Genomic DNA, 112,475 nt, shown 5'->3' with positions numbered 1-112,475 from the left:
GCGGAACCAGCCCTGGGAGTACGAGGGCGGGATTGCACTCCGCCAAGTGACAACGCTGAGCCTCTCCTTCGACCACCGCCTGGTGGACGGAGCGGAAGGCGCAGCATTCCTCCGGGATATCGGGGACGTACTCGGCGAACCGGCGATGGTCCTGGCGATGGACTAAGGCCGGCCGGCCACCGGAGACGCTTAAGAGGAAAGGACCCCCTTCCACGCCGGAATACCGCGTGGGAAGGGGGTCCTTCCGAACAAGTGTGTGCCTCAGTGCTGCGCCAGTTCGAGTTCCAGTTCGCGCACCACGGCGCCCCGGGCATTGGCGAAGCTCTGTGCCTCGCCGATGACCTTGAAGCCGTAGCGCTCCAGGATGCGGATGGAGCTGACGTTGTCCGCCACGGCGCGTGCGCGGATGGGACGCTCCGGGAACTCCTCCAGGAACAGCCCGACCGCCGCCGTCGTAATTCCCTGTCCCCAGCGGGAACGGTCGATCCAGTAGCTGATCTCCGGGACGTCGCCCTCGCGGTAGGCGAGGATCGAGCCCACTACCTCCCCGTCGGCAACAATGGTGCGCACGGTGATCCCGGTGTCACTGAGGATTTGCTGCCAGTGGAGGTCAAAGACACCACGGTCGGACGGATTCTTGGCGGCAAAGGCAGCCATATGGTTGGCGCCCGGGTCCAGCTGGTGGCTGAAGAACTCATCCAGGTCCGCTGGTACTACGGCACGAAGCTCAATCACGGCAGGTCTTTCTGCTCGGGGTGTTTGCTCTCCAGCCTACTAGGCATTCAGTGCTGCCCATGCCATGCGCTCCAGCAGATCACGGAGCCGAACGGTCTCGCGCGCCGTGGTTTTGCTGGTCAGCGTGTGGGAGGTGGAGTTGATCAGACCGAAGACAGCCTGCGCGCGGTGGCGCAGCAGCGGCAGTCCCGAATCCGGGTGCAGGGCGGAGATTGCATCTACCCAGACCTCCACGTATTGGCGCTGGAGGGAACGGACCGTGCGCTCATCGTCTTCGGGCAGGCTGGCCAGGTCGCGGTCCTGGACGCGGATCACGTTCGACTGGCGCAGGGCGAAGTCCACCTGGAACTCAATCAGGCCGGTGAGCGCTTCTTCAGCCGTGCTGGATTCGGCGACGACGGCGATTCCGCCCTCCAGCAGGTCCTTGCTGACCCCCACCAGGAGGGCAGAGAGAACAGCAGGCTTGCCGCTGAAGTGCCGGTACACCGCCGGTCCGCTCACCCCGGCAGCGGCGCCAAGTTCCTCAATGGAAACCCCGTTGTACCCGCGTTCAGCGAACAGTGCTGCTGCGGCGTCGAGCATGGCGGCGCGGCGGGACGCCTTGGCCGCACTGCGCCCTGTGGTGGCGTGCGGTGTACTTTTCGTGACTTCCATGCCTGCCTTTCCCGGTCCTGAACGTGGGCAACGTCTTCCATTGTGGTGGACAGGTCAGTTAATAGCCACTAACCTGATTCGGGTTAGCGGACATTAACCGGCGCCGGTCTCGGCGCAGGTCCCCTTCCACCCCAATCTAAGGAAGTCGATGGAGACCCTTACCACCGGACTGGACACCGCGTCAGCGGCCTACGCCGCCAACGAGTCCGCCCAGCGCCTCCTCGCCGAAGAGCTGCACAAGCGCCTGGCCCAGGCAGCACAGGGCGGACCGGAACGCTCCCGTGAACGCCACACGGCCCGCGGCAAGCTGCTTCCGCGCGAACGGGTTGAGAAGCTTCTGGACGATGGCAGCCCCTTCCTGGAGATCGCTCCGCTCGCTGCCACCGGGATGTACGGGGACGAATGCCCTGCAGCCGGGGTGATCGCGGGCATCGGCCTGGTCCACGGGCGGCAGGTGATGGTGCTCTCCAACGATGCGACGGTCAAGGGCGGCACCTATTACCCCCTGACCGTGAAGAAGCACCTCCGGGCACAGGAGATCGCCCTGGAGAACCGGTTGCCCTGCATTTACCTGGTGGATTCCGGCGGCGCGTTCCTGCCCATGCAGGATGAGGTTTTCCCGGACCGTGAGCACTTTGGGCGGATCTTCTTCAACCAGGCGAAGATGTCAGCGGCCAAGATCCCGCAGATCGCCGCTGTCCTGGGCTCCTGTACCGCGGGCGGGGCCTACGTGCCGGCCATGAGCGATGAGACGGTGATCGTGCGCAACCAGGGCACGATCTTCCTCGGCGGGCCGCCGCTGGTGAAAGCCGCGATCGGTGAAGTGGTGACCGCCGAGGAACTGGGCGGCGGGGAACTGCACTCGCGCACCTCCGGAGTCACCGACCACCTGGCCGAGAACGACGAGCACGCACTGGAAATCGTCCGCGACATTGCCGAGACGTTTCCGGACCCGGTCCCGGCGTGGACACCCGCCCCCGCCGTCGAGCCGGCCGTCGATCCTGAGGAACTCTACGGAGCCGTTCCCACGGACCTGCAGACCCCCTACGACGTCCGCGAGATCATCGCCCGCATCACTGACGGCAGTTCCTTCCACGAGTTCAAGAAGGAGTACGGCACCACCCTGGTCACCGGATTCGCCCGCCTGCACGGGCACCGGGTCGGGATCATTGCCAACAACGGCGTGCTGTTCAGCGAATCGGCGCAGAAAGGCGCCCACTTCATCGAACTGTGCGACCAGCGCGGCATACCGCTGGTCTTCCTGCAGAACATCTCCGGCTTTATGGTCGGCCGTGACTATGAGGCCGGCGGAATCGCGAAGCACGGAGCCAAGATGGTCACCGCCGTCGCCACGGCACGGGTTCCGAAACTGACGGTGGTAGTGGGCGGCTCCTTTGGCGCCGGCAACTACTCCATGTGCGGCCGCGCCTATTCGCCGAGATTCCTCTGGATGTGGCCGGCAGCCCGGATCTCCGTGATGGGCGGGAACCAGGCGGCGTCGGTGCTGGCCACCGTCCGCCGTGACGGGCTGGAGGGCCGCGGGGAGGAATGGAGCTCCGAGGAAGAGGAAGCCTTCCGGGAACCGATCCGCCAGGACTACGAGGCACAGGGCAGCCCCTACTATTCCACCGCCCGCCTGTGGGATGACGGCATCATCGACCCCCGCGACACCCGCAGGGTCCTGGGCATGGCGCTGGACGTGTGCGCCAACGCTCCGCTGCCCGAAACCTCCTTCGGCCTTTTCCGGATGTGACGACATGACCTTTGACACCGTATTAGTTGCCAACCGCGGCGAAATCGCCTGCCGCGTGATCCGAACACTTAAGCGCATGGGCCTTCGCACCGTCGCGGTGTACAGCGACGACGACGCCGGCGCCCGGCACGTGCGCGAAGCCCACTGCGCCATCCGGCTGGGTCCCGCGGATCCGCGGCACAGCTACCTGGACGCCGAAGCAGTGCTCGCAGCGTGCCTGGCCAGCGGGGCCGGAGCCGTCCACCCCGGCTACGGCTTCCTGAGCGAGAACGCCTCCTTCGCCCGCCTGCTGCAGGACAACGGAATCGCCTTCATCGGCCCCGGGGTCAAGGCCCTGGAGCTGATGGGGGACAAGATCCGGTCCAAGAACCATGTCTCCGGCTACGGGGTTCCGGTGATTCCGGGCATCGCGGAACCCGGGCTCAGCGACGCCGAACTGATGGCCGCCGCAGACTCCGTCGGCTATCCGCTGCTGATCAAACCCTCGGCAGGCGGCGGCGGAAAAGGCATGCAGGCCGTGGCCCAGCCCGGTGAACTGCCCGCCGCCCTTGCCTCCGCCCGGCGGGTGGCGGAGTCGGCCTTCGGGGATGACACGCTGTTCCTGGAACGGCTGATCATGGCGCCGCGCCACATCGAGGTCCAGGTCCTGGCCGATATACACGGGAACGTCATTCATCTGGGTGAGCGCGAGTGCTCGCTGCAGCGCCGGCACCAGAAGGTCATTGAAGAGGCGCCCTCGGTCCTGCTGGACACCGCCACCCGGGAACGGATCGGCGAAGCGGCCTGCGAGGCGGCACGGTCGGTGGACTACACCGGTGCCGGAACAGTGGAGTTCCTGGTCTCCGGCCAGGCACCGGATGAGTTCTTCTTCATGGAAATGAACACGCGGCTGCAGGTGGAGCATCCGGTCACGGAAATGGTGACCGGGATCGACCTGGTCGAATGGCAGGTGCGGATTGCCGCCGGGGAGGTCCTGGATCTCTCCCAGCAGGACGTGCAGCTGACCGGCCACGCCGTGGAAGCGCGGGTGTACGCCGAAGACCCGGCCCAAGGCTTCCTTCCCACCGCCGGAACCGTGGAGCTCTTGGCGGAAGTCCAGGGGGAGGGGATCCGCACCGATTCCGGGCTGGTGCAGGGCCAGCGTGTCTCCTCCAGCTATGACCCGATGCTGGCCAAGGTCATCGCGTGGGGGCCCGACCGGCAGAGTGCGCTGGCGCGGCTGGATGCAGCGCTCGCGGACACGGCGATCCTGGGTATCGGAACCAACATCGAATACCTCCGCCTGCTGCTCGCCGATGACGACGTGCAGGCCGGGGAACTGGACACCACGCTGATCGAGCGGCGCCTGCCCGGACTGCGGTTCCGGAGCGCGGACGACGTTGAACTCGCCGCAGCCGGGCTCCTGCGGCTGGCAGCGCTGCAGGAAAAGGGGCAGCCCTCTCCGTCGGACGGTTCGCCCTGGCACGGTTCGCCCTGGTACCGGGCCGACGGCTGGCGGCTTGGCGGGACCCGTCCGCTGAGCGTCGCCGTCACTGCCGGCGGGACCGCACACACCGTGGAAATCACCGGTACGCCCCAGGCCGCCCGGGTACGGATCGACGGCGGGGCACCACGCACCGCGTCGCTGGAGAGTGAACCGGGCGCCGGGGCAGGACAGGCGCGGCTGGCGCTGGACGGCGTCGTGCATTCCCTGCGCTTTGCCCACACGCCGGGAAGCCCGGAAACCGGTGCCGAGCTGTGGACCTCCCGCGGGGGATACACCGCAGTCCTGGGCCTGCCTGACCGGAAACAGCGCCTGCGCGCCCGGCTGGCTGCTTCCGGACGGGTCGAGGGTGCCGCGGATCCGGTCCTCCGCTCGCCGATGCCGGGAACCGTCGTCACCGTTGCGGTCCAGGACGGAGATGCCGTAGACGCCGGACAGGTGCTGCTCAGCGTCGAAGCCATGAAAATGGAACACCAGCTCACCGCACCCCTCGCGGGAAGAGTGTCAATCTCGCTGCGCACCGGAGACCTCGTGAAGGCCGGCCAGGTCCTGGCGTCCGTCACGCCGGCTGAGGCAGCCCAAGACGGCAGCGATCCAGCCACCCCCGCACCGCCAACCGAAGGAGCAGGCCATGCCCGGATTTGAACTGAGTGAAGAGCACCAGGTGCTCTCCGATACCGTGCGCGAGTTCGCCGACGAAGTCGTCGCCCCCGTCTCTGCCCGGCACGACGAGGAGCACAGCTTCCCGTACAAGGTCGTCGCGCAGATGGGCGAGATGGGCCTCTTTGGGCTGCCGTTCCCGGAGGAATACGGCGGCATGGGCGGCGACTACTTCGCCCTGGCGCTGGCCCTGGAGCAGCTGGCCCGCGTGGACCAGTCCGTGGCCATCACGCTGGAGGCCGGCGTCTCGCTGGGAGCAATGCCGATCTACCGTTTCGGCACCGAGGAGCAGAAGCAGCGGTGGCTGCCGGCCCTGGCCGAGGGCTCCGCGCTCGCAGGTTTTGGGCTGACCGAACGAGAGGCGGGATCGGACGCCGGAGGCACCAGGACCACGGCGCAGCTCGACGGCGGGGAGTGGGTCATCAACGGCAGCAAGGAGTTCATCACCAACTCCGGCACCGACATTACCTCCCTGGTCACCGTCACCGCCGTCACCGGTATCTCGGAGAACCCCGACGGCTCGGTGCGCAAGCACATCTCCACCATCATGGTTCCTTCCGGCACCCCCGGGTTCACCGTAGAAAAGGCCTACAACAAGGTGGGCTGGAACGCCTCCGACACCCATCCGCTGACCCTGGACAACGTCCGGGTGCCCCAGGAGAACCTGCTGGGCTCCGAAGGCCGCGGTTTCGCCAACTTCCTGCAAATTCTGGACGAGGGGCGGATCGCGATCGCTGCCCTGGCTACCGGCGCGGCACAGGGCTGCGTGGACGAGGCGCTGCGCTACGCCTCCGAGCGGCAGGCGTTCGGCACCAGCATTGGCAGCAACCAGTCGATTGCCTTCAAGATCGCCCGCATGCAGACCCGGGCGCACACCGCCCGGCTGGCCTATTACGACGCCGCAGCGCGGATGCTCGCGGGCAAGCCGTTCAAGACCCAGGCCGCCATGGCCAAACTCGTGGCCGGGGAGGCAGCCATGGACAACGCCAGGGATGCGACCCAGGTCTTTGGCGGCTACGGTTTCATCAACGAGTTCCCGGTGGCACGGCACTACCGTGACTCGAAGATCCTCGAGATCGGTGAAGGTACCTCCGAGGTTCAGCTCATGCTTATTGCCCGCGAACTGGGGCTTTGAGCGCGTTACCGGTTGGTCAACGGCGATTAACGAACGGACGGCTCCATGATTGACAAGACAGTAGCCACGGCGGCGGAAGCCGTGGCAGACATCCCCAGCGGTGCTTCCCTGGCCGTGGGCGGGTTCGGTCTCTGCGGCATTCCCGCAGCCCTGATCGCCGCGCTGCATGCCCAGGGCGCTGAAGACCTGGAAACAGTCTCCAACAACTGCGGCGTGGACGATTGGGGGCTGGGACTGCTCCTTGCCGACCACCGGATCCGCCGCACGGTGAGTTCCTATGTGGGGGAGAACAAGGAGTTCGCCCGCCAGTTCCTCGCCGGTGAACTCGAGGTGGTCCTCACCCCGCAGGGCACCCTGGCCGAGAAGCTGCGCGCCGGAGGCGCCGGCATTCCCGCCTTCTACACCTCCGCCGGCGTCGGAACCCAGGTCAGCGACGGCGGCCTGCCGCAGAAGTACGACGCCGAGGGCGGCGTGGCGCAGGCATCGGAGGCGAAGGAAGTCCGCAGCTTCGGCGGCCGGGACTACGTCCTGGAAGAATCCCTGACCCCCGACTTTGCGCTCGTGCACGCCTGGAAGGGCGACCGCCACGGCAACCTGGTCTTCCACGCCTCCGCCATGAACTTCAACCCGCTCTGCGCGATGGCCGGAAAGATCACCATCGCCGAAGTGGAGGAACTGGTGGAACCCGGGCAGATCGACCCTGCCGAGGTCCATGTGCCGGGCATCTTCGTCCAGCGCGTCGTGCTGGCCGGTCCGGGCGAAAAACGAATCGAGAAGCGCACGGTGGCCGCAGCGAAAGCACCGGGAACCGCAGCGGCAGGGGAGGAGAAGTAATGGCTCTGACACGCAGTGAACTCGCGGCCCGGGTGGCGCAGGAGCTCGAAAACGGGCAGTACGTGAACCTGGGCATCGGCATGCCCACCCTGATTCCCAACTTCATCCCCGACGGAGTGGAAGTGGTGCTGCACTCTGAAAATGGAATTCTCGGCGTGGGGCCCTATCCCGAAGAAGACGCACTGGATCCGGACCTGATCAACGCCGGCAAGGAAACCGTGACGGTAAACCGCGGGGCGGCCTACTTCGACTCGGCGGCTTCATTCGGCATGATCCGCGGCGGGCACGTGGACGTTGCCGTGCTCGGAGCAATGGAAGTTGCCGCCAACGGTGACCTGGCGAACTGGATGATTCCCGGCAAGATGGTCAAAGGCATGGGCGGCGCCATGGACCTGGTCTTCGGCGCCAAGCGGGTGATCGTCATGATGGAGCACGTGGACCGCAACGGTGCCCCCAAGATCGTCCAGGAGTGCTCCCTGCCGCTCACCGGCCGGGGCTGCGTAAACCTGATTGTCACCGACCTGGCCGTGATCGAAGTGGGCCAGGAGTCCCTGGTGCTGCGTGAGACCGCCCCGGGAGTCAGCGTGGACGAGGTTGTCGCAGCCACCGGCGCCCCGCTGGAGGTGGCCCTTGGTGTCTGATGCCGGCAGCCCGGGCGGAACAGACGCCGGGACTGCCCGCGTCGTCGTGCAGCGCGGTCTGTTTTTCGAGGAGCTGGAACCCGGGACGGTCTACGACCACCGGCCGGGGCGGACCCTGACGGAGGCGGACAACGTGCTGTTCAGCACCTTGACCATGAACCCGCAGGCGCTCCATCTGGACGCCGCCTTCAGCGCGGAACAGCCATTCGGCCAGCGGCTCGTGAATTCAATGCTGACGCTGGCCGTGATGGTCGGACAATCCGTTGGCCAGGTCACGCAGGGAACCCTCGTTGCCCAGCTGGGCCTGACCGACGTCGCCTTTCCCCATCCGCTCTTCCACGGCGACACCCTGTACTCGCAGACCCGGGTAGCGGACAAGCGCCTTTCCGGGTCCCGGCCCGGGCAGGGAATCGTCACGCTGGAACACACCGGCCGCAATCAGGACGGCACCGTGGTGGCCACGTTCACCCGGACCGCGCTGATGTGGACCGGGGACGGATACGCGGCTGACCGGGCCAAGGGTGCGGCTCCCCGCTGACCGGCAGCCTCCGGCACGGTAGGTTGGTAAAGCCGCTGGACACCACGTAAGGAGCACCCCGACATGACCGCCTTCCCCATGGGCCCTGCCCTGTTGTTCTGCCCGGCGGACCGCGCAGACCGTTTCGCCAAAGCAGCCGAACGTGCCGATGCCGTGATCCTGGACCTGGAGGACGCAGTAGCGTTCGAGGACAAGGAGCAGGCCCGGAAGAACCTGGCTGCATCCGTGCTGGATCCGGAGCGGACCATCGTGCGCGTAAACCCCGTGGGCAGCCCGTCCTTCCGTGCCGACCTCGAAGCGCTCGCCGTCACCGGCTACCGGTACGTCATGGCGGCCAAGGCCGAGGACCCCAAGGCCATTGCGCATGCCCTGCGCAAATACCAGGTCGTAGCCCTGCTGGAGACAGCCCTGGGAGTCGTCCGGGCCCCGGAGATCGCCCAGGCCGAAAACGTGGCGGCGCTGATGTGGGGAGCCGAGGACCTGCTGGCGTCCCTCGGCGGCGAATCCAGCCGCAGGGCCGACGGCAGTTACCGCAGCGTCGCTGTCGCCGCGCGATCCGCCGTCCTGCTGGCCGCCGGAGCCTTCGGCAAAGGTGCGATCGATTCGATCTACGGGAACATTGCGGATACCGCTGGACTGGAAGAGGAAGCGCGCGACGGCGCCGCGTCCGGGTTCGCTGCCAAGGCCTGCATCCATCCGGGGCAGGTGGGGTCCGTGCGCGCCGCGTACGCCCCCTCCGAAGCGGAAAAGGACTATGCCAGGGAAGTGCTGGCCGCAGCCAAGGGCCGGGGCGGCGTCTTCAGTTTCCGCGGCGAGATGATCGACGGACCGCTGCTGCGCCAGGCAGAACAGACCCTGCGCCGGGCCGGCATCCTGGCCTGATCCCCGGTACCGCAGCAGGTTCCCGGAAAGCTGGAAGAACTTTCGCCGAACCGGGGAAATCTGTGCGGCGCCCGCCGATACTGGGGTTATGCGCATAGTCATAGCTGGAGCCCACGGGCAGATTGCACGCGAAACCGGCCGCCTCCTGGGGGCCGCCGGCAACGACGTAGCGCGCCTGATCCGTGATCCTGACCAGTCGGGGGACCTGGAACGCGATCTCGTGGCGCCCGTCGTCCTGGACTTGGAAAACAGCACCTTGGAAGACCTGACCCTGGTCTTGAGCGGAGCCGACGTTGCAGTCTTCGCCGCCGGAGCCGGCCCGGGCAGCAGCATTGAACGCAAGGACGCGGTGGACCGTGCCGGGGCCGTCCTCCTGGCCGAAGCCGCTGAGCAGGCCGGAGTGCAGCGCCTGATCCAGATTTCCTCAGCCGGAACGGAGACCGTCCGGGAAGGGCGCCCGGAAGGGACGTCCGATGCCATGTATGCCTATCTCACAGCGAAACTCGCGGCGGAAGAGGACCTGCGGTCACGGGAAAGCCTGGACTGGACAATCGTGAAGCCCGGGACATTGACCAACGGGGATCCGGTGGGGCTGGTGGAGCTGGGCCGGGATGTCGCCCCGAACACGATTCCGCGCCAGGACGTCGCCGCGGTGCTGGCTGAACTCGTCACCAGCGGCCGCGGCGGCGGGCAGGTCCTGGGCCTGGTCACCGGGACGGAGACGATTCCGGAGGCCGTTGCGGCGCTGCCTGTTGCTTTGTAGGCCGTGTGCGGCGTGCAGGGCGGGCCGGGTACGGGATACTGGGAACCATGCAGCTACCTGATGCCTCCGTGCCCCTGACCGCCGAGCATGCGCCGCGCCGGGTAATTCTCCTGGGCTCCACCGGTTCCATCGGAACGCAGGCAATCGACGTGGCGAACGCCGCGCCGGAACGCTTCGAGATCGTGGCCCTCGCCGCAGGCGGCAGCAACCTGGAACTGCTGGCCGAACAGGCGGTCCAGACGCGGGCTGCTGCCGTGGGCTGCGCCGCCGTGGACCTGCGGACCCTGGAAACAGCCATAGCGCGGGCGTGCGGGGCTGCGTCCGTCACCGGTTACGAGCCGGAGCTTTTTGTCGGTTCCAGTGCCGCGACGGCCATCGCCGCCTGGCCGGAAGCCGACGTCGTCCTGAACGGCATGACCGGCTCGATCGGCCTTGAACCAACCCTTGCCGCGCTGGCAGCAGGGCACCTGCTGGCGCTGGCGAACAAGGAATCCCTGATCGTCGGGGGAGCACTGGTGAAGCAGGCCGCACGGCCCGGGCAGCTGGTGCCGGTGGATTCGGAGCACTCGGCCCTGGCCCAGGCGCTGAGGTCCGGCACCCCCGACGAAGTCGACCGGCTGGTCGTCACCGCGTCGGGCGGGCCCTTCCGCGGGCGGAAGCGGGCGGAGCTTGCGGACGTGACACCGGAGCAGGCGCTGGCCCACCCGACGTGGAAGATGGGCCGGATGGTGACTACCAATTCCGCCACCATGGTGAACAAGGCCCTGGAAGTCATCGAAGCCCACCTGCTCTTCGATGTGCCGCTGGAACGGATCGACGTCGTCGTGCATCCGCAGTCGATCGTCCACTCCATGGTCCAGTTCATTGACGGCTCCACGATCGCCCAGGCATCCCCGCCTGACATGCGCCTGCCGATTGCCCTGGGCATGGGCTGGCCGCACCGCGTCCGCGGAGCCGCAGCGCCGTGTGACTGGAGCCGTGCGGCGCAGTGGACATTTGAACCGCTGGATGAGGAAGCCTTTCCTGCCGTACGGCTGGCCAAGGAAGCAGCGGCCTCCGGAGGGACCGGAATGGCCGTCTACAACGCTGCCAATGAGGAAGCCGTGGATGCCTTCCACGACGGTCTCATCGGATTCCCAGACATTGTTGATACGATCGCCGCCGTGCTGGCAGAGCACACGGAGACCGGGATACTCACGCTGGAGTCCGTGCTGGCAGCAGAACAATGGGCCCGCTCCGCTGCCCGTGCCCGCTGCGGCCGGCCAGCGTAGTCCGCCCTGATCCAAAGGAAGTCCGTTGAGCGTTTTACTCTTTGTCCTGGGCGTGCTGTTCGTGGCCGTCGGCATCGCCGTGTCGATTGCGCTGCACGAGGTTGGGCACCTGGTTCCGGCCAAGGCCTTCAAGGTCCGCGTCACGCAGTACATGATCGGTTTCGGCCCCACGGTGTTCTCCCGCAAGCGGGGTGAAACGGAATACGGCTTCAAGGCACTCCCGCTGGGCGGCTATGTCTCCATGGTCGGCATGTTCCCGCCGAACAAGGAAACGGCCGACGGCGATGTCCGCCGCTCCAGCACCGGCATGTTCCAGCAGCTCGCCGTGGATGCCCGGCAGGCGGAAACCGACCGCCTGGAACCCGGGGACGAGAACCGGGTGTTCTACAAACTGCCCGTCTGGAAGCGGATCATCATCATGCTCGGCGGGCCGTTTATGAACCTGCTCATCGGCGTCGTCCTTTTTGCCGTGCTGCTCATGGGCTTCGGCACCTCGCAAAGCACCACCACGCTGGCATCGGTCAGTGAATGCGTGGTGACCGGCAGCCAGGCAGCCGCGGGGCAGTCAGAGTGCACCGGCACCGACCCGGCCGCTCCGGCGCACGAAGCCGGGCTGCTGCCCGGGGACACCATTACCGCTTTTGACGGCAAGCCAGTTGCCAGCTGGGCCGAACTCTCCGAACTGATCCGTGAGGCTGCGGGCCGCAGCGTCACTGTCACCTACGAGCGGGACGGAGTGCAGGCGGAGGCCGGCATCACGCCCCTGCTGACCGAACGTCCCGTCACGGAGGAAGACGGCACGCCCGTGCTGGACGACGGCGGCAATCCGGTCACGCAGGAGGTCGGCTTCATAGGCGTCGGATCCCAGACGGCCCTGGTCCGTCAGCCGGCCACCGAGGTGCTGCCCATGGTGGGGGAGAACCTGCAGAGCATTGCCGGCGTTGTCATCAATCTTCCACAGCGGCTTGCCGATGTGGCCCAAGCTGCTTTCTCCACGGAGGAACGCGATCCCAACGGACCCATGAGCGTTGTGGGCGTCGGCCGGATCGCCGGAGAGATTTCCTCCATGGAGGAAGCACCGGTGCAGAACCGTGTGGCCACACTGATCGGGCTGGTGGGCAGCGTGAACCTGGCGCTGTTCGTGTTCAACCTGATTCCGCTGCTGCCGTTGGACGGCGGGCACGTTGCCGGGGCGCTCTGGGAGTCGCTGCGGCGCGGTTTCGCCAAACTCTTCAAGCGTCCCGATCCGGGGCCGTTCGACATGGCCAAGCTGCTCCCGGTGACCTACGCGGTGGCGGTGCTGCTCATGGGGATGGGTGCCCTGCTCATTTACGCTGACATCGTGAAGCCGGTTAGTCTCTTCTAGCTCGGGGTTTCAAGTTAAATTGAAACGTATTTTGATTGCAATATGACTTGCAAACGAATATGGTTTCGATATGTTCGTCATGACGATCGACCAAAAAGACAGCAGGAACAGTGCCGACCGGGTGCCGGAACTGCTGGACCTCCTCGGAACGCTGGATCTGGATCTCCCGTTTGAACGCACCGTGGGGGATGAGGTGCAGGGCGTCACCTCATCGGCCGGCACTGTGGTGGATGCCGCCCTGCTGGCCCTTCGCCAGGGCGGATGGTCCGTCGGGATCGGTGTGGGCGAGGTCAGCCTTCCGCTGCCCGCGTCATCCCGGGAAGCCGGGGGAGATGCCTTCGTCGCCGCGCGTGACGCCGTCGAACGTGCCAAAAAGACCGGCGACCGTCCGCCCCTGGCCGTCGCATCGGCGGGCACGGGGCCCGGCGCGGCCCCGGAAACCCTTGCCGCAGTGGCGCAGGCTGAAGCGGTCCTGGTCCTGATTGCCCGGCTGGTCTGCGGCCGGAGTCCGGCCGAGTGGCGCATCCTGGAACACGTCGAACCGCATAAATGGGGAGCCAAGACAGAAGCAGCACGTATGCTCGGGGTCAGTCCCCAGGCCGTCAGCAATGCCGTCCGGCGTTCCGGCTGGCAGGAAGAGTGGGCCGCCCGTCCCGCCGCAGCGGTGCTCCTGGAGCGCGCCGACCGGGCTGCCGGCGGAAACCAAAGCTGACCCGGGGTACCAAAGGGGGAGGAACGGAATGGACGTCTTGTGGATCGTGCTCGGACTGGCGGCCGCCGCCGCCGGGGGATGGCCCCTCACCTCGGGTGTCCTGAAACTGGCGCGGGCCGTCGAAGCGGGGCGCCCCGGCCTGGATCCGTCCAGCGACCCCGCTGCTGACCAGGTCCGGGACCCAGCAGGAGCCGCCGTGCATCCGCTGCCGCCCCTTCCGCCCCGGCCGCCCATGCCCGCGGGGCCGGTGATCCTGCGGGGCGGGCTGGTGATCGGTTTCCTGGAACGGCTTGCCGTCGCCGCTGCCGTCCTCGCTGACGAACCGGTCGCCATCGCGTACGTCGTGGCCGTCAAAGGCCTGGGCCGGTACGCCGAGCTGAAGGAAACACCGGCCGCGGCCGAACGCTTCATCATCGGCACGCTCACGTCCATGCTGTGGGCCGTGGGGGTTGCCGCAGCAGTCCGCGTGGCACTGCTGCAGGGCTGAATCCCTTAGGGTGGAATTCATGAGTATTTTTGCCGTTGAGTACGTGTACGACGCCGAGTCCGCAGAGCTGCGCGCGCAGCACCGTCCGGCCCACCGCGAGTGGCTTGCAGCCCTCGTGGAAGAAGGCAGGGTCCTGGCCAGCGGACCGTTTGCCGACGGCGCCGGCGCCCTGCTGATCTTCACGGCGGAGAGCGAAGAAGACCTGAACAACCTGCTGAAGCAGGATCCCCTGGCAGCCGGCGGGGGCATCTCGGGGCTGAAGACCACCGAATGGCAGCCCGTTACCGGCGCTTTCTCGCACCTGGCGTCCTAAGCCCAGAGTGATATTCGCTCCGCTGCCCGCGCACCGTGCGCGGGCAGGTGGATAATAGGGAAGGCGCCCCTGCGCGCCGTTCACAGACTAATACTTGCCCCTTGGGCACATGGAGGAAGCTTTGACCTCGGTCAACCTTGGAATGCCAGCAGCACCGCCGCCCGTCCTCGCTCCGAGGCGCAAGACCCGCCAGATCAAGGTGGGCTCCGTCGGCGTCGGGTCGGACTTTCCGGTCAGTGTCCAGTCGATGACCACGACTCCGACCACCGACATCAATGCGACGCTGCAGCAGATCGCTGAGCTGACGGCGTCGGGCTGCGATATCGTGCGGGTTGCCTGCCCCAGCGCCGACGACGCTGCCGCCCTGCCGATCATTGCCAAGAAGTCGCAGATCCCGGTCATCGCCGATATCCACTTCCAGCCCAAGTATGTTTATGCGGCGATCGAGGCCGGCTGTGCCGCGGTCCGCGTGAACCCGGGCAACATCCGGAAGTTCGATGACCAGGTCAAGCAGATCGCCAACGAGGCCAAGGCCGCAGGCGTCTCGATCCGGATCGGCGTCAATGCCGGTTCCCTGGATCCCCGCCTGATGGCGAAGTACGGCAAGGCCACTCCGGAAGCCCTGGTGGAATCCGCCGTGTGGGAAGCCTCGCTCTTCGAAGAGCACGACTTCCACGACTTCAAGATTTCCGTCAAGCACAACGACCCGGTGGTCATGGTCCGCGCGTATGAGCTGCTGGCCGAGCGCGGCGACTGGCCCCTGCACCTGGGCGTGACCGAAGCCGGGCCCGCCTTCCAGGGAACGATCAAGTCCGCCACCGCCTTTGGCGCACTGCTCTCCAAGGGCATCGGCGACACCATCCGCGTGTCCCTCTCCGCCCCTCCGGTGGAGGAAATCAAGGTCGGCAACCAGATCCTGCAGTCCCTGAACCTGCGTCCGCGCAAACTCGAAATCGTGTCCTGCCCCTCCTGCGGCCGTGCCCAGGTGGACGTCTACACGCTGGCCGAACAGGTCACCGCCGGACTCGAAGGCATGGAGGTCCCGCTGCGCGTCGCCGTCATGGGCTGTGTCGTCAACGGGCCGGGGGAAGCGCGCGAAGCTGATCTGGGTGTAGCCTCCGGTAACGGCAAGGGTCAGATTTTCGTCAAGGGCGAAGTCATCAAGACCGTTCCCGAAGACCAGATTGTGGAAACCCTTATCGAAGAAGCGATGAGGATCGCGGAGGATATGGGGGAGGCCGATGGCGAGGATGCTGGCACGGGTGGCCCCATGGTTACCGTCGGCTAAGGCCGGCTCTGAGATCCGCAGCGGGCACCAGACGGGCACGCTGCGGATCCTCTCTGCCGCGGACACCGCGGCCCTGACCGAACTCGCCGCAGCAGATGCCGTGGCGAACACGTTCCTGCTCTCCCATCTGGAGACCGCCGGCACGGCCGCGCCCACCGCCTCGGGCGGCCAGATCCTGGGAGTGTTCGATGGCGGCGAGCTGGTTGCTGCGTGCTGGGCCGGCGTCAACGTGGTCCCCACGGGCGTGAGTGCCGACGTCGGCCCCGAGATCGGCGCCTACCTCGCCCGCACCGGGCGCAGGTTTTCTTCCCTCTTCGGCCCCGCTGAAGCCGTGCTGTCCCTCTGGTCCGAGCTGCGGCACACCTCCCCGCGGCCCTTCGATGTCCGCGCCGACCAGCCGCTGCTGGAAATCTCCGCTGCCTCCGATGTTCCGCCGGCCCCCGGGCTGCGCAAGGCACGCCCCTCGGACCTGGACCGGCTGCTTCCGGCCTGCACCGCGATGTTCGAGGAGGAAGTGGGCTATTCCCCGGTAGCCGGAGGCAGCCGCCACTACCGGCAACGTGTGCTTTCACTTATCCAAAAAGGACACTCGCTGGTGGAGTTCGACCCGTCAGGCGACGTGATCTTCAAGGCAGAACTCGGAACGGTCTCCAGCAGCGCCGTCCAGGTGCAGGGCGTCTGGATGAACCCGGCCTACCGCGGGCAGGGCCTGAGCGCGGGCTACATGTCCGCCGTCGTCCGGTACGCACAGGAACTTGCGCCGGTCACCAGCCTGTACGTGAACCATTACAACGCCCCCGCCCGGGCCACGTACGAAAGCGTGGGCTTCAAGCAGGTGGGTACGTTCGCCACCATCCTGTTCTGAGTGCAGCCGTACCGGGTGGCCCGTCCTTACGCTGCCGGTAGCCGGACCGTAGGGTGGAACAACCATGACACCGCTTCGTGCCGCTGCCTGCCTGCTGGCCGGGAGCCTGCTGGCCGGCAGCCAGCTGCTCACCGGCTGCACCGGCACGTCCGGCCCGGGGGAGCAGGACCCCTCGCCTGCCGGGACGGTTTCTTCCGGCAGCCAGCGTGGAACGGTCCCGGCCAGTCCGGATGCCGGGACTCCGCGCAGCTCCACGGGTACCAGGACCGGACCCGCTGCCGGAACCGCCAGCCGGGAACCGGACTTTTCCCCGAACCGCCTGGAAGCCGCCGTTGCGTCGGTGAACGCGAACCTGGGACTCGGCGGCGAGGTCCTCACCGGGGAGTCCCTGCGGGCAGCGTTTCCCGCCGGCTCACAGGCCGCGGAGGGTGTGACCTTTGACCCGGCCGCCTGTGCCGGGATCGCAGGCACCGACTCCGTCGCAGCAGTCCAGGACGCCTCCCTGGCAGGCCTGGCCTACGGCACCGCAGGCGAAGCGCCGACGGTGCTCAACGTCGCCGCCTACGCTGATGATTCCCTTCTGGACAGGCTGGAGTACATCGACGAGGCCGTCCTGACCGGCTGCGCCGAAGTGAAGATGTCAAAGGACGGCCAGCAGGTCACCATCACCAACACGCAGCTGGACGCCTCCACGGCCGCGGAGCAGACCCTTGCCCTGAACACCACCGTCAGCGGCGCCGGCAGCCAGACCCAGCTGGTGGTGGTCAGCGCGCGGACCGGCAGCGTTCGGATTGTCGTGTCGATGCCCGCGCCTGCCGATCCCCGGGCCGCAGTGCAGGAAGCAGCAGCCGTGATCGACGCCGTGCTCGAAAACCTGGGCCTGATCCTCCGCTAGGGCGCCCCCGCCACACTGCGCGCGTGTCAGGGAGACCCGGAGCAAGCGGCTAGATTAGTACGTAGAACTTCTTCCTTAGCGTGCAGCCTGCGGCTGCAGAAACGGATTCGACGCGTGGTCCTTCGACTTTCCACCCTTTTCCTGCGCACCCTGCGCGAAGACCCGGCCGACGCCGACGTCGCCAGCCACCGCCTGCTCGTCCGCGCCGGCTACATCCGCCGTGCCGCTCCCGGCATCTATTCGTGGCTGCCGCTGGGCCTGCGGGTGCTGGGCAAGGTGGAGACCATTATCCGCGAGGAAATGGCCGCCATCGGAGCCCAGGAAGTCCACTTCCCGGCGCTGCTGCCGCGTGAACCCTATGAGGCCTCCAACCGGTGGACCGAGTACGGCGACAACCTCTTCCGCCTCCAGGACCGCAAGGGTGCGGACTACCTGCTGGCACCGACCCACGAGGAGATGTTCACCCTCCTGGTCAAGGACCTGTACAGCTCCTACAAGGACCTGCCCGTCTCCCTGTTCCAGATCCAGAACAAGTACCGCGACGAAGCCCGTCCGCGGGCCGGCCTGCTCCGCGGCCGCGAGTTCATCATGAAGGACTCGTACTCCTTCGATATCGATGACGAAGGCCTGGAAGCCAGCTACCAGGCGCACCGCGGCGCCTACCTGCGCATCTTCGAGCGCCTGGGACTCGACGTCGTTGTGGTCTCCGCTGTCTCCGGTGCCATGGGCGGGTCCAAGAGCGAGGAATTCCTGCACCCGACGCCGGTAGGCGAGGACACCTACGTCCGCTCGGCCGGCGGTTACGCAGCCAACGTCGAAGCGGTCACCACCGTGGCACCGGAACCGGTTGACTACACGGACGCGCCCGCCGCGCAGGTAGTGGACACCCCGGACACCCCCACCATCGAGACGCTGGTGGCGGACGTCAACGCCCGCTTCCCGAAGGACGACGGCGAGTGGACGGCGGCTGACACGCTGAAGAACGTGGTGCTTGCTGTGAGCCTGCCCACCGGAGAGCGGCAGATCGTCGTCGTCGGTGTTCCGGGCGACCGTGCCGTGGACCTCAAGCGGATCGAAGCCAACATCGGCGCGCACCTTGAGATCGGCGGCGAGCTGGGCATCGAAGCTGCCACCGAAGACGACCTGAAGAAGAACCCGGGACTGGTCAAGGGCTACATCGGCCCGGGGCTGTCCCTGGAAGAAGCCGTGCTGGGCACCGAATCGGCCACCGGCCTGCTGTACCTCGTGGACCCGCGCGTGGTTTCCGGAACCCGCTGGGTCACCGGCGCCAACGCGGCCGGAAAGCACGTGATCGGCCTGGTCGCCGGACGGGACTTCACCTGGGACGGCGTCATTGAGGCCGTCGAGGTCCGCGAAGGCGACGAAGCTCCGGACGGTTCCGGACCCCTTGAAGCCGCCCGCGGCATCGAGATGGGCCACATCTTCCAGCTGGGCCGCAAGTACGCCGAAGCCCTGGGCCTGAAGGTCCTGGACAAGAACGGCAAGCTCGCCACCGTGACCATGGGTTCCTACGGCGTGGGAGTCACCCGAGCCGTTGCAGCACTGGCCGAGTCCAACCGCGACGACAAGGGCATCATCTGGCCGCGCGCCGTCGCACCGGCAGACGTCCATGTAGTGGCAACCGGCCGCGGCGACGAGATTTTCGAGGCTGCAGCAAAGCTGTCCGAAGAGCTCGAAGCAGCCGGCCTGGAGGTCATCTACGATGACCGTCCCAAGGTTTCCCCGGGCGTGAAGTTCGGCGATGCGGAGCTGATCGGCGTTCCGACCATCCTGGTGGTTGGCCGCGGACTGGCCGACGGCGTCGTGGAGATCAAGGACCGCGCCACCGGCGAGGCAGAGAACGTCCCCGTTGCCGAAGCCGTGGAGTACGTGCTCCGCGCTGCCCGGTCCTGAGCACCTAAGTGGTCTCCGGGCTTGAGGAGATAACGCTCGCCACCATTCTTCTGGTAGTGGTGGCGGGCCTTGCAGCCGGGTGGGTCGACGCCGTTGTGGGCGGCGGCGGCCTGCTCCAGCTGCCCGCGCTTCTCCTCGTGCCCGGAATCACCCCGGTCGAGGCGCTGGCGACCAACAAGATGGGTTCCGTCTTCGGAACCACCACCAGCGCCGTGACGTACTACCGCCGCGCCCATCCGGACCTGAAGACGGCCCTGCCCATGGCCGGAGTCGCTCTGGCGGCCAGCTTTGGCGGAGCCGTCCTCGCGGCGTCACTGCCGGCGTCGGTGTTCAAACCCATCATTGTGGTGGCCCTGATCATGGTTGCCGTTTTCACCGCCACCAAGCCCACGGTGGGGGAGCTGACCAAGCTCCGGCATAGCGGGAACCGGCATTACTGGACCGCAGGGGCTATCGGCGCGGTGATCGGGTTCTATGACGGGCTGATCGGACCCGGCACGGGATCCTTCCTCATCATCGCGATGGTGACCCTCCTCGGGTACAACTTCCTGGCTGCCAGCGCGAAGGCCAAGATCGTGAACATGGCCACCAACATTGGCGCCCTGGCGTTCTTCCTGCCGCACGGTTCCCTGCTGTGGGGCCTGGGGTTGATCCTGGGACTGGCCAACATGACCGGCGGCTATATCGGCGCCCGCATGGCCGTGAAGCAAGGCAGCAAGTTCATCCGGATCGTGTTCCTGGTGGTGGTCGGCGCGCTGATCATCAAACTGGGAACGGACGTCTGGATGGAGAACTTCAGCGGCTAGGCCCGCTGCATCAGGCCGCGGGAAGATCCCAGACGGGCGGGAGCCCCGGGTGGCTGCGCCCCGCAAGCGCGGAGGCCACCCACACCGAGCGCTGCGCATCCCCATGCTGCCCCTCGCCCACGTAATCCACCGCGTTGACGACTTCTCGGAGGATGCTCCATTCCCTGGCAGCGTCCGGATCAAGGCCGCCCGCGTCGCAAAGAAGGCTGAGCCGGTCCTGCAGTGACTGTTCCGGCGCCTCCGGGTCCAGGTCCTGGAGCCGGTTCCACAGCATGGGTGCGACGGCGTACTCGGGTTCCCCGAGGACTGCCTGGGGATCGATCGCCGCCCAGCCGCTGTGGGGCGCGAGCCGATGCAGGACGTTTTCGCAGTGCAGGTCAGCGTGCACCAGGACGTCCCGGTTCCAGCGGCGGCCGACGACGCCGCGGGTCTGGCAGACCTGGAGCGCCTCCTCCAGCAGCCAGCGTTCAAACGGCCGGCCCAGTGCCTCCCAATCCGCCGGCAGCTGATCGGAAAGCTGTTCCGCGTGTTCAGCGACGGACGGAACGGCTGCCCACAGCGGGTCATCGCCGGAGGGCAGGGATAACATACGGATCAGTCCGCCCCATACCTCCGCGGCCTGCTGCACGGGTACCCCCGCCAGGGTGGTTCCGGGATCCAGCCGCTCGAGCAACAGTGCCGTGCCTGCTGGATCCTGGGCAAGCAGCCGGACAGCGCCGGTACCGTTCCACAGCTGCAGGGCAGCCGCTTCCGTTGCGGACTCCGGGTGCGGGTACGGGAACTTCAGTACGGCCGGGGTCCCTCCGGCGGCGGAGCGCACCGGAACCACCAGCGCACCGTGTCCGTGCCAGCTGTGTGAAGCTGCGCCGGGGTCGGTGACCATGCCAAAGTCCACCAACGCGGTTTCCACGAGTTCCGGAAGCCCATCAAGCCATTCCCTGCCCTGCCGTGTCCGCACATAGCGCAGGCGCAGCGCCTCGGGTACGGTGACGGCGGCTGCCATGATGCCTCCCGGATGGGGGATGGGGGATGGGGGATGGGGAAAGAAAACAAGGGCCGCATCAGCCGCGGCCATCAAACAAGAGTAGGGGCAGCAGCCCCGTGCGGCCAGTACACGGGTGTGCAGGTGCCGGGAGCCGGACGGTCAGCCGGCTGCCCAGGGCAGGCTGGCCGGGTCGGCCGTGATCCCCGGTGAAGCGGGAGGAAGGCGCGAATCGGAGTACGCAGCCAGGGAGGTCTGCACCAGTCTGTCGATGGCCCAGGACCGCAGGGCGCCGTCGCTGGAGCCGGCAAGGTCAGCGTAGATGCCGGGCAGTGCCGCTTCCATCGCGGACAGGCTTCCGGCCGGGTCGGCGAAAAAATCCGCAGTGAGTGAGTAGGCAGGCAGCGGGCTGACTGCCGGGAGGCAAAGCGAAGAAAGGTGCCGTACGCCATCCTCGCCCGCCTTGAGATGGGCGGCACGGTGTTCGGCGGCGGTTTGTCCCAGCACGGCGATCGACCTCCCGCCCTGGGCCTGCGCCACTTCGTAGGCATAAACGGCGCCGAACTCGGCGTCCAGCACTGCACGGAGTGACTCAGCTGCCCCGGGACGGTCACGCAGCTGGGTGCGGTCGGAAGCAGCGTCGCTGTTGGTGCACCGCGCAGCACTCTCCTCGAGGACCGGCGTCCAGCCGGATTCCTGCAGCGGTTCGCTGTTTTCGCCCAGGACGTCTGCTGCCCGCTGGGCCAGCAGCAATTGTCCGGCGCCAACGGAGGCCAGGAGCCGGGCGGTTCCGTAGTCGGCCCGTCCCGCCGCTTCCAGGTTGGTCCTCGCCGCTGCCTGCAGTGCCTGCACATACGTGACGGGCGATTCGCCGGAGCTCCCTGCGTCGGCGGGGGCGCCGGCCTGACGTGCGGTTCCACCGGGGCCGGACAGGAGCAGCGCCTGCTCCGTCAGTGTCTGGGCCTGCAGCTTCATCTCTGCGGCTGCCGGCGCGGGCACCGCCAAACCGGTGGCATCCGCGGCCAAAACCCGTGCAGTGGCGAACGCCTCATTGAGGGCCTGCTCTGAAAAGGTGCGCGGCCGGTCAGCTTCGGCACGGGTCCCTGCCGTGAGCCCGAAACTAGCAACGACGCAGGCCAGAAGGGCAAGCAGCACGGTACGCCGGAGAACACCGGCAGCTGCGGCAGCCCGGGAGGGGCGCGCTGCGGCGGTGTTCAGGGGCGAAGGGCGCTTATTCACAACAGTCGATCATGTCACGAACCGGGTCCCGGCTGCACCGGTGACTCGGGCACTTGGGAAAGTCGGTAGGCTAGGAGCTACAACAACATCTAGTGGGAGGCAGTAATGGCGGGTCGGACCAGCCCCAAAAAAGACACGTCGTCGGACTACCGCAAGAACGCACAGCGTGCAGAGATCGCGGCAGAGACGCAGCGGCTCACCGCATACCTTGCTCCCACTGTCGCCTCCGAGGGACTCTTCCTTGAGGAAATCGAGATTAGGCTGGCCGGCGCCCACCGTACCGTCCATGTCATCGTGGACCTTCCCGAAACGGAAACCGGAGGGGTCAGCCTCGACCGCATTGCGGACATTTCCCGCGTCCTCTCGGATGCCATGGATGAGGACCCGAACGACGACGGACGTCCGTACAGCCTGGAAGTTTCTTCCCCGGGAGTCTCGCGTCCGCTGACCGAGCCCCGGCACTGGCGGAGGAACACCGGCCGGATGGTGACCGTATTCCCGCTGCGCGGCGATGCCGTGACGGGCCGCCTGGTGGAGACCGATGCCGAGGGCATCACCCTGATTCCGGAACTGCCCGTGAAGAAGGGCATGAAAGCCAAACAGGGCGAGAAGACGCACCTGGCCTTTAGCGACATCGCCAAGGGGAGGGTCGAAATCGAATTCGCCCATCTCGAGGATGAACCGGCAGGCGAAGACGCCGATGAATTTGAAAGCACAGCCGAGGAGGCCTAAATGGATATTGATATGAGTGCGCTGAGGCTGCTGGAAGCGGAACGCGAGATCCCGCTGGACAAGCTGATTCCGACGATTGAGCAGGCGCTGCTTGTCGCCTATCACAAGACGACGGGATCGCAGGAGACCGCCCGCGCCGAACTCGACCGCAAGTCCGGCCACGTCACCATCTGGGCGACGGAGGTCGATGACGACGGCGAGGCAGTGGGAGAATTCGACGACACTCCCGCAGGCTTCGGCCGGATTGCGGCCAGCACCGCGCGCCAGATCATCCTGCAGCGCCTGCGCGACGTGGAGGATGACAACATTCTCGGTGAGTTCAAGGGCCGCGAAGGCGAGCTCGTCTCAGGCCAGATCCAGCAGGGCAACAATCCCCACATGATCCAGGTCAACCTTGGCTCGGTCGAGGCGCTCCTGCCTCCCACGGAGCAGGTCCCGGGCGAGAAGTACCTGCACGGCTCACGCCTGCGTGCGTTCGTCGTCGACGTCCGCCGGGGTTTCAAGGGCCCGTCGATCACGCTTTCGCGTTCCCACCCCGGCCTGGTGCGCAAGCTGTTCGAACTCGAGGTGCCGGAAATCGCCGACGGTTCGGTGGAGATCGTTGCCCTGGCCCGTGAGGCCGGACACCGGACCAAGATTGCGGTCCAGGCCAACGTGGCCGGCGTCAACGCCAAGGGTGCCTGCATCGGTGAGATGGGTTCCCGTGTCCGCGCCGTCATGACCGAACTGCACGACGAGAAAATCGACATCGTCGACTTCAGCGAGGACCCGGCGACGTTCATCGCCAACGCCCTCTCGCCGTCGCGCGTGAACTCCGTCACCATCACCGACGCCGACACCCGCTCGGCCCGCGTCGTCGTGCCGGACTACCAGCTGTCCCTGGCTATCGGCAAGGAAGGGCAGAATGCCCGCCTCGCCGCCAAGCTCACCGGGTGGCGGATCGACATTGTCTCCGACGCAAAGTCGGCCTGATACTCCCGCCCGGGAAACCGGATGCGGGCATGAGAAGAGAAAAGCGGTAGAATGTTCATGGCCGGGTCACCGTCCGCCTTCCAGCAACCGCAGCAGCCCGAGGAATCGGTGCGGCCTGCGGCAGGATCAGTGCATGTTCCCCAACGGACATGCATTGGTTGCCGGAAGAAAGATGACCAGGCTGCTTTGATGCGGCTGGCGCTTGAATCGAAGGAAGGCACACGTGCCGTCCAGGTCGATGAAAGCCGCCGTATGTCTGGCCGGGGTGCCTGGTTGCATCCCGAGGCAGCATGCCTCGCAACGGCTGTAAAACGCAGGGCCTTTGGCCGCGCCTTCCGGGCGCAGGTTGATATCTCGGCGCTGGAGCAGTGGTTCGAAGCTCAAGAGGCTGGTTCCGACCCGGAGCTACCTCGAAACCGTCCAACCTGAAAGCGGGTCAGAAATCTGATGGAAACCCGATGAGTACCCAGCGATGAGTACTTTGTTGTGCTCTGTGATGGGCCCTGCTGCACCCGCAGCGGAAGCCCGCAGCAAATAGACGGTTCGTGCCTGGCTCGGTGCGGACCGAGACAGGAGAAATGTGGCCAAGGTCCGCGTACACGAGCTCGCCAAAGAGCTCGGCATTACCTCGAAGGATGCAGTTGCAAAACTGCAGGAACTGGGCGAATTCGTCCGGTCGGCATCCTCGACAATCGAAGCACCCGTAGTTAAGAAGCTTCGCGGGGCATTCCCCGACGCCGCTGCCAAGCCGGCAGCATCCAAGCCCGCAGCACAGACCGGCTCTGCGCCGCGTCCGGCAGCTCCCGCAGCCCCGGCTGCGCCTGCTCCCGCGGCACCCAAGGCTGAGGCTCCGGCCGCTGCCGAAAAGCCGGCGGCTCCCGCTGCGGCCGAAAAGCCGGCAGCTCCGGCTCCGGCCGCTCCCGCCGCCCCCAAGCCGGCTGCAGAAACGCCTGCTGCGAAGCCTGCCTCGCCGGCTCCCGCAGCCGAAGAGAAGCCCGCAGCACCGGCTGAATCTTCCTCCGCCCCGCGTCCGGGTGCCCCGCGCCCCGGAGCTGGTGGACCCCGTCCGGGCAACAACCCCTTTGCTACTTCCCAGGGCATGCCCCGTCCCCGCGGCCGCGGCGACGGCGAGCGTGGCCAGGGCGGTGCTCCGCGTCCGGGCAACAATCCCTTCGCGCCTTCCCAGGGCATGCCCCGTCCGGGCCAGCGCCGTGACGACGCCGAACGCACCGGTGCTCCCGGCGCAGGCGGTCCCCGTCCGGCAGCCGGTGCAGGCGGTCCCCGTCCGGGCGCACCGCGTCCCGGCGGCGCGCCCCGTCCGGGTGCTCCCCGTCCCGGCGGCGCTCCGCGTCCGGCCGGTGCCGGCGGAAACCGTCCGACTCCGGGCATGATGCCCAACCGCACCGAGCGTCCCGCAGCCCCGGCCCGTCCGGGTGCAGGCGGACCGCGCCGCGGACCCGGCGGAGCGCCGGGTGCAGGCGGCGGCGCTCCCGTTGGCGGCGGTTTCGGCAAGGGCGGCCGCGGACGCGGCGGCACTGCCGGTGCCTTCGGCAAGGGTGGCGCAGGACGCGGCAAGCAGCGCAAGTCGAAGCGTGCAAAGCGGCAGGAACTGGAGCAGATGTCAGCTCCGTCGCTGGGTGGCGTTTCGGTACCCCGCGGCGACGGCAACACTGTTGTCCGGCTGCGCCGCGGCGCGTCCATCACGGACTTTGCCGACAAGATTGAGGCGAACCCCGCAGCACTGGTTACCGTGCTGTTCCACCTCGGCGAAATGGCGACTGCCACGCAGTCGCTCGACGAAGAAACGTTCGGCGTCCTGGGCGAGGAACTTGGTTACAAGATCCAGGTTGTCTCTCCGGAAGACGAAGAGCGCGAGCTGCTCAGCAGCTTCGATATCGACTTCGAGGCCGAGCTGGAAGCCGAAGGCGACGACGACCTCGAGGCACGTCCTCCGGTAGTCACCGTCATGGGTCACGTTGACCACGGTAAAACCCGCCTGCTGGACGCCATCCGTAACACGAAGGTTGTCGAAGGCGAAGCCGGCGGCATCACCCAGCACATCGGTGCCTACCAGATCGCTTTCGATCACGAGGGCACCGAGCGGGCCATCACCTTCATCGATACCCCGGGCCACGAGGCGTTCACCGCCATGCGTGCCCGTGGTGCGAAGGTCACCGACATTGCCGTACTGGTTGTGGCAGCGGACGACGGCGTGATGCCGCAGACCGTTGAAGCCCTCAACCACGCACAGGCAGCAAACGTGCCGATCGTGGTAGCCGTGAACAAGATCGACAAGGAAGGCGCCAACCCGGAGAAGGTCCGCGGCCAGCTGACCGAGTACGGCCTGGTTCCGGAAGAATACGGTGGCGACACCATGTTCGTTGAGGTCTCTGCACGCCAGAACCTGAACATCGACGCCCTGCTCGAGGCCGTGCTGCTCACCGCAGACGCTGCCCTGGACATGCGCGCCAACCCGGACAAGGACGCACGCGGCATCGCGATCGAAGCGAACCTGGACAAGGGCCGCGGCGCTGTTGCAACCGTGCTGGTCCAGTCCGGAACGCTGAAGGTCGGAGACACGATCGTGGCGGGAACGGCCCACGGCCGCGTCCGTGCCATGTTCGACGAGAACGGCGACAACGTCACCGAAGCCGGACCGTCGCGTCCGGTCCAGGTACTGGGCCTCTCGAACGTCCCGCGTGCAGGCGATACCTTCTTCGTGACCGACGATGAGCGTACTGCCCGCCAGATCGCCGAGAAGCGTGAAGCTGCAGACCGCAACGCAGCCCTGGCCAAGCGCCGCAAGCGCATCAGCCTTGAGGACTTCGACCAGGCTGTTGCCGATGGAAAGGTTGACACCCTCAACCTCATCCTCAAGGGCGACGTGTCCGGTGCTGTGGAAGCCCTGGAAGACTCCCTGCTCAAGATCGACGTCGGGGACGGCGTGCAGCTGCGCGTTATCCACCGCGGCGTTGGTGCCATCACGCAGAACGACGTCAACCTGGCGACCGTGGACAACGCGATCATCATCGGCTTCAACGTCAAGCCTGCCGAGCGCGTGGCCGACCTGGCCGAGCGTGAAGGCGTGGACATGCGCTTCTACTCCGTCATCTACGCAGCAATCGATGACATTGAGCTGGCCCTCAAGGGCATGCTCAAGCCGGAGTACGAGGAAGTTCAGCTCGGTACCGCCGAGGTCCGCGAAGTCTTCCGCTCCTCCAAGTTCGGCAACATTGCCGGCTCGATCGTGCGCTCCGGCATCATCCGCCGTAACGCCAAGGCACGGGTCACCCGCGACGGCAAGGTCATCGGTGAAAACCTCACCGTCGACTCGCTCAAGCGGTTCAAGGACGACGCCACCGAGGTCCGCACAGACTTCGAATGTGGTATCGGCCTGGGCTCGTTCAACGACGTCAAGGAAGGCGACATCATCGAGACCTTCGAGATGCGCGAGAAGCCGCGGGTCTAGTCCCACGGCCAGGGGCCGCCGGATTCCGGCGGCCCCTGCCCGGGGCAGTTTGCCCCGGTATTCCGCCGGAAGCCGCAGGGGAGACCCTGCGGTTTGCGGCATTCCAGCGCCCGACGGCGGTCCCTTCCGGCCGCAGTCCGGCGAACCCACGGTTTAATAAGGAGAGGTAATGGCAGATCCAGCACGCGCTGCGAAACTCGCTGACCGCATCAAAGTGGTAGTTGCACAGGCGCTCGAGCGGCGGATCAAGGATCCCCGGCTGGGATTCGTGACCATCACCGACGCACGGGTCACCAACGACCTGCAGCACGCTACCGTCTACTACACCGTCTTCGGCGATGAGGCCCAGCAGGCTGACACCAAGGCGGCCCTGGACTCTGCGCGCGGGATCCTGCGTGCGGAGGTAGGCAAGAACATCACGGTCCGCCTCACGCCGACCCTGGAGTTCGTTGCCGACGAAATCCCGGTCAACGCCAGCCACCTCGAAGAGCTGATCCGCGAAGCGAAGAAGCGCGACGAAGAGCTGGCAGCGCTGAAGCAGGGCGCCCAGTACGCCGGTGACCCCGATCCGTACCGCAAGGACGAAGAGGACGACGAAGAAGACCTGCAGGACGCGCCTGCCGAGGATTCGGACGCGCGCAGCTAGGCATCAGGACACACAGAAGGAGCGGCACCGCCACGGTGGCCGCTCCTTCTGCGTTCCCGGCACAGGACTAGTCGTTGTTCGGCTCTGCCGGTGCCCCGTCCGGCTCCGCCAGCCCGCGGGGGTCGCCGCCGCTGGTGAGCTGGATCCTTATCACCTTCCCGTCGAAGACTGGCGGCGGCGCATTCGGATCAGTGGGTTCGCCCGGCTCCGGGAAACCCCCGGGGGGAATGGCATCTGTACTCGCGTACAGCGCCGAGCCCCGCAGTTCAACGTCGGCCGGAGCAACAACCTCCAGGAATGGCTGGGCAGTAGTGGTCCCGCGTGGAATCACCGAGATCCGGTTCGCGAAAAGTTCTGCAACGTAGATGTCGCCGCGGGCGCTGACTGCGATCCCGGTGGGGGTCACCAGGCCCGTGGCGGCGAGTTCAACCGCACCTGTGCGAAGGTTCACGGTGTAAATGGAACCGGGTCCGCCGGGTCCGCCGGGAAGGGTTGCCACATAGAGCCTTCCATCGCGTCCCATGGCCATGTCAGTAGGGACCGGTTCTGCGAAGTACTCATGGCCCACGGTGCAGGCCGGCAGCCGGTTTTCGGTAGCTGACTGCGCAGTGATCGGCGACGCCGCCGGCGGGAGGACAGCGACAGTGGACGTCTCGCCGCTGCGCTCGGAGACCTTGAGGATCGCGTTCGCTCCGGCGTCGGCGACGAGGATGCCGCCGCGGATCCGCATGGTGTCATAGGGATGGGAGTCCTGAACGCCTGTGTAGCCGTTCGGAATCATCGGATCGATCTGGGCCAGGCACTCAGCATCGAGGTCCCGGAACCCGTAGGTATTGACCTGATCCGGGTTGGCGCTGCGTTCATACTCCGCCAGATCGGTGATGGTCCGGATATTTCCCCGCCGGTCCACCGAGCGGAGCAGTGCGACGTTGTTTTCCGGGACGCCAAGCCCTTCACCGGTGGTCAGCGTGTAGTAGGTAGTGCCGCGGGAGCGTGACACTGCGTCCGCAGCGTAGTCCTTGATCCCCGGGTCAAGCGTGGTGAGTCCGCCGCCCTGGCCGATGCGCACGACGCTCCCGGCCATGGACTGCGCGACGTCGACAGACCGGCCGCTTCCCAGTGCGATGCGCAGCGGGGTGATGAGGCCGGTGGCGACCGTGGTGACTTCGCCGGCCACCGGGGGCTGCGGAGAAGGATGATGCCCCCGGTAGCCGGCCGCGGCGGGTGGTGCCCCCGCCAGACCTGCCAGCAGTGCTGTTGCTGCCGTCAACGACAGCAGCGACGGTGTGCGTTTCTTCATGGCTTCCTCCGTGGAATAGGTGCTGCCGGGATGTGGCTCAATGCGAGACTCACCCGGCGCGGAACCCCTAAACCGTTCCCCCATGCCGAAGGAGTCACAGACTAGGCAGGGGGTGGTGGTGTGTAAACGCGAAGTTGGGAGGAAACTGTGCTTCAGCGGTGAAAAGGCTGGAACTCCCGGAGGCTAATCCCTGGCGGGGAGCCGGCCGAGGCCCTCCACCAGGTCGGCGCCCGGGCCGCAGAGGGCGATCCGGACCCAGCCTTCGCCAAACGATCCGAAAGCAGTTCCCGGAGCCAGGGCGACGCCGGATTCCGCCAGGAACCTGCGGGTCCACCCACGGATGTCCCCACTGGAAGCATGCGAAAGATCGGCCCAGAGATAGAAGGCGCCCTGTGCCGGCAGGAACGGTATCCCCTTCTCGATCAGTACCGCAGTCGCAGCGTCCCGGTTGCGGCGGTAATGCGCACCGGCCTCACGGACGTAGTCCTGCGGGCCGGTCAGGGCAGCGAGGGCCGCGTACTGGGACGGGGAAGCCACGCAGGAAACGATGGATTCCATGACGGTGCTCATCCGGGCTTCCAGTCCCGGGGGCGTCACCAAGGCGCCGATTCGAAGACCCGTCAGGCCGTAGGTCTTGGACAGGGTGTAGGAGGAAACGACCCGTTCTCCGCCCCCGTCAAAGGCCAGCGGGGACACATGGGGAACGTCGTAAGTGAAAGCCTCGTAGCACTCGTCCGAGATAATCCAGAGATCCCTCTGCCGGGCCAGTTCCACCAGGTCGCGGGTGAGGTCCGCACTGAAGACAGAGCCCAGCGGGTTGGACGGCGAATTCAGCAGCAGCACCCGGGAGCTGGGAGTGATCTTGGCCTCAATGTCCTCGATCCTGGGCTGGAAGCCGTTTTCCGGGTGCAGCGGATAGTCGACAGGCACGGCATGGAGCAGGCGGGCTGTCATTGCGAACGTAGGGTAGCCCGGATTCGGAATCAATATCTCGTCTCCGGCGTCGAGCAGCAGGCTCATCGCCAGGTGCAGGCCCTGCTGAGCGCCGGCCGTTACGAACACCCGGGACGGATCCACCACGGTCTCCGTCTGTGTGCCGACCTGCTCGGCGAAGGCCGTCCGCAGGGGAGCGATACCTGCGTTGGGTGTGTAGCCGGTCTCATCCCGGGCGAGGGTCTGCTGTGCGGCCTCAAGGATGTGGGGCGGAGTCGGGAACCCCGGCTCTCCGATGCTGAGGACAATCGAGTTCGGTGTTGCCCAGGCAGCCTGCGTGATTTCACGGATCTGGTTCGGGTCGACGGTACGCACGTGGGAGGCAAGCTGGGGCATATCCGCATGCTACCGCCGGTTGCCGCTTCCGGCGTGTTGGCGCGGCCGCAGGGAGCGCAGCCGGGGCGCAGGCGCCAGGCACGCCCTGACCGGCGCATATACTGGAAGGCGTGAATTCCGGGCAGGTCCGTTCAGGACTGATAATTGTGGACAAACCGCAGGGATGGACCAGCCATGACGTGGTGGGCCGCCTGCGCAGGCTGGCCGGCACCCGGAAGGTGGGCCACGCCGGAACCCTGGACCCCATGGCTACAGGAGTCCTGGTGGTCGGCATCAACAAGGCCACCCGGCTGCTGACCTACATCGTGGGCACGACCAAGACCTACGAAGCCACCATTCGGCTGGGCCAGTCCACTGTCACTGACGACGCCGAAGGCGAAGTGACCGCAGAGACGATTGCCGCGGCTGTCACCGACGAAGAAATCGAGGCTGCCGTCGCAGCCCTCACCGGCGACATCCAGCAGGTTCCCAGCAGCGTCAGCGCCATCAAGGTCAACGGTGAACGCTCCTACGCGCGGGTCCGCGCCGGCGGCGAGGTCAACCTCCCCGCCCGCCCGGTGACCGTTTCCCGCTTCGAGATTCACGGCATCCGGCGCGAACACGGCGGCAAACTGCGCGACGTCGATGTCACCGTTGAATGCTCTTCCGGAACCTATATCCGTGCCCTCGCCCGTGACCTCGGTGCCGCGCTGGGCGTCGGCGGGCACCTGACAGCGCTGCGGCGCACCGCCGTCGGCCCCTACTCCGCTGACCAGGCCTCCACGCTGGAGCAGCTGGCGGAAGACCTTCGGCTCCTTGAGCTCAATGATGCGGCCCGGGCGCTGTTCCCCGTGCGTGAGCTCAGCGCCGGAGAAGCGGAGGACATCTCGCATGGACGCAGGATCGATCCTTCCGGATTCCCGGCGGGTAACGGAGAGCCTGTCCCTGTCGCGGCGTTCGCACCGGACGGCGAACTCATCGGCCTGCTGGCGGACAAGGCCGACACAGCCCGGGCCCTGCTGGTCTTTGCCCCTGGAAATGAGAGGGCCTAAGTGCTCATCGACCCCCTGTTCCTTGTCGGCACGGTTGTCTGCCTGGTCTCCACGGTCCTCTGTGTCGGTGCGGCCATCCTGCGTCATGGACCCAACGACCTCACGATCCTCTCCGCGGCCGCCGTCGAACTGTTCCTGATTGTCTACGCGATTGCCGCCGTGATCCGCCAGACCGGCGGAGAGACCCTGAACGGACCCGCATGGGAATTCTGGGGGTACCTGCTGACGGCTGCCGTCATCCCGATCGGCGCCGTCTGGTGGTCGTTGATGGACCGGTCGCGATGGAGCAACCTGGTCCTGGGAGCAGTCGGAGTCACCGTGTTCGTCATGCTGTTCCGGATGGAGCAGATTTGGGATGGAGTCCAGCTCGGATGAAAAAACTGATTAAGCCCAAGCCCGCTGAAGACCCGGCAGCGCCGGCTGCGCGCAACACGGGGCCGGGGCGGCTCATCGTCGCCGTCTATGGCGTCTTCGCCCTGGCAGCATCGGCACGGGCGGCCTTCCAGATCGCCACCAAGTTCGACGAGGCCCCGGTGGCGTACCTGCTGTCCGCCTTCGCAGCAGCGGTCTACATCGTCGCAACCCTTTCACTGGCCCGGTCCGGGGAAACCTCCTACAAGGTCTCCGTCGCCGCCGTCGGGATCGAGATGGCTGGAGTTGTTGCTGTGGGACTTCTTGGCCTGCTTGACCCGGCCGCGCTCCCGGATGACACTGTCTGGTCCGGTTTTGGCCAGGGCTACGGATTTGTGCCGCTCGTGCTGCCCATTCTTGGACTGTGGTGGCTTTACCGGCACAGGAACCGCCAACACGCCTAGCTGCCGGGTCACCAGCAGGTCCGCCCCGGCCCGTGAGACGATGTGAAAAACCGTGCCGGCGCCTCAACGCGGGCACGGTGAACCGCGATCCCATCAGGGGGCAACCATGACAACGCCAACTCCGGGACCGGCTGAGCAGTCCCACGGCACCGGCGGCAGCCGGAAATCCACCCCGGGCGGGCAGTCCACCCCGGGTACCGGCAGGTTTTCCCGGCGAAGCAAAGGCAAAGCGGCCGCGTCCGATGCAGGCCGTCAGCCGGCTGCGAGGACCTGGAAGAGCTCAGATGACTGGGGCGTTTTCCGGACCGTTGTCATCGCCGTCGGCGTTCTGATCGCCGGAATCGGCATTTATTACCTGGTTACCGGAACGGCAGGAGTGGCTGAGACCAGCGGGGGAGCGGTCAACGCGTCGCTGGAGAGCCAGTTCCGCTTCTTTTCGGCCATGATGGTCGGTGTCGGAGCTGCCTTCGTGGCAATAGCCATCAAGTTCCAGTGGGCGAACATGCTTTGGCTGGTCTGCCTCATGGTCTTCCTCGGCGGAATCGGACGCGTTCTTTCCTGGGCCTTTTCCGGCACCCCGCACTTCACGCTGATCATCCTGATGATCCTGGAGCTGGCCTTCCCGCCGGCCCTGCTTGTCTGGCACCGCTTCATCGCCAAGACCAGCGCACTGAAGAGCGAGATCCACCGGGGCCGGGCCGGCGGAGAGGGCTCCGCGCCGGCCGGTGCGTGAAGGATGCTTGTTTTCCGCCATAATGGATGAAGCCTTCTGTGCAGCACCTGCTGCCCGAGGCGCATTCATGGCAGGCATTTGTCGCTGGTAAGGAGCTCGGGTGTATTACTGGAATGACCTTGCGGAGGTGCCGTCCGACCTTGGTCCGACAGTAGTGACGATCGGCAACTTCGATGGCGTCCACCTGGGCCACCAGCACGTCCTTGCCCGCCTCGTGAAGGCCGCCCGCGATCATGACGCGGCGGCCGTCGCCCTGTCCTTCGACCCCCATCCGGCTGCGGTCCACCGGCCGGAAAGCGCTCCCGAGCTCATTATGGGACCGGCTGACCGGACAGAGGCGCTGGCTGAAGCCGGCCTCGATGGACTCCTGATGGTGCACTACGACCTTGACCTGGCATCGCTGACCGCCGAGGAATTCGTGCGGAAGTTCCTGGCCGAAGGCCTGCATGCCGTTGCCGTGGTCCTGGGGCACGACGCCCGCTTCGGCCGCGGGAACACCGGTGACCTGGACACTATGCGGGAGCTGGGTGCAGAACTGGGGTTCGACGTCGTCGCTGTCGATGACCTCGATGCCCTTCCCGAAGGTCCCGAAGACACGCAGGGGCGCCGTTGCTCCTCAACCTGGATCCGCGAAGCCCTGGCGGCAGGGGATGTCCGGACGGCCGCACGGCTGCTGGGCCGGACACACCGCATGCGCGGCGTGGTGGTACACGGGGCGGCGCGCGGCCGCGAACTGGGTTTTCCCACCGCCAACCTGGCACCCGAGTCGACAGGCCTTATTCCGGCGGACGGCATCTACGCCGGCTGGCTGGTCGATTCCGCCGGAACGCGGTGGCCTGCAGCAATATCCGTCGGTTCGAACCCGACGTTCGACGGCGTGAGCCGGCAGGTCGAGGCGCATGTCATCGACCGGCCCCAGGAAGCCGTTGAGGATTTCGACCTCTACGGCCAGTGCGTGGGAGTGGAGTTCGTGGAACGCCTGCGCGGCATGGTTGCCTACACCGGTCCGGAGGCGCTGATCGCCCAGATGCGGCTCGACGTCGCCCGGACTAGGGACGTCCTTTCGACAGAAGGCCCCGTGGCCGGGTAAACTGAGGGAAAATTCGGCTGCGGTCCGTGGCGGCTGAATTTCTTTGTGTCCATCGCTTCCATGCAGCGGGCACAGGGTTCCCGGCAGCGAAGTGCTGATTCGGGCCTCACGGCACAAATTGTAGGAGTTACATTGGCACTCGATCCCGCCGTCAAGCAGGCGATCATCAAGGAATTCGCACTCACCGAAGGTGACACCGGATCCCCCGAGGTTCAGGTTGCTGTTCTGTCCCGTCGTATTTCCGACCTGACCGAGCACCTGAAGACCCACAAGCACGACCACCACACCCGCCGCGGCCTGATGGCCCTGGTTGGTCGCCGTCGTCGTATGCTGGGTTACCTGCGCGAGACCGACATCACCCGTTACCGTGCGCTCATCGAGCGTCTCGGCCTGCGTCGATAGTCATGCTTTGAGGGCGGTGCCTGCGTACGCGCAGGGCCGCCCTTTCCGCAGCCGCGTCCCTGGGGCAGATATGGACACCGGAACCACCGGAAGCGCACCTGCCCGGAGCGCAGCAACCGCGGATCCCGCAGTACAGCAGTAAACACAAACACATACAGGAGTCAGCCAGCATCGCAGCATTCGCGGTCCTCGGTAGTGGTTTACGGGAAGTTTGGCCCGTGGACCTCGATCGAAGACCGGGTGTTGAGCCACTGCAGCCGCAGGAGTTCATGGGACGATGCTGGGTGCCTCCGCAAAGAGAACGGAGGTGACTCTCTATGGAGGGTCCCGAAATCCAGTATTCAGAAGCCGTAATTGACAACGGCCGTTTCGGAAAGCGCGTTATCCGCTTCGAAACCGGCCGCCTGGCAGCCCAGGCTGCAGGTGCCGCGATGGTCTACATCGACGAAGACACCGCACTTCTCTCGGCCACCTCGGCCGGCAAGTCCCCGCGTGAGGGCTTTGACTTCTTCCCGCTGACCGTGGACGTCGAAGAGCGTATGTACGCCGCCGGCCGCATCCCGGGCTCGTTCTTCCGCCGCGAAGGCCGCCCGTCCACCGAAGCCATCCTGGCCTGCCGCCTGATGGACCGCCCGCTGCGCCCGGCATTCGTCAAGGGCCTGCGCAACGAGGTCCAGATCGTGGTCACCGTGCTGGCGATCAACCCCGACGTGCTCTACGACGTCGTGGCCATCAATGCTTCCTCCATGTCCACCCAGCTCTCGGGCCTGCCTTTCTCCGGCCCGATCGGCGGCGTCCGCGTTGCCCTGGTCGACGGCCAGTGGGTTGCCTTCCCGAAGCACTCCGAGCTGGAGCGCGCTGTCTTCTCCATGGTGGTTGCCGGCCGCATTGCCGGTGACGACGTCGCCATCATGATGGTTGAAGCCGAAGCCACGGACAACGCCTGGAACCTGATCAAGGAAGAGGGCGCCACCGCCCCGACCGAAGAGGTTGTGGCCGAGGGCCTCGAAGCCGCCAAGCCGTTCATCAAGGCACTGTGCGACGCGCAGGCCGACCTGGCAGCACGCGCCGCCAAGCCGACCGTTGAGTTCCCGCTGTTCCTGGACTACCAGGACGACGTCTACGAAGCCGTCGAGGCTGCTGCCGCTTCCAAGCTGGCTGAAATCTTCGCGATCGCTGACAAGCAGGAGCGCGACGCAGCCTCCGACGCTCTCAAGGACGAAGTCAAGGCTTCCCTGGCAGAGCGCTTCGAAGGCCGCGAGAACGAAGTTTCCGCTGCGTTCCGTGCCGTCACCAAGCAGGTTGTGCGCCAGCGCATCCTCAAGGACCAGATCCGCATCGACGGCCGCGGCCTGACGGACATCCGCCAGCTCACCGCCGAGGTTGAGGTTCTGCCCCGCGTCCACGGTTCGGCTATCTTCGAGCGCGGTGAAACCCAGATCCTGGGCGTCACCACGCTGAACATGCTGAAGATGGAACAGCAGATCGACTCCCTGTCGCCGGTAACGCGCAAGCGCTACATGCACAACTACAACTTCCCGCCGTACTCCACCGGTGAGACCGGCCGCGTGGGTTCGCCCAAGCGCCGCGAAATCGGCCACGGCGCCCTGGCAGAGCGCGCGCTCATGCCGGTGCTGCCGTCGCGTGAAGAATTCCCGTACGCCATCCGCCAGGTCTCCGAAGCCCTGAGCTCCAACGGCTCCACTTCGATGGGTTCGGTCTGCGCCTCGACGCTGTCCATGCTCAACGCCGGTGTTCCGCTGCGCGCTCCGGTTGCCGGCATCGCCATGGGCCTGGTTTCCGACCAGGTCGACGGCGAAACCCGCTACGCAGCCCTGACCGATATCCTCGGCGCCGAAGATGCCTTCGGTGACATGGACTTCAAGGTTGCCGGTACCTCCGAGTTCGTCACGGCCATCCAGCTGGACACCAAGCTCGACGGCATCCCCGCCTCGGTCCTGGCCGCCGCACTGAAGCAGGCCCGCGAAGCACGCCTGCACATCCTCGGCGTCATGGATGCTGCGATCGATACCCCGGATGAGCTCTCCGAGTTCGCTCCGCGGATCATCTCGGTCAAGATCCCCGTGGACAAGATCGGCGAGGTCATTGGCCCGAAGGGCAAGATGATCAACCAGATCCAGGAAGACACCGGCGCTGACATCTCGATTGAAGATGACGGCACGGTCCTGATCGGCGCCACGGACGGCACGTCCGCCGAGGCTGCCCGGGCCGCGATCAACGCGATCGCGAACCCGATGGTTCCGGAACTGGGCGAGCGCTACCTGGGCACAGTCGTGAAGACCACCACCTTCGGTGCCTTCATCTCCCTGACCCCGGGCAAGGACGGCCTGCTGCACATCTCCGAGCTGCGCAAGCTCTCGGGCGGCAAGCGCGTCGACAACGTTGATGACGTTGTCTCCGTCGGCCAGAAGATCCAGGTCGAAATCACCAAGATCGACGACCGCGGAAAGCTTTCCCTCTCGCCGGTTGTTGCGGAAGATGACGCCGAAGGCGAACTGGCTGCCGAGACAGCAGAGTAAATGCCTGAAAACATCACGGACAGCCGTTCCGGTGCGGGATTTTCCCGCTCCGGGACGGTTGTCCCATTTCCACTGTCATCCAGGCCGGGCGATCCGGCCATTGAAATCGGCGACCCGGCAGGCGCCGTCGTCCGCCGTTCCGTGCTGCCCGGCGGAGTCCGCGTGCTCACCGAGTCCATGCCGGGCCAGCGCAGCGCCACGATTGGCTTCTGGGTCGGCGTAGGCTCGCGTGACGAAGCCGAAGGCCGGCACGGTTCCACCCACTTCCTTGAGCACCTGCTGTTCAAGGGCACGGAGCGCCGCAGCGCCATGGACATTGCCTCGGCCTTCGACGAGGTAGGAGGGGAATCCAACGCCGCGACGGCGAAGGAAACCACCTGCTACTACGCCCGCGTCCTGGACACCGACCTGCCCATGGCCATTGATGTCATCGCGGACATGGTCACCTCTGCCGTGCTGGATCCGGAGGAGCTCGAGCAGGAACGCGACGTCATCCTCGAGGAAATCGCGATGGACGCCGACGACCCGGCTGATCTCTGCCACGAGAAGTTCGCCGAGGCCGTACTGGGCGACCATCCGCTGGGCCGCCCGATCGGCGGCACGCCGGAAGCGATCAAGGCCGTTCCCCGGGAAGCCGTTGTGGAGCACTACCGCCGGCACTACCGTCCGGAAACCCTGGTGGTGACGGCCGCCGGCGGCCTGGAACATGAAGTTGTGGCCTCGCTGGTACTGGATGCCCTCAAGCGGGCCGGCTGGGAACTCGACCGGGGCGCTGTCCCCGCTCCCCGGCGGGAGACTGTTCCGGCGGAGATCACCGCCGGCGGCGGGGTGCAGGTCATCAACCGTCCGGTGGAGCAGGCCAACATTGTGCTGGGCTGCCCGTCGCTGACGGCTACGGACAGCCGCCGGTTCGCCATGAGCGTGCTGAACACCATCCTGGGCGGAGGAATGTCCTCGCGGCTGTTCCAGGAAATCCGGGAAAAGAGGGGACTGGTGTATTCCACCTACTCCTTCGCGGCGTCGTACACCGATGCCGGCTACTTCGGCATGTACGCAGGCTGCTCGCCGGCCAAGACCCGGCAGGTCATTGACCTGCTGCAGTCGGAGCTGGAGCGCCTGGCAGCGGACGGCGTTGAACCCGGTGAACTGGACCGTGCCGTGGGCCAGATTTCCGGGGGACTGGTGCTGGGCATGGAGGACACCGGTTCGCGGATGTCCCGCCTGGGCAGCGCTGAGCTGGTCCGCGGCGAGTACGTCGACATTGAAGCCTCCCTGGCCCGCATCCGTGCGGTCACGGGGGAGCAGGTCAAGGAGCTCGCAGCGGAACTGGCAGCAGCACCGCGGACGATCACCGTCGTCGGACCCTTCGAATCCGCGGCGGAACTCGGCTTCTAGCCCGCGCCCCTCCATCGAGAGGCCAGTTACGGCTCGTTTCAGCCCTGAAACCAGCCGTAACTGGCCTCTCGTTTGTTCTTGGGGGAGCTGCTAGCCGCCGGCAAACGGGGGCAGGATGTCCACGGTGTCCCCATGGTGCAGCAGCATGTCCCGCTTCCGCGCGGCGATCTCGTTGACCAGGAAGGTGCTCCGGCCGATCACGGTCTGCAGCACGGGTGTTCCGTCCGGTGCGTCCGGGTGCAGCGCAGCCAGCTTCTCCAGCAGCTCACCGAGCTGCAGCGGCCCCGCATCCAGGATTTCCTCTTCGACCCCTGCCGCAGCTTTCGCGGCACCAAAATAGCGGATCAGCACTTAGCCACCTATCGCACTCATTGTTCGTTCAGGCTGTACATAGTCCGGGGCGCCGAGGCCGGCATGGTCCATTCCGTGCGCCTTCGGCTTGCCCCACATCGCTTCCTGCCAGCGGCGTGCGACGGCGGCGTCGTCCCCGGTGCTGCGCAGCAGGCCAAGCAGGTCGGTTTCCTCATGCGAGAACAGGCAGCTGCGCACCTTGCCTTCGGCGGTAATGCGGGTGCGCCGGCAGTCGGCACAGAACGGTTCGGTCACCGAGGCAATGATCCCGACGACGCCGGCCACCACTTCGGGGGAAGTGCGGCGGCGTACTTCCCACCGTTCGGCCGGTGCGCCGTCGCGGTTCCTAGGATCGGGGGTGAGGACAAAGCGTTCCTCCAGCCGGGAACGGATCTCGGCCGCGGTAATCATTCCGTCGCGGGTCCAGCCGTGATCAGCGTCCAGGGGCATCTGCTCGATGAACCGCAGTTCAAATCCGTGAGTCACGGCCCATTCCAGCAGGTCGGGTGCCTCGGCGTCGTTGATGCCCCGCATCAGGACGGCGTTGATCTTGATCAATCCCAGTCCGACGCGCGCTGCTTCCTCCACGCCCGCCAGGACCCGGTCCAGGAACGGACGGCGGGTGAGCTGGGCGAAGGTGCCGGGATGCAGCGAGTCGAGGGAGACATTGATGCGGGTCAGTCCTGCGTCTTTGAGGGCCGCGGCCTTTTTGTCCAGCCCCAGCCCGTTGGTTGTCAGGGAGACGGGCAGCTCGGGATGGTTGGCCCGGATTCCCGCGATGATCTCCACCAGATCGGCGCGGACCAACGGTTCGCCGCCGGTGAGCCGGAGCTCGCGGACGCCCAGTCCGTTGACGCCGATGCCCACCAGCCGGACGATCTCACCGGCTGTGAGCACCTTGTCCCTGGGCAGCCAGTCCAGTCCGGACGCGGGCATGCAGTAGGTGCAGCGCAGGTTGCATTTGTCCGTCAGGGACAGGCGCATATCGGTCGCACGCCGGCCGTAGCGGTCAACCAGGCCGTCGAGTCCCTCCGGAGTCTCCGCGTTTGGCGCGGCCCCGGGCTCGGGGAACGGCCGCGGCGGTGCGAAGGCGGGCATGCCAAGCTCAATTCCCATTCCTCGAGTGTAGGCGGTTTCACATCCGGCCTCTAGGAAGGTTCCGCAGCCGCGCCGGGGCAGTGGCCGGGACTGCCATAATCGTTCCAGGCCACCCGGGAAACCGTCCGGCCAACCTAGCTGACCGGAGAAGAGAACGATGCCAAGAACCTGGCCCTGGGCCGGCGCTGCAGGGCTGGTGGCAGCGGCGCTTGCCGTCGCAGCCGGGGAGCTGTCCGCGGCGGTCCTGAGCCCTGCCTTGTCACCGGTTACGGCTGTAGGAGCGGTGGTGGTCGATGCCGTGCCGGGACCTGTCAAGGACTGGGCCATTGCAGTCTTCGGCACCGCGGACAAAATCGCCCTCCTGGCCGGAATGCTGCTGGTCATCGCCCTGATCGGCATGGCCTGCGGGCTGCTGGAAACCAGGCGTCCGCCGTGGGGCTCGGCCGTACTGGCCGGTTTTGGCGTGCTGGGCGCGGCGGCGGCGCTCTCCCGGGCACAGTTTTCTGCGTTGGCGCTCCTGCCACCGCTGCTGGCCGGGCTGGTTGGTGTGCTCGTCCTTCGTACACTGGCCGCACGGATCCGCAGCTACGCGGCTTCGGGCCCGGGACACCCGGGAGCCAGCCGACGGGACGTCCTCGCAGCGGTGGGCGGCGGGGCAGCCGTGGCGGCGGTCGGCGGCGGCCTGGCCGGGCTGTCCCGCAGTTCACAGGTAGCAGCTGAAGACCTGCGCGCAGGCATCGATCTGCCGTCACCGGTGGAACCGGCATTACCCGTTCCTGCCGGCGCGGACCTCAGTATTCCGGGAACTGAGCCCCTCATCACGCCCAATGCCGACTTCTACCGGATCGACACAGCCCTCCGGGTCCCGCTGGTGAACCCGCGTGAGTGGCGGCTGCGAGTCACGGGGCTCGTGGAGAGGGAGGTCGAACTCACCTATGACCAGCTGCTGGCCAAGCCCCTGCAGGAAAGCTGGGTCACGCTGGCCTGCGTTTCCAACGAAGTGGGCGGGTCCTTGATTGGCAACGCCCGGTGGCTCGGCTGGCCGGTGAGGAAGCTCCTGGCCGAAGCCGGGGTGCAGGCCGGCGCCGACGTCGTCCTGTCCGCCAGCGAAGACGGCTGGACCGCCACGACGCCGCTGGAGGCCCTGACCGATGCCCGCGATTCCCTGCTGGCGGTTGGCATGAACGGTGAGCCGCTGCCTCCGGAACACGGCTTCCCGGTCCGGATGGTGGTGCCTGGCCTCTACGGGTACGTGTCGGCGACCAAGTGGGTCACCGAGCTGAAGGTTTCCCGGTTCGCGGATGAGACTGCCTACTGGACAGACCGGGGCTGGTCCGAGCGCGGTCCGGTCAAACTCTCTTCACGGATCGACACGCCGTCGCGCAATGCCCGGCTCAGCGCCGGCACCGTGACGGTTGCCGGCGTCGCCTGGGCCCAGCACACGGGCATCAGCAACGTCCAGGTCAAGGTCGACGACGGCGAGTGGCAGGACGCGCGGCTTGCCGCCGGCATCTCGGCGGACACCTGGCGGCAGTTCGCGGCCGACGTCGAGCTTTCCGCCGGCGACCACACCGTGGAAGTCCGGGCCTTCGACGCAGCCGGCAACGTGCAGGACGCAACGAAGCGGCCCGTGGTGCCCGACGGCGCCACCGGCCTGCATTCGGTCACGGTCAGCGCCGGCTGAACACCCCGTCCCGTCCGGGGTATCCGCTAGGGTCGAGCAATGGCTATAACGACTCTCGAAGGCACTGTTAACTTCCGTGACCTGGGCGGATTGCCGCTCTCCGGAGGCGGGACCGTCAATTCCGGAGTGCTGTACCGCTCCGACGCAATCGCGGGGCTGACCCCGCACGGCCTCGAGGAACTGGCCGGATCCGGGATCAGCGTCATTGTTGACTACCGCACGCCGGCAGAGCAGCAGATGGCACCGGACCGGCTGCCTGCCCTGAACACCTTCCTGAAGCTGGACCTGCCGCTGCTGGAGGGAGCGTTCACGGCGATGGCGCAGCAGGAAATGCAGCGGGCGAGTCTCTCCGGTGACCGGGCTGCGGCAGCACGCGCGGTGCAGGCCGCCGTGGGTCAGCTCCCCACACTGGGGGAGGTCTACACCGGGATGCTGCAGCACGCCGCGCCGGAGTTTGCCCAGAGCGCCAGGGCAGTGTCGGCAACCGGACCCGGTTCGGCAACCCTGGTCCACTGCACGGCGGGCAAGGACCGTACCGGTGTTGCCGTCGCGCTGATCCTGGACGCTGTCGGGGTGGAAACCGGTGCGATCGTCGCCGACTACGAGGCAAGCGAACGCAACCTCGCGGGCGCCTGGGCGGAGAAAACGCTGGGCATGGTCACCGCACTGGGGATTCCCCTGAACGATGAAATCATCACACTGGCAACCAAGGCACCGGCCGGGGTCATACGCGCTGCGCTGGCCTGGGTCGAGGAAAACCACGGTTCGTCGGCCGAATACCTGCGTTTCGGCGGACTCAGTGACGCCGAACTGTCCGACCTGCGCAGTCGCCTGCGCGACTAGGCACAACGGCAGGGCCAGAGCCCTCGCATAGACTTCCGGAAGAACGCCGGATGAAGGAGACACGTGGGGAGCACAGGCAACCGGGGGCGCCCGGTACAGGAGCACCAGGACGCTGTTGCGCAGCTGCTGGCACAGAACCTCCGCAGCCGGACGCAGGAACGGAGCCTGGAAGCCGCCGCCGGACGCATCCTTGCCGGTGACGTCCGTGCCCCGGGCAGCCTTCCGCCGTTCGCCAACTCACAGATGGACGGCTACGCCGTCCGCAGCACGGACCTGGGCAGCACGGACCTGGACAGCGGGGGAGCAGCCGTGGAACTGGCTGTCGCTGCGGCCATTCCGGCCGGAGCGCCCGCTCCCGGCCTGGCCCCCGGCACTGCAGCTCCGATCATGACCGGAGCCATGCTGCCCGAGGGGGCGGACGCCGTCGTACCCATTGAGCGTGCCGTGCCGGACACGTTCTACCCGCACCCCGAAGGGGAGGCTGTTTCCCTGCCCGGCAGCGTTCCGGCCGGACAGTTCGTCCGTTCCAGGGGCAGCGACATTGCGGCGGGAGACGTGGCACTGGCCGCCGGAACACGGCTTGGGGCGGCGCAGCTGGGTCTGCTGGCGGCCCTGGGAATCCCCGCCGCCAGCGTCCGCGCGCCCCTCCGGGTGCTGCTGCTGAGCACCGGCGACGAGGTGGTGGAGCCGGGCCGGCCGCTGGCACCGGGCCAGATCCATGACGCGAACACCACCCTGCTTGCTGTCAGCCTGCGCGAAGCCGGTGCCGAAGTTATCCGCTCCCGCATCCTGGCGGACTCCCCGGGGGATTTCCTCGCGGCCCTGCGCGAAGACCTGTCCCGGCACCCGGTGGACCTGATCCTCACCTCGGGCGGTATCAGCAAGGGCGCGTATGAGGTGGTGCGGCTGGCGCTGGCGGCCGACGGCGTCGAGTTCATCTCGGTGGCCATGCAGCCCGGCGGTCCGCAGGGGATCGGGACCGTGGACGGAGTGCCTTTCCTGGGTTTCCCGGGCAATCCTGTCAGCGCCCTGGTCTCCTTCGAAGTGTTCCTGCGGCCCGCGCTCAGCGCCTTGACCGGCCTGCCGGCACCACGCCGGGTCCTCACAGCCCTCCTCGCCGAGGAGGCGCTGAGCCCGGCAGGGAAACTGCAGGTCCGGCGGGGTCAGTACGACGCCGGCACGGTGGCGCTCGTCGGCGGGCCCGGCTCCCACCTCATCCATGCCCTGGCTGCCTCCAACGCACTTGTCCTGGTTCCGGAAGAAACAGAACGTCTCCCCGCCGGCTCGGAAGTGACAGTATGGCTGTTGGAATGACCCGTTTTACCGAAAGGACCGCGCCGATGGCCGGAGACGAAAACCAGCCGGCACTGACCCATGTCAGGGCGGACGGAACCGCCCACATGGTCGATGTCTCCGCGAAAGCGGAGACCTCCCGCGAAGCCACGGCACAGGCGGTGCTGAACACCACTGCTGACGTGGTGCGGCTGCTCAGCGACGGTGACCTGCCCAAGGGTGATGCCTTTGCCGTATCCCGCGTGGCCGGCATCATGGCCGCCAAACAGACCTCGAACCTCATCCCGCTGTGCCATCCGCTGCCAATCACCAAGGTGACGGTGGACTTCGAGCCGGGGGAGAGCACCGTTCTGATGAAGGCAACGGTGAAGACCAAGGCCCTGACCGGTGTTGAGATGGAGGCCCTGACAGCGGTCTCCGTCACGGCCCTGACCCTCTACGACATGATCAAGGCCGTGGACAAACACGCGGTGATCTCCGACATCATGGTGCTGGCCAAGTCGGGCGGTAAAAGCGGGGACTGGGCGCTGTGAGCCCCCGGAAGGAACCCGCACGCCGGACGGCGGCGATCCTGGTCGCCTCCACCCGCGCCTCCGCGGGAATCTATGAGGATGAAGCCGGTCCGCTGCTGCAGGACTGGTTCTACGCACTGGGATATGACGTCGTGCTGGCTGAAGTGGTGCCCGACGGTGATGCGGTGGGCCAGGCGCTGAAGCGCATGCTGGCCCTGCAGCCGTCCGTGGTGGTCACCAGCGGCGGCACGGGCATCAGCCCGACCGACGCCACTCCCGAGCAGACCCTGCCGCTGCTGGACCGCCAGGTTCCCGGCATCATGGAAGCACTGCGCGCCGCCGGCCTGGCCAAGACACCGATGGCCGCACTGACCCGCGGATACGCCGGAACGGCAGGCTCGAGTTTTGTCGTGAACCTTCCCGGATCTCCGTCCGCCGTCGCCGACGGACTGGCTGTCCTGGAACCTGTCCTCGGACACATCTGCGGCCTGTTGGAGGGAAAGAATGAGCACTAGCAAAGTCGTCGCTGCCACCGTTGGCGAGTCGGTCCTGGACACCGAGACCGCCTACGCCGCGGTCTGGACCCCGCAGGACGGCGCCGTAGTGACTTTCAGCGGGATTGTCCGCAACCACGACGGCGGCCGCGGCGTCGCCTCCCTGGGCTACAGCGCCCATCCCACGGCCGGCGCCGCCATCGCGGAGGTCGCCGCGGAGACTGCGCGAAAGTACGACGGCGTGCGGATCTGGGTGGGCCACCGCACCGGAGCGCTGGAGATCGGGGACGCAGCCCTGGTTGCCGCCGTCGCCTCCGCCCACCGCGGCACCGCCTTCGCCGCGTGCGCAGAGCTGGTGGATACCGTAAAGGCCCAGGTCCCCGTCTGGAAGGAACAGGTCTTTGACGACGGGACCGTCGAGTGGGTAGGCGTCAGCGACGCCCCCGCCTGACCGGTAATCTGGACCCATGAGTAAAAAACTGCCTGTCGCGGTGCTCGGTGCCACCGGACGTATGGGCTCCGAAGCGGTCAAGGCCGTAGAAGCAGCCCCGGACCTGGAACTTGTGGCGGCACTGGGCCGCACCGGTTCCCTGCAGACACTGGTCTCCGCCGGCGCGCAGTACGTGGTGGACCTGACCGTTCCGGACAGCACCGAAGCCAACGTCCGCTTCGCCGTCGAGCACGGCATGCACGCCGTCGTCGGAACCACCGGCTGGGACGCCGGGCGCCTTCAGCGCCTGGAAGAGCTGCTGGCGGAGCACCCGGAAGCCGGTGTCCTCATTGCTCCGAACTTCGCCCTCGGTTCCGTGCTCGCTTCGGCGTTTGCAGCCAAAGCCGCGCCGTACTTCGAGTCCGTGGAGATTGTCGAACTCCATCATCCGGACAAGGTAGATGCCCCTTCCGGCACCGCGGCCCGGACCGCTGAACTGATAGCTGCCGCCCGTTCCGACGCCGGAACCGGGCCGTCACCTGACGCCACAACCACGGAGCTGCCCGGTGCACGCGGGGCCGACGTCAGCGGAGTCCGCGTGCACTCCGTGCGCCTGCGCGGACTGGTAGCCCACCAGGAGGTCCTCCTGGGCGGGCCGGGGGAGCAGCTGACCATCCGCCACGATTCCTACGACCGGGCCTCCTTTATGCCCGGCGTCCTGCTCGGCCTGCGCGAAGTCGCAGCGCATCCGGGCCTCACTGTCGGCCTCGACGGCTACCTCAACCTGAACGCCTAAGGAAACGCACTTGTCCACCTTCTTTTCAGGTCTGTTCCATAACCGGGCCAAGATCGGTGTCCTGCTCGTCACCATCCTCCTGGTCTTCTACATCCTGGTCGTCGCGCAGCGCGGATGGCTGCTGATGATGTCAGACGGCCTCGTGACCAAAGCCATGGGTGCCGCCTACTTCGTCCTGCCCGCAGTGGGTGTGTGGGCGCTGGTCCGCGAACTGCTCTTTGGGGCGCAGACCGAGAAAATGGCCCGCATCCTCGCCGACGAGGGAGGACTTCCCGTCGATGACCTGCCGCGGACTCCGGGCGGGCGGATCGTGCGGGAGGCTGCCGACGCCGAGTTCGTAAAGTACCAGGCCGAGGTCGAAGCCGACCCGGAACAATGGCGGGCCTGGTTCCGGCTCTCCTGCGCGTACGACGCCGCCGGGGACCGCAAGCGTGCACGTGCCGCGATGCGCCACGCCGGGAAGCTTTTCGCCCCGGCTTCGGTTAGCTAATACGGACAGAGCAAGACCAATACTTTTCAGGGGCGTACTGCCTCTCTGCACAATCGATCCGAGGACCCTTTTTTGACGACCCATGCCGGAAACCGCCCCACACGACCCGATCCGGCAGCATCCGCCGCCACCGGCGCAGATCCCCACGCTGCACGCAACCGGCTGGTCATCGGCATCCTGATCGTTTCGGCGTTCGTCGTCATCCTGAACGAGACGATCATGAGTGTTGCCCTTCCCACGCTCATGGCGGACCTGGACATCAGCGCGGCCAGCGCACAGTGGCTCACCACCGGGTTCCTGCTCACCATGGCAGTGATCATTCCGATCACGGGATTCCTGCTGCAGCGTTTCCACACCCGGCAGATCTTCCTGCTCGCCATGATCCTCTTCACCTGTGGAACGCTGGTCGCAGCCCTCGCTCCCGGCTTTGCGGTCCTGCTCATCGGCAGGGTCGTGCAGGCAAGCGGGACAGCGATCATGCTTCCGCTGCTCATGACGACGGCGATGACGCTCGTCGCCCCGGCGGCACGCGGGCGCACCATGGGCAACATTTCCATCGTCATCTCCGTGGCGCCCGCCATCGGGCCGACCATTTCCGGAGTGATCCTCAGCGTGCTGAGCTGGCGCTTCATGTTCATCCTGGTGCTGCCCATCGCCGTCGCCGCCCTGGTCCTGGGCGCGGCCAAGATTAAAAACGTCACCGAACCGCGCAAGGTCCCGCTCGACGTCCTGTCCGTCATCCTCTCCGCGTTCGCCTTCGGCGGGCTGCTGTACGGACTCTCTGCACTGGGCGAGGGGGCGTCCCACAGCCCGGCGCCGGTTCCGCCTTTGGTTCCCTTCGCAGTCGGCGTGGCCGCCCTCGTGCTCTTCATCCTCCGCCAGGGCAGGCTCGCCCGCATATCGGAGCCGCTGCTGGACCTCCGGGCCTTCCGCACGGGGAACTTCACGATTTCGATCGCCATGATCGCGGCGTCGAGCATCACCCTCTTCGGCAGCCTGATTGTCCTGCCCATCTACATGCAGTCCGTCCTGGGCCTGGGAACCCTGACGACCGGCCTGCTCCTGCTGCCGGGCGGCCTCATCATGGGCATCCTGTCACCGGTCGTCGGCCGGATCTATGACCGGATCGGCCCGACAGCCCTCCTGATTGGCGGCTCGGTGCTGGTCAGCGGAAGTCTCTGGGCCATGATGGCCTTCTTCCGCCAGGACACCCCGGTGTTCGTTATCCCGGTCATCCACGTCCTGCTCAGCATTGGCCTGGCCATGACCTTTACTCCGCTGTTCACTTCGTCGCTGGGATCCCTGGAGCCGAGGCTGTACTCGCACGGCAGTGCCATCCTGAACACGGTGCAGCAGGTCATGGGCGGTGCGGGAACCGCACTGTTCGTGACGCTGCTCTCCACCGGTACAGCCGCGAAGCTTGCGCAGGGAGCCGGCGGCGTCGAGGCCACTGCTGCAGGCGTGCAGTCTGCGTTCCTTGCCGGTGCGTTGATCAGCGTCCTGGCTGTGGCGGCAGCCTTCTTTGTCCGCAAGCCGGCAGCGACCGAGGGTGAAGTGCTCCCTGCCGGGCACTGATACCGGAGCGGTGCACTGCCGTCAGCGGCGGTTCCCGGTCAGTTTTCCGTCCCGGGCCAGCCGGGAAGCCCCCGACGCGACGGTCTCCAGCGGGCCGCGGGAACCCAGGCGGATAAAGGCCAGGCCCACCAGGGCCGCTGCTGCGGCTTGGAGCCAGAAGACCCACCCCGGGTCCGGTGCGGTCTGCTGCGCGTCCAGGAGGGCCATCACCCAGATGTGGACGCTGTACAGCGTCAGCGTCATCGCCCCTGCCGCAGAGAGCGGGAGCAGCAGGTTCGGGCGGGAACGGGTCAAAAGCAGGCAGGCCGCGACGACGGCGGCCGCTGTCCCTGCCGTATGCAGCAGGTCAAACGTGGTTCCGGAGTGCGGAGCGCTTACCGCCAGCCACCACCAGGAGCCGGACTGGTCCACCCCGGTCAGGTTGACCTCGAGCATCCGTCCGATGGGCCACGTCCGCCCCGACTCGGTGGTGAGCAGCTCAGCGAACCCGCCGGCATCAATGAGCAGGTACCAGCTCAGGTACTTGGCGCCCAGCGCCGCGAAGATGCCCGCGGCAAGCAGGCCGGCCTGCACCCGGAGATCCGAGAGCTGCAGCCGCCCGATCACCATGCCGATCAGCAGGTAGCTCATCCACTGGAGAGCCGGGTAGACGCCGGTGAAGAGGACATCCGAGAGCAGGGTGGCCGGTTCCAGGAAATGTTCCCACGTGATGTTGCCGCCGACATCCGGCGGAACCACGTTAGCGATCAGCCACGGCCGCACCAGATAGGCGAGTACAGGGGAAAGGCACACCCACGCACCTGCCCAGACCGCCAGCCTGGGCAGCCGCATGTTCGTGAACGGCAGGACCAGCAGGAACAGTACGGCGTAGTGGAACAGGATGATCGCGATCGAGGTGTCGAGCCCGCCCAGCAGCAGGCCGATCAGCGCAATCACCACCGCCCGGGCGGCGATGCCGCGCCGGCTGGCTGACGGGGAACGCCCGGCACCGGGATTCGGGCCCCCCGTGAGCAGTGCCAGTCCAATGCCGGCCACGACGGCGAACAGCGCCGAAGCGCGCCCGGAGAACACCAGCGCCACAAAGGCGGGTTCCCCGGTTACCGGGTCATACAGGGGGAAGATATGGGTGGACATCATGCCCAGCAAAGCCACCCCGCGGGCCGCATCGATGCCCGTCAGACGCGTTCTGCTCATTGCAGAATCGTCTCACAGGCCCCGCCCGGCCTCGGGCTGCGCCTGTGTCCGTTTGTCCCAATTGCAGGTCCAACAGGTAACGTTTTACCCATGGCTGACTCTTCTCTTTCTTCCCGTCCGTTCGGAACCCTGGTGACCGCGATGGTCACCCCGTTCACTGCCGACGGCGAAGTCGACTTCGAGGCCACGGCCTTCCTGGCCAACAAACTCGTTGAGGACGGCTGTGACGGCCTGGTTATCTCCGGAACGACCGGCGAAACCTCCACCCTTGAGGACAGCGAAAAGGAAGACCTTTTCCGCGTCGTTGCGCAGACGGTCGGCGGACGGGCGAAGGTCATTGCCGGAACCGGCACCAACCACACCTCCCACTCGGTGGAAATGGCCAAGCGGGCAGAACGCGCCGGTGCAGACGGACAGCTGGTGGTGACGCCGTATTACAACAAGCCGACCCAGGCCGGCGTGATCGCTCACTTCGACGCCGTTTCGGCGGCCAGCGATCTGCCCATCATGATTTATGACATCCCGGGCCGCGCCGGGATCCCCATCGCCACGGAGACGATGTTCCGCCTCGCGGAGAACCCCAAGGTCCTGGCGCTCAAGGACGCCAAGGCCGACTTTGCTGCCGTCACCAGGGTCCTGGCCAACACCACGCTGGATGTCTACGCCGGTGACGACGGACTGACGCTGCCGTGGATGGTGGCCGGAGCCGCCGGCGTCGTCAGCGTCAGCGCCCACGTTGCGACCCGCGCGTTCCGCGCACTCGTGGACGCGGCAGCCGCAGGAGATTTCGATAAGGCCCGCAGGATCCACTTTGAACTGGATCCGGTAGTGCGAGCCGTAATGACACACATACCAGGTGCCATTTCCGCCAAGCAGATCCTCAAGATGCAGGGAGTGATCCCCAACGCCGCCGTACGGCTGCCGCTGGTGGCTCCCGACGCGATCGAGATGGAAGCTGTCCTGGCGGACCTGGCCGAAGCAGGATGGGATTTTTCCCAGGACAAGGCGTAATAAAACATGATTGAAACTGCGGACACCGCACTGAAGACTCCTCCCCGCCTCAAGCCCGGGACGCTGCGCATCGTGGCGCTGGGCGGGCTCGGAGAGATCGGCCGCAACATGGCCGTCTTCGAAATCGACGGCAAGCTGCTCATCGTGGACTGCGGTGTGCTCTTCCCGGAAGAGACCCAGCCGGGTGTTGACCTGATCCTCCCGGACTTCTCCTACATCGAGGACCGGCTGGACGACGTCGTGGGCGTCGTGCTCACCCACGGACACGAGGACCATATCGGTGCCGTTCCGTACCTGCTGCGGCTGAAGAAGGACATCCCCCTCATCGGATCCCAGCTGACGCTGGCGCTGATCGAGGCGAAGCTCCAGGAGCACCGGATCAAGCCGTTCACGCTCACCGTGAAGGAAGGCCAGGTTGAGCAGCTCGGCCCCTTCGAGTGCGAATTCGTGGCGGTAAACCACTCCATTCCGGACGCCCTCGCGGTATTCATCCGGACCGACGCCGGCACTGTCCTGCATACCGGCGACTTCAAGATGGACCAGCTTCCGCTGGACGGCCGCATCACCGACCTGCGCGCGTTCGCCCGGCTGGGCGAAGAGGGCGTGGACCTCTACATGGCAGACTCCACCAACGCCGACGTTCCCGGGTTCACTTCACCCGAACGCAACATCGGCCCGGTGCTCGAGGAGCTCTTCGGCAAGGTCAAGAAGCGGATCATCGTCGCTTCCTTCTCCTCGCACATCCACCGCGTCCAGCAGGTGCTCGACGCCGCTGCCGCGCACGGACGCAAGGTCTGCTTCGTCGGCCGCTCCATGGTGCGGAACATGGCCATCGCAGAGAAGCTGGGCTACCTCCACGTACCCGAGGGCATCCTGGTGGACCTGAAGAACGTGGATAACATGCCGGACCACAAACTGGTCCTGATGTCCACGGGTTCGCAGGGCGAGCCGATGGCAGCGCTCTCGCGCATGGCCAACGGAGACCACCGCATCAACGTGGGCCGCGGCGACACCGTAATCCTGGCCTCGTCCCTGATCCCGGGCAATGAGAACGCCGTCTTCCGTGTGATCAACGGGCTGATGAAGCTCGGCGCCGACGTGGTCCACAAGGGAACCGCCAAGATCCACGTCTCGGGCCACGCCTCGGCGGGGGAGCTGCTCTACACCTACAACATCCTGAAGCCGAAGAACGCCATGCCCGTGCACGGCGAAACCCGGCACCTGATCGCCAACGGCAAGCTCGCCGCCCAGACGGGCGTGCCGGAAGAGAACATCATCCTCGCCGACGACGGCACCGTGGTGGATCTGGTCAACGGCAAGGCCCGGGTGGTCGGCAACGTTGAGTGCGGCTTCGTCTACGTGGACGGCTCCAGCGTTGGCGAGATCACCGACACTGACTTGAAGGACCGCCGCATCCTCGGTGAGGAAGGCTTCATCTCGGTCATCACCGTGGTGAACCGCAGCACCGGCACCATCGTCTCCGGGCCGGAGATCCATGCCCGCGGCTTCGCCGAAGACGATGCCGTGTTCGACGAGATCAAGCCCAAGATCAGCAAGGCTCTGGAGGAAGCCGTGATGTCCAACCGCGACCACACGGCCTACCAGCTGCAGCAGGTTGTCCGCCGCGTCGTGGGGACCTGGGTCAACCGCAGGCTCCGCCGCCGCCCGATGATCGTTCCGGTGGTTCTCGAGGCATAATCCTGCCGCTCCTTCCTTCCCCCGGCGGCCTGACGCCGGGGGAAGGAAAGCGGCTGCCTGGCGCGTATATTCGGGGTTTTGGGGCCTGCGTCCGGTAGCGTGGCCAGTATGGCGACTCGTACTTCCCCCTCCGCGCGCGGCACTTCGACCAGCCGGACTCCCTCCCGGGGCGCCGGTGGAAAGACCGCAGCGAAGGGCAAGTCCACGGGCCGCAGCCAGGCCGCCAAGGCGGCACCCGAGGAGACCCTTCCGCTGCCGCTGCGCGCCATCCAGGGCGCCTGGATGGGCATCGCCCGGATCGTCGGCGCCGGAGTGCGCAAACTGGGCACCGACGTCGTTCCCGACCGGGACGTCCGCCGCGACGGCACCGGATTCTTCCTCATCCTTACCGCGCTGCTTGTCGCCACCGTTGAATGGTGGGCGCTGCGCGGTCCGGTTGCCGACGTCATCCATGCCGGCGCCGCCGGCACTTTCGGCTGGATGGCCGTCGTGCTTCCCTTTATGCTCCTGACCGCCTCCGTGCGGCTGTTCCGGTATCCCGAACGGCACCGCGCCAACGGCCGGATCAGCATCGGGCTGACCCTGATGCTCTGCTCCGGTGCCGGTATCACCCACCTGATCGGCGGCGGGCCTGCCCTCTCTGACGGATTCGACCAGCTCTGGGTTTCCGGCGGAATCGTCGGATTCCTGGTCGCAGGGCCGCTTTCCGCGGCCATCACCAAGTGGCCGGTCATCATCCTGCTTTCGCTGCTGGTGTTTATCTCCGTGCTGATCGTTACCGCCACGCCGTTCCGGCATATTCCGCTGCGGCTGCGTGCCCTGTACGAGCACCTCATGGGCCAGGACCTGGCCGCCGATGATCCCGAGGCCCACGACCAGAGCTACCTGTACGCCGCGGACAAGCCTGAAAAGCCCAAGAAGCAGCGCCGCTTCGGAAAGGGCCGCAAGGACGAAGAGACGGAGCATCCGGACGGCTACGCCGGGGATGAGGCCTTTGAAGCCGCACTCCTGCGTGACGAAGAAGAGCGGCAGGAAGCAGCTGCGGCCGAGTCCGCGGTGCCCCCGGGGGTCCGCCGTCCCACGAAGGCGGAACTTGCCACGCAGAAGCTGCGCCGGGACCAGGGCCTCGAGGATGCCGAGCCGCCCACCGAAGCAATCTCGCTGGTGCCGGAGGCTGCTGCCTCCCTCGTCGCAGCCCCGCCGGTGGCCCCGGTGCCGTCGCGCCCCGTGGCCCACGTGCCGCCGTCGGCCCCCATTCCCCAGCGCACCGAGCAGCTCCAGCTCTCCGGCGACGTCACCTATACCCTGCCGCCGTCGGAGTTCCTGCCGTCCGGACCTCCCGCCAAGGAACGCTCGGAAGCCAACGACGCCGTCGTCGCAGCCCTGACCCGCACGCTTCAGCAGTTCAACGTCGATGCCCAGGTCACCGGCTTCTCGCGCGGACCAACAGTGACGCGCTACGAAATCGAGCTGGGCGAGGGCACGAAGGTCGAGCGGGTCACGGCCCTGTCGAAGAACATTTCCTACGCCGTCGCCAGTTCGGACGTGCGGATCCTCTCGCCGATCCCGGGCAAGTCCGCCATCGGCATCGAAATCCCCAACGCTGACAAGGAAGTCGTTGTCCTTGGCGACGTTCTGCGCTCCAATGCCGCACGCAAGACGGACCATCCCATGGTCATGGGTGTGGGCAAGGACGTCGAAGGCGGGTTCGTCGTGGCGAACCTGGCCAAGATGCCGCACCTCCTCGTGGCCGGTGCCACCGGCGCGGGCAAGTCCTCCTTCGTGAACTCGATGATCACCTCCATCCTGATGCGCTCCACCCCTGATGAGGTGCGCATGGTCATGGTGGACCCCAAGCGCGTGGAACTGACCGCGTACGAGGGCGTGCCGCACCTGATCACCCCGATCATCACCAACCCCAAGAAGGCAGCGGAGGCGCTGCAATGGGTGGTCCGGGAAATGGACACCCGCTACGACGACCTGGCGAACTTCGGCTACAAGCACATTGACGACTTCAACAAGGCCGTCCGCAACGGCAAGGTCGTGCCGCCGGCGGGGTCCAAGCGCGTCATCAAGGCCTACCCGTACCTGCTGGTCATCGTGGACGAGCTCGCAGACCTCATGATGGTCGCGCCGAGGGACGTCGAAGACTCGATCGTACGCATCACGCAGCTGGCGCGTGCCGCCGGCATCCACCTGGTCCTGGCCACGCAGCGGCCCTCGGTCGACGTCGTCACCGGCCTGATCAAGGCCAACGTCCCGTCCCGCATGGCCTTCGCCACCTCCTCGGTGACCGACTCGCGCGTGGTCCTGGACCAGCCAGGCGCCGAAAAACTGCTCGGCCAGGGTGACGCACTCTTCCTCCCCATGGGATCCAATAAGCCCATCCGTGTGCAGGGCGCCTGGGTGACCGAGTCGGAGATCCACCGGGTCGTTGAGCACGTGAAGAACCAGCTCCAGGCCACGTACCGCGAGGACGTCACGGTCACGGCGCCGAAGAAGCAGATTGAAGACGACATCGGAGACGACCTCGATGTCCTGCTGCAGGCCACCGAGCTGGTGGTGACCACCCAGTTCGGTTCGACCTCCATGCTCCAGCGGAAACTGCGCGTCGGCTTCGCCAAGGCAGGCCGGCTGATGGACCTGCTCGAATCCCGCGGCGTGGTGGGCCCCTCCGAGGGCTCCAAGGCCCGCGACGTGCTGGTCAAGCCGGACGACCTCGCCGCTACGCTGGCCGCCATCCAGGGCGGAGAACCGCTGACCGGCGCCGATGCCGCGGAGACGGCTGCGCTGGCCGACAACGCGAACGTGAACCACGGCTTCGAAACCGGGGGTCCAGTGGACCTCGTGGCCCAGGACCTCGAATCCCGGCAGCAGGCCACCGAGTATTACGACGGATCCGAGGGGAGCGGCGACGATGACGGATCCGAAGATGCATGGAATCTCACCGGACGCTGAATCCGGCTAGTCTGGTTTCGTGAGCAATTCTGGAGCCGAGCGGGTACCTACCCTCAACATCGCCAATGTCCTGACGGTCATCCGCATCATCATGGTGCCGCTGTTTATCTGGTTCCTCGTGGCCGACGACGGGCGGGACGGCCTTTTCCGCTGGCTGGCGGTAGCGACGTTTGCCGTGGCCATCTACACCGACAAGCTCGACGGCGACCTGGCCCGCAGCCGGGGACTGATCACCGACTTCGGGAAGATTGCCGATCCCATCGCAGACAAGCTGCTGATCGGCTCCGCGCTGGTGATGCTCTCCATCCTGGGTGAGCTCTGGTGGTGGGTAACAATCGTCATCCTGGTCCGCGAAATCGGCATCACCGTGATGCGTTTCGTCGTCATCCGCTACGGAGTCATGGCAGCTTCCCGCGGCGGAAAGCTCAAGACCGTGATCCAGACCCTGGCGATTTTCCTGTTCCTGCTGCCGCTCTCCTCCTGGCTGGGCGACTGGGCCTGGTGGATCAGCGCCACCGCGATGGCCGCCGCCGTCGTCATCACCGTGGTGACCGGCGTCGACTATGTCCTGCAGGCGATTAAGCTGCGCAGCACCGCACGGGGCGCAACCGGCCGGTCATCGTGAACAGCACCGCGGCCCGGGTCGTCGCAGCAGCAGCTGCGTCCGGCAAGCGCGTGGCGTGCGCTGAGTCCCTGACCGCCGGCATGGTGGCTGCCGAGATCGCCACCGTACCGGGGGCTTCGGCCGTGCTGCAGGGCGGCGTCGTCGCCTATCAGAACGAGGTCAAGGCCGGCGTCCTGGGGGTCTCGGAAGAACTCCTGGCAACCGCAGGGTCGGTAGACGCACACGTTGCCGAGCAAATGGCTTCCGGAGTGCGGCGTTTGCTGGGGACGGACGTGGGAGTGTCCACCACGGGTGCGGCCGGCCCGGAACCGCATGACGGACAGCCCGTGGGCACTGTATTTATCGGGATCGCCACCGCGTCCGGAGTACGCTCGCAGCGTTTTCGGTTCGCCGGCGAGAGAGACTCAATCCGGCGGCAGGCCTGTACCGCCGCGCTGGACCTGTTGGAAGCGGAACTGGTTTCCGCGTAGCCGGGGCAGTGCGAGGCTCCTGGGATCCGCTGGCAGGGTGCGGGAACAAAACCGTAACGGCGTCAGTTGTTAGTATCAGGAACCACCAAGGTTTCAGGTTTAGGATCTAAACATTCCGCGGTTTCTCGCCGCGGACGGACCGATAAGGGAGCAGGACATACACATGGTGAAGCAACCCGTATCCGTGAACGGCGTTATTCGCTGGCGGGATGTAGGGTTGGCGGAAGATGCACACCGGGAACCTAAGGAGCGCAAAATGGTAGTTCTACGCCACGAAATTGGTGATGTACTCCGCGACGTACGCCAGCGCCAGGGCCGTACCCTGCGCGAGGTGTCGCACAGCGCCCGGGTTTCCCTTGGATACCTGAGCGAGGTTGAACGCGGACAGAAGGAAGCTTCTTCGGAACTCCTGTCCTCGATCTGCAGCGCCCTTGATGTGCCTTTGTCCCTGATGCTTCGAGAGGTCAGTGATCGTGTGGCCAGCGCCGAAGGCGTTTCCATCCCCGACACCGTTCCTACGGAATTCTCGCGCGAGTTCGCCCGTGAATTCCCGGAGGACCTGGCTCGGGACCTGGCCCGCACGCCGTAACAACCTCGGGCAGCACCCGCTGCCCGCCCAAAGATCTCGATAAGGCCCTGTCCAGCCCGGACGGGGCCTTATTCTATGCGGGGGGCCGGGCGGCCGGCGCTGGCGGCGCTGCGGGCGCCTGGGAGCTGTTGAGTTTATGCAGCAGCACGCTCAGTGCCCGGACCTCGTCTTCGCTCCAGGCCTGGAGCAGGGCGTGAAAATGTTCTTCGCGTGCCCGCTGGGTCTTCAGCAACTGTTCGCGGCCGGAATCCGTGAGGCTGATGGCCTGTGCCCGACCGTCGTCCGGGTCCGCCTGCTTGCGGACCAGTCCCAGGTTCTCGAGCATCACGATCTGCCGGCTCACGGAGGGTTTGCCAACGCCGATCGCCGCGGCAATATCGGTGAGGCGAAGGGGTCCCTGGCGCTGCAGGAGCACCAGGAGTCCATAGGCGGCGGGCTCCAGGTCCGGGTGGACAGCGCGGGCAACCCGCTGTGATGCTGCACGCGCGCGGCGCCACAAGACACTGAGCTCCTGTTCGAGGTCTTCTATGGCCGGATTCGTGGCGGGAATGGTTGCCGGCAGCTTTTCGGTCATGGAGCCTATTCTAGGCCGCGGCCTAGCCTGAGCCGGGGCCCCGTCCGCTTGGCCAGGGGAGACCGGCGGGGGAGCGTGAGAGGATTAAGCGATGCGTATCAGCGATTTTTGGCGGCTCATGGACGACGAGTTTGGCCCGGCGTATTCCCGGGTCCTGGCCTCCGATCTTGTCCTGACCGGCCTCGGGGGAAAGACAGCCAGCGAGGCCCTGGCGCGGGGAGTGGAGCCCAAACGGGTCTGGCTCGCCGTGTGTGACATCCAGGAGGTGCCCGACGAAAGACGCCTGGGCCGGGATGTTAAACCGAAAACCACCTAGGACACGCGGGCACGTCATTCGAATATCTGTTCGGATGCCGATATGCTCCTACACAGGGGCAGCACCCGGCCCGCCCCGCACCGGCTGTCCACATCGGCGGCACGCGAACGCAGCGATGTCAGTGCCGTCGCCTACGGTTTCCAATGAGCAACCGATAAGCAGGCCCCCGGGCCGGGAACATCATTAACAGCCACAACAACAGAGGTGAAGAATGGCCGCTCCAGACCGCGCCAAAGCACTCGAAGCAGCACTGGCCCAGATCGACAAGCAGTTCGGCAAGGGTTCGATCATGCGGCTGGGCGACGAAACCCGCGCCCCCATCGAAACGATTTCCACCAGTTCCATCGCACTGGACATAGCCCTGGGCATTGGCGGACTCCCGCGCGGACGCGTTGTCGAAATCTACGGACCGGAATCCTCGGGTAAGACCACCGTCGCGCTCCACGCAGTGGCTAATGCACAGAAGAACGGCGGCATCGCCGCGTTCATCGACGCCGAGCATGCCCTGGATCCGGAGTACGCGAAGAGGCTCGGCGTGGACACGGACGCGCTGCTGGTCTCCCAGCCGGACACCGGTGAGCAGGCCCTGGAAATCATGGACATGCTGGTGGGCTCCGGCTCCCTGGACATCGTGGTCATTGACTCCGTTGCTGCCCTGGTGCCGCGCGCCGAAATTGAAGGCGAAATGGGCGACAGCCACGTGGGTCTCCAGGCCCGCCTCATGAGCCAGGCACTCCGGAAGATCACCGGGCGGCTGAGCCAGACCAAAACCACGGCAATCTTCATCAACCAGCTTCGCGAGAAGATCGGCGTGTTCTTCGGCAGCCCCGAGACCACTACCGGCGGCAAGGCCCTGAAGTTCTACGCCTCGGTCCGCATCGATGTGCGCCGAATCGAAACGCTGAAGGAAGGCACCAACCCGGTCGGTAACCGTACCCGTGCCAAGATCGTCAAGAACAAGATGGCCCCGCCGTTCAAGCAGGCCGAGTTCGACATCATCTACGGGCAGGGGATTTCCCGCGAAGGCGGCCTGATCGACATGGGTGTTGAGCATGGAATCGTGAAGAAGTCGGGCGCTTGGTTCACCTACGACGGCGACCAGCTGGGCCAGGGCAAGGAAAACTCCCGCAGGTTCCTCCGGGATAATCCGGAACTTGCTGATGAGATCGAACGCCGGCTTCGCGTGAAGCTTGGTGTGGACGCGGCGCCCGAGGAGCAGGCGGCCAGCGGCAAGACGGAAACGGCAGCCGGCAAGGCCGCTGCCGCCGGCGCATAGCCTCAACGGATGCAGCAGCAGCGGCGCCGCGGACGGAAGCCGGGTGCGGGGGAAGGCCCCACGCCCGGCTCGCCGGCCGATTCCGTTCCCGAAGCTGACCCCTACGCCGTCGCCCGCGCTATAGTCCTGCGCCAGCTGACAAGTTCCGCCAAAAGCCGCCGCCAGTTGGCGGACAAGCTTGCAGAACGCGACGTTCCGGAGGACGTGGCAAGCGCAGTGCTGGACCGTTTCGAGGAAGTGCAGCTCATTGACGACGCTGAGTTCGCTCAGATGTGGGTGCGCAGCAGGACGCAGAGCCGCTCCCTGGCCCGCTCAGCGATCCGCAGGGAGCTGGCGGAGAAGGGGATCGCGCCGGAGTTGGCTGAAGAAGCCCTGGAGCAGGTCAGCACCGACGACGAATGGGAAGCCGCCAGGGACCTCGTCCGCCGCAAGCTGCGCAACGCTGCTGTGCCGCAGGACCGCAAAGAACGCGACAAACTGGTCCGCAGGCTCGTTTCCATGCTGGCCCGCAAAGGCTACTCGCCGTCCCTGGGATTCTCCGTGGTCGAAGAGGGCCTCACAGCGAGGGCGGCCGAACTTGCCTCAGACGCCTAGGCCTGCAGCCCGTGCGGCATCAGGAGCAGCAACATTCCGTGCCGTATGCTGGGCATCACTATGTTTACAATGAGGTTTTTGGGACAGAAGTTACGCTACTCGTCCCTTATGGCTGCGGCAGCTGCCGGTGCGCTGGCATCTGCCTTCCTCGTTGCTGCGCCCGCTTCGGCAGCGGACTATCCCAGCTGGGAGGAAATTGCCGCAGCCAAAGGCGATGCGTCGGCCAAACAGGAACAGGTCTCGGAACTGGAGCGCCACCTGGCCGACCTGCAGTCCGAGGCCGGGGAGCTGGGCAACGCCGCCGTAGATGCGTCGAGCCGCTATGACGTCCTGCGCAGCGAACTGGAGGCCAGTGACGCCCGCCTCGGAGAGCTCGCGGCAGCGCGCAGCGCCGCAGCAGCTGAAGCAGCGTCCCTTAGCAGCCAAGTTGGCGCCCTCGCGGCCCAGACGTACAAGACCGGCGGAATGGACAGCAGCCTTCTGTTTATCCTCGACGCCGAGGCAGGCGCCGCCCATTTTGACCGGCTGGCCACGCTGCAGCTTGTAACGGACCGGACGGCGCGTCTCTTCGAACAGGCAGCGGCGGCCGAAAGCACCGCCGCTTCTTTGCAGGAAACCGAGGAAGCGGAGCGCCGGGCACGTGAAGCCCTGGCCGAGGAGGCGGGGGAACTCTATGAAGGAGCGGAAGCGGCCACTTCCGCAGCTGAGCAAGCCGTCCGTGAACAGGAAGAACGTACAGTGGTGCTGGTGGCCCAACTGGCCGAACTCAAGGACAGCACGGCGGAAGCTGAACTGAAACGGCTGGAAGCAGTTCGCATTGAGGAGTCAGTCCGCCAGCAGGCAGAAGCCGCACGCCTGGCGGCGGGAAAAACGCCTCGGCCGGAGAGTCAGTCTGTGATTAATCCCACGATTCCCAAGGGCCCCGAGCCGGCTCCCGTGCTGCCGCCGGCGCCCCAGGCGCCCCCGGCACCAGTCCCGGCACCCGCTCCGGCACCTCCGCTGGCGGCAAATCCCGCACCGCAGCCCGTTATTCCCCCGCCCCCGGCCGCTCCCGTAGATGACCCTGCCGGTGCCCAGGCGTACGCGGCCGGCGCCTCGTCCGCCTATGGCTGGGACGGCAGCCAGTTCCGCTGTCTCGTTGACCTGTGGAACAGGGAGTCCAACTGGCGGACCAGCGCACATAATCCGTACAGCGGTGCCTACGGCATCCCTCAGTCCCTTCCAGGGGACAAGATGGCCGCCTCGGGACTCGACTGGCGGACAAACTACCGGACCCAGATCAACTGGGGGCTGATGTATATCAGTCAGAGGTACGGAAGCCCCTGTGCAGCGTGGGCCCATTCGGAGCGAGTGAACTGGTATTAAAGCGGCTGCGTTATCTAAACGCAACCTGAGTGTTACCGTTTCGAAATCCGTCCCAGAAACTCTGTGTACAGTCCCGGACTTATGACTGAAGTACACGGACGGCGCGAGCTAAGACGGCAGCGGACCATTGCCCGGCGCAGGAACAGAAGAAAGATTTCCGCCGGGGTTGCCCTGGCCACCCTGGCGATGGTTGGTACGGTGGGCGCTGCCGCGAGCGAGGATGACCTCCGTGCGACAGCCGGCATCCAGCTGGCGAGCGTGGCGCTGCCGCTCCTGCACGATGGCTCGGATGAGGCTGCCCGGGCCGCCGAGCCGGCGCCGTCGGACGCTTCGCCCTCAGCGGAGGCGAGCCCGCCGGCGGCCCCGGAAGCCGCCGGGCCGACGTCAGCCGCAACTTCGTCCGGCGACGAGGCAGCGGAAGCGGATCAGGCGGCAGTCGAGCAGGAAGCCGCACACGTCGCCGCTGAACTTGCGGCAGCGGAAGCTGCAGCCGCAGAGCAGGCGGCCGCTGAGCAGGCGGCCGCTGAGCAGGCTGCTGCGGAGGAAGCCGCCCGAATCGCCGCCGCTGCTGTCCCCGTGGACGATCCCGCAGGTGCGAAGGCCTTCGCTGCGTCGGTCCTCGGAAACCATGGCTGGGATGCCTCGCAGATGACCTGCCTGGACACGCTGTGGACCAAGGAATCCGAATGGCTCACCAGCGCAACCAACGCAGGCTCCGGTGCCTACGGCATCCCGCAGGCACTGCCCGGGATCAAGCTCGCGGCCGCGGGAAGCGACTGGCAGACGAACTACCGGACGCAGATCAACTGGGGGCTCACCTACATCGAATCCCGCTACGGCAGCCCCTGCTCCGCCCTGAACTTCCACTACGCCAACAACTGGTACTAATCCCGCCTTCGCCGAGAGGCCAGAAGAAGCTCTTTTCAACGCTGGAAAGGCCTTCTTCTGGCCTTTCGGCGGAATTGGGGGTGCGGCGGCGCCGCGTCGTACCCTTGGATGGTGAGCCTGTCTGTATCCCGCCCCGCGCCTGAAGAGACCTTCGACACCCGTCAGGAGGCCCCGCTGCGTACCTACCAGGTGCGCACCTTCGGCTGCCAGATGAACGTGCACGACTCGGAGCGCATTTCCGGCCTGCTTGAAGGAGCCGGATACGTGCCCGCCACCGAGGGGGACGCCGACGTCGTGGTCTTCAATACCTGTGCCGTCCGGGAGAATGCGGACAACAAGCTGTACGGGAACCTGGGCCAGCTTGCCCACGTCAAGGAGTCCCGGCCGGGCATGCAGATTGCGGTTGGCGGCTGCCTGGCTCAAAAGGACCGGGAGACCATTCTCGCCAAGGCACCGTTCGTGGATGCAGTCTTCGGCACCCACAACATCGGCGCGCTGCCGGCCCTGCTCGAGCGTGCCCGCCACAACGACGCCGCGCAGCTGGAAATCCTCGAGTCGCTGGAGGTCTTCCCCTCCACCCTCCCGACCAAGCGTGACTCCGTGTACTCGGGCTGGGTATCGATCTCGGTTGGCTGCAACAACACGTGTACCTTCTGCATCGTCCCGTCCCTGCGCGGCAAGGAACGGGACCGCCGTCCCGGCGAGATCCTCGCCGAGGTCCAGGCACTGGTGGACGACGGCGCGATCGAGGTCACGCTGCTGGGCCAGAACGTCAACTCCTACGGAGTCGAGTTCGGTGACCGCGGCGCCTTCGCCAAACTGCTGCGCGCCTGCGGGAGCATCGAAGGCCTGGAACGGGTCCGGTTCACGAGCCCGCACCCCGCCGCCTTCACCGACGACGTCATCCACGCCATGGCCGAAACACCCAACGTGATGCCCCAGCTGCACATGCCGCTGCAGTCCGGCTCGGACAAGGTGCTGAAGGATATGCGCCGGTCCTACCGGTCCAAGAAGTTCCTGGGCATCCTGGACCGCGTGCGTGAGCAGATGCCGCACGCAGCGATCTCGACCGACATCATCGTCGGCTTCCCGGGGGAGACCGAAGAAGACTTCCAGGCCACCCTCGACGTCGTCGAACAGGCGCGGTTCGCGACGGCCTTTACTTTCCAGTACTCCAAGCGCCCGGGCACCCCGGCAGCTGACCTGCCAGACCAGCTGCCCAAGGCCGTCGTGCAGGAACGCTTCCAGCGCCTTACCGCGCTGCAGGACCGGATCGCGGCGGAAGAGAACGCCAAGCAGGTCGGCCGGACCGTCGAGGTCATGGTAACGGCCGCCGCCGGGAAGAAGTCCGCGGAGACCGGGCGCCTTTCCGGACGCTCCCGCGACCAGCGGCTGGTCCACTTCTCCGTCCCGGACGGAGCACCGGTTCCCCGGCCCGGAGACCTGGTCACCGTGCCCGTCACCTCGGCAGCGGCGTTCCACCTGGTCTCGGATCCCGCCTCCGCCGCCGACTACTCGCTGCGGCGCTCACGGGCAGGAGATGCCTGGGACCGTGCGCAAGCCGATTCCTGCGGTGTTCCGGCGCCGGCAGCCGACGGAGCCCGCACCGGTGTCCTGCTTGGCATGCCGGCCCTGCCACCGCGCCAGTGAGCGGACAAGACCTCCCGGTCCTCGCCGTCGTAGGTCCAACCGGCTCCGGCAAGTCCGATCTCGGCGTCGCCCTCGCCGCCCGGCTGGGCGGGGAAATCATCAATGCCGACTCGATGCAGTTCTACCGCGGCATGGACATCGGGACCGCCAAGCTTCCCCTGGCCGAACGCGCCGGAATCCCGCACCACCTGCTCGACATCATGGATGTCACGGAAGAAGCCAGCGTCTCGGCTTTCCAGTCCCAGGCCCGCAGCCTGATCACCGACATCCGCTCCCGCGGCCGGTGGCCCATCCTCGTTGGGGGCTCCGGACTCTACGTGCGCGCAGCACTGGACGTCCTGGAATTCCCGGGCACGGATCCGGAGGTGCGCCGGCGCCTGGAAGCAGAACTGGAAGCGTCCGGACTGGAACACCTGCGAAACCGGTTGAAGGCCGTTGACCCGGTCTCCGCCGGACGCCTGGGCGATGCGCGGCGCGTGGTGCGCGCCCTGGAAGTCCATGAGCTCACCGGGCGTCCGTTCAGCTCCTTCATGCCCGAGCGTACGTACTTCCAGCCCGCCGTCCAGATTGGGCTGCAGGTTGAACGCAGCCTGCTGCACTCGCGGCTGGCCCTGCGGGTGCAACACATGGTGGAGCAGGGACTGGAAGAGGAAGTACGGCGCCTGGACGCGGCCGGACTGCGTACCGGCAGGACTGCCGGACGGGCCCTGGGCTACGCCCAGTTCCTCAAAGTGCTCGACGGCGAGTCCACGGTCGAGAAGGCAGCCGAGGACACTGTGGTGGCCACCCGGCAGTTCGCCCGCCGCCAGCTGACCTGGTTCCGGGCAGATCCGCGCGTGACATGGCTGGACTTCGACGATCCCCGTCTGGTGGACAAGGCAGCCGCCGCTATTCTTGAGGGGTGAGCATTCCTTCCCCCGCAGCCCTGTCCGCCTCCGGCCTTCCGCTTGCCCTCACCGGCCTGTCCTTTGCGAAAGGGCACGGAACCGGCAACGACTTTGTCCTCGTGGCAGACCCCGACGGTCTGTCGGAGTTCGCCCCGGGCGATGTAGCGGCACTGTGTGACCGGCACAGCGGAATCGGTGCCGACGGGTTTATCCGCGCTGTCCGGTCCGAGCACCTGCCCGAGGGCCAGGCCCTGCTGCAGACCAACCCGGACGCCGAGTGGTTCATGGACTACCGCAACGGCGACGGAAGCGTCTCGGAGATGTGCGGCAACGGCGTACGCGTCTTTGTGCATTTCCTGCTCGAAGAGGGACTGGCCTCGCTGGCCCCCGGTGAAGCACTGGCCATCGGAACCCGCGGCGGACTGAAGACGGTCACGCGCACCCCGGACGGGTACGCCGTTGACATGGGGCCGTGGGAATTCATCTTCCCCGACCACGCCGCGGCCAAAGCCATGGACACCGTCGTGAACGCCGACGGACTCGAAGTGCCCCGCCCGGGACTGTCGGTGAGCATGGGCAACCCCCACACCGTCGTCGCCCTGGCTGAGCTTTCCGAACTGGCCGCAACGGACCTCACCAAGGCGCCGTCGGTGGAGCCCGCTCCCGAAAACGGCACCAACGTAGAGTTCGTGGTGCCGGCGGAGCCGCTGGTGCTCGACGGCGTCGGCCAGCTCACCATGCGCGTCCACGAAAGAGGCGTCGGGGAGACCCGCTCCTGCGGCACGGGAGCCTGTGCGGCAGCGGTCGCCACACGCTTCTGGGCGGGTACCGGGGCCCCTGATGCCTGGAGCGTAGCGGTGCCCGGGGGAGTCCTCGGTATCCGCTTCCTGCCCGGTGCGGACGGCCGTGAGCACGTGGAACTCAGCGGACCGGCTGTCCTCGTGGCCCGCGGAACCGTGCTCTAGCCCGGCGGGTCAGTCCTTTCGTGCGACCTTGAGGATGCGGAAGGACTTTGCCGTGCTGTGGCGGCTGACGTCGAAACCCGCGCCCAGAGCCGTTTCCAGCCAGCGCTGCAGGGAGTCTGAACCAAGGTTTTTCTGGACCACCAGCCACGCCGTGCCGCCGGGGGCCAGCCGGGGAAGCCACTGAAGCAGCAGCGCGTGCAGTTCATCCTTGCCAATGCGAATGGGCGGATTCGACCAGATGGTGGCAAACCGCAGCTCGGGATCGACAGCCTCGGGCAGCGCGGCATGGACGTTGCCGAGCCCGAGTGTGGCAGCGTTGTCCCGCGTCAGGCCCAGGGACCGTTCGTTGACGTCGACGGCGTAGACCTGTGCTCCGGGTGACTTCAGCGCCATCGTGAGGGCGATGGGTCCCCAGCCGCAGCCGATATCAAGCAGGTTGCCCTCAGCTGCCGGGTCGGGAATACCGGAGAGCAGTACCTGCGTTCCCTTATCAATGCCGTCGGGCGAGAAAATCCCGCCAGAGGTGGCCAAGGTGACGTCCCGTCCGTTGAGTGTGACACGCAGCGGCCTGCGCACCTCGGGTGCGGACGGCTGTGAACTGAAGTAATGCTCTGAACCCATAACAATCCAGATTAGTGGCTTCCCGGCTCCGGGCAGCCATCGGCCCGGAGCCGGAGCCTGCGCAAGGTATTGCACAGGTCCCCGGAGAGCCCGCACAATGTGGGTCCGCTGACCTACCATGGTTAACACTTGCGTCTAAGGAGATTATGACCATCAACAATTCCCGTCCCGCTGCCGGCTCCACGCCCACGGACCTCAAGCCCGAGGAAATCCAGGGCGTGATCGACCGGATCCTGGCCAAGGAAGAAGCAACCGCTGCCAAGCGCAGCGTGTCGCCCGATTCGGCCTCCGGATTCTCCCGGCAGGCACAGGCCCTCTCAGTGCAGGACGCGGAGCACTCTGTCTTCGACGGAGACCAGCAGGACCTGCAGGACCGCCGCGCACTGCGCCGAGTCGCAGGACTCTCCACTGAACTCGAAGACGTCACCGAAGTCGAGTACCGGCAGCTGCGCCTGGAACGTGTTGTCCTGGCCGGTCTGTGGATGGAAGGAACGGCGGCCGACGCCGAGAATTCGCTGCGTGAGCTCGCAGCCCTCGCTGAGACGGCCGGTTCCGAAGTGCTCGACGGGATCATCCAGCGAAGGATGAAGCCGGACCCCGGCACCTTCCTCGGATCCGGCAAGGCGCAGGAGCTGAAGGACATCGTTCTGGCGACGGGTGCGGACACCGTGATCGTGGACAGCGAACTTTCGCCTTCCCAGCGCCGCGCCCTGGAAGACATCGTCAAGGTGAAGGTGATCGACCGCACTGCGCTGATCCTGGATATCTTCGCCCAGCACGCCAAGTCCCGCGAGGGCAAGGCCCAGGTGGAACTGGCCCAGCTGGAATACCTCCTTCCCCGTCTCCGCGGCTGGGGTGAATCCATGTCCCGGCAGGCAGGCGGCCAGGTAGGCAGCGCCGGCGCCGGCATGGGCTCGCGCGGACCGGGTGAAACCAAGATCGAGCTGGACCGGCGGAAGATCCGTACACGGATGGCGAAGCTGCGCCGTGAAATCGCCGCGATGAAGCCTGCCCGCGAAACCAAGCGGGCGAACCGCCAGCGCAACGAGGTTCCTTCGGTCGCCATCGCCGGCTACACCAACGCGGGCAAGTCCTCCCTGCTCAACCGGCTCACCGACGCCGGAGTCCTGGTGGAGAACGCATTGTTCGCCACCTTGGATCCGACCATCCGCAAGGCCGAGACCGCTGACGGGATCGGGTACACCCTGGCGGACACTGTCGGGTTCGTCCGGTCGCTGCCCACACAGCTGGTGGAGGCCTTCCGGTCCACGCTGGAGGAAGTCGCCGACGCTGACCTGATCCTGCACGTGGTTGATGCATCGCACCCGGACCCGGAGGGTCAGATCGCCGCCGTACGTGCGGTCCTCGCGGACGTGGATGCACGCCGGATCCCCGAGATCATCGTGCTCAACAAGGCCGATGCGGCTGATCCGTTTGTCCTGGAACGGCTGCGGCAGCGCGAGCCGCGGACCGTGGTGGTTTCCGCCCGGACCGGCGAAGGCATCGAGGAACTCCGGCAGGCTATTTCTGACGGCATCCCGCGGCCCGGAATCGAACTGGACCTCCTCGTCCCCTACCAGCGCGGCGACGTCGTCTCCCGGCTGCACAGCCAGGACGCGGAAATCCTCTCGCTCGACCACGAGGAAGGCGGAACACGCCTGCGGGTCAAGGTCCGTGATTCCCTGGCGCCTGAGTTGGAGCCGTTCACCCTCCATGCCTAAGAAGGACGCAGCCGCGGAGGTCCTGGAACTCCTGGACACCGCGGTGGACGCAATGGGTGGCCAGAACCGCGCGGGACAGCACGATATGGCACGCCAGGTGGCGGAGTCGATCGAGACCGGAAAGCACCTGCTGGTGCAGGCCGGGACCGGAACCGGCAAGTCCCTGGCCTACTTGGTTCCGCTCATCCACCACGCCCTCGAGAGCACCAAGCCTGCCTTGGTTTCGACTGCCACCCTGGCGCTCCAGGCGCAGATCGTGGGACGGGACCTTCCCCGGCTGCTGGCTGCCCTGGCACCGAAGCTGCCGCGGGAAGTCGACGTCGCACTGCTGAAAGGGCGCAGCAACTATGTCTGCGTCCACAAGACAGGCGGCGGGTTCCCGGAAGACGACGATCCGGGTGCCCTCTTCAGCCTCGGCGATGACCACGGCGTAGCCCACCCGGCTCCTGCCGCAGGACCCACCTCCGCCCTGGGCAGGGAAGTGGTCCGGCTGCGGGAATGGGCGGAAGAGACGGAAACCGGGGACCGCGACGAGCTGCTCCCCGGCGTGACCGACCGCGCCTGGCGGCAGGTTTCGGTGACGTCAATGGAATGCCTCGGCGCCCAGCGGTGCCCGGTGGCGGAGCAGTGCTTCAGCGAACGCGCCAGGGCTAAGGCCGCCGTCGCCGACCTGGTCATCACTAACCACGCCATGCTCGCGATCAGCGCCTTTGAGGGCCTCGCAGTGCTGCCGGACTACGACGTCGTTGTCATCGATGAGGCCCATGAACTGCAGGACCGGGTGACGGGAGCGGTGACCGGCCAGCTCTCCGGCACCCTCATCAGCGCCGCGGTGACAGCCGCCCGCAAGCACACCTCCGCTTCGGTGGAGGAGCTGGCAGCAGCCGGACGCGCGTTCGATGCCTCCATGGAAGGCGTTCCGGCCGGCCTGCTGCCGTCGGGCCTGAACGGCGAGCAGGAACTCGCCGTCGGACGGGTCCGGGAAGCGTGCCGTGTGGCGCTCTCCGATTCCAAGCCTGAGGGCGGAGACGCCGGGGACGGCGGGCGCCAGATGGCCCGCTCTCGCCTGATGGGTGTGCTGGAAGTGTGTGAACGTCTGGTGTCCGCTCCGGACGCCGGTGAAGTCGTATGGGCGTCCCGGCCGAGCACCTTCTCTCCGGGGGAGGGTTATTCGCCTCCCGACGACGACGCGCCCGCCACGCTGAATGTCGCTCCGCTGTCCGTTGCCGGCCGGCTGCGCGACGGGCTGTTCGACGGCCATACCGTCATCCTGACGTCAGCCACCCTGGCGATTGGTTCCGAGTTCGGGCCGGTGGCAGGCGGACTGGGGCTCGTGGGCGCAGCGGCACCCCAATGGACCGGATCCGACGTCGGCAGTCCCTTTGACTACCCGCGGCAAGGCGTCCTGTACGTTGCCAAGGACCTGCCCAAGCCCGACCGCGGCACGTCCGCCGCGCAGCTGGAAGAACTGGAAGCGCTGCTCAAGGCCTCCGGCGGAGGGGCGCTTGGGCTGTTCTCCTCCCGGCGCGCCGCAGAAGAAGCCGCTGCTGCCCTGCGGCCCAAGGTCGGTTTTCCGATCCTGTGCCAGGGGGAATCGTCCATGTCTGGTCTGGTCAAGCAGTTCGCTGAGGAGGACGCCACCTGCCTGTTCGGCACCATGTCCCTGTGGCAGGGAGTCGACGTTCCGGGTGGCTCGTGCCGCCTGGTCGTGATCGACCGCATCCCGTTCCCGCGTCCCGATGACCCGCTGATGACGGCACGTACCCGTGCCGTGGCCAAAGCAGGCGGCAACGGCTTCATGACGGTCTCGGCGACGCACGCAGCCGTTCGCCTCGCGCAGGGCGCCGGGCGCCTGATCCGTGCAGCAGGGGACCGCGGCATGGTCGCCGTCCTGGATTCACGGCTGGCCACTGCCCGCTACGGCGGGTTCCTGCGTGCCGCACTGCCGCCGTTCTGGAGCACCACTGACCGTACCGTGGCGCTTGGCATCCTGGAACGGCTGCGCGCGGCCCAGGCAGGGGAGAACATGGGCGTGAAGTCCTGACGGGCCTTGCACAAGAACAAAGCCCGCCCTTCGCTGGAAGACAGCGAAGGGCGGGCTTTTCCGTGCGGAATGCCTAGAGGGAACGCATCACCGAGACGACCTTGCCCATGATGGTGGCGTGGTCTCCCATGATCGGTTCGTAGCGCGTGTTCTGCGGAAGCAGCCAAGTGTGGCCGTTGCGCTGGCGGAATGTCTTGACGGTGGCTTCATCGTCCAGCAGCGCGGCGACGATGTCGCCGTTCTCGGCCGTCTGCTGGCGGCGGACCACTACCCAGTCGCCGTCACAGATGGCTGCGTCCACCATGGAGTCTCCGGATACGCGCAGCATGAACAGCTCGCCGTGCCCCACCAGCTGCCGGGGCAGCGGGATCATTTCTTCCACGACCTGGTCCGCGAGGATGGGACCGCCGGCGGCGATCCTGCCGACCAGCGGCACCATTGCCGTGTCCACCGCCGTCGTCAGTTCCGTGACGTTGGATGCCGTTCGCGCATCGGCTGCGGGCGCTGACGCATCGCCTGCGGCGGAAACCGTGCCCCGCTCGGTGTGCATGAGCAGGGGCACAAGGATCTCCATGGCCCGGGGCCGTTTGGGATCACGGCGGATGTAGCCCATCTTTTCCAGCTGGCTGAGCTGGTGCGTGACGCTCGAAAGGCTGGCCAGGCCAACCGTGTCACCGATCTCGCGCATGGAGGGCGGATAGCCGTTGGTGCTGACGGACGCCTGGATCGTTTCGAGGATTTTCGTCTGCCGGGGAGTCAGGGACCGGGGCCGCGGGGCATCGGCGGCGGCCGCGGCAGCGCTCCTGCCTTCGGAGTTGTTCCTACGGGGCACTTCGGCTTCCCTTCGAGTGTTCCGGCGAACCGGAGGGCGGCAATGTCGGCAATGTCAGTGGCGGGTGGTTGCCTGAGTCCGAACGATAAACAAGTGACGCCGCCGGTATCCACGCTAGGGGAGCGGAGGGTCATTTTCAAACATTTGTTCGAGTGAGTCTCGACATCGTTCGTAGATAGATGCTAGAAAAGGAACAGAACGAATCGAATACATGTTCGATTCAAGGTCGCCAACTGTTCGAACCCAGTTTCGAACCAGCCCGGTCCGGTGCAGCAGCACCGGTACGGGCAGGCTCCGCTCCGGAAAGGTTTTGCCATGACAGTCCAGCTCTCGGCAGCACGCACCGCCCACCAGCCAGTGGAACAGCAAGCCCCCGCCCCGCTTCGCCTGACGCGCCGGGGCCGCCTGCTCCTCATTGGCGCCCCGATCATGTTCGGCGGTGCCGCCCTGCTGACGTTCGCCGGGTTCTTCACGGCACCCGCACTGGCCGCAGGCGGCGGCGGAGAACTGACCCGTACCCAGCAGGTGAGCGTCAGTACGGGTGACACCCTCTGGGGCCTGGCTGCCGAATATGCGCCGGAGCAGGATCCACGGACCGTCGTGGCCGACATTATGGAGCTGAACAACCTCTCTGACGCAACGGTTCCCGCAGGGGCCCAGCTCTACATTCCGGTCGCCGGCTAACTGCGTTCCGAGTCGTCCTGGCACCGGGACCCGTCACCGGGCTACACAGATTCTGCTCCCCGGCAGCGTGCGCCTTAAGCTGTACTGGTGACTGAACAGCTGGAAAAACTGAACCGCCTTCCCCTGCGCGACGATCTCCGCGGGCTGACGCCCTACGGTGCGCCGCAGTTGGATGTCCCCATCCTGCTGAACGTCAACGAAAATACCCACGGCCTGCCGCAGGAGGTGCAGGACGCGATCACTGCGTCTGTCCAGCGGGCCGTCTCGGGGCTGAACCGCTACCCGGACCGTGAATTCACCGAATTGCGCACCCGCCTCGCCGGCTATCTGGGCCACGGACTGGGCATTGAGAACATCTGGGCGGGCAACGGATCAAACGAGGTACTGCAGCAGATCCTGCAGGCCTTCGGTGGTCCCGGACGCACGGCGATGAGCTTTCCGCCCACTTATTCCATGTATCCGCTGCTCGCCAGCGGCACGGGAACCCGCTACGTCACCGGCGACAGAGCAGCGGACTTTACCCTCTCCGCCGAATCCGCCGCGGAACAGGTCCGTGCAGCAGCACCGAACATCGTCTTCCTCTGCACCCCGAACAATCCCACCGGCACCGCCCTTGGGCTGGACGTGGTCGAGGCCGTCTACGAGGCCGGCACCGCAAGCGACGCGATCGTGATCGTGGACGAGGCGTATGCAGAGTTCTCCCACGCCGGCACCCCCAGCGCCCTTGAACTGCTTCCCGGCCGGGAACGCCTGATTGTCTCCCGGACCATGAGCAAGGCATTCGCCCTGGCCGGCGCACGGCTGGGGTATCTGGCGGCTGCCCCCGAGGTCACGGATGCGCTGAGGCTCGTCCGGCTTCCCTACCATCTCTCGGCCGTCACACAGGCCACGGCCAACGCAGCGCTGGCCCACGCCGATGCACTGCTGGCCAACGTTGAGGACATCAAAGTCCAGCGTGACCGGATTGTCGCAGAGCTGACCGAACTCGGCCTGCAGCCTGCCGCATCAGACGCCAACTTCGTCTTCTTCGGGGGAGTGGAAGACCCGAAGCGGATCTGGCAGGGACTCCTCGAAGCGGGCGTCCTGATCCGCGACGTCGGCATTCCCGGACATCTTCGCGTGACGGCCGGCACCGAAGCGGAAACGACGGCTTTCCTGACCAGGCTGCGGGAGCTGCTCGGCGCCTAAAGCGCCGTCGTTGCGGCGGCAGGCAGCCGCTGCTCCCGGCGAGGTAACCCCCTCCGGGAAACACTAGACTGGTAACCAGACCTCACTTCTTCCAAAGGAACTTTCATGACCGTGGAGACCGCCACCGGCCGCACCGCCCGCCTCGAGCGGACCACCAGCGAATCATCCGTGCTCGTAGAACTGGATCTGGACGGCACCGGCCGTTCTGACATCAGTACGTCGGTTCCGTTCTACGACCACATGCTCACCGCGCTGGCGAAGCACTCGCTGGTCGATCTCACGGTCAAGGCCACGGGCGACACCCACATCGATGTCCACCACACCGTGGAAGATGTGGCCATCAGCATCGGCGAGGCGCTGAAGACCGCCCTGGGGAACAAGGCGGGCATCCGCCGCTTCGGTGAAGCCACCGTCCCCCTGGACGAAGCGATCGCCAACGCCGTCGTGGACATTTCCGGCCGCCCGTACCTGGTGCACTCCGGCGAACCGGCCGGCCAGGAATACCACCTGATCGGCGGGCACTTCACAGGTTCCCTGACCCGCCACGTCTTCGAAGCGATCACCCTGCACGCGCAGATCTGCCTGCACATGAACGTTCTGGGCGGGCGCGACCCGCACCACATCGTCGAAGCGCAGTTCAAGGCCTTCGCCCGTGCACTGCGCGCTGCCGTTGAGCCGGATCCGCGTGTCGAGGGCATTCCCTCCACGAAGGGGGCGCTGTGAGCGGGCCCAACGTCACGGTCCTGGACTACGGGTCCGGGAATATCCACTCGGCAGTGCGCGCCCTGGAACGGGTTGGCGCCAATGTCACGCTGAGCGCGAAGTCCTCCGACGTGCTGGAGGCGGACGGCCTGCTTGTGCCCGGTGTCGGAGCTTTCGCCTCGGTGATGCAGGGTCTCAAGGACGTGGATGCGCTCCGGATGATCGGCCGCCGGGTGGCCGGCGGACGCCCGGTCCTGGGCATCTGCGTTGGATTGCAGGTCTTCTTCGAGGAAGGCGTGGAACACGGCGTGCGCACCCAGGGCATGGGCGAGTGGCCCGGCACTGTTGAGCGCCTGGCCGCCGACGTCGTGCCTCACATGGGCTGGAACACCGTGGAAGCCCCGGCGGGATCCAAGCTGTTCGCCGGGATCGAGGATGAGCGCTTCTATTTCGTGCACAGCTACGGCGTGCAGAAGTGGGACTTCGACGTTACCCAGCCGGCGATGCAGCCGCCTCTGGTGACCTGGGCAGATCATGGTGGACCCTTCGTGGCAGCCGTGGAGAACGGGCCGCTCAGCGCGACCCAGTTCCACCCGGAGAAGTCCGGGGACGCCGGCGCCGCCCTGCTCGAAAACTGGCTGAAGGGCCTGGGGTAGGCCATGTGGAGTGTTGTCCTCATGGGCCTCGCCGGCTTGCTGATCGGTGGAGCAATCTCCTTCCGGCGTCAGGGTCTTCCCCGGTTCGTCAGCATCAGCTTCTGGGTCCTGGCAGGGATGTCCCTGCTCGGTGCCTACCTCCTCACCTACGGCCTCTAGGCCGGAACCGTTACTGAAAGCAGAACCATGCCGCTCATCGAAACACCCATTCTCGAACTCCTCCCTGCCGTCGACGTGGCTGACGGCCAGGCCGTACGCCTGGTCCAGGGCGAGGCCGGCAGCGAGACCAGCTACGGCGACCCGCTCGACGCCGCCATGGCCTGGCAGAACGACGGCGCCGAGTGGGTGCATCTGGTTGACCTGGACGCAGCTTTCGGCCGCGGGAGCAACCTGCCGCTGCTCAAGCGCGTCGTCGAGCAGCTCGACATCAAGGTGGAGCTGTCCGGCGGCATCCGCGATGACGCCTCGCTGGAAAAGGCACTTGAACTTGGTGCGCGCCGCGTAAACCTGGGCACTGCTGCCCTGGAAAACCCGGAATGGACCGCAAGCGCCATCGCCCGCTACGGCGAGGCGATCGCCGTCGGCCTTGATGTCCGCGGCACCACGCTGGCTGCCCGCGGCTGGACCAAGGACGGCGGGGATCTCTGGGAAGTCCTCGCCCGCCTGGAAGACGCCGGCTGCCCGCGTTATGTCGTTACCGACGTCACCAAGGACGGGACCCTCCGCGGCCCCAACGTGGATCTGCTTCGGGACGTGCTGGCACGCACCGACCGCCCCGTCGTCGCTTCCGGCGGCATCTCCAGCCTCGACGACCTCGCGGCCCTGCGCGAACTGGTTCCGCTGGGCCTGGAAGGCACCATTGTGGGCAAGGCACTGTACGCCGGAGCTTTCACCCTTCCGCAGGCTTTCGACGTCGCAGGACACCCGGAGCGCTAGCAGCCATGGCCAAGCGTGAACTGCCCGGGCACATCGCTGCCGCCCTCGCCGGGGCCGGCGGTGCCGCAGACTCTGCAGGACAGCCTTGGGCCGGGCGCAGCTTGGAGGGGGAGGGCAACCCCCTCCACCAGTTCGACAAGGATGACGGCCAGCCTGATCCGGGCTACACAGCCGCTGCGGCGGCACTGGTTTCGGGGGAGGGCAGCGAAGCTGACGTCGTGGCCTCCCTCGCCACTGCCCGGGTATACGTGGCCATCGTTGCGACCCTGGGGGAGGAAGCACAATCCGCCCACGGGCTGGCAGCGGACAAGGAAGCAGATCTTGCCCTGGTGACGCTGACGGCACCTGACGGACGGAAAGCGCTGCCGGTGTTCTCCTCCGTCGATTCGCTGGCACGCTGGCATCCCAAGGCCCGTCCTGTGGCCGTCTATGCGCCTCGGGCCGCGCTCTCGGCAGTCTCGGAAGAGGCCCAGCTGCTTGTCATCGATCCCGGAAGCGACGTCACCTTCGTGGTGCGGCGCCCGGCCATGTGGGCGCTGGCCCAGCAGCGGGAATGGATACCGTGCTACGCGGACCCGTCCCTCCCCGGTGTGGTGTCCGAGGCAGCGGCACAGGAACCCGCCGTCCGGCAGGTACAGCTCTCGGCAGGATCGGGAGTGGTGTCGCGGACGGCAGGCGGTACGCTGGTTTCCGGCGGAGGCTCCGGACCCGAGCTGCGGGTGACGCTCCAGCTGGCACCCGGGCTGGATGCCTCCGGTCTCCAAACAGTAGCGGCCGCGCTGCAGCAGCGCCTGGCCGCCCACCCCGAATTCGTTGAGCGCGTTGATTCACTGGAACTGAAAATCACGCGCTGACCGGCCGCAAGGCTAGAAGAGAAGTGCTGTGAACTTTAGCGTCTACCGGGATCTGCTCTCCATCGTCCCGGTCCGTCGTCTGCTCCTTGTCGGCATGCTGGCCCGTTTTCCGCACGCCGCTGCCGGAGTTCTGCTGACCCTCCATGTAGTCCTGACCCTGGATCAGGGATATGCCGCTGCAGGAGCTGTGGCTGCCCTGGTCACCATTGGCATCGCCGTGGGCGCACCGTGGCGCGGACGCCGCGTGGACAACGTGGGACTTCGCCGCGCACTGATTCCGTCCGTGATCTCCGAAGCCGTAATTTGGTCCGTTGCCCCGCACGTGAGCTACGAATGGCTCCTGGTGCTGGCACTCATCGGCGGACTGTTCACGCTTCCCGTTTTCAGTGTTGTCCGTCAGTCCCTGGGCGTCCTCGCGACCGGAGACAAACGGCGCACGGCCTTCACCCTGGACTCCATTGCCACCGAAATCGTGTTCATGGGAGGCCCGGCGGTAGGCGCGGTCCTGGCTACCTCACTCTCGACTGTCGTCGGCCTAACCCTGGTTGGTCTCTCGACTGCGGCCGCGGGGCTTTTCCTGATGTGGTTCAACCCGCCCACACGTTCCGCCGCCACCGGCGCCCTTCCTGAACACGACGTCGAAGCAGCCACCGCAGCCGTCGTCACCGCTGCTCCCGCCCACCTGCGGGAGCCGGCCGTGGAGCTGGCGCAGGCTGCCGCCGAACAGGCCGAGGCCGAAGACCCGTCACGAGGAGGAATCCTGCACCGGTTCTCTGCCGGATTCTCCTGGGTGACACTGAGCGTTGCCGTTGTGTTCGTTGTTGCTGCAGGTGCCGGAGTGCTCCTGGCCAGCAGCGACGTTGGGATTGTGGCGATGGTGGAGTCCACGGGCAACCCCGGAGAGCTGGGCATCGTCTTCGCCGTCTGGTGTGCTGCCTCGCTGGTGGGCGGCCTGGTGTACGGAGCCATGAACCGCAAGATTTCTCCCATGCTCCTGCTGCTGGGCATGGCACTGCTGACACTGCCCATGTCCCTGGCCACCGACACGATGAGCCTGGCGCTGCTCTCCATTCCCGGCGGCCTGCTCTGCGCGCCGGTGCTTTCTGCCGCGTCCGAGCGTGTGGCTGACCTGGTCTCCGAGGAGCGCCGCGGCGAAGCCATGGGATGGTACGGCTCCGCACTCACGACCGGCACTGCCATCGGTGCTCCGCTGGCCGGTGCTGCCATCGACACCATTGGTCCCGCGTCCGGATTCGCTTTCGCCGGAACGGCGGCAGCCCTGATGGTCCTGATAACTCTCGGGGCCCGCGCCCTCGTCACCAGGCGATCGGCCCGCGTCTAGATTCGTCCGGACAGGCAAAGAGCCCGGAGAGGATTGCTCTCCGGGCTCTTTGGCTTTGCGGCGGGATGTGGTTAGTTGACCGGGCCCGTGAACTTCTCGCCCGGGCCCTGGCCCGGCGCGTCGGGAACCAGGGAAGCCTCGCGGAAGGCCAGCTGCAGGGAACGGAGGCCGTCCCGCAGCGGGCGGGCGTGCTGGCTGCCGATTTCCGGAGCAGCGGCCGTGACGAATCCGGCAAGTGCGGTGATCAGCTTGCGGGCCTCGTCAAGGTCCTTAAGGTCCTCGGCATCGGAACCCTCAGCCAGTCCGCACTTCACAGCGGCGGCGCTCATGAGGTGGACCGCGGCGGTGGTGATGACTTCGACCGCAGCTACTTCGGCGATATCCCGGACCTGGGATGAAACGGGAGTTGACTCGTGTGAATGGTCTTCCTCTGAGGTTCCAGGGAAGGAGTGGCGGGCAGATTCGCCAGCCGGATTGCTCTGTGGGGTACTCATACTGGTAAGCTTGTCACAGACCGACCGGTTGACGTTATTTACGGCAGCTCGCAGCTCCCCCCGGGGAGCACCAATGGGAACATTGCGGTGAGCTGCTTTTTCAAGTGTTCAGCCGGTATGCAAGCGGAGACTCTCCCACCCGCGTCAGCCTGATTAAACCAGTCTACGGACAGGATCAGAGTTGCCGGGTTCAGGTCGGCCCTTCCCGGGCAGCATCTTCGGATGCCGCCGGGAATGAGCACCGGATTTCCGGTGTCGGCTGACCTTTCGAGGCCTTCGATTGCGCGTGCAATTGGGGGCCTTCTTCATTTGCAGGCGGTAGCCGTTTTGAGTCAAACAGGAGCTGCAACATTAGCGAGCCAAGAATCAATGATCGGATCCGTGTCCCTGAGGTGCGGTTGGTAGGACCGGCTGGGGAACAGGTAGGTGTGGTCCGGATAGAGGACGCCCTGCGACTGGCAGCGGAGTCCGACCTGGATCTTGTTGAGGTAGCACCGCAGGCCAAGCCGCCGGTGTGCAAACTAATGGACTTCGGCAAGTACAAGTACGAAGCCGCAGTCAAGGCCCGTGAGGCACGCAAGAACCAGACAAACACGGTCCTGAAGGAAATCCGTTTCCGGCTGAAGATCGACACCCACGACTACGAGACGAAGCGCGGCCATGCCATTCGCTTCCTCGGCGCGGGTGACAAGGTCAAGGCCATGATCCAGTTCCGCGGACGTGAGCAGCAGAGGCCTGAAATGGGTATCCGCCTGCTGCAGAAGTTCGCTGAGGACGTCGCAGAGGTGGGTGTGGTTGAGTCCAGCCCCCGCATCGACGGCCGCAACATGGTCATGGTGATCGGGCCCCTCAAGAACAAGGCTGAAGCCAAGGCTGAAGCCCGCCGCGCATCCCAGCGCGCCGAGGCGAAGGCCGCCAACGAAGCTGCCAAGAACGGCGAGGCTCCGGCACGGGTTGACACCAGCGCCGACAAGGCCCCGATGACGCAGAGCCTGGCAGACCTCCTGCCGGACGGACTGCGTCTTGGCTCCTCCGCAGCAGAGGCCGACAAGGCCCGCGCTGAGAAGGAAACAGCCGAGAAGGAACAGGCAGCGCAGGCTGCCAAGGCTGCTGCGGACAAGGCTGCTGCCGATGCCCGCCGCGCCGAGGAAGCCGCCAAGGCTGCTGCGGCAAAGCCCGCCCAGGCCGCCAAGCCGGCTGCCAAGGCACCAGCCGAAGCCAAGCCGGCCGAAGCGCCCAAGCCGATGGCAATGCCGAAGCCGACGGCCGTCAAGCCGGCCGCGCCCAAGCCTGCTGCCCGGCCCAAGCCTGCTGCTGCAGCGAAGCCTGCTGCAACCAAGCCTGCTGGCAAGGCACCCGCTCCGGGAGCCGGCCAGAAAAAGCCTGGCACGGCGGAGTAGGCACAGCACAACACCGCTAAGTACGCCCAGGCGTCCCTAGGAAAACCCTGACACCTGTTTACGGGTGTCCATATCCCCGCGGGCTTGTCCCGCGGAAACCAAAAGGAGATCGGTAGTCATGCCGAAGATGAAGACCCACAGTGGCGCCAAGAAGCGCTTCAAGCTGACCGGTACCGGCAAGCTCAAGCGCCAGCAGGCTAACCGCCGCCACTACCTGGAGCACAAGTCCTCCCGCCTGACCCGCCGTCTCGCCGGTGACAAGATCGTCACCCCGGGCGAGGCCAAGGTCATCAAGAAGATGCTCGGCAAGTAGCCGATCCTTCCCCCAGGCGCGGTTCGCCAAGGACTGCTCCGCAAACCATCTAGCTTTCCCGTGGCCTCATTCAGGCCAATGCACACAGAAGAAGTGCGCGGGACATATTTCTAAGGAGTACGCACGTGGCACGTGTGAAGCGGGCGATTAACGCCCATAAGAAGCGTCGGGTTATCCTCGAGCGCGCAAAGGGCTACCGCGGACAGCGTTCGCGCCTGGTCCGCAAGGCCAAAGAGCAGCTGCTGCACTCGTATGTGTACAGCTACGGTGACCGCCGCAAGCGCAAGGGCGACTTCCGCCGCCTGTGGATCCAGCGCATCAACGCTGCTTCCCGCGCCAACGGCCTCACCTACAACCGTCTGATCCAGGGCCTGAAGGCCGCTGAGATCGAGGTTGACCGCCGTATGCTGGCTGAACTGGCCGTGAACGACGCCAACGCGTTCGCCACTCTGGTCCAGGTTGCCAAGGACGCCCTGCCGTCCGACACCTCGGCTCCGGCCGTTGCTGCAGCTCCGGCTGCCAAGACCGCACCGGCCAAGGCTGCTGCCAAGTCCGCTCCGGCTGCCACCGCAACCGTTGTCGACGGCGGCTTCAAGGCTTCCGAAGGTGACGCTCCCGAGGGCTACGTCATCAAGGGCGCCACGACCGGCAAGTACCACGTTCCGGGTTCGACCTGGTACGAGCAGACCGTACCCGAGTACTGGTTCAACTCCGTGGAAGCAGCCAAGGCTGCCGGCCTGGAGCCTGCTGGCGGCGAAAACCGCCAGAAGTTCCAGGGCTAATTTCGGTACCTGCTGAACATGTTTGACGCCGGACGCTCCCCAGCGCCGCTGATGTCCAATCCCCGAGCCGATCGGGTGAAGGAAGCAGCGAAGCTGGCGGGGCGTTCGGCGCGTTTAAAGACCGGGCTGTTCCTGGCTGAGGGCCCGCAGGCTGTCCGCGAAGCTCTTCTGGCTCACCGCCACGCTGTGGAGGCGGGCCTGCCCGGCGTCGTCGTCGAGGCGTATGCCACCGAGGCCTGCCTTCAGCGGCTGCCCGAGCTGGCCAGCCTTGCAGCCGGGACAACGCTCCGGCTGGCAACAGACGAGGTCCTCGCTGCCATGGCGGACACCGTGTCGCCGCAGGGGATCGTGGCGGTCTGCAGAATGCAGTCACCAACTCTTCAAGAGGTCCTCGCAACCGCGCCCAAGCTGATCGCCGTGATGTGCGAGGTACGTGATCCGGGCAACGCGGGCACCATCCTGCGTGCCGCAGACTCCGCCGGCGCCGACGCCGTCATCCTGACGGCTTCCAGCGTGGACATCCACAATCCCAAGGCCGTGCGTTCCACCGTCGGCTCCCTCTTTCACTTACCCGTTGTCTCCGGTGTGGAGTTTGCCGAACTCGCCGATGCGCTGCGTCAGGCCGGCATTACCATCCTGGCCGCGGACGGCTACGGCAGCCAGGACCTCGATGCGCTGCAGGATGAGTCTGCTGTGCGCCGTCTGGCACCCGGTGCCGAAACAACAGACACATCAGGGCCTCGGCTGGAGAACCAGACTGCATGGCTTTTCGGCAACGAAGCCCAGGGCCTGTCGGACGCCGAACTTGCAGCAGCGGATTTCCGCGTCGCCGTCCCCGTGTACGGGCAGGCTGAAAGCCTCAACGTGGGAACGGCCGCCACAGTGTGCCTCTACGCTTCCGCGCGGGCACAGAACCGCTAAGCGCTCCTACCGCGAGATTTCCTCGGCCGTGGACGCCTCCTGTGTGCCGGCAGCCTTCTTACCGGCTTGCTGGGCCGGCCGACGGCGGTCCAGGGCGCCGCTGAGCAGCGCCACACCCAGCCCCATCAGTGCCAGTACGGCGCCGACTATCGCGGGGGACTGGAAGCCCCAGCCCCACGCAATGACGAGGCCGCCGGCCATGGCGCCGAGGGCGTTGGCCATGTTCAGGGCGGCGTGGTTCAGGGACGATGCCAGCGACGCGGCTCCGGGGGAGACATCGAGCAGCCGGGTCTGCAGGGCCGGTGTCAGTGCTGAACCGATGGCGCCGACCAGGAAGACGAGCACAATGGCGCTGGGCTTGTACTGCACCCCCCACGCATAGATGGCCAGGATTAGGACGGTTCCGGCGAGGACAGCGTAGATGCTGCCCATGACGGACTTGTCCGCGATCCGGCCGCCCACGATGTTGCCGACCACCTGTCCCACTCCGTAGAGGCCAACGATCAGCGGCAGCACGCCCATGGAGAAGCCCGCTACCTCGGTCATGGTGGGGGAGATGTAGGTGTAGACCGCGAAGAACCCGCCGAAGCCGACGGTGCCCACCAGCAGGGCCAGCCACATCTGCATCCGCCGCAGGGCACTGAGTTCGCGCCGGATGCTGGCATCCGGGTGAGTGGCCTGGAACGGGACGAACCAGGCGACCAGGGCCACGGTGAGCAGGGCGATGGCCCCCACCAGCACGAACATCCAGCGCCAGCCGGCAAGCTGCCCCAGCCAGGTGGCGAACGGCACGCCTATCACGTTGGCGATGCTCAGGCCCAGCATGACCATCGAGATTGCCCACCCTCGCTTTGTGGGCGCCACCAGGGATGCCGCGATCACAGCCGCGACCCCGAAGAAGGCGCCGTGGGGCAGTCCGGAAAGGAACCGGGTAACCAGCAGCCAGCCGTAGTCCGGGGCAATGAAGGAAGAAAGATTGGCGACGGCGAAGAACGCCATCAGCCCCAGAGCCAGCCACTTACGGGGCATCTTGGCGCCCGCTGCGGCAAGCAGCGGTGCCCCGACGACGACGCCGAGGGCGTAGGCAGAGATGACATGGCCGCCTTCAGGGACGGAAACGCCGAGATCGGCGACCATCTCCTGCAGCAGGCCCATGATGGCGAACTCAGTGGTGCCGATGGCAAAACCACCCGCGGCAAGGGCCGCGATGGCTAGGGAAACGTGGCGGGTTTTGGGCGTCGCTACGCGCAGGGAAGGCATAAGTGCGGGGTGCTTTCGGTTCAGCGGTTGCCGCGGAGCCGTGGAAAAGACACGGGCGCGTCTGGCGGGCCCGGGGCCGATAGGGAACTGGAGACGCTGCTGCTGGCCGGGGGCCAAACGGCCACGATGCCGTTCCATCCAATTCTAGGCCAGAGCGCACCGTAGACTCGATCCGTGTCGAATTCAGAACTGAAGCAGGTAGTCGGAGCCGCGATCGTGGATGACCTGGGCCAGCCGCGGAGCCTGCTGGCTGCCCGCCGCACGGCTCCGGAAGCCTATGCCGGTATGTGGGAGTTTCCCGGCGGCAAGGTTGAACCGGGGGAGACCTGCGAAGCCGCCCTGCACCGCGAGCTGGCCGAAGAGCTGGGCATTGAGGTGGTTCTGGGCGCCGAAGTGGCCGGACCGCTGGAGCAGGGCTGGCCCCTGAACCCGAAAGCCGCGATGCGGGTGTGGCTCGTTGAGGTGACAGCCGGGGAGCCCCGGCCCCTGGAGGACCACGATGAGCTTCGCTGGGTCCGCTTGGATTCCCCGGAACTTGCTGAACTGCCCTGGATTCCGGCAGACCTGCCGATCGTCTCGGCAGTTCGCGTGGCCGCGGGTCAGCCCCCGGCCGGAATCGCCTAGCCGGGGCCTGCCGCCGCTGGGGCGCCGCCACTGGAAGCCGGGTCAGGCGTCCGCGAGGATCGCGTCCATTTGGGACATGGCGCAGGCCACGCCGTCGATGGCACCCATGGAGATCTGTTCCTCCATCTGCTCCCGGTCCGCAAATGCCGTCACGACTTCAACGACCGTTCCCCCGTCCCGGGCAGCGAAGGTGACGGTGACGTCGGAGATCGGCATGTCGTCCCGGCGGGTGCCGTCCTCCTCGGCAAAGCCGTCGCGGAAGCGCAGCTTCTCCGGGCGTTCGACCGAGATCACCTCCCACCAACCGTGGTATGTTTCGCCGTCCGGTCCGGTCATGAAGTAGGTGACCGTGCCCCCGGGCGTCAGGTCGTGCTGCGGAACCGTGGCGGGGTGCGTTGGCGGACCCCACCACCGCTCGAGCTTCCGCGGGTCGGCCCACAGCTCCCAGACCTGTTCGGGAGCTGCCTCGAACTCTGCGAGAGCCGTGATGGTCAGGGTGTCGTAGTTCTTGTCAATGCTTTTCACGCTCATGGCTGTTCTTCCTAGCCCCGGGGCGGTTCCCGGGCGTTTCCTGCCGCAGCAGGTCGGGCATCCGGTTCAGCCGGCCAGCCCAGGCCTCTGCCAGCGCGTCCAGTGCGCGGTGTGCCTGCTCGACGGCGTCCGGGGTGGTGCTCACGAGCTGTTCCCTCCCGCGGCGTTCCTTGGAGACCAGGCCCGCCGCCTCAAGAACCGCTACGTGCTTTTGCACGGCCGCGAAACTCATGGGGTAGGCCTCAGCCAACCGTGAAACCGACAACTCTCCGGCGGCGGCCCTCCGCAGAATGTCACGGCGGGTGCCGTCCGCCAGGGCATGGAACAGGCGGTTCACGGCTTCATCAGACAACGCATCTACAACCATTTGGTTGTAACTTAGGACTCGCCGCGGCACCCGTCAAGGCCTTCCGGGAACTAGAAAAGTGTTCCGGCTAAAACCGGCGGGCCTGCGGCCGGCTCCGGGGCGGTCCGGGCCGCGCCCCGGGTAGCCAGGAACTGGTTTTTGCCCGCGAAACCGTGACGTTTCTTGAAATGGGTGATCCGTCCCGCGAGCCACTGACGGTATTCCTTCGAGGCATAGGCGCCGCCGTCGTACAGCTTGTCGTAGCGCGTCGAAAGCTGGGGATAGTCGCGGGCCAGCCATTCCCGGTACCACTCGCGTGCTCCCGGCCGCAGGTGCAGGGCGCCGGCCGTGACTGAGGTTGCTCCGGCGTCGGCCAGTGCGGAGAAGAGCGCGTCGAGGGACTCATCGCCGTCGGTCAGCCACGGCAGGATGGGCATGGCCATGACGTTGCAGTCCATGCCGGCGTCGCGGATACGGCGAATCAGCTCCAGCCGTGCCTTGGGGGACGGTGTGCCGGGCTCCACCTGGTTGGCCAGCTGCGGATCCAGCAGGGCCAGGGAGATGCCCATGCTGATGCTGGTTTGCTGTGCGGCTTCAGCCAGGAGCGGCAGGTCCCGGGCCAGCAGCGTTCCCTTGGTCAGGATCGAGAAGGGCGTGCCGCTGTCCGCCAGGGCACGGATGATGCCGGGCATGAGCTTGTAGCGGCCTTCAGCGCGCTGGTACGGGTCGGTGTTGGTGCCCATGGCCACGTGCTCGTGCTGCCAGGAGGGGCGGGCCAGCTCCCTGCGCAGCACCTCGGCAGCGTTGATCTTCACCACCAGCTGGCTGTCGAAGTCGGCGCCGGTGTCCAGGTCCAGATAGCTGTGGGTCTTGCGGGCGAAGCAGTACACGCAGGCGTGGCTGCAGCCGCGGTACGGATTGACCGTCCAGCCAAACGGCATGGAGGAAGTCCGGGGGACCTTGTTCAGGACGGACTTGGCCAGCACCTCATGGAAGGTCACGCCCGCGAATCCCGGCGTCTGCACGGACCTCACCAGCCCCTGCAGCGGCAGCAGGGCATCGGCTGCCGGAGCAGCCTTGGGTTCGCGTTCCTGCCACCTCATGCCCACCATTAGAACATATGTTCGAATACATGCCTACCCCTCGAGAGGCCACTTACGGCTCTTTTCAGCGTCGAAAGCAGCCGCAACTGACCTCTCGGCGCATGGGGCGGGGCCGGTATCCACCGTCGGAAAGCCCGGCCAGGATTTCGAAGATGTTCGACGACGCCGGGTCCCCGGTACGCAGCTTGGAGAACCCCGCGGCGGCGAAGTACAGCGGCAGGAACGCCGGCCCCAGCACCGCGTACTGGGAGCTGTGCCGCGCCTCGTGGCGCAGCAGGGAAGAGGCAGGTGCGACGTCGAACTCCCGGGCCACGCGGGAACGGTACAGGACCACATTGCCCACGGTGAATGCCGCGGCATGCGGCAGGGGCAGCTCCCAGCCGCCGGCGAGCAGCAATCCGCCGGGACCGCTCCGAACCCGCACCCTGCCAATCCGGGCGGCCAGCAGGCCGGCCGCCGTCGTACCGTTGACCAGGTTTACCGCGCGGCGCAGTGCCTGCATACGGGACAAGGCTGACGTCATGCGCCCATGCTAAGGGAGGGGGTGCCTTCACACTGCCGGGACCGGGAGCGTGAGTTGGTTAGACTGGTAGGCGCAGGCTGCGTACCTTTGCCTGCAGCATCCCTTTTACTTTCACCCACATCAACACGGCCGGAAACAGGTAAGAACGGTACATGTCGAATTCCACACCGGGGACGGACTCCCCAGACAACGCGGCTCCCAATCCGCTGGACGAGTCAGCGATAACCGCTGCCGTCGATTCAGCGCTCGCAGCCATCGCCGCCGCCACTGACCTGGACAGCCTTAAGGACGTCCGGATTGCAGTCACCGGCGAGAAGTCCCCGCTGTCCCTGGCCAACCGCCAGATCGGCGGACTCCCCAAGGACCAGAAGGCCGCCGCCGGCAAGGTTGTAGGCCCGGCCCGCGGACGGATCAACCAGGCGCTCGCCGCCCGCACCGTGGAGCTGGAAGCCGAGCGTGACGCCCGGATCCTCGTTGAGGAAGCCGTCGACGTTACCGCCGCCCCGCGCCGCCGCCGCATGGGCGGACGCCACCCGCTTTCCACCCTGCAGGACCGCGTCAGCGACATTTTCGTAGGCATGGGCTGGGAAATCGCCGAAGGTCCCGAGGTCGAGTCCGAGTGGTTCAACTTCGATGCGCTGAACTTCAAGCCGGACCACCCGGCCCGCGAAATGCAGGACACCTTCTTCGTAGAGCCTCCCGAGGCGCACCTGGTGATGCGCACGCACACCTCCCCGGTGCAGGTCCGCTCCATGCTCGAGCGCGAGCTGCCGATCTACGTGCTCTGCCCGGGCAAGGTCTTCCGCACCGACGAGCTCGACGCTACACACACCCCCGTGTTCCACCAGTTCGAAGGCCTGGCCATCGACAAGGGTCTGACGATGGCAGACCTGGTCGGCACCCTGGAGCACTTCACCCGCGTGCTCTTCGGCGATGAAGCGAAGGTGCGCCTGCGCCCGAACTACTTCCCGTTCACCGAGCCGAGCGCCGAGCTGGACATCTGGCACCCCGGAGCCAAGGGCGGTCCGCGCTGGATCGAGTGGGGCGGCTGCGGCATGGTCAACCCCAACGTGCTGCGCGCCGCGGGAATCGACCCCGAGGTCTATTCAGGTTTTGCCTTTGGCATGGGCATTGAACGTGCCCTGATGTTCCGCAATGAAGTATCGGATATGCGGGACATGATCGAAGGCGACGTACGTTTCAGCGAACACTTCGGGATGGAGATCTAAGTGAGAATCCCACTTTCCTGGCTGCGCGAGTATGCCCAGGTTCCGGCGGACGCAACCGCCGAAGACGTCATGGCAGAGCTGGTCAAGGTTGGCCTGGAGGAAGAGGACGTCCACCGTCCCACCGACGAGCTGCAGGGGCCGATCGTGGTGGGCCAGGTGCTTTCCAAGGAGCCCGAACCGCAGAAGAACGGCAAGACCATCAACTGGTGCACCGTCCGCGTGGTGCCCGAGGGCGCCGAGCAGACGCTCACCGGTGACGGGATCGACCCGTCCGGCGTGCAGGGCATTGTCTGCGGTGCGCACAACTTCGAGGTGGGGGACAAGGTTGTTGTCACCCTGCCCGGCGCCGTGCTGCCCGGTGACTTCCGGATCAGCCCGCGCAAGACCTACGGCCACGTTTCCGCCGGCATGATCGCCTCCGTGCGTGAACTCGGTATTGGCGAGGACCACGACGGCATCCTGGTGCTCTCCACCCTGGGACTCGATCCCGAGGTCGGCACCGACGCGATGGAGCTGCTGGGTCTCTACGACCAGGCCGCGGAAATCAACGTCACCCCCGACCGCGGCTACGTCTTCTCGATCCGCGGCGCTGCCCGCGAGTACGCCCACGCGACCGGCACCAAGTTCACCGATCCTGCCGCCACGGTGGAGGTTCCGGAAGCCGACGGCGCCGGGTTCCCGGTGCGCCTGGCCGACGAAGCTCCGATCTACGGCAAGGCCGGCTGTGACCGCTTCGTGGCCCGCACCGTCCGCGGCGTTGATCCCTCCCGGCCGACGCCGCCGTGGATGTCCGCGCGCCTGCGCCTGGCAGGCATGCGGTCCATCTCGCTGGTGGTGGATATTTCCAACTACGTGATGCTCGAGCTGGGCCAGCCGCTGCACTTCTACGACCTGGACAAGCTCACCGGCGAAATCGTCGTCCGCCGCGCCAACCCGGGCGAGACGCTGAAGACCCTGGATGAGAAGGTCCGCACCCTGGATCCCGAAGATCTGCTGATCACGGATGGGTCCGGTGCCATCGGCATCGCCGGCGTGATGGGCGGAGCCACCACCGAGGTCTCCGACGCCACGCAGAACGTGCTGATCGAGGCTGCCCACTTCGAAGAAGTGTCCATCGGGCGCTCCCGCCGCCGCCACAAGCTGCCCTCCGAAGCGTCCAAGCGCTTCGAGCGCGGCGTGGACTGGTACGTTGCCGACATTGCCGCCCAGCGCGCCGTCGACCTCCTGGTGGAACTGGCCGGCGGCACCGCCGATGAATCCATCACCGACGCCGGCACCGCGCCGGAGACCCGCAGCATCTTCCTGCCCGCGGACTTCCCGGCCAAGCTGATCGGCCTGGACTTCACCGAGGATCAGATCACCGGGACGCTCACCGATCTGGGCGCCTACGTGGAAAAGGCCGACGGCGGCTTCCGGGTGGTTCCTCCGAGCTGGCGGACCGACCTGGAGACACGTGAGGACCTCACTGAGGAAATCATCCGGCTGGTGGGGTACGAGAAGATTCCCTCCACCCTGCCTGTAGCTCCTCCCGGCCGTGGCCTCACCCGTGTCCAGCAGCAGCGCCGCCGGCTCCTGCAGTCCCTCGCGGCGTCGGGACTTACCGAAGTGCTGTCCTACCCGTTCGTTACTGAAGCGGACAACAACACGTTCGGCACGCCGGTTGCCGGCGAGCAGCGCCCGGCCGTGAAGCTGGCCAACCCGCTGTCCGCCGAGTTCGGCTACCTGCGCACCTCGGTGCTGCCGGGCCTGTTCGACGTCGCCAAGCGGAACCTCTCGCGCGGCTTCCGCGACCTGGCGCTCTTCGAATCGGCACTGGTCTTCCTGCCCGGAGAGCAGAACGGCACCGAGACGATTCCGCCGCTGGGCATCAAGCCCTCCGACGACGTGCTGGACGGGCTGTACAACGGCATCCCCGACCAGCCGCTGCACATCGGCGTGCTGTTCACCGGCCACGAGTCACCGGCCGGCGCCGGCCATACTCCGCGTACCTGGGACTGGGCCGACGCCGTCGACACCGCCCGGCTCATGGGTGACGTGCTCGGCGTCGAACTGGTGATCAGCCAGGGCGAACACCAAGCCTTCCACCCGGGACGCACCGCGAAGATCTCGCTTCGCAGCGGCGAAACCGTTGGTTACGCCGGCGAACTACACCCGAAGCTGCTCGCAGCCCGGGATATGCCGGCCCGCACCGTGGCACTGGAGCTCGACGCCGATGCCCTGTTCGACGCTGCTCCGGACGTGATCGTGGCGAAGGAAATCTCCACCTACCCGGCCACCACGCAGGATGTGGCGCTGATCGTGGGTGAAGACATCCCGGCCGAGTCCGTGCTGGAAACCCTGCGCGAAGGCGCCGGGGACCTGCTGGAAAACATCGTTCTGTTCGACGTCTACACCGGCAAGGGCATCGAGCCGGAGCGCAAGTCCCTGGCCTTCGCGCTGCGCTTCCGCGCTCCGGACCGGACGCTGACCGCCGACGAAGCCTCGGAATCCCGGGCCGCCGCCGTCGCGCTGGCCGCCGAGCGTTTTGGTGCCGTGCAGCGGTAATTTCATCGTGAACAGAACGCCCCGCCGGACTTCCGGCGGGGCGTTCTGTTGTGTCGGGGAGGGACAGCGTGCCGCCCCTAGGTGCGTTCTGACGTGAGTCCGACGGCGATCCACCAGGCCAGGGCCTTGTCGTCGTCAACCTCGACGGCGGGTACGTTCAGCCACCCTTGGCCCATCGGCCTGCCGCTGCCCATGAAGGCCGGCTGTCCGCCTTTGGCCAGCAGGTCTTCGTACTCCGCAGGGTCGACCCGGACCAACAGGTCTCCGTCCTGGCCTGCCGAGACCGCCAGACCCCCGTCCACCATAAAAGCCACGCCCCCGAACATGCGTTTCTCCCGGACCGAGCGCTGCGTCTGCAGGGTCTCGCGGATTCGCTGCACCAGCAGATCCTGGGGGCTTTCCGGCATGATTCCTCCTGCAAGGTGCGACGGACACTTCGCCGTGATTGTGCCTGACCCGGGTTGGGATTCCCAGCGAAATCGGTTTCGTTCCGAGTTGCTGGGGTTCCGGCAGGTGGCCAGCCATGCGCGGCTCCGTGGCCCGGCATGCGGCGAGCCGGTTGTCATTTTTTTGGGGGGGGGGAGGGGAGACCTGCGGGAAGCCCTGCACGTTCGGACATGCTGCACGCCCCGATTGCAGCGAAATGGTGCACAAACTGCAGCTCCGTCCGGTGCGTCTTGGGCAGGGCTAGCGGGGCAGCTTCCTGTCCTCCACCAGGAACTGGATGCTTGCCCCCGAGCCGATGAGCACAAGCCCGGTTGCGATCCAACCGTGCCCCGGAGTTAGGCCGGCGTAAACAGCTATGGCCACGATAAAGGCCATGAACCCGCAGGCGGCTGCCATGCGCCCGCGCGAGGGCTGAAGGGTTCGAGCCTTGTCCTGCCTGCCGGCGGCACGGCGGTCCCGGAGAACCAGGATGACCGTGTTCAGTCCGAAAACGATCAGCACCAGCTGGGCGAACTGGGCGTCCGGCGGGAGGCCGATGAGGTTGCCGAGCAGGACCCCGCCGACGGCCAGCGCGATTGTCGCGGCGTCGAGCATCGCGACCCGATCCGTGGTTCTAGTGCTCATCACGACGCCGAGTCTCGCACAATCCTACGGAACCCGCTGTTCGGGAGCTCTCATCCGCTCCGCTTTGGGACACCCGCTGTGTTTCAATTCCGGGAGCCGATGCTGAAGAGTTCACCCGGCGTGGTTTCGAGGGCATCGCAGACTGCTGTCAGGGTGGTGAAACGAACCGCCTTGGCCTTGTTGGTTTTTAGGATGGACAGGTTTGCCATGGTTATGCCGGTGAGCCTGGAAAGTTCAGTCAGGGTCATTCCCCGCTGGAGCAGTACGCGGTCCAAATGGCATACGACCCTGTGTTCGCTGTCTGGCGCGGGATCGGATGGGGTCTGCGTCTCAGACAAGTCCGTCGTTCTCTTCCTGCAGTCTGCCGCCGGCTTTGAAAGCGCTGGAAAGTGCCAGTCCAACGACGCCGCTCGTGATCATGAAGTACGGCCACCGGGGAGCGTCGGTGCTGATCACGGCGTAGTCTGCGCCGAGGGGGAAATCTTCGGTGCGGAAGTCGCTCGCTACCTCGAACACGGCCCGGCCGGCGGCGGCGTCGAGAGTTCCGTAAAGAAGCCCTGCACCGATAAGGATGAGGCTAAGGGCCATCATGTTTTTCCGCACGGGTGCTGCAAACGGGCGTCCAGCAGAGATTTCCCGCAGGATTCTTGTCAAGAGAACTGCCGCGACCAGCGCGAGGGCCACGTAGAGCAGGGCGGGAGCCGCACACAAGGCACGCAGCCAGAGCGGAATATCGACCAGATAGCCGACTGCACCCTCGCGAAGCTGCGCCTGATTGATTTGGGGGAGTGAGATGAGCTGGACCCGGGGATCGGCACCCCCGAACGCCAGGGGAGTCCGGCCGGAGAGCGTAACGAATGACTCAACAGCACTCCCGAGTACTGCGAGTCCGGCAACGAGCCAGACAGAGATCATCGCGAACTGGACGGTCTTCGGTTTTCCGGTGTGCGTCAGGCTGGCCATTATTCCCCCATATCGATTATCAATATTATTGATAAACAATATGGGGGCTTGGCTTGGATGGCAACCGTCTGCCGTCGCTGTTTTGAGCATTCGACCGGTTTGCGTTTCTGCTGCCGGTTCCAGCCGTCAGCAGAAGTCGAAACCGGCAGCAGAAATCCGAATCAGCGCCAGGGGGCTGGCAGCTAACAAACCGCCTGAGCCCAATCCCTACGGAACCAGCAGCACCTTGCCGGTGGTCTTACGGCCCTCAAGGTCCTCATGCGCCTTCGCGGCGTCGGCAAGGGGATAGGTGGCCCCGATCCGTACGTCCAGGGTTCCGGCCTCCACCATTTCGAACAGCTCACGCGCACGCCACTGGCGCTCTTCGGCGCTGAGGAGGTAATCCCTTATGGTCGGCCGCGTCAGGTACAGCGACCCCAGGGCGTTCAGCCGCTGGATATCGAACGGCGGCACCTGGCCCGACGCCCCGCCGAACAGCACCATCATGCCGCGCGGCCTCAGGCTGGACAGGGAACCGTCGAACGTGGTCTTCCCGACGCCGTCGAACACCACATCCACGCCGCGCCCGTCCGTCAGCTCGCGGACCCGGTCGGCGAAGCCGTCGTACCGCAGCACATGGTCCGCTCCCGCGCCGGCAGCGAGTTCCGCTTTGTCATCGGTCGAAACAGTGGTGATGACGGTGGCGCCTTTGGCCTTCAGCAGCTGGGTAAGCAGCAGGCCGACGCCGCCGGCACCCGCATGCGTCAGGACTGTTTCCCCGGACTGCACCGGATAGGTGGAGTTGCAGAGGTAATGCGCTGTGATGCCCTGCAGCGGCAGGGCGGCAGCCACCTCGCTGGAAACCCCGTGCGGCACGGGAAGCGCCTTGGCAGCATCGAGCAGCATGTATTCGGCGTAGGCTCCGCCTCCCTCGGCGGTGGCCACCCGGTCCCCGTCCCGGAACGAGGCGACGTCAAGACCGGCCTGGACTACGGTGCCCGCCGCCTCAGAACCAGGAATGAACGGGTACTTCATGGGGTACACGCCGCTGCGCTGGTAGGTGTCAATGAAGTTCACCCCGGCAGCTGCAACCTTCACCAGGATTTCATTGGGACCGGGGACAGGCAGATCCACGTCTTCGTAACGCAGGATTTCCGGTCCGCCGGGTGAGGGGACGACAATGGCTTTGTGCATGGGATTGCCTCTTCCGTGAAGTTGCCGGGATTGAGGACCATCGTAGGCCCGCTCCGGGCCGGGCGCCTCTGGGGACGCCCCGGAAGTCACAATGCATAATTATGAAGCCTGATGCATAAAACTGCTGTAGGGTGGATGCCATGACGATTTCCGTTGCCGTATCAGGAGCCAGTGGCTACGCCGGGGGAGAGGTCCTGCGCCTGCTCGCCGGCCACCCCAACGTCGAAATTGGTGCCATCACCGCCCACAGCAACGCGGGGTCCCGCCTCGGGGAACTCCAGCCGCACCTGCACGCGCTGGCCGACCGCGTCCTGGTGGACACCACGGTAGAAAACCTGACCGGCCACGACGTCGTTTTCCTGGCACTGCCGCACGGCGCCAGTGCAGAAATCGCTGCGCAGCTGCCCGACGACACCCTGGTAATCGACGCCGGCGCCGACCACAGGCTCACCGATCCCGCCGCCTGGGAGAAGTTCTACGGCTCCCCGCACGCCGGCTCCTGGCCCTACGGCCTGCCCGAACTGCCCGGACACCGCGAACTGCTCCGCGGCGCCAAGCGCATTGCCGTTCCCGGCTGCTACCCCACGTCCTCGCTTCTGGCGCTCACCCCCGGCTTCGCGGCCGGCCTGCTGGAGCCCGACGACGTCGTCATCGTCGCCGCGTCCGGCACCTCCGGGGCGGGCAAGGCCGCTAAGCCGCATCTGCTCGGCTCCGAGGTCATGGGCGGCATGAGCCCCTACGGCGTAGGCGGCGGGCACCGGCACACCCCGGAAATCGAACAGGGCCTCTCCGCCGCAGCGGGGGAGCAGGTCTCCATTTCCTTCACCCCGACGCTGGCGCCCATGGCCCGAGGCATCCTCACCACCGCTACGGCGAAGGTCCGGCCCGGCGTCGACGCCGCCGCCCTGCGGAACGCCTGGGAAAGGGCCTACGGCGAGGAGTCCTTTGTCCGGGTGCTGCCCGAAGGCCAGTGGCCCGCCACCAAGATGGTGGTCGGCTCAAACTACGCCGCCCTGCAGCTCGCCTTCGATCCGCACGCGGGCCGGGTGATCGTCTCCGCCGTGATCGACAACCTCACCAAGGGCACCGCCGGCGGAGCCATCCAGTCCATGAACATCGCACTCGGCCTGCCGGAAGGCGCCGGGCTCACCCAGCAGGGAGTCGCACCGTAATGACCGCCGAACTGTCCAGCAGCACCGCCACCGGCATCACCGCACCGGCAGGGTTCCGCGCCGCCGGCGTCACCGCGGGCCTAAAGGCCTCCGGCGGCCGCGACGTCGCCCTGGTGGTCAACGACGGCCCGGTCAAGTCCGCTGCAGCTGTCTTCACCCGCAACCGGGTTGCCGCAGCTCCCGTGCACTGGTCACGGCAGGCCATCTCCGACGGACGGGCCGACGCCGTGTTCCTGAACTCCGGCGGCGCCAACGCCTGCACCGGTCCCCAGGGCTTCCAGAACACCCACGCCACGGCCGAAAAGGTCGCGGACCTGCTGGGCGTTTCCGCCAATGACGTCCTGGTCTGCTCCACCGGCCTGATCGGCGAGCAGCTGCCCATGGATAAGCTGCTGCCCGGCGCGGAAGCAGCGGCCCAGGCCCTGGCCTCCGACGGCGGTGCCCTGGCGGCCGAGGCCATCATGACCACGGACACGGTCTCCAAGCAGGCCGTCTTTGAAGGCAGCGGCTACAGCATCGGCGGCATGGCCAAGGGCGCCGGCATGCTGGCTCCGGGCCTGGCCACCATGCTGGTGGTGCTGACTACCGACGCCGCCCTCGACGCCGCTGCCCTGGACCAGGCACTGCGCGCCGCCACCGCCGTGACGTTCGACCGCACCGACTCAGACGGCTGCATGTCCACGAACGACACCGTGATCCTGATGGCCTCCGGCGCTTCCGGCACTGTTCCGGACACGGAGGAGTTCACCCGGGGACTTACCGAGGTGTGCCACTCGCTGGCCCAGCAGCTGATCACCGACGCCGAAGGCGCCAGCCACGACATCGCCATCACCACCATCAACGCCGCCACGGTGGCCGACGCAGAAGCCGCATCCCGCGCCGTCGCACGGTCGAACCTCTTCAAGACCGCCATCTTTGGCAACGATCCGAACTGGGGCCGGGTGCTCTCCGCCGTCGGTACCACCGACGCCGCGTTCGAGCCGGACCAGATCAACGTCACCATCAACGGGGTGCAGGTCTGCCGGAACGGCGGCATCGGCGACCCGCGGGAGGGCGTTGACCTGACCGGCCGCGCGGTCAGTGTGGAAATCGACCTGGCTGCGGGCAGCGAATCCGCGACCATCTGGACCAACGACCTGACCACCGACTACGTCCACGAAAACTCGGCGTACAGCAGCTGAACGGGATCACCATGAGCACTCCAACAGAAGTCCGCGAACAGCTGGCCGCCCAGGACAAGGCCGCCACGCTGATTGAAGCGCTGCCCTGGATCCAGCGCTTCGCCGGCAGCACGATTGTGATCAAGTACGGCGGCAACGCCATGATCAACGACGAACTGCGGCAGGCCTTCGCCGAGGACATCGTCTTCCTGCACCACGTGGGCGTGCACCCCGTCGTGGTGCACGGCGGCGGGCCGCAGATCAGCGCCCTGCTGGACCGGCTCGGCATTGAATCCGAGTTCAAGGGCGGACTCCGGGTCACCACCCCCGAAGCCATGGATGCCGTGCGCATGGTGCTCACCGGGCAGGTCGGCCGTGAACTCGTGGGCCTGGTCAACTCCCACGGACCCTACGCCGTTGGACTCTCCGGCGAAGACGGCGGACTGCTGCAGGCCATCCGCACCGGAACCGTCATTGACGGCGAAGAAGTGGACCTGGGCCTCGTCGGCGAAGTCGTCGGCGTGAACCCCGGCGCCATCCTGGACCTCATCGAAGCCGGGCGGATTCCGGTCATCTCCACGGTCGCCCCGGAAATCGGCGCCGATGGCAACCCCACCGGGCAGGTGCTCAACGTCAACGCCGACACCGCGGCCGCCGCCCTGGCCGTCGCGCTGGAAGCCTCCCGCCTGGTGGTGCTCACCGACGTCGAGGGTCTCTACGCCAACTGGCCGGATAAGTCTTCCCTGATTTCTGCCCTGACCGCCGCGGAACTGCGCCAGATGCTGCCGTCCCTGGAATCGGGCATGATCCCGAAGATGGAGGCCTGCCTGGCAGCCGTCGACGGCGGCGTGGACCGTGCCGCCGTCGTGGACGGCCGGATGGCGCATTCGATGCTGCTGGAAGTCTTCACCACCGCCGGCATCGGCACCCAGATCGTTCCGGACGGAGAGAACGCATGAGCATCCCCAACGTTCCCGCTGCCCCGGCAGTGCCGCAGCTGGTGGATGCCTCGGGTACCGGCAGCGAGTGGCTGGCCCGCTACTCCGACTCCCTGATGGGTGTCTTCGGCACCCCGCAGCGCGTGCTGGTACGCGGCGAGAGCTGCACGGTCTGGGACGCCGACGGCAAGCCCTACCTTGACCTGCTCGGCGGGATCGCCGTCAACGCGCTGGGCCACGCCCATCCGTCCGTCGTCTCGGCCGTCACTGCCCAGCTGAACACGCTGGGGCACATCTCCAACTTCTTTACCAGCCCTCCGCAGATCGCCCTCGCCGAGAAGCTGCTTGAGCTGGCGCAGGCACCCGCGGGCTCGAAAGTCTTCTTCACCAACTCCGGCACCGAAGCCATCGAAGCTGCATTCAAGCTTGCCCGGCGGAACTCCACCGGCGAGCGGACCCGGATCCTGGCCATGGACCATGCTTTCCACGGCCGGACCATGGGAGCGCTGGCCCTGACGGCGAAGCCCGCGTACCGGGAGCCGTTCGAACCGCTGCCGTCCGGCGTCGCACACGTCCCCTACGGTGACGTGGAGGCGCTGCGCGCCGCAGTGGACGGCACGGTTGCCGCGGTGTTCATCGAACCGATCCAGGGCGAAGCCGGAGTCCAGGTACCGCCGGCGGGCTACCTTCAGGCGGCACGTGAGATCACCCGCGACGCCGGTGCGCTGCTGGTGTTCGACGAAGTGCAGACAGGCATCGGCCGTACCGGGACCTGGTTCGCTTCCGAAGGTGTCCTGCCGGATGCGATGACGGTCGCCAAGGGCCTGGGCAGCGGCTTCCCGATCGGCGGGCTGATCACCTTTGGCCCCGAGGTCTCCGGCCTGCTCGCCCCGGGCCAGCACGGAACCACCTTCGGCGGGAACCCGATCGCTACGGCCGCGGGCCTGGCGACGCTCACGGAGATTGGGTCAGGGAACCTCCTGGCCGGGGTCAACACCACGGGGGAGTACCTTCGTACCGGAGTGGCCAAGGTGCCCGGTGTCAGCTCGGTCCGCGGCCGCGGACTGCTGATCGGCATCGACCTGGAGCAGGAGATCGCTCCGGCAGCCGTTGCCGCAGCCCTGGACGCCGGTTTCATCATCAACGCCACCGGACCGGCCACCCTGCGCCTGGCCCCGCCGCTGATCCTCACCACCGACCAGGCGCAGAGCTTCATCGACGCGCTTCCCGCCATTCTGCAGGCCGCCGCGGCCACGACGATCGGACAGCCATGACCCGCCACTTCCTCGTTGACACCGACCTCACCCCGGCCGAGCAGGCCGAGGTCCTGGACCTCGCAGATGCCCTGAAGAAGGACCGCTGGAAATACCAGCCCTACGCCGGGGAAGGCTCCGGCCGGCAGACCGTCGCGGTGGTCTTCGACAAGACCTCCACCCGGACCCGGATCTCCTTCGCGGCCGGCATCGCGGACCTCGGCGGCGTGCCGCTGATCATCGGAGCCGGTGAATCCCAGCTGGGCCATAAGGAGTCCATCGCGGACACGGCCAAGGTCATGGAACGCATGGTCGCCACGATTGTCTGGCGCACTTATGCCCAGTCGGGGCTGGAGGAAATGGCCGCGAACTCCTCCGTGCCGGTGATCAACGCGCTGTCGGATGACTACCATCCCTGCCAGCTGCTCGCAGACCTGATGACGATCCGCGAACACAAGGGATCCCTCGCGGGCCTCACCCTGACCTACCTGGGGGACTGCGCCAACAACATGGCCAACTCCTACCTGCTGGCCGGCGTCACCGCCGGCATGCACGTGCGCGTTGCCGGTCCGGTGGGCTACCTGCCCGCCCCGGAGATTGTCGACGCCGCTGCGGCCCGCGCCGCGGAGACCGGTGGTTCGGTGATGATCACCACCGATGCCGCGGAAGCCCTCGCGGGTGCCGACGTCGTCGCCACGGACACCTGGGTGTCCATGGGCCAGGAAGACGAGAAGGCTGCCCGGCAGGAACTCTTCCGCGACTACGCCGTGGACTCGGCCGCCATGGCACAGGCCGCGGAAGACGCCGTCGTGCTGCACTGCCTGCCGGCCTACCGCGGCTACGAAATCTCCGCGGACGTCATCGACGGGCCGCAGTCCCTGGTCTGGGACGAGGCAGAGAACCGGCTGCACGCGCAGAAGGCCCTCATGGTGTGGCTGATGGCCGCCTCCGGCCTGACCGGAATCCCGGAGGCAGCCGTATGACCATGCCCACCACCAAGACGGCCCGCCAGGCACGGATCCGGACGCTGCTGACCGGCTTGTCGGTGCGTTCCCAGGCCGAGCTGGCGTCTCTGCTGGCCGACGACGGCGTGCAGGTCAACCAGGCGACGCTGTCGCGCGACCTGGTCGAGCTCGGTGCCGTGCGCATGCGCGGCAAGGACGGCGTGCTGGTCTACGCCGTTCCGTCCGAGGGCGGGGAACGCCGCCCGCAGTCCGGAGTCTCCCAGGAAGTGCTCGACGCGCGGCTGGCCCGGCTCTGCGGCGAACTGCTGGTCACCGCCGAGGCGTCCGGGAACGTCGTGGTGCTGCGGACCCCGCCGGGAGCGGCGAACTTCCTGGCACTGGCGATCGACCACTCGGTGATCCCGTCCATCCTGGGAACCGTGGCCGGCGACGACACTGTGCTGCTGGTAACCCGGGAGCCCGACGGCGGCGCCGAACTCGCAGCGCGTTTCCTCTCCATCGCGGACGAGGCTACGGCCAGCGGCCAGGCACCCGACAATCGAATACTGTAGAAGCTGAATCCGCAGGGTTTCCTTCCCGGCCACGCAGCTTCCCCCCACTTTTACAAACAACCGCAGCGCACCGCGCTGCACTCAACGCAAAGAGGAGCACATTCGTGAGCGAACGTATTGTTCTGGCCTACTCCGGTGGCCTGGATACGTCTGTAGCCATCGGCTGGATTGCCGAGGCAACCGGCGCCGAGGTCATCGCCGTGGCGGTCGACGTCGGACAGGGCGGGGAATCCCTTGAAACCATCCGCCAGCGTGCCCTCGACTGCGGCGCCGTCGAAGCCTACGTGGCTGATGCCCGCGACGAGTTTGCTGCGGAATACTGCATGCCGGCGCTGCAGGCCAACGCCCTGTACATGGATTCCTACCCGCTGGTTTCCGCGCTTTCCCGCCCGGTAATCGTCAAGCACCTGGTTGCTGCTGCCCGCGAATTCGGCGCCACCACCGTCTCGCACGGCTGCACCGGCAAGGGCAACGACCAGGTCCGCTTCGAGGTCGGCATCCAGACCCTGGGCCCGGACCTCAAGTGCATCGCTCCGGTCCGCGACCTGGCCCTGACCCGCGACAAGGCCATTGCCTTCGCCGAGGAGAAGAACCTGCCGATCGTCACCACCAAGAAGAACCCGTTCTCCATCGACGCCAACGTCTGGGGACGCGCCGTGGAAACCGGCTTCCTGGAAGACATCTGGAACGGCCCCACCCCGGACGTGTACGAATACACCTCCGACCCGGCCTCCGGCATCGCCGCTGACGAAGTTGTCATCACCTTCAAGGAAGGCGTTCCCGTAGCGATCGACGGCAAGCCCGTCACCCCGCTGCAGGCCATCGAGGAAATGAACCGCCGCGCCGGCGCCCAGGGCATCGGCCGGATCGACATTGTCGAAGACCGCCTCGTGGGCATCAAGAGCCGTGAAATCTACGAAGCTCCCGGCGCCATGGCCCTGATGGCCGCGCACCGCGAGCTTGAAAACGTCACGGTCGAGCGCGAGCAGGCCCGCTTCAAGAAGACCGTTGGCCAGCGCTGGACCGAACTGGTCTACGACGGCCAGTGGTTCTCCCCGCTGAAGAACTCCCTGGACGCCTTCATCGGGGACACCCAGAAGTACGTCTCCGGCGATATCCGCATGGACCTGCACGCAGGCCGCGCGACCGTGACCGGCCGCCGCTCGGAGTCCTCGCTGTACGACTTCAACCTCGCCACGTACGACACCGGCGACACGTTCGACCAGTCCATGGCCCGCGGGTTCATCGAACTGTTCGGCATGTCCTCCAAGGTTGCCTCCGGCCGCGACCTGCGGCTGTCCGAAGGAAAGTAAACACATGAATAACGGCAAGCCGTCAATCGAATCAGTGGCCGCGCAGCCCGGAGCCGCCGGCCCCGGATCAACGGTCCAGGGTGCGCTGTGGGGAGGCCGCTTCGCCGGCGGTCCGGCCGACGCGCTGGCAGCCCTGAGCAAGTCCACCCACTTCGACTGGCGGCTTGCCGGGTATGACATTGCAGGCTCCCGGGCACACGCCCGGGTCCTGCACAAGGCCGGGCTGCTGACCGGCGACGAACTCACCGGGATGCTCAAGGCCCTGGATGAGCTCGACGCCGATGTGCGCTCCGGCGCCTACCTCCCGGCCGAGTCCGACGAGGACGTGCACGGTTCCCTGGAACGCGGGCTGATCGAGCGTGCCGGAGCCCAGCTGGGCGGAAAACTCCGCGCCGGCCGCTCCCGCAACGACCAGATCGCCACGCTGGGCAGGATGTACCTGCGCGACCACGCCCGGATTATCTCGGGCGGCGTGCTGGCCACCGTCGACTCGCTGGTGGAACAGGCCGAGAAGCACCTGGGTGTGGCCATGCCCGGCCGCACCCACCTGCAGCACGCCCAGCCGGTCCTGCTGAGCCACCACCTGCTGGCCCACGCCTGGGCCCTGCTGCGCGACGTGCAGCGCCTGGCCGACTGGGACAAGCGCGCCGCCGTGTCCCCGTACGGCTCCGGTGCACTGGCCGGTTCCTCGCTGGGACTGGACCCCAACGCCGTCGCCGCGGACCTGGGCTTCGACTCCGCCGCCTGGAACTCGATCGACGGAACCGCCTCGCGTGACGTCTACGCCGAGTACGCCTGGGTGGCCGCCATGATCGGCGTCGACCTGTCCCGGATCAGCGAGGAGATCATCCTCTGGGCCACCAAGGAATTCTCCTTCGTGACCCTCGACGACGCCTTCTCCACCGGCTCCTCGATCATGCCGCAGAAGAAGAACCCTGACGTCGCCGAGCTGGCGCGCGGCAAGGCCGGCCGCCTCATCGGTGACCTCACCGGGCTGCTGGCCACGCTGAAGGGACTGCCGCTGGCGTACAACCGGGACCTGCAGGAAGACAAGGAACCGGTCTTTGACGCCACGGACACGCTGGAGCTGCTGCTTCCGGCCGTTTCCGGCATGATCGCGACCCTGGTCTTCAACACCGAACGCATGCAGTCCCTGGCGCCGCAGGGCTTCGCCCTGGCCACCGACATCGCCGAATGGCTGGTCCGCCAGGGTGTGCCGTTCCGGGAGGCGCACGAGCTCTCCGGTGCCGCCGTGAAGCTGGCCGAATCCCGCGGCGTCGAACTCTGGGACCTCACCGACGAGGAGTACGCCGGGATTTCGGAGCACCTGACCCCGGAGGTCCGCACCGTGCTTTCGACCGAGGGTTCCCTGGACAGCCGCAGCGCACAGGGCGGAACAGCGCGCTCAGCCGTCGAAGCGCAGCTGGCCGAGCTGAAGAAGCAGCTCGACGCCGCCCGCGCCTTCGCCGACTAACCCTCCTCCTCGAAAGGGCAGTTACGGCTGGTTTGAGCCCTCAAACCAGCCGTAACTGCCCTTTCGTTTACGCCGGGGCACTAGCGTGGAGCCATGCCGAACCCGAACTTCCGGCGCATGCTGCGCGCCCTGCCCGACTTCCCGGAGGACCTGCCGGACTTCGACCCGGACACGGCTCCCGCGGATCCTGCGGAGCTGTTCCGTCTCTGGCTGGAGGAGGCCCTGGCTGCGGGAGTGCCGCAGCCGCATGCCTTGTCCCTCGCCACAGCGGACGCCGCCGGGAACCTCTCCTCCCGCATGCTCATCCTGAAGGACATCGACGACGACGGCTGGCACTTCGCCACTTCGCGCTCCTCGCGCAAGGGCCGAGAACTTGAGCAGAACCCCCGCGCCGCCATGAACTTCTACTGGTATGCGCTGGGCCGCCAGATCCGGGTGGCCGGAGACGTGGTCCAGCTCAGTGCCGAAGCCTCCGCCCGGGACTGGGATGAACGCCCCGGTGCGGATGGTTCGGAGAACCCGCTCTGGCAGCTTTACGCCCTGGCACCGCGGGAAGTCGAGTTCTGGCAGGCCGATCCCGGAAACCGGCACATCCGGCACCGGTATCCCACCGGCGGGCCAGAGTGAGCACCGCAGATTAAACGAAAAGGCCCCGGACGAATGTACTCGGCAAACTGCCAGGTACAACCGCCCGGGGCTTTACCGCCTGGCTAAGGCAGCGGCGTCTGCTCAGGAACGCGCGCCGCTGCCAGCCGGCGGCGCTTGGCCCGCTGGCGCAGCGGCGGGACGATCAGGGCGGCCGCGGAGATCGTAAGGAGCAGCAGGGCAATCGGGCTGGTGAAGACTGAGTTCCAGCCGTCGGTAATCAGCGCCCGGCGCAGGTTCGCTTCGGCCAGCGGCCCGAGGATGAGGCCAAGAACTGCAGGTCCGGCCGGGAACCCGAAGCGCAGCATGAAGAGCCCAATCAGACCGAAGATCATCATCATGAACACGTCGAAGACACTGTTGCTGATGGAATATGTTCCAACCATGCAGAAGATCAGGATGATCACCCAAAGGTAGTGGCTCGGCAGCTCCAGCAGCCGCACCATGCCGCGCATCCGCACCAGGCTGAGGCCCAGCGTCAGGATGGTTGCGATCAGCATGATGGTAACCAATGAAGAGACCAGATCCGGGTGGGTGCTGAACAGCGCCGGCCCGGGCTGGATGCCCCAGATCATCATGGAGCCGATCATTACCGCCATGACGGAGTCTCCGGGAACGCCCAGAGCCATCGTGGTGGTGACGCTGCCGCCCAGCGTCGCGGTGCTGGAGGTGTCCCCTGCGGTCAGGCCCTCCAGGGAGCCCTTTCCGAATTCTTCGGGATGCTTGGAAGCCTTCCTGGCATTTTCCCAGGCGATGACGCCGGCAATGTCGCCGCCGACGGCGGGGACCAGGCCTACAACTGAACCGGTAGCCGCACCGATGCCCATGGGCTTCAGGAGCCGGCGCATGAGCTTTCTGCCCGGCATCCAGCGGCCCATCTGGGTCACGGGCTTCACATGGCTCTCCTGCCGCGCCCTGGTCAGGATCTGGTTCAGCACTTCAGCGACACCAAAGAACCCGATGATGACGGCGATGAACGGGATGCCGCCGTTGAGCTCCAGGATGTTCATGGTGAAGCGTGCATCGCCGGTGATCGGGTCACGGCCAACGGTGGCGAGCAGCAGGCCAAACGCGCCGGCGGCCAGGCCCTTGATGACGCGTCCGGAGGAGACACCTACCATCATGGTCAGGCCGAACACGACGAGTGCGAACATCTCGGGCGGACCGAACTGCCGGGCGAATTCCGAGAGCGGCACTGCGGCGACGGCCAGAATGATGATGCCGACGATCATGCCGAAGGCTGATCCAAACGCCGACGTCGTCATGGCCAGTCCCGCTTGGCCTTTAAGTGCCAGCGGGTAGCCGTCAAAGGTCGTTGAGATGGAGGCCGGCGTGCCGGGAGTATTGATCAGGATGGCCGGCACCCTGTCCCCGAACTGGGCGGCAACGTAAATGGTCAGCAGGACTGCCAGGCCCTGGATCGGTTCCAGGGTCAGCGTAAAGCCGCTGGCAAGGGCGACCGCCATGGTTGCGGTGACACCCGGAAATGCGCCGACCAGCATGCCTACCGCGATGCCGAGCCCAATGTAAAGGAGGGTGTCTACCTGAAGGACGGTCATGATGCCGTCTGTAACCGGGGAAGCGGCAATCGAAATCATAGGTTCACTCGCAATGCGACGACGAAGAGGAAATGGAGGATGGCCGCGACAATGGCCGGGAACATAAGCAGCGGCTTCCAGCCCCGTCCGCCGTAGAGGAACGTCAACGCCGTCGTGGCAGCGAAAGTGACCAGCCAAAACTGCAGGACGTTCCAGAGCAGGAGGTAGCCCACCAAGATCCCTGCGGTTCCAGCCAGACGGCCGAGACCCCAGGACGTAATCGGGTCCGGGACATTGGTGCTGCTGACTCCCCGGAGCACATTGACCACCGCCATGAGCGCTCCGCAGACGATGAGGCACCAAGCCAGCATGGTGGGCCAGAACGGCGGGCCAAGTTCCACCCGAACGCCGGAGTTGATGTCCTGGGCCATAATCAGGACGGTAATGCCCAGGCCCAGGGTGACACCCGCGGGGATCAGCTCCCGAAGACGGTGAGCCCTGTCCGTGACCAGGACAGCCGGGTCAAGGAGTCCGTCGCCTTGGCTTTGCACAGTTTCGGCAGGATCGCCTTCGACCGCAGATTCGTGATTGCTCATATATTTGGGTTCCTTTTCTGGATCCGGGGCACCGGGCCGCGAGCGGCCCGGTGCCCCGGATGCTGGGGCCTACTTGCCTTGCGCCAGCGCGATCCAGGGGCCGTAACGGTCTGCTTCAGCTTCCAGGAACGACTTCATCTCTTCAGAATCCTTGAAGGTCGGAACCAGGTTGGAGTTTTCGATAACGGTGCGGTACTCAGGATCCTCGACAGCCTTGCCCATGGCCTCTGAGAGCCGCTGGACCGTCTCAGCGGGAGTTCCTGCCGGGGCCATGATGCCGACCCAGGAGGCATTGGTCAGGTCGATTCCCGATTCCTTGGCGGTGGGGACATCAGGGTTCTTCGGGTCGCGCTCGTCCGTGAGCATCGCCAGGTAGCGCAGCTTGCCGGCGTCGACCTGGGTCTTCTGCGTGCCGATTGCGTCGATGGAGAAGTCCGCGTCACCGGCCGCCACGGCGGCCACAGCGGGGGCTGAGCCATCGAACGGTACGGATGTCAGTGTGATCCCGGCCAGTTCCTGGAGTCCCTGGGCGGGGGAGTCCCAGACCGAGCCGACGCCGGGGCTTGAGTACGTGATGTCGCCCGGGCTGGCCTTGGCCGCTTCAATGAGGTCTTCGAGGGTTTCGAAAGGGCTGTCCACGGGGACGGCGATGGCACCGGGTCCGGCAAGTCCCTGGCCGATGGGTTCGTAATTGGCCGGGTCGATGTCGTAGTCCTGGAACTGCAGGGTGGCAACCTCGACACCCATCATCGAGAGGTTGTATCCGTCGGGCTTCTGGTCCTTGAGCCAGTTGTAAGCGACTGAACCGTTGGCGCCGGGCCGGTTCTCCACGATGACTTCAACGCCGAGCTCGCGTTCAAGCAGCGGGGCGATGGTGCGCGCAGTCAGGTCACCGGAGCCGCCGGCCGCCCAGGGGACCGTGAGCCTGATGTCCTGGGCCGGGAACTCGTCGCCGGAGTCGCTGCCGCTCCCCGAAGCACATCCGGACAGCGCGAAGAGGCCAATGGTTCCAATGGCCAGTGACTTGGTGAGTCTTTTCATGTAGGGCTCCTTTTGCATCCGTGAGGCTGGCGGACGCAGCCGGCTGTCGTCGATGACACCGGTCGGCCCCCAGATTGCTACTGCGCGCTATGCGAACAAATGTTCAACAAACGCACACTGGCTGTAATCTAATTCACACATTCCCCATCTGCAAGGATGCAGTCAAACTATGACCTGCCTCGTTCGCTGGGGTGTTAGGGAGTCCGATCGCCCGCAAGCCTCCGTCCGTGACTGGGACGAACGCGCATCCTGACGGGTCCGGCGCTACGCTGGGCGCATGACTGAGCAGACCAACGCCGAACTGCTGGCCGCCATCAGCACCGCAGCACAAGAACTTGCACGGCATTTGCCCCCGCTCTCCGACGAGCAGGTAGCAGCGCCGTCGCGCCTGCCGGGGTGGAGCCGCGGGCATGTCCTGGCCCATGTCGCCGGGGTGAGCACAGCCATGGCCCGCCAGGTCGAGTTCGCTGCCCGCGGGGAAACCGTCGAACTGTACGACGGCGGCGTGGACGGCCGGAACCAGGCCATCGAACGCGGCGCCCTGCGCTCGGCCGCTGAGCACCGTGCGGTCCTGGCCCGGGAAATCGGCCAGGCCATTGAGCGCTTCACGGCCCTCGACGACGCCGGCTGGAGCGCCGCCATTTCCTACCGCGGCGGCGTCGTGCGGGATGGAGCGGAAGCCCTGTGGCGCGAACTGGTGATCCATCTCAGCGACCTGGACATCGGCGTCGACGCGGATGCCTGGCCTCCGGCATTCTCGGACCACCTTTTTGGCTTTCTTTCTGCCCGCGTCCCTGACGGCCTGCGCCTGAGGCTGCAGCCCCTCGGGCACATCCCGCGGACCATCGGCAACGGGCCCCGCACCGTGGCGGTCAACGGAATGGCGACCGACATCGCCGCGTGGCTGGCAGGACGGCATCCCAGCCTGGGCAGCCTCCGTGCTGATGCGGACGCCGACGGCGTTGCGCTTCCGGTGCTGCTGCCATGGCCGTCCGCAATGAGCCCGCAGTAGGGGCGGGCCTTCCAGAGCAAGCGCGTCCAGCCTAGGGTTGATAGTGCGATAATCCGCGTCTACGGAAGGCCGGCCATGGCTGACTCAGCAACACCGTCCAGTGATTCCGGGAATGATGTCTCCGCCGTTCCGCAGGGACGGATCGAAAAGGTCACCGACGGCTGGGCCGTGGCCTTCGATAAGCAGTTCGACTATCCCACTGCCCACATTTGGGATGTGCTCACCAACCCCCGCAAGGTGGAACAGTGGCTGGGATCCGTAACGCCCGGCTGGGAGCTGGGCAAGGAATACACCCTCGACATGGGCAACGGAACCGCCTCGGGCACCGTCCTGCAGCTGACCCCCCGGTCCAGCCTGCAGATCTCCTGGGACGATGAACTCGGTGAAGAGTCCGTGCTGGAATGGCAGGTCCTGGAGTCCGACGGCGGTGCACTCCTGACGTTCCGCTCACGCACCGACACCGCCGATTTCCTCGCCGAGGGAAGCGCCGGATGGGAGGGGATACACGACGCCTTCGCGGCCGTGGCCGCCGGCGGAGCCCCGGATCCGGAACCCCCGGGGCAGTGGCGGTCCCTGCGCGATGCCTACAGCCGTGACTTCCGTATCTCCCCGACCATGGGTGTCCTGGAAGAAACACCGGAAGGCCGGACCATCTATTTCGAACGCTGGTACGACGCCCCCGCAGATGATCTGGGTGCCGCTCTCGAGAGCTCCAGCGGCAACCTGCGCATGGGCGAAGGCGCGGAAATCACCGCCGTTGACGAGGACGGTTTTGGAAAGCTGCGCATCACACAGCGGCTCGAAGGCGGTACGTCCCAGGACGCCGCCGCCCTCATGGCCGCTTGGCATCTGGCGCTCGATTCCGCAGCGGTCCGTCTGGAAGGCGGAACCCCGCACCCGAACTCGCACCGGCTGCGCGCCCTTGAAGCTCTCTATCGATCAATGGTCTGAGTCCGGCAGCCGAAAACCGGCCGGTTTTTTGGCCCGGGGGTCCCGCTTGCTACGGTCGAGGCATGAATCTCCCGGACCCGCGCACGCGCCTTGCCGTTCCGGCCACGGAGGCAGCTCCGTGGCTCCTGGGAGCCGTGCTGCATCATGAAGCCGACGACGGCGCCGTGGCCGTCCGGATCACCGAAGTCGAGGCCTATCTGGGGGAGGCGGACCCGGGATCGCATGCCTTCCGCGGCCAATCCGCCCGTAACGCCACCATGTTTGGTCCCGCCGGGCATCTCTACGTCTACTTCACCTACGGCATGCACTACTGCGCCAACGTTGTCTGCGGGGATGAAGGCACGGCCACCGGACTGCTGTTGCGGGCAGGGGAAATCGTTGAGGGACACGGGATTGCCCGGAAGCGCCGCAACGAACCGAAGACGGACCTGGACCTGGCCCGCGGTCCCGCACGGCTTGCGCAGGCCCTGGGCATTGACCGGGCCCTGAACGGGGCCGACGTTTTTGCCGCGCCGCTGCGGCTGGAACTTCCTGCCCAACCAGTGGATCCTGCGCGGATCTCCCGCGGTCCGAGGGTAGGGGTCAGCGGTGAGGGCGGGGGAGAGGCCTACCCGTGGCGCTTCTGGTTCACCGGGGAACCCACGGTCTCCAAATACCGTCCTGCTGTGCCGCGTCGGCGGCCGGCGGGCGCCACCGCCAAGACGGCCTGAACCGGCTTCCCTGTGACCAGCAGCGCAGCCCCGGACGGGCACCGGGCAGGGTAACCGGGGCCGGGGCCCGGTAAGGTGGATGGGTGAAAGACGAAGCTTCAGCACCCCTGGCCGGCTCAGCAAGACCGGCCGAATCCATCCTCGAGACCATTGACCGCCTCTGCGCGGTGGTCCCGAACTACCCGACGCCGGGGGTGACGTTCCGCGACCTGACTCCGGTCTTCGCTGACGGGCCGGCACTGCGGGGCATGGTCGACGCCCTGCTGGCCGACTTCGAGGGAACCTTCGACTACGTGGCCGGCGTCGAAGCCCGCGGATTCCTGCTGGCCGCTGCCGCAGCCTACGCCTCCGGACATGGTGTCATCACCGTCCGCAAGCCCGGTAAACTGCCGCGCCCGACGTACAACGAGGCGTACTCCATGGAGTACGGCACCAACAGCCTCGAAGTGCACATCGGCGACATTCCGCACGGTTCCCGGGTCCTGGTCCTGGACGATGTGCTGGCGACCGGCGGTACCCTGGGCGCCACCGCCAGGCTCATCGAACGTGCCGGCTCCAGCGTTGCCGGCATCGGCGTCGTACTTGAACTGGACGGCCTTGGCGGGCGGGAAAACCTGGCCGGTTACAAGGTCCGTTCCCTGCGCACGTACTAGTCTTTTGGGTGCCGGCGGCGCGCCGTCTGGCCGCTCTATGGACAGGGCATGGAAAATGTGCCGATGCGGGGTAAGATTGACGGTCTGCCTTTGCGAGAGGGAACGCGAACATGCCTGAAACGTCTTCGGCCCATGAGGAGCTCGAAAACGAGCGCCAATATGTGGCCGGCCTGTACCACCGCCTGGATGAACTGCGCGAGGAAAAAAGCGAGCAGCTGGCCCAGGTCCGCCGCAGCCACTCCGCCGGTTCGCACCAGAACCGGTCTGAACGCGATGCCTTCGCAACCATGTACGAGGACCGCCTCGCACAGCTGAATGCTGTCGATGACCGGCTGGTTTTCGGACGCCTGGACCTCGACGACGGCGAGACCCGCTACATCGGCAGGATCGGCCTCTCCACTGCCGATCTTCAGCGGCTGATGGTCGACTGGCGCGCCCCCGAAGCCGGCACCTTCTACCAGGCCACGGCCTTTGAACGACAAGGTGTGCGGCGCCGCCGGCACCTGATGCTCAAGGGGCGTGACGTCGAAGGCCTTGAAGACGACGTGCTGGATTACTCCATGCTGGAGGACGGCGAAAATCTCCAGGGCGAAGGCGCCCTCCTGGCGGCACTGAACTCCAAGCGCACGGGCCAGATGTCCGACATCGTCGGCACCATCCAGGCCGAGCAGGACCGGATCATCCGCGCTCCGCTGCCCGGCACGCTGGTCGTGCAGGGCGGCCCGGGCACCGGCAAGACAGCCGTCGCCCTGCACCGTGCTGCTTACCTGCTCTACACGCACCGCGAACGGCTGAAGTCTGCCGGCGTCCTGCTCGTCGGCCCGTCCAACGCCTTCATCCGGTACATCGAACGCGTACTGCCGTCCCTGGGCGAGACCGGCGTCGTCATGGCCAGCCTCGGACAGCTGATGCCCGGTATCACCGCCTCAGGCGAGGACACAGCAGCGGCATCGGAGGTCAAAGGCAGACTGACGATGGCCGACGTCGTCGCCCGGGCCGTGGCGAACCGCCAGCGCATCCTGGCCGAACCGCGGCGCCTCAACGTTGACGGCACCATGATCACCCTCACGCCCAAGCAGGTGGCGCGGGCCCGGGACCGGGCGCGCGCCACCGGCAAACCCCACAACGAAGCCCGCGTGACCTTCGTGAAGATCCTGCTGCGCGAGCTCACCGACCAGATGACCGAAGTCCTCGAAGAGTCAGCGGGAGCAGGCAACAGCACTGACCGGGCCTACCTGGCTGAAGATGTGCGCAGCGCCCGGGACGTGCGAGTTGCCCTGAACCTGTGCTGGATGCCGCTCACCCCGGAGAAGCTCATCACCGAGCTGTTCAGCAAGCCCGGGCACCTGGAAATGGCCGCTCCCGAGCTCACGGATGCCGAACGTGCGCTGCTGATGCGCAGCCCCGACGCGCCCTGGACCGAAGCCGACATTCCCCTTCTCGACGAGGCGGCGGAACTGCTGGGTGACCTTGACGCCTCCGCCGGCCGCGACAGCGCCGCCCTGGAGGAGGCCCGGAAGCGGGACCTCGCCAACGCCGAGCGTGCCATCGAGAACACCGAGGGCTTCCTTGAAGACTCCGGTGCGCACGGCATCCTTTCCGCTGAAGACCTGGCGAACCACAACATGGCGACGGAACAGCGGCTCACCGCTGCCGACCGCGCCGCCGTCGACCGTACGTGGGCCTTCGGGCACGTCGTGGTGGACGAGGCGCAGGAACTCTCCGCGATGCAGTGGCGCCTGCTGATGCGCCGCTGCCCGCTGAAATCGTTCACCGTGGTCGGCGATATTGCCCAGACTTCCTCCGCGGCCGGGGCAACGTCCTGGCAGCGGGCCCTGGAACCGTTTGTGGGGGAGCGCTGGACCCTGGAGGAACTGACGGTCAACTACCGTACCCCGGCCCAGATCGCCGAAGCCGCGGTTCGGATGGCCAATGCGGCCGGCCTGGTGGTGTCGGCGCCCAAGGCCGTGCGTGAGGGCCAATGGGCGCCGTTCCTGGACACCGTGCCGGAGGGCACCCTGGTGGACAGGCTGATGCAGACACTCCCGGAGGACCTGGAAGCAATTGAGGGAGGCCTTCTGGCCGTCATCACGGAGGAACACCGGCTGACCGAGGTCCGCCGGGCTGTTACGGCCGTGTACGGGAACCGTGTCGGGACGGGCGCCGGGGGACTGTCGCAGGACATCGTCGTCATCTCGCCCCGCGAGGCAAAGGGACTCGAGTTCGACGGCGTCGTCATCCTTGAGCCGTCCGAACTGCTGACCGCAGCGGCCGGCAAGGTGGGGGATCTGTACGTTGCCATGACCAGGCCCACACAGAGGTTGCGTCTTATAGCGGAGCACGGCATCCCCGCGGGCATCGACGGCACCGAATCCTGATAATTTAGAAGGCGTGCCACAGAATACCGAGACCTCCGAGGGCCTAGTTGCCCAGCAGAACGATCCGACCTTTGCCAACATCTGGCAGGAACTGAAGTGGAGAGGGCTGATTAAGCTCTCCACCGATGAGACGGAACTGGAAAAACTCCTCAGCGGAGACCCGGTCACGTATTACTGCGGCTTCGATCCCACGGCGCCGAGCCTGCACCTGGGCAACCTGGTCCAGCTGCTGACTATGCGCCGCCTGCAGCTGGCCGGGCACCGTCCGCTTGCGCTCGTCGGCGGCTCCACCGGTTTGGTCGGAGATCCGCGCCCGACGGCGGAACGCACCATGAATACCAAGGAAACGGTCGCAGAATGGGTTGGCTACCTGCAGGGACAGGTCCAGCGCTTCCTCAGCTTTGAGGGCGACAACGCGGCCCGCATGGTGAACAACCTGGACTGGACCGCTCCGATGAGCGCCCTGGACTTCCTTCGGGAAATCGGCAAGCACTTCAGGGTCGGAACCATGATCAAGAAGGAAATCGTCGCCTCCCGCCTGAACTCCGATGAAGGCATCAGCTACGCCGAGTTCAGCTACCAGGTGCTGCAGGGCATGGACTACCTCCAGCTCTTCCGTGATTACGACTGTGTGCTGCAGACCGGCGGCTCCGACCAGTGGGGAAACCTCACGTCCGGCACCGAACTGGTGCGCAAGGTGGAGGGCGCCGGCGTCCACGCCCTGGGTACGCCGCTCATAACCAATTCGGACGGCACCAAGTTCGGCAAGAGCGAGGGCAACGCCATCTGGCTGGATCCCACCATGACCAGCCCTTACGCCATGTTCCAGTTCTGGCTGAACACCGCCGACGCCGATGTGATCGACCGCCTCAAGGTCTTCACCTTCCGCACCCGGGAGGAAATCACAGAACTTGAGCGCTCCGTGCAGGAAGCACCGCACAAGCGCGAGGCGCAGCGGGCCCTTGCCTACGACGTGACCTCGCTGGTCCACGGCACCGGCGCGACCGACAAGGTGATTGCCGCTTCTGCTGCGCTCTTCGGGCAGGGCGAGCTGGAGTCCCTGGACGAAGCCACGCTCACCGCCGCCACAGCCGAACTGCCCCGTGCAGAAGTAGGATCCGGCAGCCTGGGGATCATCGACCTGCTGGTAGCCACGCAGCTTTCCAAGACAAACTCCGATGCGCGCCGCACCATTACCGAAGGCGGGGCGTACGTGAATAACCGCAAGGTCACCGAGATCGACGCCGTGATCGGCACCGATCAGCTGCTGCACGGCAAGTACCTGCTGCTGCGCCGCGGCAAGCGGACCCTGGCCACCGTGGTGGTCACGGACTAAACCACTGCAGTCGGCGGAAGGCCGGTCCCACGGGGCCGGCCTTCCGCCGTTTTGCCGTACTTGGGCGTGTTACGGGCAGTGCAGGAGATCACAGGGATCCCGGCTTGCATGGGTCACCGGAGGTGTGCAAAGATAAATGAGTCGCCGCGGCCGGGACGCTCCGCTGAGAAGCAAGAGCGCCGAGCATGGCGGCAAAAATCCAACCGACACAGAGGCTTGCTTCGAGGCATTGGCTGAGAAAATAACCTCTCGTTTGGCGTGGAATCATCATTCTGTTTCATGCAGATTTCGGAGATATTCCGGATTTGCTAAAATCGGATTGATGAAATAGAATTATGAAACACCGCAGCGGTGCGAAAAGAAAAAGAATCAGCCGGAAACGGAAATGGTTTTTCTGAGTAGACCGGATGCGACTGTTGTTTGAGAACTCAATAGTGTGCCAAGTTTATTGATACCAATTATTTTGATTGGTTGAACTGGCTGTTCGGCCCACCCCGTGGGCTGGAACGGCTTTTTTAGCTGGTTTCGAATTTAGTGCATGACTGTGCAGCCAATTTTCCTTGGCTCCGGTTGTGTGTCTGTAACACATTTACGGAGAGTTTGATCCTGGCTCAGGATGAACGCTGGCGGCGTGCT

The 112,475-nt window shown here is 66.4% G+C and carries 113 protein-coding genes (1 of these 113 running past the window's edge); 87 read left to right on the top strand and 26 right to left on the bottom strand.

Annotated elements, in window-relative coordinates; genetic code table 11:
* On the top strand, window positions 1-166 hold the final stretch of the coding sequence (locus tag LOC59_RS10065) for a dihydrolipoamide acetyltransferase family protein (RefSeq protein ID WP_229971761.1). Its footprint begins 1,214 nt before the window's first position; 166 of the gene's 1,380 nt are visible here — the last part of the coding sequence; the start codon falls outside the window, past its left edge; it ends in the stop codon at window positions 164-166.
* Between the two features lie 95 nt (window positions 167-261).
* Here LOC59_RS10065 and LOC59_RS10060 read toward each other — a convergent pair whose 3' ends face one another.
* Together LOC59_RS10060 and LOC59_RS10055 are read right to left on the bottom strand one after the other, a co-directional pair.
* Window positions 262-735, bottom strand: coding sequence for a GNAT family N-acetyltransferase (locus LOC59_RS10060; RefSeq protein WP_227894843.1), 474 nt, complete (start codon window positions 733-735; stop codon window positions 262-264).
* Window positions 736-774: 39 nt separating this feature from the next.
* Window positions 775-1,389 carry a TetR/AcrR family transcriptional regulator gene (locus tag LOC59_RS10055; RefSeq protein WP_227917345.1) on the bottom strand — a complete coding sequence of 205 codons (615 nt, stop codon included), beginning with the start codon at window positions 1,387-1,389 and terminating at the stop codon, window positions 775-777.
* A 148-nt stretch (window positions 1,390-1,537) separates the two neighbouring features.
* On the opposite strand from LOC59_RS10055, the gene LOC59_RS10050 reads away from it, so the two are divergent.
* The 18 genes from LOC59_RS10050 (at window position 1,538) to LOC59_RS09965 (ending at window position 19,995) form a co-directional block, all read left to right on the top strand.
* Complete coding sequence (locus tag LOC59_RS10050) at window positions 1,538-3,142, top strand: carboxyl transferase domain-containing protein (protein WP_229971759.1); 1,605 nt, start codon at window positions 1,538-1,540, stop codon at window positions 3,140-3,142.
* 4 nt (window positions 3,143-3,146) lie between these two features.
* Window positions 3,147-5,270, top strand: a complete 2,124-nt coding sequence (locus LOC59_RS10045) for an acetyl/propionyl/methylcrotonyl-CoA carboxylase subunit alpha (RefSeq protein WP_229971750.1) — start codon at window positions 3,147-3,149, stop codon at window positions 5,268-5,270.
* Window positions 5,257-6,420, top strand: a complete 1,164-nt coding sequence (locus LOC59_RS10040; protein WP_227917348.1) for an acyl-CoA dehydrogenase family protein — start codon at window positions 5,257-5,259, stop codon at window positions 6,418-6,420. The genes LOC59_RS10045 and LOC59_RS10040 overlap by 14 nt, the downstream gene beginning before the upstream one ends.
* 45 nt (window positions 6,421-6,465) lie before the next feature.
* Entirely contained in the window at window positions 6,466-7,254 is a 789-nt protein-coding gene (locus LOC59_RS10035; protein ID WP_227917349.1) for a CoA transferase subunit A, read from the top strand.
* Window positions 7,254-7,895 (top strand): CoA transferase subunit B, encoded by a 642-nt coding sequence (locus tag LOC59_RS10030; protein WP_227895324.1) that lies wholly within the window; start codon window positions 7,254-7,256, stop codon window positions 7,893-7,895. The genes LOC59_RS10035 and LOC59_RS10030 overlap by 1 nt, the downstream gene beginning before the upstream one ends.
* Window positions 7,888-8,433 (top strand): MaoC family dehydratase, encoded by a 546-nt coding sequence (locus tag LOC59_RS10025; RefSeq protein WP_227894838.1) that lies wholly within the window; start codon window positions 7,888-7,890, stop codon window positions 8,431-8,433. The genes LOC59_RS10030 and LOC59_RS10025 overlap by 8 nt, the downstream gene beginning before the upstream one ends.
* 63 nt (window positions 8,434-8,496) lie before the next feature.
* Window positions 8,497-9,315: an HpcH/HpaI aldolase/citrate lyase family protein gene (locus LOC59_RS10020; protein ID WP_229971748.1), complete on the top strand. Its 819-nt coding sequence runs from the start codon at window positions 8,497-8,499 to the stop codon at window positions 9,313-9,315.
* 88 nt (window positions 9,316-9,403) lie between these two features.
* Window positions 9,404-10,078, top strand: a complete 675-nt coding sequence (locus LOC59_RS10015) for an NAD(P)H-binding protein (RefSeq protein WP_229971745.1) — start codon at window positions 9,404-9,406, stop codon at window positions 10,076-10,078.
* A 47-nt stretch (window positions 10,079-10,125) separates the two neighbouring features.
* Window positions 10,126-11,349 (top strand): 1-deoxy-D-xylulose-5-phosphate reductoisomerase, encoded by a 1,224-nt coding sequence (gene dxr, locus LOC59_RS10010; RefSeq protein WP_229971744.1) that lies wholly within the window; start codon window positions 10,126-10,128, stop codon window positions 11,347-11,349.
* Window positions 11,350-11,374: 25 nt separating this feature from the next.
* A complete protein-coding gene (locus LOC59_RS10005) occupies window positions 11,375-12,715 on the top strand; it encodes a M50 family metallopeptidase (protein ID WP_229971742.1) in 1,341 nt (446 codons plus the stop codon).
* 70 nt (window positions 12,716-12,785) lie between these two features.
* Window positions 12,786-13,427: a MarR family transcriptional regulator gene (locus LOC59_RS10000; protein ID WP_229971740.1), complete on the top strand. Its 642-nt coding sequence runs from the start codon at window positions 12,786-12,788 to the stop codon at window positions 13,425-13,427.
* 28 nt (window positions 13,428-13,455) lie between these two features.
* Window positions 13,456-13,914, top strand: coding sequence for a hypothetical protein (locus LOC59_RS09995; RefSeq protein WP_227894832.1), 459 nt, complete (start codon window positions 13,456-13,458; stop codon window positions 13,912-13,914).
* A gap of 19 nt (window positions 13,915-13,933) precedes the next feature.
* Window positions 13,934-14,227: a YciI family protein gene (locus LOC59_RS09990; RefSeq protein WP_227894831.1), complete on the top strand. Its 294-nt coding sequence runs from the start codon at window positions 13,934-13,936 to the stop codon at window positions 14,225-14,227.
* A gap of 121 nt (window positions 14,228-14,348) precedes the next feature.
* Window positions 14,349-15,515: a flavodoxin-dependent (E)-4-hydroxy-3-methylbut-2-enyl-diphosphate synthase gene (ispG, locus tag LOC59_RS09985; protein WP_227894830.1), complete on the top strand. Its 1,167-nt coding sequence runs from the start codon at window positions 14,349-14,351 to the stop codon at window positions 15,513-15,515.
* Window positions 15,490-16,380 (top strand): GNAT family N-acetyltransferase, encoded by an 891-nt coding sequence (locus LOC59_RS09980; RefSeq protein ID WP_423721361.1) that lies wholly within the window; start codon window positions 15,490-15,492, stop codon window positions 16,378-16,380. Before ispG ends, LOC59_RS09980 begins: the two co-directional genes overlap by 26 nt.
* A 64-nt stretch (window positions 16,381-16,444) precedes the next feature.
* Complete coding sequence (locus LOC59_RS09975; protein ID WP_229971738.1) at window positions 16,445-17,275, top strand: hypothetical protein; 831 nt, start codon at window positions 16,445-16,447, stop codon at window positions 17,273-17,275.
* Between the two features lie 114 nt (window positions 17,276-17,389).
* On the top strand, window positions 17,390-19,189 hold the full coding sequence (locus tag LOC59_RS09970) for a proline--tRNA ligase (protein WP_227917354.1): 1,800 nt from the start codon (window positions 17,390-17,392) through the stop codon (window positions 19,187-19,189).
* 8 nt (window positions 19,190-19,197) lie between these two features.
* Window positions 19,198-19,995, top strand: a complete 798-nt coding sequence (locus LOC59_RS09965; protein WP_227894827.1) for a sulfite exporter TauE/SafE family protein — start codon at window positions 19,198-19,200, stop codon at window positions 19,993-19,995.
* Window positions 19,996-20,005: 10 nt separating this feature from the next.
* Here LOC59_RS09965 and LOC59_RS09960 read toward each other — a convergent pair whose 3' ends face one another.
* Together LOC59_RS09960 and LOC59_RS09955 are read right to left on the bottom strand one after the other, a co-directional pair.
* Window positions 20,006-20,998 (bottom strand): aminoglycoside phosphotransferase family protein, encoded by a 993-nt coding sequence (locus LOC59_RS09960; RefSeq protein ID WP_229971736.1) that lies wholly within the window; start codon window positions 20,996-20,998, stop codon window positions 20,006-20,008.
* Between the two features lie 141 nt (window positions 20,999-21,139).
* Window positions 21,140-22,216, bottom strand: coding sequence for a DUF4439 domain-containing protein (locus tag LOC59_RS09955; protein WP_227917356.1), 1,077 nt, complete (start codon window positions 22,214-22,216; stop codon window positions 21,140-21,142).
* Between the two features lie 105 nt (window positions 22,217-22,321).
* On the opposite strand from LOC59_RS09955, the gene rimP reads away from it, so the two are divergent.
* From rimP to rbfA, 5 genes are all read left to right on the top strand, one after another.
* Window positions 22,322-22,948, top strand: coding sequence for a ribosome maturation factor RimP (rimP, locus tag LOC59_RS09950; RefSeq protein ID WP_227894824.1), 627 nt, complete (start codon window positions 22,322-22,324; stop codon window positions 22,946-22,948).
* Window positions 22,949-23,920, top strand: a complete 972-nt coding sequence (nusA, locus tag LOC59_RS09945; RefSeq protein WP_227894823.1) for a transcription termination factor NusA — start codon at window positions 22,949-22,951, stop codon at window positions 23,918-23,920.
* 51 nt (window positions 23,921-23,971) lie between these two features.
* The gene (locus LOC59_RS16770; protein ID WP_331460437.1) at window positions 23,972-24,349 is read left to right on the top strand and encodes a YlxR family protein; all 378 of its coding nucleotides are present in this window, start codon (window positions 23,972-23,974) and stop codon (window positions 24,347-24,349) included.
* A gap of 151 nt (window positions 24,350-24,500) precedes the next feature.
* Window positions 24,501-27,389, top strand: coding sequence for a translation initiation factor IF-2 (infB, locus tag LOC59_RS09935; RefSeq protein ID WP_229971734.1), 2,889 nt, complete (start codon window positions 24,501-24,503; stop codon window positions 27,387-27,389).
* Between the two features lie 169 nt (window positions 27,390-27,558).
* Window positions 27,559-28,035 carry a 30S ribosome-binding factor RbfA gene (gene rbfA / locus LOC59_RS09930; RefSeq protein WP_227894820.1) on the top strand — a complete coding sequence of 159 codons (477 nt, stop codon included), beginning with the start codon at window positions 27,559-27,561 and terminating at the stop codon, window positions 28,033-28,035.
* Window positions 28,036-28,102: 67 nt separating this feature from the next.
* On the opposite strand, the gene LOC59_RS09925 is transcribed toward rbfA, so the two are convergent.
* Window positions 28,103-29,335: a ScyD/ScyE family protein gene (locus tag LOC59_RS09925; RefSeq protein ID WP_229971732.1), complete on the bottom strand. Its 1,233-nt coding sequence runs from the start codon at window positions 29,333-29,335 to the stop codon at window positions 28,103-28,105.
* A 183-nt stretch (window positions 29,336-29,518) separates the two neighbouring features.
* The gene (locus LOC59_RS09920; protein ID WP_229971730.1) at window positions 29,519-30,664 is read right to left on the bottom strand and encodes a pyridoxal phosphate-dependent aminotransferase; all 1,146 of its coding nucleotides are present in this window, start codon (window positions 30,662-30,664) and stop codon (window positions 29,519-29,521) included.
* Window positions 30,665-30,774: 110 nt separating this feature from the next.
* Between LOC59_RS09920 and truB the strand changes: the two genes are divergently transcribed.
* From truB to LOC59_RS09880, 8 genes are all read left to right on the top strand, one after another.
* Window positions 30,775-31,695, top strand: a complete 921-nt coding sequence (gene truB, locus LOC59_RS09915; RefSeq protein ID WP_227894817.1) for a tRNA pseudouridine(55) synthase TruB — start codon at window positions 30,775-30,777, stop codon at window positions 31,693-31,695.
* Complete coding sequence (locus tag LOC59_RS09910) at window positions 31,696-32,070, top strand: hypothetical protein (protein WP_227894816.1); 375 nt, start codon at window positions 31,696-31,698, stop codon at window positions 32,068-32,070.
* Window positions 32,067-32,510 carry a hypothetical protein gene (locus LOC59_RS09905; RefSeq protein ID WP_229971728.1) on the top strand — a complete coding sequence of 148 codons (444 nt, stop codon included), beginning with the start codon at window positions 32,067-32,069 and terminating at the stop codon, window positions 32,508-32,510. The genes LOC59_RS09910 and LOC59_RS09905 overlap by 4 nt, the downstream gene beginning before the upstream one ends.
* Window positions 32,511-32,616: 106 nt before the next feature.
* On the top strand, window positions 32,617-33,243 hold the full coding sequence (locus LOC59_RS09900; protein ID WP_227894814.1) for a DUF4345 domain-containing protein: 627 nt from the start codon (window positions 32,617-32,619) through the stop codon (window positions 33,241-33,243).
* 100 nt (window positions 33,244-33,343) lie between these two features.
* Entirely contained in the window at window positions 33,344-34,333 is a 990-nt protein-coding gene (locus tag LOC59_RS09895) for a bifunctional riboflavin kinase/FAD synthetase (protein WP_227894813.1), read from the top strand.
* Window positions 34,334-34,465: 132 nt separating this feature from the next.
* Entirely contained in the window at window positions 34,466-34,735 is a 270-nt protein-coding gene (gene rpsO, locus LOC59_RS09890) for a 30S ribosomal protein S15 (RefSeq protein WP_055240444.1), read from the top strand.
* 317 nt (window positions 34,736-35,052) lie between these two features.
* Window positions 35,053-37,275: a polyribonucleotide nucleotidyltransferase gene (locus LOC59_RS09885; protein WP_227894812.1), complete on the top strand. Its 2,223-nt coding sequence runs from the start codon at window positions 35,053-35,055 to the stop codon at window positions 37,273-37,275.
* The gene (locus LOC59_RS09880) at window positions 37,276-38,670 is read left to right on the top strand and encodes a M16 family metallopeptidase (RefSeq protein ID WP_229971726.1); all 1,395 of its coding nucleotides are present in this window, start codon (window positions 37,276-37,278) and stop codon (window positions 38,668-38,670) included. It begins immediately after the preceding gene.
* Window positions 38,671-38,760: 90 nt separating this feature from the next.
* On the opposite strand, the gene LOC59_RS09875 is transcribed toward LOC59_RS09880, so the two are convergent.
* Together LOC59_RS09875 and moaA are read right to left on the bottom strand one after the other, a co-directional pair.
* Window positions 38,761-39,021: a MoaD/ThiS family protein gene (locus tag LOC59_RS09875; RefSeq protein ID WP_229971724.1), complete on the bottom strand. Its 261-nt coding sequence runs from the start codon at window positions 39,019-39,021 to the stop codon at window positions 38,761-38,763.
* Window positions 39,022-40,137 (bottom strand): GTP 3',8-cyclase MoaA, encoded by a 1,116-nt coding sequence (gene moaA, locus LOC59_RS09870; RefSeq protein WP_227917361.1) that lies wholly within the window; start codon window positions 40,135-40,137, stop codon window positions 39,022-39,024. It abuts the gene before it with no gap.
* Between the two features lie 139 nt (window positions 40,138-40,276).
* Here moaA and LOC59_RS09865 point away from each other — a divergent pair, with 139 nt between their 5' ends.
* From LOC59_RS09865 to LOC59_RS09825, 9 genes are all read left to right on the top strand, one after another.
* Complete coding sequence (locus LOC59_RS09865; RefSeq protein WP_229971722.1) at window positions 40,277-41,803, top strand: molybdopterin-dependent oxidoreductase; 1,527 nt, start codon at window positions 40,277-40,279, stop codon at window positions 41,801-41,803.
* A gap of 39 nt (window positions 41,804-41,842) precedes the next feature.
* Window positions 41,843-42,646: a tyrosine-protein phosphatase gene (locus tag LOC59_RS09860; RefSeq protein ID WP_229971720.1), complete on the top strand. Its 804-nt coding sequence runs from the start codon at window positions 41,843-41,845 to the stop codon at window positions 42,644-42,646.
* A 63-nt stretch (window positions 42,647-42,709) separates the two neighbouring features.
* Complete coding sequence (locus LOC59_RS09855; RefSeq protein ID WP_229971718.1) at window positions 42,710-43,960, top strand: molybdopterin molybdotransferase MoeA; 1,251 nt, start codon at window positions 42,710-42,712, stop codon at window positions 43,958-43,960.
* On the top strand, window positions 43,957-44,472 hold the full coding sequence (gene moaC, locus LOC59_RS09850) for a cyclic pyranopterin monophosphate synthase MoaC (protein WP_269440066.1): 516 nt from the start codon (window positions 43,957-43,959) through the stop codon (window positions 44,470-44,472). The genes LOC59_RS09855 and moaC overlap by 4 nt, the downstream gene beginning before the upstream one ends.
* Entirely contained in the window at window positions 44,460-44,966 is a 507-nt protein-coding gene (locus tag LOC59_RS09845) for a MogA/MoaB family molybdenum cofactor biosynthesis protein (RefSeq protein WP_227895322.1), read from the top strand. The genes moaC and LOC59_RS09845 overlap by 13 nt, the downstream gene beginning before the upstream one ends.
* Window positions 44,956-45,396, top strand: coding sequence for a molybdopterin synthase catalytic subunit (locus LOC59_RS09840; RefSeq protein WP_227894804.1), 441 nt, complete (start codon window positions 44,956-44,958; stop codon window positions 45,394-45,396). Before LOC59_RS09845 ends, LOC59_RS09840 begins: the two co-directional genes overlap by 11 nt.
* 16 nt (window positions 45,397-45,412) lie before the next feature.
* Window positions 45,413-46,171: a 4-hydroxy-tetrahydrodipicolinate reductase gene (dapB, locus tag LOC59_RS09835; RefSeq protein WP_229971717.1), complete on the top strand. Its 759-nt coding sequence runs from the start codon at window positions 45,413-45,415 to the stop codon at window positions 46,169-46,171.
* A gap of 10 nt (window positions 46,172-46,181) precedes the next feature.
* The gene (locus tag LOC59_RS09830) at window positions 46,182-46,661 is read left to right on the top strand and encodes a hypothetical protein (RefSeq protein ID WP_227894802.1); all 480 of its coding nucleotides are present in this window, start codon (window positions 46,182-46,184) and stop codon (window positions 46,659-46,661) included.
* A 72-nt stretch (window positions 46,662-46,733) separates the two neighbouring features.
* On the top strand, window positions 46,734-48,236 hold the full coding sequence (locus tag LOC59_RS09825; RefSeq protein WP_229971715.1) for a DHA2 family efflux MFS transporter permease subunit: 1,503 nt from the start codon (window positions 46,734-46,736) through the stop codon (window positions 48,234-48,236).
* A gap of 21 nt (window positions 48,237-48,257) precedes the next feature.
* Here LOC59_RS09825 and LOC59_RS09820 read toward each other — a convergent pair whose 3' ends face one another.
* Complete coding sequence (locus LOC59_RS09820) at window positions 48,258-49,430, bottom strand: heparan-alpha-glucosaminide N-acetyltransferase domain-containing protein (RefSeq protein WP_229971713.1); 1,173 nt, start codon at window positions 49,428-49,430, stop codon at window positions 48,258-48,260.
* Window positions 49,431-49,520: 90 nt separating this feature from the next.
* Here LOC59_RS09820 and dapA point away from each other — a divergent pair, with 90 nt between their 5' ends.
* The 6 genes from dapA to LOC59_RS09790 all read left to right on the top strand — a co-directional run bounded on the left by dapA (window position 49,521) and on the right by LOC59_RS09790 (window position 56,781).
* Window positions 49,521-50,441 carry a 4-hydroxy-tetrahydrodipicolinate synthase gene (gene dapA, locus LOC59_RS09815; protein WP_227894799.1) on the top strand — a complete coding sequence of 307 codons (921 nt, stop codon included), beginning with the start codon at window positions 49,521-49,523 and terminating at the stop codon, window positions 50,439-50,441.
* A 6-nt stretch (window positions 50,442-50,447) separates the two neighbouring features.
* Entirely contained in the window at window positions 50,448-52,139 is a 1,692-nt protein-coding gene (locus LOC59_RS09810) for a ribonuclease J (RefSeq protein ID WP_227894798.1), read from the top strand.
* Between the two features lie 108 nt (window positions 52,140-52,247).
* Complete coding sequence (locus LOC59_RS09805; protein WP_229971711.1) at window positions 52,248-55,097, top strand: FtsK/SpoIIIE family DNA translocase; 2,850 nt, start codon at window positions 52,248-52,250, stop codon at window positions 55,095-55,097.
* Window positions 55,098-55,116: 19 nt separating this feature from the next.
* Window positions 55,117-55,722, top strand: coding sequence for a CDP-diacylglycerol--glycerol-3-phosphate 3-phosphatidyltransferase (gene pgsA / locus LOC59_RS09800; RefSeq protein ID WP_227917365.1), 606 nt, complete (start codon window positions 55,117-55,119; stop codon window positions 55,720-55,722).
* Entirely contained in the window at window positions 55,719-56,192 is a 474-nt protein-coding gene (locus LOC59_RS09795; protein ID WP_227894795.1) for a CinA family protein, read from the top strand. Before pgsA ends, LOC59_RS09795 begins: the two co-directional genes overlap by 4 nt.
* Before the next feature lie 163 nt (window positions 56,193-56,355).
* Window positions 56,356-56,781, top strand: coding sequence for a helix-turn-helix domain-containing protein (locus tag LOC59_RS09790; RefSeq protein ID WP_091606131.1), 426 nt, complete (start codon window positions 56,356-56,358; stop codon window positions 56,779-56,781).
* A gap of 73 nt (window positions 56,782-56,854) precedes the next feature.
* Here LOC59_RS09790 and LOC59_RS09785 read toward each other — a convergent pair whose 3' ends face one another.
* A complete protein-coding gene (locus LOC59_RS09785) occupies window positions 56,855-57,355 on the bottom strand; it encodes a MarR family winged helix-turn-helix transcriptional regulator (protein WP_229971709.1) in 501 nt (166 codons plus the stop codon).
* A 91-nt stretch (window positions 57,356-57,446) separates the two neighbouring features.
* On the opposite strand from LOC59_RS09785, the gene LOC59_RS09780 reads away from it, so the two are divergent.
* The 8 genes from LOC59_RS09780 to dapF all read left to right on the top strand — a co-directional run bounded on the left by LOC59_RS09780 (window position 57,447) and on the right by dapF (window position 65,296).
* Window positions 57,447-57,671, top strand: coding sequence for a DUF3046 domain-containing protein (locus LOC59_RS09780; RefSeq protein ID WP_227894793.1), 225 nt, complete (start codon window positions 57,447-57,449; stop codon window positions 57,669-57,671).
* Window positions 57,672-57,882: 211 nt separating this feature from the next.
* Window positions 57,883-58,947 (top strand): recombinase RecA, encoded by a 1,065-nt coding sequence (gene recA, locus LOC59_RS09775; RefSeq protein WP_227894792.1) that lies wholly within the window; start codon window positions 57,883-57,885, stop codon window positions 58,945-58,947.
* Window positions 58,948-58,956: 9 nt separating this feature from the next.
* Window positions 58,957-59,541 carry a regulatory protein RecX gene (locus LOC59_RS09770; protein WP_229971707.1) on the top strand — a complete coding sequence of 195 codons (585 nt, stop codon included), beginning with the start codon at window positions 58,957-58,959 and terminating at the stop codon, window positions 59,539-59,541.
* A gap of 78 nt (window positions 59,542-59,619) precedes the next feature.
* Window positions 59,620-60,906: a coiled-coil domain-containing protein gene (locus LOC59_RS16765; protein WP_331460436.1), complete on the top strand. Its 1,287-nt coding sequence runs from the start codon at window positions 59,620-59,622 to the stop codon at window positions 60,904-60,906.
* Between the two features lie 81 nt (window positions 60,907-60,987).
* Window positions 60,988-61,794 carry a hypothetical protein gene (locus LOC59_RS09760; protein ID WP_229971705.1) on the top strand — a complete coding sequence of 269 codons (807 nt, stop codon included), beginning with the start codon at window positions 60,988-60,990 and terminating at the stop codon, window positions 61,792-61,794.
* A 108-nt stretch (window positions 61,795-61,902) separates the two neighbouring features.
* A complete protein-coding gene (gene miaB / locus LOC59_RS09755; protein ID WP_442860583.1) occupies window positions 61,903-63,444 on the top strand; it encodes a tRNA (N6-isopentenyl adenosine(37)-C2)-methylthiotransferase MiaB in 1,542 nt (513 codons plus the stop codon).
* Window positions 63,441-64,349, top strand: a complete 909-nt coding sequence (miaA, locus tag LOC59_RS09750; protein ID WP_227894788.1) for a tRNA (adenosine(37)-N6)-dimethylallyltransferase MiaA — start codon at window positions 63,441-63,443, stop codon at window positions 64,347-64,349. Before miaB ends, miaA begins: the two co-directional genes overlap by 4 nt.
* Window positions 64,346-65,296, top strand: coding sequence for a diaminopimelate epimerase (dapF, locus tag LOC59_RS09745; RefSeq protein ID WP_227894787.1), 951 nt, complete (start codon window positions 64,346-64,348; stop codon window positions 65,294-65,296). Before miaA ends, dapF begins: the two co-directional genes overlap by 4 nt.
* Window positions 65,297-65,305: 9 nt before the next feature.
* Here dapF and LOC59_RS09740 read toward each other — a convergent pair whose 3' ends face one another.
* A complete protein-coding gene (locus tag LOC59_RS09740) occupies window positions 65,306-65,917 on the bottom strand; it encodes a class I SAM-dependent methyltransferase (protein ID WP_227894786.1) in 612 nt (203 codons plus the stop codon).
* A gap of 146 nt (window positions 65,918-66,063) precedes the next feature.
* On the opposite strand from LOC59_RS09740, the gene hflX reads away from it, so the two are divergent.
* Together hflX and LOC59_RS09730 are read left to right on the top strand one after the other, a co-directional pair.
* On the top strand, window positions 66,064-67,638 hold the full coding sequence (gene hflX / locus LOC59_RS09735; RefSeq protein ID WP_229971703.1) for a GTPase HflX: 1,575 nt from the start codon (window positions 66,064-66,066) through the stop codon (window positions 67,636-67,638).
* Window positions 67,631-69,682, top strand: a complete 2,052-nt coding sequence (locus tag LOC59_RS09730) for an ATP-dependent DNA helicase (protein WP_229971701.1) — start codon at window positions 67,631-67,633, stop codon at window positions 69,680-69,682. The genes hflX and LOC59_RS09730 overlap by 8 nt, the downstream gene beginning before the upstream one ends.
* Before the next feature lie 73 nt (window positions 69,683-69,755).
* Here LOC59_RS09730 and lexA read toward each other — a convergent pair whose 3' ends face one another.
* The gene (gene lexA / locus LOC59_RS09725; RefSeq protein WP_229971771.1) at window positions 69,756-70,442 is read right to left on the bottom strand and encodes a transcriptional repressor LexA; all 687 of its coding nucleotides are present in this window, start codon (window positions 70,440-70,442) and stop codon (window positions 69,756-69,758) included.
* Between the two features lie 387 nt (window positions 70,443-70,829).
* Here lexA and LOC59_RS09720 point away from each other — a divergent pair, with 387 nt between their 5' ends.
* From LOC59_RS09720 to LOC59_RS09685, 8 genes are all read left to right on the top strand, one after another.
* Window positions 70,830-71,198 (top strand): LysM peptidoglycan-binding domain-containing protein, encoded by a 369-nt coding sequence (locus LOC59_RS09720; protein ID WP_227894783.1) that lies wholly within the window; start codon window positions 70,830-70,832, stop codon window positions 71,196-71,198.
* A gap of 87 nt (window positions 71,199-71,285) precedes the next feature.
* On the top strand, window positions 71,286-72,386 hold the full coding sequence (locus tag LOC59_RS09715; protein WP_227894782.1) for a histidinol-phosphate transaminase: 1,101 nt from the start codon (window positions 71,286-71,288) through the stop codon (window positions 72,384-72,386).
* A gap of 105 nt (window positions 72,387-72,491) precedes the next feature.
* Window positions 72,492-73,109, top strand: a complete 618-nt coding sequence (gene hisB / locus LOC59_RS09710) for an imidazoleglycerol-phosphate dehydratase HisB (protein ID WP_227917372.1) — start codon at window positions 72,492-72,494, stop codon at window positions 73,107-73,109.
* Window positions 73,106-73,744: an imidazole glycerol phosphate synthase subunit HisH gene (hisH, locus tag LOC59_RS09705; protein ID WP_227894780.1), complete on the top strand. Its 639-nt coding sequence runs from the start codon at window positions 73,106-73,108 to the stop codon at window positions 73,742-73,744. The genes hisB and hisH overlap by 4 nt, the downstream gene beginning before the upstream one ends.
* Window positions 73,745-73,747: 3 nt before the next feature.
* Window positions 73,748-73,903: a hypothetical protein gene (locus LOC59_RS09700; protein ID WP_227894779.1), complete on the top strand. Its 156-nt coding sequence runs from the start codon at window positions 73,748-73,750 to the stop codon at window positions 73,901-73,903.
* 27 nt (window positions 73,904-73,930) lie between these two features.
* Window positions 73,931-74,680: a bifunctional 1-(5-phosphoribosyl)-5-((5-phosphoribosylamino)methylideneamino)imidazole-4-carboxamide isomerase/phosphoribosylanthranilate isomerase PriA gene (gene priA / locus LOC59_RS09695; RefSeq protein ID WP_227917374.1), complete on the top strand. Its 750-nt coding sequence runs from the start codon at window positions 73,931-73,933 to the stop codon at window positions 74,678-74,680.
* 5 nt (window positions 74,681-74,685) lie between these two features.
* Window positions 74,686-75,534, top strand: coding sequence for an SseB family protein (locus LOC59_RS09690; RefSeq protein WP_227894777.1), 849 nt, complete (start codon window positions 74,686-74,688; stop codon window positions 75,532-75,534).
* Between the two features lie 28 nt (window positions 75,535-75,562).
* Complete coding sequence (locus LOC59_RS09685) at window positions 75,563-76,876, top strand: MFS transporter (RefSeq protein WP_229971699.1); 1,314 nt, start codon at window positions 75,563-75,565, stop codon at window positions 76,874-76,876.
* Between the two features lie 71 nt (window positions 76,877-76,947).
* Here the strand turns inward: LOC59_RS09685 and LOC59_RS09680 are convergent, their stop codons facing one another.
* Window positions 76,948-77,370 (bottom strand): DUF1844 domain-containing protein, encoded by a 423-nt coding sequence (locus tag LOC59_RS09680; protein WP_227894775.1) that lies wholly within the window; start codon window positions 77,368-77,370, stop codon window positions 76,948-76,950.
* A 392-nt stretch (window positions 77,371-77,762) separates the two neighbouring features.
* Here LOC59_RS09680 and infC point away from each other — a divergent pair, with 392 nt between their 5' ends.
* The 4 genes from infC to LOC59_RS09660 all read left to right on the top strand — a co-directional run bounded on the left by infC (window position 77,763) and on the right by LOC59_RS09660 (window position 80,786).
* On the top strand, window positions 77,763-78,770 hold the full coding sequence (infC, locus tag LOC59_RS09675; protein WP_229971697.1) for a translation initiation factor IF-3: 1,008 nt from the start codon (window positions 77,763-77,765) through the stop codon (window positions 78,768-78,770).
* 118 nt (window positions 78,771-78,888) lie between these two features.
* Window positions 78,889-79,083 carry a 50S ribosomal protein L35 gene (gene rpmI / locus LOC59_RS09670; RefSeq protein WP_055240480.1) on the top strand — a complete coding sequence of 65 codons (195 nt, stop codon included), beginning with the start codon at window positions 78,889-78,891 and terminating at the stop codon, window positions 79,081-79,083.
* Window positions 79,084-79,208: 125 nt separating this feature from the next.
* Entirely contained in the window at window positions 79,209-79,865 is a 657-nt protein-coding gene (gene rplT / locus LOC59_RS09665; RefSeq protein WP_227894774.1) for a 50S ribosomal protein L20, sunset domain variant, read from the top strand.
* 18 nt (window positions 79,866-79,883) lie between these two features.
* Window positions 79,884-80,786 carry a TrmH family RNA methyltransferase gene (locus LOC59_RS09660; protein ID WP_442860582.1) on the top strand — a complete coding sequence of 301 codons (903 nt, stop codon included), beginning with the start codon at window positions 79,884-79,886 and terminating at the stop codon, window positions 80,784-80,786.
* A 6-nt stretch (window positions 80,787-80,792) separates the two neighbouring features.
* Here LOC59_RS09660 and LOC59_RS09655 read toward each other — a convergent pair whose 3' ends face one another.
* Window positions 80,793-82,046 carry an MFS transporter gene (locus LOC59_RS09655; RefSeq protein ID WP_229971693.1) on the bottom strand — a complete coding sequence of 418 codons (1,254 nt, stop codon included), beginning with the start codon at window positions 82,044-82,046 and terminating at the stop codon, window positions 80,793-80,795.
* Window positions 82,047-82,220: 174 nt separating this feature from the next.
* Here LOC59_RS09655 and LOC59_RS09650 point away from each other — a divergent pair, with 174 nt between their 5' ends.
* The gene (locus tag LOC59_RS09650) at window positions 82,221-82,670 is read left to right on the top strand and encodes a (deoxy)nucleoside triphosphate pyrophosphohydrolase (protein WP_229971691.1); all 450 of its coding nucleotides are present in this window, start codon (window positions 82,221-82,223) and stop codon (window positions 82,668-82,670) included.
* 42 nt (window positions 82,671-82,712) lie between these two features.
* On the opposite strand, the gene LOC59_RS09645 is transcribed toward LOC59_RS09650, so the two are convergent.
* The 4 genes from LOC59_RS09645 to LOC59_RS09630 form a co-directional block, all read right to left on the bottom strand.
* Window positions 82,713-83,201 (bottom strand): SRPBCC family protein, encoded by a 489-nt coding sequence (locus tag LOC59_RS09645; RefSeq protein WP_227917379.1) that lies wholly within the window; start codon window positions 83,199-83,201, stop codon window positions 82,713-82,715.
* Window positions 83,182-83,568 (bottom strand): ArsR/SmtB family transcription factor, encoded by a 387-nt coding sequence (locus tag LOC59_RS09640; RefSeq protein WP_227917380.1) that lies wholly within the window; start codon window positions 83,566-83,568, stop codon window positions 83,182-83,184. The genes LOC59_RS09645 and LOC59_RS09640 overlap by 20 nt, the downstream gene beginning before the upstream one ends.
* Window positions 83,569-83,618: 50 nt before the next feature.
* The gene (locus LOC59_RS09635; protein WP_229971689.1) at window positions 83,619-84,650 is read right to left on the bottom strand and encodes an Rv2578c family radical SAM protein; all 1,032 of its coding nucleotides are present in this window, start codon (window positions 84,648-84,650) and stop codon (window positions 83,619-83,621) included.
* 64 nt (window positions 84,651-84,714) lie between these two features.
* Window positions 84,715-85,173: a hypothetical protein gene (locus tag LOC59_RS09630; RefSeq protein WP_227894768.1), complete on the bottom strand. Its 459-nt coding sequence runs from the start codon at window positions 85,171-85,173 to the stop codon at window positions 84,715-84,717.
* Between the two features lie 152 nt (window positions 85,174-85,325).
* On the opposite strand from LOC59_RS09630, the gene pheS reads away from it, so the two are divergent.
* Together pheS and pheT are read left to right on the top strand one after the other, a co-directional pair.
* The gene (pheS, locus tag LOC59_RS09625; protein WP_229971687.1) at window positions 85,326-86,402 is read left to right on the top strand and encodes a phenylalanine--tRNA ligase subunit alpha; all 1,077 of its coding nucleotides are present in this window, start codon (window positions 85,326-85,328) and stop codon (window positions 86,400-86,402) included.
* The gene (pheT, locus tag LOC59_RS09620) at window positions 86,403-88,946 is read left to right on the top strand and encodes a phenylalanine--tRNA ligase subunit beta (RefSeq protein WP_227894766.1); all 2,544 of its coding nucleotides are present in this window, start codon (window positions 86,403-86,405) and stop codon (window positions 88,944-88,946) included.
* Window positions 88,947-89,023: 77 nt separating this feature from the next.
* Here the strand turns inward: pheT and LOC59_RS09615 are convergent, their stop codons facing one another.
* The 5 genes from LOC59_RS09615 to LOC59_RS09595 form a co-directional block, all read right to left on the bottom strand.
* A complete protein-coding gene (locus LOC59_RS09615) occupies window positions 89,024-89,353 on the bottom strand; it encodes a TfoX/Sxy family protein (protein ID WP_227894765.1) in 330 nt (109 codons plus the stop codon).
* Window positions 89,354-89,633: 280 nt separating this feature from the next.
* Window positions 89,634-90,017, bottom strand: coding sequence for a hypothetical protein (locus LOC59_RS09610; RefSeq protein WP_227894764.1), 384 nt, complete (start codon window positions 90,015-90,017; stop codon window positions 89,634-89,636).
* A gap of 83 nt (window positions 90,018-90,100) precedes the next feature.
* Entirely contained in the window at window positions 90,101-90,292 is a 192-nt protein-coding gene (locus LOC59_RS09605; protein WP_331460435.1) for a helix-turn-helix domain-containing protein, read from the bottom strand.
* 55 nt (window positions 90,293-90,347) lie between these two features.
* Window positions 90,348-90,980, bottom strand: coding sequence for a hypothetical protein (locus LOC59_RS09600; RefSeq protein ID WP_227894762.1), 633 nt, complete (start codon window positions 90,978-90,980; stop codon window positions 90,348-90,350).
* Between the two features lie 207 nt (window positions 90,981-91,187).
* A complete protein-coding gene (locus tag LOC59_RS09595; protein ID WP_227894761.1) occupies window positions 91,188-92,153 on the bottom strand; it encodes a quinone oxidoreductase family protein in 966 nt (321 codons plus the stop codon).
* Between the two features lie 140 nt (window positions 92,154-92,293).
* Between LOC59_RS09595 and argC the strand changes: the two genes are divergently transcribed.
* The 9 genes from argC (at window position 92,294) to LOC59_RS09550 (ending at window position 101,606) form a co-directional block, all read left to right on the top strand.
* Window positions 92,294-93,325 carry an N-acetyl-gamma-glutamyl-phosphate reductase gene (argC, locus tag LOC59_RS09590; protein WP_227894760.1) on the top strand — a complete coding sequence of 344 codons (1,032 nt, stop codon included), beginning with the start codon at window positions 92,294-92,296 and terminating at the stop codon, window positions 93,323-93,325.
* Complete coding sequence (argJ, locus tag LOC59_RS09585) at window positions 93,325-94,506, top strand: bifunctional glutamate N-acetyltransferase/amino-acid acetyltransferase ArgJ (RefSeq protein WP_227894759.1); 1,182 nt, start codon at window positions 93,325-93,327, stop codon at window positions 94,504-94,506. Before argC ends, argJ begins: the two co-directional genes overlap by 1 nt.
* Window positions 94,507-94,517: 11 nt before the next feature.
* The gene (argB, locus tag LOC59_RS09580; protein WP_227894758.1) at window positions 94,518-95,444 is read left to right on the top strand and encodes an acetylglutamate kinase; all 927 of its coding nucleotides are present in this window, start codon (window positions 94,518-94,520) and stop codon (window positions 95,442-95,444) included.
* Window positions 95,441-96,697 (top strand): acetylornithine transaminase, encoded by a 1,257-nt coding sequence (locus tag LOC59_RS09575; protein WP_227894757.1) that lies wholly within the window; start codon window positions 95,441-95,443, stop codon window positions 96,695-96,697. The genes argB and LOC59_RS09575 overlap by 4 nt, the downstream gene beginning before the upstream one ends.
* The gene (gene argF, locus LOC59_RS09570; RefSeq protein ID WP_227894756.1) at window positions 96,694-97,659 is read left to right on the top strand and encodes an ornithine carbamoyltransferase; all 966 of its coding nucleotides are present in this window, start codon (window positions 96,694-96,696) and stop codon (window positions 97,657-97,659) included. Before LOC59_RS09575 ends, argF begins: the two co-directional genes overlap by 4 nt.
* Entirely contained in the window at window positions 97,656-98,192 is a 537-nt protein-coding gene (locus LOC59_RS09565; protein ID WP_227894755.1) for an arginine repressor, read from the top strand. The genes argF and LOC59_RS09565 overlap by 4 nt, the downstream gene beginning before the upstream one ends.
* 104 nt (window positions 98,193-98,296) lie before the next feature.
* Window positions 98,297-99,505 (top strand): argininosuccinate synthase, encoded by a 1,209-nt coding sequence (locus LOC59_RS09560; protein ID WP_227894754.1) that lies wholly within the window; start codon window positions 98,297-98,299, stop codon window positions 99,503-99,505.
* A gap of 4 nt (window positions 99,506-99,509) precedes the next feature.
* Window positions 99,510-100,979 carry an argininosuccinate lyase gene (gene argH / locus LOC59_RS09555; protein WP_229971676.1) on the top strand — a complete coding sequence of 490 codons (1,470 nt, stop codon included), beginning with the start codon at window positions 99,510-99,512 and terminating at the stop codon, window positions 100,977-100,979.
* A gap of 93 nt (window positions 100,980-101,072) precedes the next feature.
* Window positions 101,073-101,606 carry a pyridoxine/pyridoxamine 5'-phosphate oxidase gene (locus tag LOC59_RS09550; RefSeq protein ID WP_229971674.1) on the top strand — a complete coding sequence of 178 codons (534 nt, stop codon included), beginning with the start codon at window positions 101,073-101,075 and terminating at the stop codon, window positions 101,604-101,606.
* Between the two features lie 83 nt (window positions 101,607-101,689).
* Here the strand turns inward: LOC59_RS09550 and LOC59_RS09545 are convergent, their stop codons facing one another.
* The 3 genes from LOC59_RS09545 to LOC59_RS09535 form a co-directional block, all read right to left on the bottom strand.
* Entirely contained in the window at window positions 101,690-103,222 is a 1,533-nt protein-coding gene (locus LOC59_RS09545) for a tripartite tricarboxylate transporter permease (RefSeq protein WP_229971672.1), read from the bottom strand.
* A complete protein-coding gene (locus LOC59_RS09540) occupies window positions 103,219-103,758 on the bottom strand; it encodes a tripartite tricarboxylate transporter TctB family protein (RefSeq protein ID WP_227894751.1) in 540 nt (179 codons plus the stop codon). The genes LOC59_RS09545 and LOC59_RS09540 overlap by 4 nt, the downstream gene beginning before the upstream one ends.
* 69 nt (window positions 103,759-103,827) lie before the next feature.
* The gene (locus LOC59_RS09535; protein WP_227894750.1) at window positions 103,828-104,799 is read right to left on the bottom strand and encodes a Bug family tripartite tricarboxylate transporter substrate binding protein; all 972 of its coding nucleotides are present in this window, start codon (window positions 104,797-104,799) and stop codon (window positions 103,828-103,830) included.
* Window positions 104,800-105,076: 277 nt separating this feature from the next.
* On the opposite strand from LOC59_RS09535, the gene LOC59_RS09530 reads away from it, so the two are divergent.
* The 6 genes from LOC59_RS09530 to tyrS all read left to right on the top strand — a co-directional run bounded on the left by LOC59_RS09530 (window position 105,077) and on the right by tyrS (window position 111,839).
* Window positions 105,077-105,811, top strand: a complete 735-nt coding sequence (locus LOC59_RS09530) for a maleylpyruvate isomerase family mycothiol-dependent enzyme (protein WP_227894749.1) — start codon at window positions 105,077-105,079, stop codon at window positions 105,809-105,811.
* A 75-nt stretch (window positions 105,812-105,886) separates the two neighbouring features.
* Entirely contained in the window at window positions 105,887-106,762 is an 876-nt protein-coding gene (locus LOC59_RS09525) for an SRPBCC domain-containing protein (protein WP_227894748.1), read from the top strand.
* Between the two features lie 62 nt (window positions 106,763-106,824).
* Complete coding sequence (locus tag LOC59_RS09520; protein ID WP_227894747.1) at window positions 106,825-107,472, top strand: DNA-3-methyladenine glycosylase; 648 nt, start codon at window positions 106,825-106,827, stop codon at window positions 107,470-107,472.
* A gap of 107 nt (window positions 107,473-107,579) precedes the next feature.
* Window positions 107,580-108,125 (top strand): adenine phosphoribosyltransferase, encoded by a 546-nt coding sequence (locus LOC59_RS09515; RefSeq protein ID WP_227895317.1) that lies wholly within the window; start codon window positions 107,580-107,582, stop codon window positions 108,123-108,125.
* A 110-nt stretch (window positions 108,126-108,235) separates the two neighbouring features.
* On the top strand, window positions 108,236-110,503 hold the full coding sequence (locus LOC59_RS09510) for a UvrD-helicase domain-containing protein (protein WP_229971670.1): 2,268 nt from the start codon (window positions 108,236-108,238) through the stop codon (window positions 110,501-110,503).
* Window positions 110,504-110,516: 13 nt separating this feature from the next.
* Window positions 110,517-111,839 carry a tyrosine--tRNA ligase gene (gene tyrS / locus LOC59_RS09505; protein ID WP_229971668.1) on the top strand — a complete coding sequence of 441 codons (1,323 nt, stop codon included), beginning with the start codon at window positions 110,517-110,519 and terminating at the stop codon, window positions 111,837-111,839.
* Window positions 111,840-112,475: the final 636 nt, after the last annotated feature.

Source organism: Arthrobacter sp. zg-Y916 (assembly GCF_020907385.1).
GTDB lineage: Bacteria > Actinomycetota > Actinomycetes > Actinomycetales > Micrococcaceae > Arthrobacter_B > Arthrobacter_B caoxuetaonis.
Note: the sequence above shows the minus strand (reverse complement) of the source record. Positions and strands in the feature narration are given on the sequence as shown.

What these genes read in the sequence shown, in the direction of transcription:
- rimP (WP_227894824.1), top strand. Translation starts at nt 22,322, where the DNA reads ATGGCGGGTCGGACCAGCCCCAAAAAAGACACGTCGTCGGACTACCGC.
- LOC59_RS09630 (WP_227894768.1), bottom strand. Translation starts at nt 85,173, where the DNA reads ATGACGTCAGCCTTGTCCCGTATGCAGGCACTGCGCCGCGCGGTAAAC.
- recA (WP_227894792.1), top strand. Translation starts at nt 57,883, where the DNA reads ATGGCCGCTCCAGACCGCGCCAAAGCACTCGAAGCAGCACTGGCCCAG.
- dxr (WP_229971744.1), top strand. Translation starts at nt 10,126, where the DNA reads ATGCAGCTACCTGATGCCTCCGTGCCCCTGACCGCCGAGCATGCGCCG.
- LOC59_RS10050 (WP_229971759.1), top strand. Translation starts at nt 1,538, where the DNA reads ATGGAGACCCTTACCACCGGACTGGACACCGCGTCAGCGGCCTACGCC.
- argF (WP_227894756.1), top strand. Translation starts at nt 96,694, where the DNA reads ATGACCCGCCACTTCCTCGTTGACACCGACCTCACCCCGGCCGAGCAG.
- argB (WP_227894758.1), top strand. Translation starts at nt 94,518, where the DNA reads ATGAGCACTCCAACAGAAGTCCGCGAACAGCTGGCCGCCCAGGACAAG.
- LOC59_RS09880 (WP_229971726.1), top strand. Translation starts at nt 37,276, where the DNA reads ATGCCTGAAAACATCACGGACAGCCGTTCCGGTGCGGGATTTTCCCGC.
- LOC59_RS09885 (WP_227894812.1), top strand. Translation starts at nt 35,053, where the DNA reads ATGGAGGGTCCCGAAATCCAGTATTCAGAAGCCGTAATTGACAACGGC.
- rbfA (WP_227894820.1), top strand. Translation starts at nt 27,559, where the DNA reads ATGGCAGATCCAGCACGCGCTGCGAAACTCGCTGACCGCATCAAAGTG.
- miaB (WP_442860583.1), top strand. Translation starts at nt 61,903, where the DNA reads ATGGTGAGCCTGTCTGTATCCCGCCCCGCGCCTGAAGAGACCTTCGAC.
- LOC59_RS10035 (WP_227917349.1), top strand. Translation starts at nt 6,466, where the DNA reads ATGATTGACAAGACAGTAGCCACGGCGGCGGAAGCCGTGGCAGACATC.
- LOC59_RS09960 (WP_229971736.1), bottom strand. Translation starts at nt 20,998, where the DNA reads ATGGCAGCCGCCGTCACCGTACCCGAGGCGCTGCGCCTGCGCTATGTG.
- LOC59_RS09990 (WP_227894831.1), top strand. Translation starts at nt 13,934, where the DNA reads ATGAGTATTTTTGCCGTTGAGTACGTGTACGACGCCGAGTCCGCAGAG.
- rpmI (WP_055240480.1), top strand. Translation starts at nt 78,889, where the DNA reads ATGCCGAAGATGAAGACCCACAGTGGCGCCAAGAAGCGCTTCAAGCTG.
- priA (WP_227917374.1), top strand. Translation starts at nt 73,931, where the DNA reads ATGCCGCTCATCGAAACACCCATTCTCGAACTCCTCCCTGCCGTCGAC.
- LOC59_RS09785 (WP_229971709.1), bottom strand. Translation starts at nt 57,355, where the DNA reads ATGACCGAAAAGCTGCCGGCAACCATTCCCGCCACGAATCCGGCCATA.
- LOC59_RS09610 (WP_227894764.1), bottom strand. Translation starts at nt 90,017, where the DNA reads ATGAGCACTAGAACCACGGATCGGGTCGCGATGCTCGACGCCGCGACA.
- LOC59_RS10030 (WP_227895324.1), top strand. Translation starts at nt 7,254, where the DNA reads ATGGCTCTGACACGCAGTGAACTCGCGGCCCGGGTGGCGCAGGAGCTC.
- LOC59_RS09790 (WP_091606131.1), top strand. Translation starts at nt 56,356, where the DNA reads ATGGTGAAGCAACCCGTATCCGTGAACGGCGTTATTCGCTGGCGGGAT.
- dapB (WP_229971717.1), top strand. Translation starts at nt 45,413, where the DNA reads ATGAGTAAAAAACTGCCTGTCGCGGTGCTCGGTGCCACCGGACGTATG.
- LOC59_RS09690 (WP_227894777.1), top strand. Translation starts at nt 74,686, where the DNA reads ATGGCCAAGCGTGAACTGCCCGGGCACATCGCTGCCGCCCTCGCCGGG.
- LOC59_RS09925 (WP_229971732.1), bottom strand. Translation starts at nt 29,335, where the DNA reads ATGAAGAAACGCACACCGTCGCTGCTGTCGTTGACGGCAGCAACAGCA.
- LOC59_RS09510 (WP_229971670.1), top strand. Translation starts at nt 108,236, where the DNA reads ATGCCTGAAACGTCTTCGGCCCATGAGGAGCTCGAAAACGAGCGCCAA.
- LOC59_RS16770 (WP_331460437.1), top strand. Translation starts at nt 23,972, where the DNA reads ATGTTCATGGCCGGGTCACCGTCCGCCTTCCAGCAACCGCAGCAGCCC.
- argJ (WP_227894759.1), top strand. Translation starts at nt 93,325, where the DNA reads ATGACCGCCGAACTGTCCAGCAGCACCGCCACCGGCATCACCGCACCG.
- LOC59_RS09535 (WP_227894750.1), bottom strand. Translation starts at nt 104,799, where the DNA reads ATGAAAAGACTCACCAAGTCACTGGCCATTGGAACCATTGGCCTCTTC.
- LOC59_RS09995 (WP_227894832.1), top strand. Translation starts at nt 13,456, where the DNA reads ATGGACGTCTTGTGGATCGTGCTCGGACTGGCGGCCGCCGCCGCCGGG.
- LOC59_RS10020 (WP_229971748.1), top strand. Translation starts at nt 8,497, where the DNA reads ATGACCGCCTTCCCCATGGGCCCTGCCCTGTTGTTCTGCCCGGCGGAC.
- LOC59_RS09600 (WP_227894762.1), bottom strand. Translation starts at nt 90,980, where the DNA reads ATGGCCAGCCTGACGCACACCGGAAAACCGAAGACCGTCCAGTTCGCG.
- LOC59_RS09575 (WP_227894757.1), top strand. Translation starts at nt 95,441, where the DNA reads ATGAGCATCCCCAACGTTCCCGCTGCCCCGGCAGTGCCGCAGCTGGTG.
- LOC59_RS09530 (WP_227894749.1), top strand. Translation starts at nt 105,077, where the DNA reads ATGACTGAGCAGACCAACGCCGAACTGCTGGCCGCCATCAGCACCGCA.
- LOC59_RS09640 (WP_227917380.1), bottom strand. Translation starts at nt 83,568, where the DNA reads ATGGTTGTAGATGCGTTGTCTGATGAAGCCGTGAACCGCCTGTTCCAT.
- LOC59_RS09655 (WP_229971693.1), bottom strand. Translation starts at nt 82,046, where the DNA reads ATGCCTTCCCTGCGCGTAGCGACGCCCAAAACCCGCCACGTTTCCCTA.
- LOC59_RS09730 (WP_229971701.1), top strand. Translation starts at nt 67,631, where the DNA reads ATGCCTAAGAAGGACGCAGCCGCGGAGGTCCTGGAACTCCTGGACACC.
- LOC59_RS09545 (WP_229971672.1), bottom strand. Translation starts at nt 103,222, where the DNA reads ATGATTTCGATTGCCGCTTCCCCGGTTACAGACGGCATCATGACCGTC.
- LOC59_RS09550 (WP_229971674.1), top strand. Translation starts at nt 101,073, where the DNA reads ATGCCGAACCCGAACTTCCGGCGCATGCTGCGCGCCCTGCCCGACTTC.
- LOC59_RS09920 (WP_229971730.1), bottom strand. Translation starts at nt 30,664, where the DNA reads ATGCCCCAGCTTGCCTCCCACGTGCGTACCGTCGACCCGAACCAGATC.
- LOC59_RS09700 (WP_227894779.1), top strand. Translation starts at nt 73,748, where the DNA reads ATGTGGAGTGTTGTCCTCATGGGCCTCGCCGGCTTGCTGATCGGTGGA.
- LOC59_RS10000 (WP_229971740.1), top strand. Translation starts at nt 12,786, where the DNA reads ATGTTCGTCATGACGATCGACCAAAAAGACAGCAGGAACAGTGCCGAC.
- LOC59_RS10040 (WP_227917348.1), top strand. Translation starts at nt 5,257, where the DNA reads ATGCCCGGATTTGAACTGAGTGAAGAGCACCAGGTGCTCTCCGATACC.
- pheS (WP_229971687.1), top strand. Translation starts at nt 85,326, where the DNA reads ATGTCGAATTCCACACCGGGGACGGACTCCCCAGACAACGCGGCTCCC.
- LOC59_RS09770 (WP_229971707.1), top strand. Translation starts at nt 58,957, where the DNA reads ATGCAGCAGCAGCGGCGCCGCGGACGGAAGCCGGGTGCGGGGGAAGGC.
- argH (WP_229971676.1), top strand. Translation starts at nt 99,510, where the DNA reads ATGAATAACGGCAAGCCGTCAATCGAATCAGTGGCCGCGCAGCCCGGA.
- LOC59_RS09805 (WP_229971711.1), top strand. Translation starts at nt 52,248, where the DNA reads ATGGCGACTCGTACTTCCCCCTCCGCGCGCGGCACTTCGACCAGCCGG.
- LOC59_RS09905 (WP_229971728.1), top strand. Translation starts at nt 32,067, where the DNA reads ATGAAAAAACTGATTAAGCCCAAGCCCGCTGAAGACCCGGCAGCGCCG.
- LOC59_RS09900 (WP_227894814.1), top strand. Translation starts at nt 32,617, where the DNA reads ATGACAACGCCAACTCCGGGACCGGCTGAGCAGTCCCACGGCACCGGC.
- LOC59_RS09680 (WP_227894775.1), bottom strand. Translation starts at nt 77,370, where the DNA reads ATGAGTACCCCACAGAGCAATCCGGCTGGCGAATCTGCCCGCCACTCC.
- moaA (WP_227917361.1), bottom strand. Translation starts at nt 40,137, where the DNA reads ATGGGAATTGAGCTTGGCATGCCCGCCTTCGCACCGCCGCGGCCGTTC.
- LOC59_RS09645 (WP_227917379.1), bottom strand. Translation starts at nt 83,201, where the DNA reads ATGAGCGTGAAAAGCATTGACAAGAACTACGACACCCTGACCATCACG.
- LOC59_RS09975 (WP_229971738.1), top strand. Translation starts at nt 16,445, where the DNA reads ATGACACCGCTTCGTGCCGCTGCCTGCCTGCTGGCCGGGAGCCTGCTG.
- LOC59_RS09780 (WP_227894793.1), top strand. Translation starts at nt 57,447, where the DNA reads ATGCGTATCAGCGATTTTTGGCGGCTCATGGACGACGAGTTTGGCCCG.
- LOC59_RS09565 (WP_227894755.1), top strand. Translation starts at nt 97,656, where the DNA reads ATGACCATGCCCACCACCAAGACGGCCCGCCAGGCACGGATCCGGACG.
- LOC59_RS09660 (WP_442860582.1), top strand. Translation starts at nt 79,884, where the DNA reads ATGTTTGACGCCGGACGCTCCCCAGCGCCGCTGATGTCCAATCCCCGA.
- LOC59_RS09520 (WP_227894747.1), top strand. Translation starts at nt 106,825, where the DNA reads ATGAATCTCCCGGACCCGCGCACGCGCCTTGCCGTTCCGGCCACGGAG.
- LOC59_RS10015 (WP_229971745.1), top strand. Translation starts at nt 9,404, where the DNA reads ATGCGCATAGTCATAGCTGGAGCCCACGGGCAGATTGCACGCGAAACC.
- LOC59_RS09840 (WP_227894804.1), top strand. Translation starts at nt 44,956, where the DNA reads ATGAGCACTAGCAAAGTCGTCGCTGCCACCGTTGGCGAGTCGGTCCTG.
- LOC59_RS09820 (WP_229971713.1), bottom strand. Translation starts at nt 49,430, where the DNA reads ATGAGCAGAACGCGTCTGACGGGCATCGATGCGGCCCGCGGGGTGGCT.
- LOC59_RS09635 (WP_229971689.1), bottom strand. Translation starts at nt 84,650, where the DNA reads ATGAGGTGGCAGGAACGCGAACCCAAGGCTGCTCCGGCAGCCGATGCC.
- LOC59_RS09760 (WP_229971705.1), top strand. Translation starts at nt 60,988, where the DNA reads ATGACTGAAGTACACGGACGGCGCGAGCTAAGACGGCAGCGGACCATT.
- hisB (WP_227917372.1), top strand. Translation starts at nt 72,492, where the DNA reads ATGACCGTGGAGACCGCCACCGGCCGCACCGCCCGCCTCGAGCGGACC.
- nusA (WP_227894823.1), top strand. Translation starts at nt 22,949, where the DNA reads ATGGATATTGATATGAGTGCGCTGAGGCTGCTGGAAGCGGAACGCGAG.
- LOC59_RS09860 (WP_229971720.1), top strand. Translation starts at nt 41,843, where the DNA reads ATGGCTATAACGACTCTCGAAGGCACTGTTAACTTCCGTGACCTGGGC.
- LOC59_RS09615 (WP_227894765.1), bottom strand. Translation starts at nt 89,353, where the DNA reads ATGCCGGAAAGCCCCCAGGATCTGCTGGTGCAGCGAATCCGCGAGACC.
- LOC59_RS10045 (WP_229971750.1), top strand. Translation starts at nt 3,147, where the DNA reads ATGACCTTTGACACCGTATTAGTTGCCAACCGCGGCGAAATCGCCTGC.
- LOC59_RS09810 (WP_227894798.1), top strand. Translation starts at nt 50,448, where the DNA reads ATGATTGAAACTGCGGACACCGCACTGAAGACTCCTCCCCGCCTCAAG.
- LOC59_RS09740 (WP_227894786.1), bottom strand. Translation starts at nt 65,917, where the DNA reads ATGGGTTCAGAGCATTACTTCAGTTCACAGCCGTCCGCACCCGAGGTG.
- LOC59_RS09865 (WP_229971722.1), top strand. Translation starts at nt 40,277, where the DNA reads ATGCCAAGAACCTGGCCCTGGGCCGGCGCTGCAGGGCTGGTGGCAGCG.
- LOC59_RS09540 (WP_227894751.1), bottom strand. Translation starts at nt 103,758, where the DNA reads ATGAGCAATCACGAATCTGCGGTCGAAGGCGATCCTGCCGAAACTGTG.
- argC (WP_227894760.1), top strand. Translation starts at nt 92,294, where the DNA reads ATGACGATTTCCGTTGCCGTATCAGGAGCCAGTGGCTACGCCGGGGGA.
- moaC (WP_269440066.1), top strand. Translation starts at nt 43,957, where the DNA reads ATGACCCGTTTTACCGAAAGGACCGCGCCGATGGCCGGAGACGAAAAC.
- LOC59_RS09595 (WP_227894761.1), bottom strand. Translation starts at nt 92,153, where the DNA reads ATGCACAAAGCCATTGTCGTCCCCTCACCCGGCGGACCGGAAATCCTG.
- LOC59_RS09720 (WP_227894783.1), top strand. Translation starts at nt 70,830, where the DNA reads ATGACAGTCCAGCTCTCGGCAGCACGCACCGCCCACCAGCCAGTGGAA.
- dapA (WP_227894799.1), top strand. Translation starts at nt 49,521, where the DNA reads ATGGCTGACTCTTCTCTTTCTTCCCGTCCGTTCGGAACCCTGGTGACC.
- hflX (WP_229971703.1), top strand. Translation starts at nt 66,064, where the DNA reads ATGACCATCAACAATTCCCGTCCCGCTGCCGGCTCCACGCCCACGGAC.
- LOC59_RS10055 (WP_227917345.1), bottom strand. Translation starts at nt 1,389, where the DNA reads ATGGAAGTCACGAAAAGTACACCGCACGCCACCACAGGGCGCAGTGCG.
- LOC59_RS09525 (WP_227894748.1), top strand. Translation starts at nt 105,887, where the DNA reads ATGGCTGACTCAGCAACACCGTCCAGTGATTCCGGGAATGATGTCTCC.